This window comes from Pseudoxanthomonas sp. J35 (genome assembly GCF_000513995.1).
Taxonomy (GTDB): domain Bacteria; phylum Pseudomonadota; class Gammaproteobacteria; order Xanthomonadales; family Xanthomonadaceae; genus Pseudoxanthomonas.
The window spans coordinates 110,594-222,802 of sequence record NZ_AZVB01000003.1; the positions used below are offsets into that span (position 1 = coordinate 110,594).

97 protein-coding genes and 3 pseudogenes (1 of these 100 running past the window's edge) are annotated in these 112,209 nt (G+C 71.4%); 51 read left to right on the top strand and 49 right to left on the bottom strand.

What is annotated here, in order from left to right; all coding sequences use genetic code 11:
• Positions 1-440, top strand: the 3' portion of a protein-coding gene (gene fabG, locus PSEJ35_RS0103565) for a 3-oxoacyl-ACP reductase FabG (protein ID WP_028916601.1). The gene continues 301 nt to the left of window position 1, outside the view; 440 of the gene's 741 nt are visible here — the last part of the coding sequence; its start codon lies beyond the left edge, outside the window; the stop codon is at positions 438-440.
• A 15-nt stretch (positions 441-455) separates the two neighbouring features.
• Here fabG and PSEJ35_RS15260 read toward each other — a convergent pair whose 3' ends face one another.
• From PSEJ35_RS15260 to PSEJ35_RS0103580, 3 genes are read right to left on the bottom strand one after another with little or no spacing between them, the layout of a single operon-like run.
• Positions 456-1,226 carry a glycosyltransferase family 2 protein gene (locus tag PSEJ35_RS15260; RefSeq protein WP_037082271.1) on the bottom strand — a complete coding sequence of 257 codons (771 nt, stop codon included), beginning with the start codon at positions 1,224-1,226 and terminating at the stop codon, positions 456-458.
• Positions 1,219-1,992, bottom strand: coding sequence for a beta-ketoacyl synthase chain length factor (locus PSEJ35_RS0103575; protein ID WP_028916602.1), 774 nt, complete (start codon positions 1,990-1,992; stop codon positions 1,219-1,221). The genes PSEJ35_RS15260 and PSEJ35_RS0103575 overlap by 8 nt, the downstream gene beginning before the upstream one ends.
• A complete protein-coding gene (locus tag PSEJ35_RS0103580; protein ID WP_028916603.1) occupies positions 1,989-3,176 on the bottom strand; it encodes a beta-ketoacyl-[acyl-carrier-protein] synthase family protein in 1,188 nt (395 codons plus the stop codon). Before PSEJ35_RS0103580 ends, PSEJ35_RS0103575 begins: the two co-directional genes overlap by 4 nt.
• A gap of 201 nt (positions 3,177-3,377) precedes the next feature.
• Between PSEJ35_RS0103580 and PSEJ35_RS15265 the strand changes: the two genes are divergently transcribed.
• Both PSEJ35_RS15265 and PSEJ35_RS0103590 read left to right on the top strand, forming a co-directional pair.
• A complete protein-coding gene (locus PSEJ35_RS15265; protein ID WP_024868501.1) occupies positions 3,378-3,656 on the top strand; it encodes a YcgL domain-containing protein in 279 nt (92 codons plus the stop codon).
• Positions 3,649-6,936 (top strand): ankyrin repeat domain-containing protein, encoded by a 3,288-nt coding sequence (locus PSEJ35_RS0103590; protein WP_028916604.1) that lies wholly within the window; start codon positions 3,649-3,651, stop codon positions 6,934-6,936. Before PSEJ35_RS15265 ends, PSEJ35_RS0103590 begins: the two co-directional genes overlap by 8 nt.
• A 494-nt stretch (positions 6,937-7,430) precedes the next feature.
• Here PSEJ35_RS0103590 and rho read toward each other — a convergent pair whose 3' ends face one another.
• Together rho and trxA are read right to left on the bottom strand one after the other, a co-directional pair.
• Positions 7,431-9,143 (bottom strand): transcription termination factor Rho, encoded by a 1,713-nt coding sequence (gene rho, locus PSEJ35_RS0103595; RefSeq protein ID WP_028916605.1) that lies wholly within the window; start codon positions 9,141-9,143, stop codon positions 7,431-7,433.
• 220 nt (positions 9,144-9,363) lie between these two features.
• Positions 9,364-9,702: a thioredoxin TrxA gene (trxA, locus tag PSEJ35_RS0103600; protein WP_024868518.1), complete on the bottom strand. Its 339-nt coding sequence runs from the start codon at positions 9,700-9,702 to the stop codon at positions 9,364-9,366.
• A 208-nt stretch (positions 9,703-9,910) separates the two neighbouring features.
• On the opposite strand from trxA, the gene rhlB reads away from it, so the two are divergent.
• The 9 genes from rhlB to PSEJ35_RS0103645 all read left to right on the top strand — a co-directional run bounded on the left by rhlB (position 9,911) and on the right by PSEJ35_RS0103645 (position 18,761).
• Positions 9,911-11,641: an ATP-dependent RNA helicase RhlB gene (rhlB, locus tag PSEJ35_RS0103605; protein ID WP_028916606.1), complete on the top strand. Its 1,731-nt coding sequence runs from the start codon at positions 9,911-9,913 to the stop codon at positions 11,639-11,641.
• A 648-nt stretch (positions 11,642-12,289) separates the two neighbouring features.
• Positions 12,290-12,976: a cell division ATP-binding protein FtsE gene (ftsE, locus tag PSEJ35_RS0103610; RefSeq protein ID WP_028916607.1), complete on the top strand. Its 687-nt coding sequence runs from the start codon at positions 12,290-12,292 to the stop codon at positions 12,974-12,976.
• The gene (gene ftsX, locus PSEJ35_RS0103615; RefSeq protein WP_028916608.1) at positions 12,973-13,947 is read left to right on the top strand and encodes a permease-like cell division protein FtsX; all 975 of its coding nucleotides are present in this window, start codon (positions 12,973-12,975) and stop codon (positions 13,945-13,947) included. Before ftsE ends, ftsX begins: the two co-directional genes overlap by 4 nt.
• Positions 13,947-14,777, top strand: a complete 831-nt coding sequence (locus PSEJ35_RS0103620; protein ID WP_028916609.1) for a response regulator — start codon at positions 13,947-13,949, stop codon at positions 14,775-14,777. The genes ftsX and PSEJ35_RS0103620 overlap by 1 nt, the downstream gene beginning before the upstream one ends.
• 32 nt (positions 14,778-14,809) lie before the next feature.
• Positions 14,810-15,562: a uracil-DNA glycosylase gene (gene ung, locus PSEJ35_RS0103625; protein WP_051412464.1), complete on the top strand. Its 753-nt coding sequence runs from the start codon at positions 14,810-14,812 to the stop codon at positions 15,560-15,562.
• A gap of 181 nt (positions 15,563-15,743) precedes the next feature.
• Entirely contained in the window at positions 15,744-16,157 is a 414-nt protein-coding gene (locus PSEJ35_RS0103630) for a DoxX family protein (protein WP_028916611.1), read from the top strand.
• Complete coding sequence (locus tag PSEJ35_RS0103635; protein ID WP_028916612.1) at positions 16,154-16,864, top strand: pirin family protein; 711 nt, start codon at positions 16,154-16,156, stop codon at positions 16,862-16,864. The genes PSEJ35_RS0103630 and PSEJ35_RS0103635 overlap by 4 nt, the downstream gene beginning before the upstream one ends.
• Before the next feature lie 234 nt (positions 16,865-17,098).
• Positions 17,099-17,977, top strand: coding sequence for an RNA polymerase sigma factor RpoH (gene rpoH / locus PSEJ35_RS0103640; RefSeq protein WP_028916613.1), 879 nt, complete (start codon positions 17,099-17,101; stop codon positions 17,975-17,977).
• Between the two features lie 160 nt (positions 17,978-18,137).
• The gene (locus PSEJ35_RS0103645; RefSeq protein WP_028916614.1) at positions 18,138-18,761 is read left to right on the top strand and encodes a trimeric intracellular cation channel family protein; all 624 of its coding nucleotides are present in this window, start codon (positions 18,138-18,140) and stop codon (positions 18,759-18,761) included.
• 7 nt (positions 18,762-18,768) lie between these two features.
• Here the strand turns inward: PSEJ35_RS0103645 and PSEJ35_RS0103650 are convergent, their stop codons facing one another.
• On the bottom strand, positions 18,769-20,049 hold the full coding sequence (locus tag PSEJ35_RS0103650; protein ID WP_037082275.1) for an NAD(P)/FAD-dependent oxidoreductase: 1,281 nt from the start codon (positions 20,047-20,049) through the stop codon (positions 18,769-18,771).
• 16 nt (positions 20,050-20,065) lie between these two features.
• On the bottom strand, positions 20,066-21,376 hold the full coding sequence (locus PSEJ35_RS0103655; RefSeq protein ID WP_028916616.1) for an MFS transporter: 1,311 nt from the start codon (positions 21,374-21,376) through the stop codon (positions 20,066-20,068).
• Positions 21,377-21,483: 107 nt separating this feature from the next.
• Between PSEJ35_RS0103655 and PSEJ35_RS0103660 the strand changes: the two are divergent.
• Positions 21,484-22,197 (top strand): annotated as a pseudogene (locus PSEJ35_RS0103660) (NYN domain-containing protein); the annotation flags it as partial.
• Between the two features lie 111 nt (positions 22,198-22,308).
• On the opposite strand, the gene PSEJ35_RS0103665 reads toward PSEJ35_RS0103660, so the two are convergent.
• Positions 22,309-24,516 carry a primosomal protein N' gene (locus PSEJ35_RS0103665; RefSeq protein ID WP_028916618.1) on the bottom strand — a complete coding sequence of 736 codons (2,208 nt, stop codon included), beginning with the start codon at positions 24,514-24,516 and terminating at the stop codon, positions 22,309-22,311.
• A gap of 436 nt (positions 24,517-24,952) precedes the next feature.
• Here PSEJ35_RS0103665 and PSEJ35_RS17560 point away from each other — a divergent pair, with 436 nt between their 5' ends.
• Positions 24,953-26,329, top strand: a complete 1,377-nt coding sequence (locus tag PSEJ35_RS17560; RefSeq protein ID WP_051412465.1) for a hypothetical protein — start codon at positions 24,953-24,955, stop codon at positions 26,327-26,329.
• 22 nt (positions 26,330-26,351) lie between these two features.
• Here the strand turns inward: PSEJ35_RS17560 and PSEJ35_RS0103675 are convergent, their stop codons facing one another.
• Positions 26,352-27,467 (bottom strand): DUF3667 domain-containing protein, encoded by a 1,116-nt coding sequence (locus PSEJ35_RS0103675; RefSeq protein ID WP_028916619.1) that lies wholly within the window; start codon positions 27,465-27,467, stop codon positions 26,352-26,354.
• Positions 27,468-27,570: 103 nt separating this feature from the next.
• Between PSEJ35_RS0103675 and PSEJ35_RS15275 the strand changes: the two genes are divergently transcribed.
• Positions 27,571-28,959: an MATE family efflux transporter gene (locus PSEJ35_RS15275; RefSeq protein WP_037082278.1), complete on the top strand. Its 1,389-nt coding sequence runs from the start codon at positions 27,571-27,573 to the stop codon at positions 28,957-28,959.
• 77 nt (positions 28,960-29,036) lie between these two features.
• Positions 29,037-30,941 (top strand): signal peptide peptidase SppA, encoded by a 1,905-nt coding sequence (sppA, locus tag PSEJ35_RS0103685; protein WP_028916620.1) that lies wholly within the window; start codon positions 29,037-29,039, stop codon positions 30,939-30,941.
• A gap of 153 nt (positions 30,942-31,094) precedes the next feature.
• On the opposite strand, the gene PSEJ35_RS0103690 is transcribed toward sppA, so the two are convergent.
• Positions 31,095-31,316: a hypothetical protein gene (locus PSEJ35_RS0103690; protein ID WP_028916621.1), complete on the bottom strand. Its 222-nt coding sequence runs from the start codon at positions 31,314-31,316 to the stop codon at positions 31,095-31,097.
• A gap of 75 nt (positions 31,317-31,391) precedes the next feature.
• Here PSEJ35_RS0103690 and PSEJ35_RS0103695 point away from each other — a divergent pair, with 75 nt between their 5' ends.
• A complete protein-coding gene (locus PSEJ35_RS0103695) occupies positions 31,392-32,168 on the top strand; it encodes an SDR family oxidoreductase (protein WP_028916622.1) in 777 nt (258 codons plus the stop codon).
• Positions 32,169-32,211: 43 nt separating this feature from the next.
• Here PSEJ35_RS0103695 and PSEJ35_RS0103700 read toward each other — a convergent pair whose 3' ends face one another.
• The 4 genes from PSEJ35_RS0103700 to PSEJ35_RS0103715 form a co-directional block, all read right to left on the bottom strand.
• On the bottom strand, positions 32,212-33,009 hold the full coding sequence (locus PSEJ35_RS0103700) for an endonuclease/exonuclease/phosphatase family protein (RefSeq protein WP_051412466.1): 798 nt from the start codon (positions 33,007-33,009) through the stop codon (positions 32,212-32,214).
• A 56-nt stretch (positions 33,010-33,065) separates the two neighbouring features.
• Positions 33,066-33,893 (bottom strand): thiol:disulfide interchange protein DsbA/DsbL, encoded by an 828-nt coding sequence (locus tag PSEJ35_RS0103705; RefSeq protein WP_028916624.1) that lies wholly within the window; start codon positions 33,891-33,893, stop codon positions 33,066-33,068.
• 71 nt (positions 33,894-33,964) lie between these two features.
• On the bottom strand, positions 33,965-34,609 hold the full coding sequence (locus tag PSEJ35_RS0103710) for a thiol:disulfide interchange protein DsbA/DsbL (RefSeq protein WP_028916625.1): 645 nt from the start codon (positions 34,607-34,609) through the stop codon (positions 33,965-33,967).
• A gap of 126 nt (positions 34,610-34,735) precedes the next feature.
• Positions 34,736-35,521 (bottom strand): c-type cytochrome, encoded by a 786-nt coding sequence (locus PSEJ35_RS0103715; protein ID WP_028916626.1) that lies wholly within the window; start codon positions 35,519-35,521, stop codon positions 34,736-34,738.
• A 150-nt stretch (positions 35,522-35,671) separates the two neighbouring features.
• Between PSEJ35_RS0103715 and yihA the strand changes: the two genes are divergently transcribed.
• The gene (gene yihA / locus PSEJ35_RS0103720) at positions 35,672-36,274 is read left to right on the top strand and encodes a ribosome biogenesis GTP-binding protein YihA/YsxC (RefSeq protein ID WP_028916627.1); all 603 of its coding nucleotides are present in this window, start codon (positions 35,672-35,674) and stop codon (positions 36,272-36,274) included.
• A gap of 25 nt (positions 36,275-36,299) precedes the next feature.
• Here yihA and PSEJ35_RS0103725 read toward each other — a convergent pair whose 3' ends face one another.
• The gene (locus PSEJ35_RS0103725; RefSeq protein WP_156924727.1) at positions 36,300-37,001 is read right to left on the bottom strand and encodes a VIT family protein; all 702 of its coding nucleotides are present in this window, start codon (positions 36,999-37,001) and stop codon (positions 36,300-36,302) included.
• A gap of 157 nt (positions 37,002-37,158) precedes the next feature.
• On the opposite strand from PSEJ35_RS0103725, the gene PSEJ35_RS0103730 reads away from it, so the two are divergent.
• Complete coding sequence (locus PSEJ35_RS0103730) at positions 37,159-38,538, top strand: glutamate--cysteine ligase (protein WP_028916629.1); 1,380 nt, start codon at positions 37,159-37,161, stop codon at positions 38,536-38,538.
• Positions 38,539-38,591: 53 nt separating this feature from the next.
• On the opposite strand, the gene PSEJ35_RS15280 is transcribed toward PSEJ35_RS0103730, so the two are convergent.
• From PSEJ35_RS15280 to PSEJ35_RS15290, 3 genes and pseudogenes are all read right to left on the bottom strand, one after another.
• Positions 38,592-39,812 carry a hypothetical protein gene (locus PSEJ35_RS15280; protein WP_051412467.1) on the bottom strand — a complete coding sequence of 407 codons (1,221 nt, stop codon included), beginning with the start codon at positions 39,810-39,812 and terminating at the stop codon, positions 38,592-38,594.
• A 102-nt stretch (positions 39,813-39,914) separates the two neighbouring features.
• Positions 39,915-40,493 carry a DUF488 domain-containing protein gene (locus PSEJ35_RS15285; RefSeq protein WP_051412468.1) on the bottom strand — a complete coding sequence of 193 codons (579 nt, stop codon included), beginning with the start codon at positions 40,491-40,493 and terminating at the stop codon, positions 39,915-39,917.
• Positions 40,494-40,544: 51 nt separating this feature from the next.
• Positions 40,545-41,447: pseudogene (locus PSEJ35_RS15290) on the bottom strand (manganese catalase family protein).
• Between the two features lie 358 nt (positions 41,448-41,805).
• Between PSEJ35_RS15290 and PSEJ35_RS0103750 the strand changes: the two are divergent.
• The 4 genes from PSEJ35_RS0103750 to fghA all read left to right on the top strand — a co-directional run bounded on the left by PSEJ35_RS0103750 (position 41,806) and on the right by fghA (position 44,664).
• On the top strand, positions 41,806-42,009 hold the full coding sequence (locus tag PSEJ35_RS0103750) for a hypothetical protein (RefSeq protein ID WP_028916630.1): 204 nt from the start codon (positions 41,806-41,808) through the stop codon (positions 42,007-42,009).
• Positions 42,010-42,195: 186 nt separating this feature from the next.
• Positions 42,196-42,471 carry a formaldehyde-responsive transcriptional repressor FrmR gene (frmR, locus tag PSEJ35_RS0103755; RefSeq protein WP_028916631.1) on the top strand — a complete coding sequence of 92 codons (276 nt, stop codon included), beginning with the start codon at positions 42,196-42,198 and terminating at the stop codon, positions 42,469-42,471.
• Between the two features lie 64 nt (positions 42,472-42,535).
• Positions 42,536-43,654, top strand: a complete 1,119-nt coding sequence (locus PSEJ35_RS0103760; RefSeq protein ID WP_028916632.1) for an S-(hydroxymethyl)glutathione dehydrogenase/class III alcohol dehydrogenase — start codon at positions 42,536-42,538, stop codon at positions 43,652-43,654.
• 125 nt (positions 43,655-43,779) lie between these two features.
• Entirely contained in the window at positions 43,780-44,664 is an 885-nt protein-coding gene (fghA, locus tag PSEJ35_RS0103765) for an S-formylglutathione hydrolase (RefSeq protein ID WP_028916633.1), read from the top strand.
• 13 nt (positions 44,665-44,677) lie between these two features.
• Here fghA and PSEJ35_RS0103770 read toward each other — a convergent pair whose 3' ends face one another.
• The 7 genes from PSEJ35_RS0103770 to PSEJ35_RS0103800 all read right to left on the bottom strand — a co-directional run bounded on the left by PSEJ35_RS0103770 (position 44,678) and on the right by PSEJ35_RS0103800 (position 50,633).
• Positions 44,678-45,364 carry an ATP-binding domain-containing protein gene (locus PSEJ35_RS0103770; protein ID WP_028916634.1) on the bottom strand — a complete coding sequence of 229 codons (687 nt, stop codon included), beginning with the start codon at positions 45,362-45,364 and terminating at the stop codon, positions 44,678-44,680.
• Position 45,365: 1 nt separating this feature from the next.
• A complete protein-coding gene (locus tag PSEJ35_RS0103775) occupies positions 45,366-45,710 on the bottom strand; it encodes a hypothetical protein (protein ID WP_028916635.1) in 345 nt (114 codons plus the stop codon).
• 64 nt (positions 45,711-45,774) lie between these two features.
• Positions 45,775-46,716 carry a DegV family protein gene (locus PSEJ35_RS0103780; RefSeq protein WP_028916636.1) on the bottom strand — a complete coding sequence of 314 codons (942 nt, stop codon included), beginning with the start codon at positions 46,714-46,716 and terminating at the stop codon, positions 45,775-45,777.
• Between the two features lie 77 nt (positions 46,717-46,793).
• A complete protein-coding gene (locus PSEJ35_RS0103785) occupies positions 46,794-47,426 on the bottom strand; it encodes a DsbA family protein (protein WP_028916637.1) in 633 nt (210 codons plus the stop codon).
• An 82-nt stretch (positions 47,427-47,508) separates the two neighbouring features.
• Complete coding sequence (locus tag PSEJ35_RS15295; protein WP_084635415.1) at positions 47,509-47,832, bottom strand: DUF1761 domain-containing protein; 324 nt, start codon at positions 47,830-47,832, stop codon at positions 47,509-47,511.
• Positions 47,833-47,892: 60 nt separating this feature from the next.
• A complete protein-coding gene (locus PSEJ35_RS0103795) occupies positions 47,893-49,155 on the bottom strand; it encodes an amidohydrolase family protein (RefSeq protein WP_232207575.1) in 1,263 nt (420 codons plus the stop codon).
• Between the two features lie 32 nt (positions 49,156-49,187).
• Positions 49,188-50,633, bottom strand: a complete 1,446-nt coding sequence (locus tag PSEJ35_RS0103800) for an amidohydrolase (RefSeq protein WP_028916639.1) — start codon at positions 50,631-50,633, stop codon at positions 49,188-49,190.
• A 189-nt stretch (positions 50,634-50,822) separates the two neighbouring features.
• Between PSEJ35_RS0103800 and PSEJ35_RS0103805 the strand changes: the two genes are divergently transcribed.
• A complete protein-coding gene (locus PSEJ35_RS0103805) occupies positions 50,823-51,362 on the top strand; it encodes a DUF924 family protein (protein ID WP_028916640.1) in 540 nt (179 codons plus the stop codon).
• 337 nt (positions 51,363-51,699) lie between these two features.
• Here PSEJ35_RS0103805 and grxD read toward each other — a convergent pair whose 3' ends face one another.
• Positions 51,700-52,626, bottom strand: coding sequence for a Grx4 family monothiol glutaredoxin (gene grxD / locus PSEJ35_RS0103810; RefSeq protein WP_028916641.1), 927 nt, complete (start codon positions 52,624-52,626; stop codon positions 51,700-51,702).
• 74 nt (positions 52,627-52,700) lie between these two features.
• On the opposite strand from grxD, the gene PSEJ35_RS0103815 reads away from it, so the two are divergent.
• Both PSEJ35_RS0103815 and PSEJ35_RS0103820 read left to right on the top strand, forming a co-directional pair.
• On the top strand, positions 52,701-53,480 hold the full coding sequence (locus PSEJ35_RS0103815) for a polysaccharide deacetylase family protein (RefSeq protein ID WP_028916642.1): 780 nt from the start codon (positions 52,701-52,703) through the stop codon (positions 53,478-53,480).
• Positions 53,477-54,166 (top strand): NAD-dependent epimerase/dehydratase family protein, encoded by a 690-nt coding sequence (locus PSEJ35_RS0103820; protein ID WP_232207568.1) that lies wholly within the window; start codon positions 53,477-53,479, stop codon positions 54,164-54,166. The genes PSEJ35_RS0103815 and PSEJ35_RS0103820 overlap by 4 nt, the downstream gene beginning before the upstream one ends.
• Positions 54,167-54,281: 115 nt before the next feature.
• Here the strand turns inward: PSEJ35_RS0103820 and PSEJ35_RS0103825 are convergent, their stop codons facing one another.
• The 4 genes from PSEJ35_RS0103825 to PSEJ35_RS0103840 form a co-directional block, all read right to left on the bottom strand.
• Positions 54,282-54,488: a hypothetical protein gene (locus tag PSEJ35_RS0103825; RefSeq protein WP_028916644.1), complete on the bottom strand. Its 207-nt coding sequence runs from the start codon at positions 54,486-54,488 to the stop codon at positions 54,282-54,284.
• Positions 54,489-54,587: 99 nt separating this feature from the next.
• Entirely contained in the window at positions 54,588-55,295 is a 708-nt protein-coding gene (locus tag PSEJ35_RS0103830) for a methyltransferase domain-containing protein (protein WP_051412469.1), read from the bottom strand.
• Positions 55,295-55,948, bottom strand: a complete 654-nt coding sequence (locus tag PSEJ35_RS0103835; RefSeq protein WP_028916646.1) for a GDSL-type esterase/lipase family protein — start codon at positions 55,946-55,948, stop codon at positions 55,295-55,297. Before PSEJ35_RS0103835 ends, PSEJ35_RS0103830 begins: the two co-directional genes overlap by 1 nt.
• The gene (locus tag PSEJ35_RS0103840) at positions 55,949-57,226 is read right to left on the bottom strand and encodes an aminotransferase class I/II-fold pyridoxal phosphate-dependent enzyme (RefSeq protein WP_028916647.1); all 1,278 of its coding nucleotides are present in this window, start codon (positions 57,224-57,226) and stop codon (positions 55,949-55,951) included.
• A 292-nt stretch (positions 57,227-57,518) separates the two neighbouring features.
• Here PSEJ35_RS0103840 and rsgA point away from each other — a divergent pair, with 292 nt between their 5' ends.
• The 3 genes from rsgA to PSEJ35_RS0103855 all read left to right on the top strand — a co-directional run bounded on the left by rsgA (position 57,519) and on the right by PSEJ35_RS0103855 (position 60,740).
• A complete protein-coding gene (gene rsgA / locus PSEJ35_RS0103845) occupies positions 57,519-58,637 on the top strand; it encodes a ribosome small subunit-dependent GTPase A (RefSeq protein WP_028916648.1) in 1,119 nt (372 codons plus the stop codon).
• Between the two features lie 76 nt (positions 58,638-58,713).
• Complete coding sequence (locus PSEJ35_RS15300) at positions 58,714-60,006, top strand: flavohemoglobin expression-modulating QEGLA motif protein (protein ID WP_051412470.1); 1,293 nt, start codon at positions 58,714-58,716, stop codon at positions 60,004-60,006.
• Between the two features lie 98 nt (positions 60,007-60,104).
• Positions 60,105-60,740 carry a response regulator transcription factor gene (locus PSEJ35_RS0103855; RefSeq protein ID WP_028916649.1) on the top strand — a complete coding sequence of 212 codons (636 nt, stop codon included), beginning with the start codon at positions 60,105-60,107 and terminating at the stop codon, positions 60,738-60,740.
• Between the two features lie 6 nt (positions 60,741-60,746).
• Here the strand turns inward: PSEJ35_RS0103855 and PSEJ35_RS0103860 are convergent, their stop codons facing one another.
• Positions 60,747-63,401, bottom strand: coding sequence for a hybrid sensor histidine kinase/response regulator (locus PSEJ35_RS0103860; protein ID WP_028916650.1), 2,655 nt, complete (start codon positions 63,399-63,401; stop codon positions 60,747-60,749).
• Between the two features lie 133 nt (positions 63,402-63,534).
• On the opposite strand from PSEJ35_RS0103860, the gene PSEJ35_RS15305 reads away from it, so the two are divergent.
• From PSEJ35_RS15305 to PSEJ35_RS15310, 3 genes are read left to right on the top strand one after another with little or no spacing between them, the layout of a single operon-like run.
• Positions 63,535-64,905, top strand: coding sequence for a dicarboxylate/amino acid:cation symporter (locus PSEJ35_RS15305; protein ID WP_051412471.1), 1,371 nt, complete (start codon positions 63,535-63,537; stop codon positions 64,903-64,905).
• A gap of 37 nt (positions 64,906-64,942) precedes the next feature.
• The gene (locus PSEJ35_RS0103870; RefSeq protein WP_028916651.1) at positions 64,943-68,035 is read left to right on the top strand and encodes a TonB-dependent receptor; all 3,093 of its coding nucleotides are present in this window, start codon (positions 64,943-64,945) and stop codon (positions 68,033-68,035) included.
• A gap of 2 nt (positions 68,036-68,037) precedes the next feature.
• Positions 68,038-69,384 (top strand): hypothetical protein, encoded by a 1,347-nt coding sequence (locus PSEJ35_RS15310; RefSeq protein ID WP_051412472.1) that lies wholly within the window; start codon positions 68,038-68,040, stop codon positions 69,382-69,384.
• A 47-nt stretch (positions 69,385-69,431) separates the two neighbouring features.
• Here the strand turns inward: PSEJ35_RS15310 and PSEJ35_RS0103880 are convergent, their stop codons facing one another.
• The gene (locus PSEJ35_RS0103880) at positions 69,432-70,670 is read right to left on the bottom strand and encodes an FAD-dependent oxidoreductase (RefSeq protein ID WP_051412473.1); all 1,239 of its coding nucleotides are present in this window, start codon (positions 70,668-70,670) and stop codon (positions 69,432-69,434) included.
• Positions 70,671-70,715: 45 nt separating this feature from the next.
• The gene (gene gltS / locus PSEJ35_RS0103885) at positions 70,716-71,927 is read right to left on the bottom strand and encodes a sodium/glutamate symporter (protein WP_028916653.1); all 1,212 of its coding nucleotides are present in this window, start codon (positions 71,925-71,927) and stop codon (positions 70,716-70,718) included.
• Positions 71,928-72,233: 306 nt separating this feature from the next.
• Between gltS and PSEJ35_RS0103890 the strand changes: the two genes are divergently transcribed.
• The 3 genes from PSEJ35_RS0103890 (at position 72,234) to PSEJ35_RS16570 (ending at position 75,551) form a co-directional block, all read left to right on the top strand.
• Positions 72,234-74,528 carry an NADP-dependent malic enzyme gene (locus PSEJ35_RS0103890; RefSeq protein WP_028916654.1) on the top strand — a complete coding sequence of 765 codons (2,295 nt, stop codon included), beginning with the start codon at positions 72,234-72,236 and terminating at the stop codon, positions 74,526-74,528.
• Between the two features lie 143 nt (positions 74,529-74,671).
• On the top strand, positions 74,672-74,869 hold the full coding sequence (locus tag PSEJ35_RS17395; RefSeq protein ID WP_198014140.1) for a hypothetical protein: 198 nt from the start codon (positions 74,672-74,674) through the stop codon (positions 74,867-74,869).
• 79 nt (positions 74,870-74,948) lie between these two features.
• Positions 74,949-75,551, top strand: a complete 603-nt coding sequence (locus tag PSEJ35_RS16570) for a CPBP family glutamic-type intramembrane protease (RefSeq protein WP_051412474.1) — start codon at positions 74,949-74,951, stop codon at positions 75,549-75,551.
• A gap of 87 nt (positions 75,552-75,638) precedes the next feature.
• On the opposite strand, the gene PSEJ35_RS0103905 is transcribed toward PSEJ35_RS16570, so the two are convergent.
• From PSEJ35_RS0103905 to PSEJ35_RS0103930, 6 genes are all read right to left on the bottom strand, one after another.
• Positions 75,639-76,028, bottom strand: a complete 390-nt coding sequence (locus tag PSEJ35_RS0103905) for an STAS domain-containing protein (protein ID WP_028916656.1) — start codon at positions 76,026-76,028, stop codon at positions 75,639-75,641.
• Positions 76,025-76,414, bottom strand: a complete 390-nt coding sequence (locus tag PSEJ35_RS17400) for an ATP-binding protein (protein ID WP_051412475.1) — start codon at positions 76,412-76,414, stop codon at positions 76,025-76,027. Before PSEJ35_RS17400 ends, PSEJ35_RS0103905 begins: the two co-directional genes overlap by 4 nt.
• Positions 76,415-76,424: 10 nt before the next feature.
• On the bottom strand, positions 76,425-78,443 hold the full coding sequence (locus tag PSEJ35_RS15325; protein WP_051412476.1) for a SpoIIE family protein phosphatase: 2,019 nt from the start codon (positions 78,441-78,443) through the stop codon (positions 76,425-76,427).
• A 108-nt stretch (positions 78,444-78,551) separates the two neighbouring features.
• Entirely contained in the window at positions 78,552-80,477 is a 1,926-nt protein-coding gene (locus PSEJ35_RS0103920; RefSeq protein ID WP_028916657.1) for a SpoIIE family protein phosphatase, read from the bottom strand.
• 117 nt (positions 80,478-80,594) lie between these two features.
• On the bottom strand, positions 80,595-81,569 hold the full coding sequence (locus PSEJ35_RS15330) for an NADP-dependent oxidoreductase (RefSeq protein WP_255326718.1): 975 nt from the start codon (positions 81,567-81,569) through the stop codon (positions 80,595-80,597).
• Positions 81,570-81,593: 24 nt separating this feature from the next.
• Positions 81,594-82,289 (bottom strand): carboxypeptidase-like regulatory domain-containing protein, encoded by a 696-nt coding sequence (locus PSEJ35_RS0103930; protein ID WP_028916658.1) that lies wholly within the window; start codon positions 82,287-82,289, stop codon positions 81,594-81,596.
• A 365-nt stretch (positions 82,290-82,654) separates the two neighbouring features.
• Between PSEJ35_RS0103930 and aceE the strand changes: the two genes are divergently transcribed.
• The 6 genes from aceE (at position 82,655) to PSEJ35_RS0103960 (ending at position 89,293) form a co-directional block, all read left to right on the top strand.
• Positions 82,655-85,348 carry a pyruvate dehydrogenase (acetyl-transferring), homodimeric type gene (gene aceE / locus PSEJ35_RS0103935; RefSeq protein ID WP_028916659.1) on the top strand — a complete coding sequence of 898 codons (2,694 nt, stop codon included), beginning with the start codon at positions 82,655-82,657 and terminating at the stop codon, positions 85,346-85,348.
• 102 nt (positions 85,349-85,450) lie between these two features.
• Entirely contained in the window at positions 85,451-85,831 is a 381-nt protein-coding gene (locus PSEJ35_RS0103940; protein ID WP_028916660.1) for a hypothetical protein, read from the top strand.
• An 855-nt stretch (positions 85,832-86,686) separates the two neighbouring features.
• Positions 86,687-87,700, top strand: coding sequence for an NAD(P)-dependent alcohol dehydrogenase (locus PSEJ35_RS0103945; protein WP_028916661.1), 1,014 nt, complete (start codon positions 86,687-86,689; stop codon positions 87,698-87,700).
• A gap of 306 nt (positions 87,701-88,006) precedes the next feature.
• Positions 88,007-88,579 carry a hypothetical protein gene (locus tag PSEJ35_RS0103950; protein WP_028916662.1) on the top strand — a complete coding sequence of 191 codons (573 nt, stop codon included), beginning with the start codon at positions 88,007-88,009 and terminating at the stop codon, positions 88,577-88,579.
• Between the two features lie 36 nt (positions 88,580-88,615).
• Positions 88,616-88,996 (top strand): DUF3592 domain-containing protein, encoded by a 381-nt coding sequence (locus tag PSEJ35_RS15335; RefSeq protein ID WP_343122509.1) that lies wholly within the window; start codon positions 88,616-88,618, stop codon positions 88,994-88,996.
• Between the two features lie 75 nt (positions 88,997-89,071).
• Positions 89,072-89,293, top strand: coding sequence for a DUF4287 domain-containing protein (locus PSEJ35_RS0103960; protein ID WP_028916663.1), 222 nt, complete (start codon positions 89,072-89,074; stop codon positions 89,291-89,293).
• Positions 89,294-89,490: 197 nt separating this feature from the next.
• On the opposite strand, the gene PSEJ35_RS0103965 is transcribed toward PSEJ35_RS0103960, so the two are convergent.
• Positions 89,491-90,291 (bottom strand): alpha/beta hydrolase, encoded by an 801-nt coding sequence (locus PSEJ35_RS0103965; protein ID WP_028916664.1) that lies wholly within the window; start codon positions 90,289-90,291, stop codon positions 89,491-89,493.
• A gap of 154 nt (positions 90,292-90,445) precedes the next feature.
• On the bottom strand, positions 90,446-91,117 hold the full coding sequence (locus tag PSEJ35_RS0103970; protein ID WP_028916665.1) for a Fe2+-dependent dioxygenase: 672 nt from the start codon (positions 91,115-91,117) through the stop codon (positions 90,446-90,448).
• A 158-nt stretch (positions 91,118-91,275) separates the two neighbouring features.
• On the opposite strand from PSEJ35_RS0103970, the gene map reads away from it, so the two are divergent.
• From map to PSEJ35_RS0103985, 3 genes are all read left to right on the top strand, one after another.
• Complete coding sequence (map, locus tag PSEJ35_RS0103975; RefSeq protein WP_028916666.1) at positions 91,276-92,022, top strand: type I methionyl aminopeptidase; 747 nt, start codon at positions 91,276-91,278, stop codon at positions 92,020-92,022.
• A 433-nt stretch (positions 92,023-92,455) separates the two neighbouring features.
• Positions 92,456-92,812 (top strand): excalibur calcium-binding domain-containing protein, encoded by a 357-nt coding sequence (locus tag PSEJ35_RS0103980; protein ID WP_051412479.1) that lies wholly within the window; start codon positions 92,456-92,458, stop codon positions 92,810-92,812.
• Positions 92,813-93,475: 663 nt separating this feature from the next.
• Complete coding sequence (locus PSEJ35_RS0103985; protein ID WP_028916668.1) at positions 93,476-94,123, top strand: glutathione S-transferase family protein; 648 nt, start codon at positions 93,476-93,478, stop codon at positions 94,121-94,123.
• A 170-nt stretch (positions 94,124-94,293) separates the two neighbouring features.
• Here PSEJ35_RS0103985 and PSEJ35_RS0103995 read toward each other — a convergent pair whose 3' ends face one another.
• Positions 94,294-94,593: a hypothetical protein gene (locus PSEJ35_RS0103995; RefSeq protein WP_028916669.1), complete on the bottom strand. Its 300-nt coding sequence runs from the start codon at positions 94,591-94,593 to the stop codon at positions 94,294-94,296.
• A 169-nt stretch (positions 94,594-94,762) separates the two neighbouring features.
• On the opposite strand from PSEJ35_RS0103995, the gene PSEJ35_RS0104000 reads away from it, so the two are divergent.
• Entirely contained in the window at positions 94,763-95,212 is a 450-nt protein-coding gene (locus PSEJ35_RS0104000; RefSeq protein ID WP_028916670.1) for a universal stress protein, read from the top strand.
• Between the two features lie 98 nt (positions 95,213-95,310).
• Positions 95,311-95,841, top strand: a complete 531-nt coding sequence (locus PSEJ35_RS0104005) for a nucleoside 2-deoxyribosyltransferase (RefSeq protein WP_028916671.1) — start codon at positions 95,311-95,313, stop codon at positions 95,839-95,841.
• A 60-nt stretch (positions 95,842-95,901) separates the two neighbouring features.
• Here PSEJ35_RS0104005 and PSEJ35_RS0104010 read toward each other — a convergent pair whose 3' ends face one another.
• Complete coding sequence (locus tag PSEJ35_RS0104010; protein ID WP_156924721.1) at positions 95,902-96,555, bottom strand: YkvA family protein; 654 nt, start codon at positions 96,553-96,555, stop codon at positions 95,902-95,904.
• A 141-nt stretch (positions 96,556-96,696) separates the two neighbouring features.
• On the opposite strand from PSEJ35_RS0104010, the gene PSEJ35_RS0104015 reads away from it, so the two are divergent.
• Positions 96,697-98,982 carry a winged helix-turn-helix domain-containing protein gene (locus tag PSEJ35_RS0104015; RefSeq protein WP_028916673.1) on the top strand — a complete coding sequence of 762 codons (2,286 nt, stop codon included), beginning with the start codon at positions 96,697-96,699 and terminating at the stop codon, positions 98,980-98,982.
• Positions 98,979-99,197, top strand: coding sequence for a hypothetical protein (locus PSEJ35_RS0104020; RefSeq protein ID WP_028916674.1), 219 nt, complete (start codon positions 98,979-98,981; stop codon positions 99,195-99,197). The genes PSEJ35_RS0104015 and PSEJ35_RS0104020 overlap by 4 nt, the downstream gene beginning before the upstream one ends.
• A gap of 292 nt (positions 99,198-99,489) precedes the next feature.
• Here PSEJ35_RS0104020 and PSEJ35_RS0104025 read toward each other — a convergent pair whose 3' ends face one another.
• Both PSEJ35_RS0104025 and PSEJ35_RS0104030 read right to left on the bottom strand, forming a co-directional pair.
• On the bottom strand, positions 99,490-100,377 hold the full coding sequence (locus PSEJ35_RS0104025; protein WP_232207569.1) for an MnmC family methyltransferase: 888 nt from the start codon (positions 100,375-100,377) through the stop codon (positions 99,490-99,492).
• A 29-nt stretch (positions 100,378-100,406) separates the two neighbouring features.
• Positions 100,407-101,945: a hypothetical protein gene (locus tag PSEJ35_RS0104030; RefSeq protein WP_037082288.1), complete on the bottom strand. Its 1,539-nt coding sequence runs from the start codon at positions 101,943-101,945 to the stop codon at positions 100,407-100,409.
• A 337-nt stretch (positions 101,946-102,282) separates the two neighbouring features.
• On the opposite strand from PSEJ35_RS0104030, the gene PSEJ35_RS0104035 reads away from it, so the two are divergent.
• Positions 102,283-104,940, top strand: a complete 2,658-nt coding sequence (locus PSEJ35_RS0104035) for an EAL domain-containing protein (protein WP_028916677.1) — start codon at positions 102,283-102,285, stop codon at positions 104,938-104,940.
• Positions 104,941-105,018: 78 nt separating this feature from the next.
• Here PSEJ35_RS0104035 and PSEJ35_RS0104040 read toward each other — a convergent pair whose 3' ends face one another.
• The 3 genes and pseudogenes from PSEJ35_RS0104040 to treA form a co-directional block, all read right to left on the bottom strand.
• Positions 105,019-107,502 carry a glycoside hydrolase family 9 protein gene (locus PSEJ35_RS0104040; protein WP_084635419.1) on the bottom strand — a complete coding sequence of 828 codons (2,484 nt, stop codon included), beginning with the start codon at positions 107,500-107,502 and terminating at the stop codon, positions 105,019-105,021.
• A gap of 117 nt (positions 107,503-107,619) precedes the next feature.
• Positions 107,620-108,276, bottom strand: a complete 657-nt coding sequence (locus PSEJ35_RS0104045) for a glutathione S-transferase family protein (RefSeq protein WP_028916679.1) — start codon at positions 108,274-108,276, stop codon at positions 107,620-107,622.
• A gap of 5 nt (positions 108,277-108,281) precedes the next feature.
• Positions 108,282-109,963 (bottom strand): annotated as a pseudogene (treA, locus tag PSEJ35_RS15340) (alpha,alpha-trehalase TreA).
• Positions 109,964-110,241: 278 nt separating this feature from the next.
• Here treA and PSEJ35_RS0104055 point away from each other — a divergent pair.
• Positions 110,242-110,673 (top strand): hypothetical protein, encoded by a 432-nt coding sequence (locus PSEJ35_RS0104055; RefSeq protein WP_037082370.1) that lies wholly within the window; start codon positions 110,242-110,244, stop codon positions 110,671-110,673.
• 62 nt (positions 110,674-110,735) lie between these two features.
• On the opposite strand, the gene PSEJ35_RS0104060 is transcribed toward PSEJ35_RS0104055, so the two are convergent.
• Positions 110,736-111,335: an ACP phosphodiesterase gene (locus PSEJ35_RS0104060; protein WP_028916681.1), complete on the bottom strand. Its 600-nt coding sequence runs from the start codon at positions 111,333-111,335 to the stop codon at positions 110,736-110,738.
• A gap of 130 nt (positions 111,336-111,465) precedes the next feature.
• Between PSEJ35_RS0104060 and PSEJ35_RS0104065 the strand changes: the two genes are divergently transcribed.
• The gene (locus PSEJ35_RS0104065) at positions 111,466-112,185 is read left to right on the top strand and encodes a DNA-formamidopyrimidine glycosylase family protein (protein WP_028916682.1); all 720 of its coding nucleotides are present in this window, start codon (positions 111,466-111,468) and stop codon (positions 112,183-112,185) included.
• Positions 112,186-112,209 lie beyond the last annotated feature (24 nt).

Sequence of the window (112,209 nt, forward strand, 5' to 3'; positions counted from 1 at the left end):
TGGCCGGCATGGACGACGCGCGCTGGCACCGCGTCATCGACGTGTCGCTGCACGGCTTCTTCCACGTCACCCGCCCGCTGCTGCTGTCGATGGCGCGCAGGCGCTGGGGCCGCATCGTCAGCGTGTCCTCGGTGGCGGCGGTGCTCGGCAACCGCGGCCAGACCAACTACGCCGCGGCCAAGGCCGCGCTGCACGGCGCGTCGAAGTCGCTGGCACGGGAAATGGCCAGCCGCGGCATCACCGTCAATGTGATCGCCCCCGGCGTGATCGAGGGCGCGATGGCCGGCGGGCAGTTCCCGCCGGAGGTGCTCAAGCAGATGGTGCCGGCCGCGCGCGCCGGCAGGCCGGAGGAAGTGGCGGCGCTGGTCGCGTTCCTGTGCTCCGAGTCCGCCGGCTACATCAACGGCCAGGTCATCGGGATCAACGGCGGCATGGCCTGATGCCGCCGAGGCGCCTCAGTCGCGGTCGATCAGCGGTGCCTGCGCGCGCACCCGCGCGTACTCGCGCCACACATCGCCGTGCTTGAGCACCTGCCGCACCACGTGCGAGGTGATCCGGTACAGGTCGCGCAGCGGGCGGAAGTGGCTGCGCCGCAGCGGGCCGCCGTCGTCGCCGCGGTAGCGCGTTTCCACCGGCACCGACACGCAGCGCACGCCGAGCTGGCGCGCGGCCGAGATCAGCATCTGCGCCTCGAATACGAAGTCCTCGCCGGGCACGTCGCGCAGCGCGACCACCTCGGCCGGGTAGTAGCGCTGCCCGCTCTGGGTGTCGGCGATGCGGTGGCCGGCGGCCCAGGCCACGCCCCAGTCGCCGAAGGCGTTGGCCGCGCGCCGGTGCGGCGGCGCGGCCGCGCGGTGGCGCAGGCGCGCGCCGATGATGATGTGGTCCGGATGGCGCGCGGCCGCGGCCAGCAGCCGCGGCAGGTCGGAAGGGTCGTGCTGGCCGTCGCCGTCGAGGGTGAGCACGCCGCGCGCGCCACGCGCCAGCGCCTCGGCGAAACCGCTGCGCAGCGCCGCGCCCTTGCCGCGCCGCTGCGGATGGCGCAGCACCGTCACCGGCAGGTCGCGCAGGCAGTCGCCGGTGCCGTCGTCCGAACCGTCGTCGACCACGATCACCCACGGCACGTGGCGCAGGCATTCCTCGACCACCTGGCGGATCCGCAGCGCCTCGTTGAGTGCCGGGATCACCACCGCCACCTCGCCGTCGCGGCGGGCCGGCTCAGCCATGGCCCAGGCCCACGCGCAGGCGCCGGCCTTCGCCGGCCGGCAGGAACGCGCTGCCGTCTCCACGGGCCAGCGCCTCGAACAGGGCCAGCGCCGGGGCCATGGCGTTGCCGGGGGCGACGCGTTCCGGCGCAGCAGGCGCTTCGCCGTCTTCCAGTTGCAGGGTGAGCGTGCGTGCGCCGGCTGCGGCCGGCGCCAGCACCAGGGCCACGCCGAGCAGGCCTTCGCTGTGGGCCAATTCGCGCAGCAGGCCAGGCGAGGCGCCGTCGTAGCCGGCCAGCAGCACCGCCGGCGCGCCGCCATGCAGCTGCGCCACGGCCTCGAGCAGGCCCATGGCGAAACCGGCACGGCCGGCGCTGAGCGCGGTGGCCGGTTCCATCGCGCCGCTGGCGATGGTCCAGTAGCCGGCGGCGGCGTTGTGCACCGAATTGTGGAAGCGGGTCGGCGACAGCTCGCGCGGGGCGCGGGCCAGGGTCTGGCACAGGTGTTCGGTGATCGCCAGGTCGCCGTAGGTGGACACGAACACCGACGGCAGGCCGGACGGTTCGCGGCCGGCATCCAGGCACGCCGCCTGCGCCGCTTCCAGCGCCACCAGCACCGTGTCCGGCGCGCGGCGACGCTCGTTCGGCGGCAGCAACGCCGGTGCCGGGCGGGTGGCGCTGGCGGCCGCTTCGCCGGCGACGAGCGCGCGGTAACTGGCCCACGACGGCGCCTGCGGCGCCCACAGGCCGATGCCTTCGATGGTGGCGGTCAGCGTGGTCGCGTTCATTCGCGGGCGAATACCAGGGAGCAGTTGTTGCCGCCGAAGCCGAAGGCGTTGTTCATCGCCAGCGTGACCGGCCGCCATTCGGTAGTGAAGCGGATCTGCGGACCGCAGGCCGGATCCGCCTCGCTGCTGTTGAGCGTGCCCGGCAGCAGGCCCTCTTCCAGCGCCAGCAGCGCGAACACCGATTCGACGATGCCGGCGGCGCCGAGGGTGTGCCCGGTCCAGCCCTTGGTCGAACTCGCGTGCAGGCTGGCAGGGAACAGTCCGGCCACGGCCGCGGCTTCGACGCTGTCGTTGGCCGGCGTGGCGGTGCCGTGCAGGTTGAGGTAGCCGATCGCCGAAGGCTCCAGGCCGGCGCGGGCCAGCGCCTCGCGCATCGCGCGCAGCGCGCCCAGGCCCTGCGGATGCGGCGCGGACATGTGGTGGGCGTCGCTGGACTCGCCGTAGCCGCGCAGCCAGCCGCGCACCGGCGTGGCCGGTTCGCGCTCGAGCAGGGCGAAGCCGCCGGCCTCGCCCAGCGACAGGCCGTCGCGACGCCCGTCGAACGGGCGGCAGGGATCGGCCGAGACCAGCTGCAGCGCGTTGAACCCGTACAGCACGCTGCCGCACAGGGTGTCGACGCCACCGACGATGGCCGCGTCGGCGATGCCGGCGTGCAGCATCCGCGCCGCCAGCGCGAACACCTTGGCGCTGGACGAGCAGGCGGTGGCCACGGTCAGGCACGGCCCGCGCGCGCCGCTGGCCAGGGCGACGAAATCGCCCAGCGCATGCGGGGTGTGCACCTGCAGCCGGGCCAGCGCTTCCGGCAGCCGCCCGTCCTGCTGGCGGGCGTAGGCGGTCTCGGTCTCGCCGATGCTGGAGGTCGAGGTGCCGACGATCACCGCCACCCGGGTCGCGCCGTGCCGCGCCACCGCGGCCGCGGCCGCCGCGGCGAAGCCGTCCTGCTGCAGCGCCCGCCAGGCCAGACGGTGGTTGCGTGATTCCCAGTCCGCGAAGCGCGTCGGCAGCGGCGCATCCTCGAGGCCGTCCACGCGTCCGATCCAGCAGGCGAGCGAGGCCTCGCCGTAGTCGCCGAAGTCGTTGCGGCGCAGGCCGCTGCGCCCGGAGGCCAGGGCCTCGCGCTGCGCCTCCAGTCCGGCGCCGAGCGCGGTGGTAGCGGTGTAGGCGGTGATCGCGAGCGGGGCGATCCGGGGCGGGGACGTGGCGGGCTGCAAGCAGGGCTGGCGTCGGGCGGTTGGCTGGCGAGTATAGCCAGCGGCCGGGCGGGGCCGCGTCTGCGCAAAGATGAATCGATTCGGCGCTGATTTGCCGGCGTTCCCGCGCTTTCGCCCCTGCGCCATTTCCTCCACAATCCCCGCATTCCCCCGTGCAGGGCGCGGCACGCGCGCATGCAAGCCTACGTATACAAGAGCCTCCGCAGAGCCGACACCTACGTGTTCCTCGCTGCCCGCGACGATTTCGCGCGGCTGCCCGAACCGGTGCGCGCGCGGTTGGGCGAGCTGTCCTTCGTCCTGGAAGTGGCGCTGACCCCCGACCGGCGCCTGGCCCAGTCCGACCCCGCCGTGGTCCGCGCCAACCTGGCCGCGCACGGTTTCCACCTGCAGCTGCCGCCGGTCGAGGCCGCCCGCGCGGCCGCCGCGCAGGACCCGGAGCCATCCGATGGATAGGCCCGCCGCCCGCGTGCCCCGCGCCGCGACGCTGGCGCTGGCCGCCGGCGTGGTGCTGGTCCTGCTGGGCGGCCTGGGCGGTGCGGTCGCCGCGGTCGCCGCGATCCTGGCCCAGCCGGCGCTGGCCCTCGGCGTGTCGTGGTGGCGCGGGACCCGCGGCGCCGCGCACCCGGCCGTGCTGGTCGGCGACGTACTGCCGCTGCTGGGCCTGTGGGCCGGCACCGCGGTACTGGCCGGCCTGCTGGTGGCCTGGCCGCTGGCGGCGCTGCGCGAAAGCGGCAGCCTGGGCGCGGCGCTCGGCCTGAGTGTGATGGCCAGCGCGGTGCTGCTGGGCCTGTGGCGCACCTGGCCGGTCTGGCATGCGCTGGAGCGCAGCGGCGGCCGCCTGCCCGGGCTGTGGCGGCGCCTGCCGCTGCAGGACGCCGGCAGCTGGGGCGGCCTGGGCGTGGCGGCGATGCTGGCGCTGGTGCTGGCCGCGATCCTGCTGCTGGCCTGGCCGGAACTGCTGCCCGAGGCCTGGCGCTGGCCGCTGGCCGGCGCGTGCGCGCTGCTGTTCCCCGCCCTGCACGTGCTGGTGCAGCGGGCGCCGGCACCGGTCGAGGTGGCCACGCCGCTGGATTTCCTTGCCACCGCCGCGGCCCCGGCCGCACCCGAACCGCTGCCAGTCACCGGCGACCTGGTGGCCGAGCTCTATGCCGCCGCCCGCGGCGGCCGCGTCGAGCGCGCCCTGCAGCTGCTGGACGCCGGCGCCGATCCGCATGCCCCGCCGCCGCCGGGCGAACGCGACCGCCGCAGCCTGGCGGCGCTGGCCGCGGTGCTGCCGGACCTGACCCTGCTGCGCGCGCTGATCGCCCGCGGCGTCGACCTCAACGCCTGCGAAGGCGGCATGACCCCGCTGCTGGCCGCGACCCGCGACAGCTGGCACGGCCGGCCCGAGGCGGTGATGACCCTGCTGGCCAATGGCGCCGACCCGCGCGCCACCGACGCCGACGGCAACACCCCGCTGCACCACGCCGCGCGCAGCACCGACCCGGGCGTGGCCGCGCTGCTGCGCGATGCCGGCGCCGAGATCGATGCGCTCAACCACGAAGGCCATTCGCCGCTGGGCGTGGCCTGCGCCGCCGGCAACTGGCGCCTGGCCAAGTTCCTGCTCGAGCGCGGCGCCCTGGCCGAGCCGCCAGGCGGGCAGCCGGCGCTGCTGGCCGCCGCCGCAGCTGACGAGGACGACCCGGCCGGCGTGCAGCTGCTGCTGCGCTTCAAGGCCAGGGTCGGCACGCCCGGCCGTGACGGCCGCACCGCCCTGCACGAGGCGGCCCTGGCCGGCCATGCCGACATCGTCGCCACCCTGCTGGCCGCCGGCGCCGACGCGCAGGCGCGCGACCATGTCGGCCGCACGCCGTGGCTGGAGGCGGCGCGCGCGCTGCGCGGCCCGGTGCTGGAACAGCTGCTGGCGCACAAGGTCGACGTGAATGTGGTCGACACCGAGGGCCGCAACGCCCTGGTCCTGGCCGCCGGCGCGGAACAGGCTTCGCTGCCCCTGGTCCGGCGCCTGCTGGAGCTGGGCGTGGATCCGGACCGCGCCGACTACGCCGGGCGCCGCGCGGTCGACGTCGCCGCCGAATGCGGCCGCTGGGCGATCGTCTCGGCGCTGGATCCGTCCTATCCGCTGCCGGCCGCGGTGGCCGACGCCGCCGGCGACAGCCCGGTCGCCGACGAGCGCCCGCCGCTGGCCCTGCTGCACGAAGGCCTGCAGGCCGGGCGCATGGACGGGCTCGATGCGCTGGCGCGGCTGTGCGATCCGGCCGAGCTGGCCCGCCTGCTCCACGATCCGCTGCTGCGCCTGCAGCCGTCCGCGGTGGAATGGCTGCTGGCCCATGGCGCCGATCCGGAAACGATGGTCGCCGGCGAGACCGCGCTGAGCGCGCTGCTCGATCAGGGTGGCGACGCCGCCGCCTCGCTGCAGGTGCTGCTCGCCCATGGCGCCTCGCCCGCCGGGGCCGGCGGCCTGGCCCGCTTCCTCGCCGCCTGCGTGCAGCGCGACCAGGCCGGGCGCGGCAACGAGCAGCTGGCGCTGGAACTGTTCCTGCACGGCGCCGATCCGTTCGCGGCGTCGCCGGCGGGCGATCCGCCGCTGTCGCTGGCGGTGCGGCTGGGCTGGCTGTGCCTGCTCGATGCGCTGCTGGACGCCGGCGTGGACCGCGAGGCCCGCGACGGCCACGGCATGACCGCGCTGCACCTGGCCGCGGCGCTGGGCCGCGAATCGGCGCTCAAGCGCCTGGTCGCGCAGGGCGCTTCGCCCGACGCGCGCGCCGCCGACGGCCAGACCCCGCTGGGCGTGGCCCTGGCCAGCGGCCGCCGCGACCTGGCCGACTGGCTCGACTGGCGCGGCTGGCCGCTGCCGAAGCGCCCGCTGCGCGCCGCAGACGTGGTCGCCGCGGCGATGGCCGGCGACGCCGACGCGGTGCGCCGCCTGCTCGAACTCGGCTTCCCGGTCGACGCGGTCGATTCGCAGGGCTGCACCGGCCTGTTGCGCGCCGCCGGCGGCGGCCACGCGGCGGCGGTGGACCTGCTGCTGGCCCGCGGCGCCAATCCGCAGCACGCGGCCAACAGCGGCGCGACCCCGCTGTCGGCGGCGGTGAGCATGCGCCAGACCGCGATCGTCAACGCGCTGCTGGACGCCGGCGCCGACCTCGAACACCGCCTGCCCGGCGGCGTCACCGTGCTGATGCTGGCCTCGGCGCTGGGCCTGCCGGACATCGCCGCGCGCCTGCTCACCGCCGGCGCGGACATCGACGCCGGCGACGGCCAGGGCCTGGCGCCGCTGCATTGCGCCGCGCTGTACGGCTTCACCGGCCGCGACCGCGCGCGCCTGCTGGCGCTGTTCGACACCCTGCTGCTGGCCGGCGCCGAGCCGGACATGCCGGCCGCCGGCGGCGTCACCCCGCTGCTGCTGCTGCTGGGTGCGCGCGCCGAGCCGGGCAGCGCCTGCGACGAGGGCGTGGTCCTGGCCGGCCTGGAACGGCTGCTGGAAGAGGGCGTGTCGCTGGAGTCGCAGGATCCGCGCGGCTTCGGTCCGTTGCACCTGGCTGCGCTGCACGGCCTGCGCGGCGTGGTCCAGCGCCTGCTGCGCGCCGGCGCCGACCCGGACCTGCGCGACACGCTCAACCGCAGCCCGCGCGAGATCGCGGTGATGCGCGGCTTCGTCGACGTGGCCGGCGAGTTCGCCCCGGCGCAGACCGGGGTATCGATGGCGCGCTTCCTGCGCGAACCGCGCGGCTGACCGCCCGACCGCGGCCGGCGCGGCACCGCCGCGCTCAGCGTTCCGGGTTCGGCGGCGGCCCGGCTGCGTCGTCCGCGGCGGCGGAATCCCGGTCCTTGCCGGCCGCGTCGGCGGCGAAGGGAGAGGAGGGTGGGTGTTCCGCTCTCAAGCGAATCGAGATAGGCGCGGACTTGGGCGAGGGCCAGCCACTTCCGGCGGTTCGCTTCGTCAAGGTCGCGGGTATGCAGGGCGCGTCGGATGTGCGTGTTCCCGACCCTGCCGCGTAGCGCGGCAGGTACCTTGATACGGATGTACCAAGACTGGCCCAGCTGCTGTAGGTAATGTCTCTTGCCCAATCCCCTGTCCTCGCGGTCAAGGGGTCCTTGAGCTGTCTGGTGGTCAAGGTTGGTGGTCAAACCCGGTGGTCAGACCGCCAATCCCGGCTCATCACTATCCCGATACGAACAGGGCCTCCGGTTGTCCGAAGGCCCTGCTTTCAAGCTATTTCCGATGGATTACCGCTTCATCGAGCTGAAGAACTCGTCGTTGGACTTGGTGTTCTTCATCTTGTCCAGCAGGAACTCCATCGCGCCGATCTCGTCCATCGGGTGCAGGAGCTTGCGCAGGATCCAGATCTTCTGCAGCAGTTCCGGCTCGATCAGCAGGTCCTCGCGGCGGGTGCCGGAGCGGTTGATGTCGATGGCCGGGAACACGCGCTTCTCGGCGATGCGGCGGCTCAGGTGCACCTCGGAGTTGCCGGTGCCCTTGAACTCCTCGTAGATCACCTCGTCCATCTTGCTGCCGGTGTCGATCAGCGCAGTCGCAATGATGGTGAGCGAGCCGCCTTCCTCGACGTTGCGCGCCGCGCCGAAGAAACGCTTCGGGCGGTGCAGGGCGTTGGCGTCGACGCCGCCGGTCAGGACCTTGCCCGAGGACGGCACCACGTTGTTGTAGGCGCGCGCCAGGCGGGTGATCGAGTCGAGCAGGATCACCACGTCCTTCTTGTGCTCGACCAGGCGCTTGGCCCGCTCGATCACCATCTCGGCGACCTGCACGTGGCGCGCGGCCGGCTCGTCGAAGGTCGAGGAGATGACCTCGCCGCGCACGGTGCGCTGCATCTCGGTCACTTCCTCCGGACGCTCGTCGATCAGCAGCACGATCAGGTGCACGTCCGGGTGGTTGGTCGTGATCGCGGTGGCGATCTGCTGCATCATCATCGTCTTGCCGGCCTTCGGCTGGGAGACGATCAGCGAGCGCTGGCCCTTGCCCTGCGGGGCCATCAGGTCGAGGATGCGGCCGGTGATGTCCTCGGTCGAACCGTCGCCGCGCTCCAGGCGGAAGCGCTTGCGCGGGAACAGCGGGGTCAGGTTCTCGAACAGGACCTTGTTCTTCGACGCTTCCAGCGGCTCGCCGTTGATGGTGTCGACCACGGCCAGGGCGAAGTAGCGCTCGCCGTCCTTCGGCCAGCGGATGCGGCCGGACAGGTGGTCGCCGGTGCGCAGGTTGAAGCGGCGGATCTGGCTGGGCGAGATGTAGGTGTCGTCCGGGCCGGCCAGGTAGCTGGCCTCGGCCGCGCGCAGGAAGCCGAAGCCGTCCGGCAGGATCTCCAGCACGCCGTCGGCCTGCACGCCCTCGCCGTGGCGGGTCAGCACCTTCAGCAGGGCGAAGATCACGTCCTGCTTGCGGGCGCGGGCCACGCCTTCGTGGATGTTCAGCTGCTCGGCGATCTCCAGCAGCTTGTGCGCGGGCATGCGCTTGAGGTCGCCCAGCGAGTACTGCGGGAAGCCTTCCGGCACGCTCGGATGCGGCCGCGGCGGCTGCTGCATCTGGTTGTTGCCGTTGTCGTCCTGCATGCCGCCGTCGTCGCGGAAGCGTTCGCGCTGGCGGTCGCGGCGGTTGCGGAAGCGGTCGCGGCGGTTGCGGCCGCCGCCCTCGCGCGGGTCGCGGTCGCCACCTTCGCCACCGCCCTGCGGCTGGCCGCCGGCACTGGCGCCAGGCTGCTGCGGGGCGGCGCCTTCGGCGGCCGGGGCGTTGTTGCTGGAAGCGTTGTCGCCGCCGGACTGGACCGGGGCGGGGGCCTGTGCGGGAGGCGCGGGCGGAGCAGCGGGCGCGGCCGGGGCGGCCGCTTCGCCGCCGGTGTCGGCGGTCTTGCTCACGCGCTTGCGCGCACGCTTCTCGGCGGGTGCGTCTTCGCTCCCGGGCGCTTCAGGCAGGGTGTTCTCGGACAAGATTGCGATTCCTCGCTGGTAGGTGCGAGCGCCCGGTGCGGGCGTTTGGGATCCTGGTGGGATGGGCCCGGCGGAGTGGTCCGCGGACAGGACGCGGCCACGGATCTGCGGCCGGCTGCACTGACACTAACACCGCCTCCGGCTGGCCGGCAAGCGGGCCACGCAAGCGGTTCAGGCGCTGTCGGGACGGCCTCCCCGGCCGTCCCGCAGGGCTTATTCCTCAGGCGGCGGCGCCGAGGGTACGGTCGATCATCTGGGTCAGCTGGCCCTTGCCGACGGCACCGACCTGGGTGGCCTGGATCTGGCCGTCCTTGAACAGCAGCAGCATCGGGATCGAGCGCACATGGTAGCGGATCGCGGTCGCGCGGTTCTGGTCGATATTGACCTTGGCCACCTTCACCCGGCCTTCATAGGCCTCGGCCAGCTCGTCCACGATGGGCGAGATCATCTTGCAGGGGCCGCACCATTCGGCCCAGAAATCGACGAGAACCGGTTCCTGGGACTGCAGCACGGCGCTGTCGAAATCGGCATCGCCGACGTGCATCACCTTGTCGTTCACTTTGTATCTCCGTGATTGCCGGCGCCGGCGGAAACGGGGCCGGCGGCGCCTTTGGGGTAAACTGGGGCGTTTCGCGGAGAAGTCAAGGGGGCTACCGTCCCCCCGACGGCCGCGCGATCCGACGACGGCCCGCAGTGTGCGGCGCGCCGGAAACCGATGCAAGCCGCCCACCGCCACACGCTGCGACGGGCCTCATGAAGACTGGATGATGAGCGACAAACCGCTGACCGATGTAGCTTTTTCCTCGTTCGACCTGCACCCGGCGCTGCTCGCCGGCCTGGAGGCGGCGGGCTTCACCCGCTGCACCCCGATCCAGGCCATGACCCTGCCGGTGGCGCTTGCCGGGCGCGATGTCGCCGGCCAGGCCCAGACCGGCACCGGCAAGACCCTGGCCTTCCTGGTGGCGGTGATCAACCGCCTGCTGACCCGCCCGGCCCTGGCCGACCGCAAGGTCGAGGACCCGCGCGCGCTGATCCTGGCCCCGACCCGCGAACTGGCCATCCAGATCCACAAGGACGCGATGAAGTTCGCCTCCGACCTGGGCCTGAAGTTCGCCCTGGTCTACGGCGGCGTGGACTACGACAAGCAGCGCGAGCTGCTGCAGAAGGGGGCCGACGTGATCATCGCCACCCCCGGTCGCCTGATCGACTACGTCAAGCAGCACAAGGTCGTGTCCCTGCACGCCTGCGAGGTCTGCGTGCTGGACGAGGCCGACCGCATGTTCGACCTGGGCTTCATCAAGGACATCCGCTTCCTGCTGCGGCGCATGCCGGAGCGCACCACCCGCCAGACCCTGCTGTTCTCGGCCACCCTCAGCCACCGCGTGCTGGAGCTGGCCTACGAGCACATGAACGAGCCGGAGAAGCTGGTGGTGGAGGCCGAGACGGTCACCGCCGCGCGCGTGCGCCAGAAGCTGTACTACCCGGCCGACGAGGAGAAGCTGCCGCTGCTGCTGGGCCTGCTGTCGCGCAGCGAAGGCGCGCGCACGATGATCTTCGTCAACACCAAGGCCTTCGTGGAGCGGGTGGCGCGGGCGCTGGAGAAGGCCGGCTACCGCGTCGGCGTGCTGTCCGGCGACGTGCCGCAGAAGAAGCGCGAGTCGCTGCTGAAGAAGTTCCAGGCCGGCCAGCTGGAGATCCTGGTGGCCACCGACGTGGCCGCCCGCGGCCTGCACATCGACGGCGTGAAGTACGTCTACAACTACGACCTGCCGTTCGACGCGGAGGACTACGTCCACCGCATCGGCCGTACCGCCCGCCTCGGCGAGGAGGGCGACGCGATCAGCTTCGCCTGCGAGCGCTATGCGATGTCGCTGCCGGACATCGAGGCCTACATCGAGCAGAAGATCCCGTCCGAGCCGGTCACCGCGGAGCTGCTGACCGCGCTGCCGCGCCCGGAGCGTCCGAAGCCGGAAGTGGCCGGGGGCGAGGAAGACGACGGCGAGAGCATCGGCCAGATCTTCCGCGAGGCGCGCGAGCAGCGTGCCGCCGAGGAGGAGCGTCGTGGTGGCGGCCGTTCGCGCGGCGGCCGCAGGGGTGGCCGCAGTGGCAGCGGCGAACGTCGCGAGGGCGAGCGCCGTCCGCGCCGCAAGCCGCAGGGCGAGGGCGCGACCGTCGCCGGTGGCGAGGCCCAGGCGGCCGCGCCGGAACGCGCGCCGCGTCCGCAGCCGCCGGCTGCCGAGGCCGGTGCTGTTCCGGCGGTGGGCGAGGGCGAGCGCGCGCCGCGCAAGCGCCGGCGTCGTCGTCGCGGCAAGCCGGTGGACGGCACAGTGCCGGCCGGCGACCAGTCCAATCCGTCCGCGGTGCCGGCGATCCGCCAGTCGGCGCCGTCGGTGCGCGGCCAGGCGTCGGCCCAGGCGCCCGCCCCGGCCAAGGACACAAAGCGCGAGTCGCTGCTGGGCCGCATCGGCCGCAAGCTGCGTTCGCTGGTCGGCGGCTGACGCTGCGGGGTTTGCCGGACCTTTGCGTCCGGCTTGTGGCTGTCTTGCCGCCCTTGCCGTTCCGCCATCTTGATGACGACAAAGGCAAAGGCAAAGGCAACCGCAAAGGCAACCGCATCAGCGTGGGCGAGCTTCGGAGGGAGCCGCGGCAGCGCGGGGGTATGGCGCATCGCGCGGTTCCGCCATCCTTGGCTCCAACGCGCGAACGCAGGCCATCCATGGCCTGCTTGCGCCATACCCCCACGCTGCCGCGTCTTCGGGCGCGTTCCGGTCGTGGCTTCGTTCGTTTCTCCCCTCTTCCTCCGGGGTGGGGCGGCATGTTTGCGCGCCGGGACGCGGAGCTGGGCAGGGGAAAGGGTGGGGATCCCGACGGCGCTGGCACACCTACCTCTCCCCAACCACTCTCCCGGCGGGAGAGGAGCCATGTAGAGCGGGACTTGCCCCGCTGCTTTTCGCGCACGCCGGGACATCCAGCGGGGAGTCGGGCGGGCCCGACTCTACGGCGCGGCGGGCGTGGCGCCTTCGGGGCGTCGGGAGCGGGGCGGGGACTCTCCCGACGGATGCGGGTCGGGGAGCAGGGGTGGTCGCTGGCCGGAAGGTCGGGTGCTGCCCTGTCGACGGGGACCCGCCGACCTGCATAATCGCCGCATGAGCGTGCTGCGATTCGAGAGCGTCAGCAAACAGTACCCCGGCGGCCACCAGGCGCTGGTGGACGTGAGTTTCGAGGTCGACGAGGGCGAGATGCTGTTCGTCACCGGGCACTCGGGCGCGGGCAAGAGCACGCTGCTCAAGCTCATCCACCTGGCCGAGCGGCCCAGCCGCGGCACCGTGCTGTTCGGCGAGCGCAACCTGCAGCGCGTGCGCGGCGGCAAGGTGGCGATGCACCGCCGCGAGGTCGGGGTGGTCTACCAGGACCACCGCCTGCTGACCGACCGCACGATCGGCGAGAACGTGGCCCTGCCGCTGATCCTGCGCGGCACGCGTCGCGCCGAGATCGGCAAGCGGGTGCGTTCGGTGCTCGAGCGCATGGGCCTGGGCCACCGCGAGAAGGCGCTGCCCTCGCAGCTGTCGGCCGGCGAACAGCAGCGCGTGGGCATTGCCCGCGCGATCATCGCCGAGCCGCGCCTGCTGGTGGCCGACGAACCCACCGGCAACCTCGACCCGACCCTGTCGGCCGAGATCATGGAACTGTTCGCCGGCCTGCCCGAGCGCGGCACCAGCGTGCTGGTGGTCAGCCACGACCTGCCGCTGCTCAAGCGCATGCGCAAGCGCGTGCTGGTGCTGGACCACGGTCGCCTGGTCGACGACATCTCCCCGCAGGACCTGGCCGAATGAACGCCGCGACCAGGCCCGCCCGCGGCAACGGCGCCGCTCCCGCATCCCCGTCGCGGCTGCGCGTGTGGTTCGACCAGCACGTGCACAGCCTGGCCTTCAGCCTCGGCCGCGCGCTGCGCAAGCCGTGGGCGACGCTGCTGACAGTGGCGGTGATGGGGCTGGCCCTGGCGCTGCCGCTGGGCCTGTCGATCGTGATGGACAACCTGCGCCACTTCGCCGGCAGCGTGCAGGAGTCGCGCGAGATCAACCTGTTCCTGAAGGTGGACGTGGACGCGAAGGGCGCGGCGAAGCTGGCCGACACGCTGCGCGCGCGCGGCGATGTGGCCGCGGTGGAGCTGCGAACCCCGGAGCAGGCGCTGGAGGAATTCCGCCGCAGCAGCGGGCTGGGCGATGCGCTGGACGTGCTCGGCGGCAATCCGCTGCCGAGCCTGCTGGTGGTGACCCCGGCCGCCGGCGACAGCGCCGCCGATGCGCGCCTGGCCCAGGCGCTGGAGGCGCTGCCGGAAGCCGACCTGGTCCAGCACGACGCGGTCTGGCGCCGGCGCCTGGATGCCTGGCTGGCGTTCGGCCAGCGCGTGGTCCTGGTGCTGTCGCTGCTGCTGGGGCTGGGCGCGCTGCTGGTGGTCGGCAACACCGTGCGCCTGGACATCCAGGCGCGGCGCGAGGAAATCGGCGTGCTGCAGCTGCTGGGCGCCAGCGACGGCTTCATCCGCCGGCCGTTCCTGTACCTCGGGGTCTGGTACGGCCTGGGCGCGGGGCTGCTGGCCCTGGCCCTGCTGGCGGGGGCGGGCGCCGCCCTGGACCAGCCGCTGGCCACCCTCACTGCCAGCTACGGGAGCCAGTTCTCGCTCAAGGGGCTGGATGTCCTGCACGGGTCGATGGTATTGGTTGGGACCGTCCTGCTGGGGTGGCTGGGGGCTTGGGCGGTCACTGGGCATTTCCTCCGGCAGACCCGGCCCACGGAGACCTGATGGCAGTCCGAGAGCTCAAGCACCTGATCAGCGATGCGCCGCGGGTGATGGTGGCCGACGGCTCGAAGCTGGTCCGCAAGCTGATCGGCGACGTGCTGCAGCGCGCGCTCCCGGGCGTGGAGGTGGTCGGCTGTGCCAGCGTCGCCGAGGCGCGCGCGGCGCTGGAGGCCGGTGCGGTCGACCTGGTCACCACCGCGCTGGCGTTGCCCGACGGCGACGGCCTGGAGCTGGCCCGCAGCGTGCGCGAGGCCGCGGGGCAGGCCTACGTGCCGGTGATCGTCGTGTCCGGCGACGCGCAGCAGCACCTGATCGAGCGCCGCTTCACCGAGTTCGTCACCGACTACTTCGACAAGTCGCTGGGCCACGACGCGCTGGCCGAGTTCATCCGCGGCTACGTGCAGCCGCAGCCGATCGAAGGCGCCACCGTGCTGTACATCGAGGACAGCCGGGTGGTGGCCGAGGCGACCAAGCGCATGCTCGAGCGCCAGCAGCTCAAGGTCATCCACGTGCTCACCGCCGAGGAGGCCTTCGCGCTGCTGACCGCCGAGTCGCTGGGCCGCATCCCCGAACGCATCGACCTGGTGCTCACCGACGTCACCCTCAAGGGCGAACTGAGCGGGCGCGACGTGGTCGAGCGCATCCGCGTCGACTTCGCCTACGGCAAGCGCCGCCTGCCGGTGCTGGTGATGACCGGCGACGGCAACCGCCACAACCAGTCCGGGCTGCTCAAGTCCGGCGCCAACGACCTGGTGCAGAAGCCGATCGAGGAACGCCTGCTGGTCACCAAGGTGCTGTTCCAGCTGCGCGTGGCCCGGCTGGAGCGCCGCTGACCCATGCCCATGCAGTACCCGCGGTCCGCTCGATGAGCGACGTCCCCGTTTCCGTGGACGACGCGGCCGCGCGCGCGGCGATCCGGCTGGAGCCGTCGTGGAAGGACCGCATCGGCGACTGGCTGCTGCGCCCGGACATGCGCGCGCTGTCGGAGTTCCTGCGCCAGCGCAAGGCGGCCGGGGCGCGGGTCTATCCGCCCGGACCGCAGCTGTTCGCCGCGTTCGACGCCACGCCGTTCGACCAGGTCAAGGTCGTCATCCTCGGCCAGGATCCGTACCACGGCCCGGGCCAGGCGCACGGGCTGTGCTTCTCGGTGCTGCCGGGCGTGGCGGTGCCGCCGTCGCTGGACAACATCTTCAAGGAGATCCGCCAGGAACTGGGGATCGAACGGCCCGACCACGGCTGCCTGCTGCCATGGGCGCGGCGCGGGGTGCTGCTGCTCAACGCCGTGCTGAGCGTGGAGGAGGGCCGTGCCGGCGCGCACCAGGGCAAGGGCTGGGAGGGCTTCACCGACCATGCCATCGAGACCCTGGCGCGGGAGCGCGAGGGCCTGGTGTTCCTGCTGTGGGGCAGCTACGCCCAGGCCAAGGGCAAGGTCATCGATCCGCGCCGCCACAAGGTGCTGAAGGCGCCGCATCCGTCGCCGCTGTCGGCGCACCGCGGGTTCTTCGGCTGCGGGCACTTCGCGGCGACCAACGAGTACCTGGTCCGGCGGGGCCAGGCGCCCATCGACTGGTCGCTGCCGCCGCGGGCGGAGGTCGAGGTATTGCTCCGCGCGGACTGAGGGCCGCGAGCCGCGACGCAGAACGGCCGGGGTGCCGGCCGGGGTTTTGTTGATATCAATGAAACGATCAGTAGATCCTACTGGTCTTTATTTCATTCGTGAATGCAATCATCCTGTCGGCCAATCGCAGGGCGCCCCCGATCCGCACGCCGCCGGATCCGCCCCGCGCATCGAGGCCGACATGAACCATCTCTACGCATTGCTGGGCCGCATCGGCCTGTCGCTGATCTTCATCGTTTCCGGCTGGGGCAAGCTGGCCGCCTATGCCGGTACCCAGCAGTACATGGAAAACATGGGCGTGCCGGGCGCGCTGCTGCCGCTGGTGATCGCCCTGGAAATCGGCGGGGGGCTGGCGGTGCTCGCCGGCATCTTCACCCGCAGCGCCTCGCTGGCCCTGGGCGCGTTCTCGCTGGCCACCGGACTGCTGTTCCATACCCACTTCGCCGACCCGAACCAGTTCATCCACCTGATGAAGAACGTGGCCCTGGCCGGCGGCTTCCTGATGCTGGCCGCCAACGGCGCCGGCGCCTTCAGCATCGACGCCTGGCGCCACGACCGCCGCATTTCCACCCTGACCCCCCGAGGTGCCCTGTGATCACCCTGCGACCGGCCGCCGAGCGCGGCCACGCCAACCACGGCTGGCTGGATTCCTGGCACAGCTTCTCCTTCGCCGGCTATTTCGATCCCGAGCACGTGCATTGGGGACCGCTGCGGGTGATCAACGAGGACCGCGTCGCCGCCGGGCAGGGCTTCGGCACCCACGGCCACCGCGACATGGAAATCATCAGCTACGTCCTGCAGGGCGCGCTGGCCCACAAGGACTCGATGGGCAACGTGGAGCGGATCCTGCCGGGCGAGGTGCAGCGGATGAGCGCCGGCACCGGCATCACCCACTCGGAGTTCAACCACGACCACGAGGGCACGACCCACTTCCTGCAGATCTGGATCCTGCCGGAGCGCAGCGGGATCGCCCCCGGCTACGAGCAGAAGCGCTTCGACGACGCGGAAAAGCGCGGCCGGCTGCGCCTGCTGGTCAGCCCGGACGCGGCCGACGGCTCGCTGCGCATCCACCAGGACGCGCGGATGTACGCCGGGCTGTTCGACGGGACCGAGGAGGGCCGGCTGGCCCTGGCCCCGGGCCGGCTCGGCTACGTCCACCTGGTCCGCGGCCGCGCCACGGTCAACGGCCGGCCGCTGGCCGCCGGCGACGCCCTGCTATACCGGGACGAGCCGGAGGTCCGGATCGAGGCCGGCAAGGAGGCCGAGGTCCTGGTCTTCGACCTGCCGGACCGGCCGGACTGAGGCCACCCCGGACTTATGGCAGGGGCCCTTGAAACCCCTGCCGGACGACCTCACATGGGATTGACGGACGGCGGCGCACCATGGCTCTGGCTGCGCCCGTCGCCGTTCAGAATTCGCAAGGTAACCTATTGATCTTGAATGGTCTCCCTGCGGCCTGGGACGTTGCATGGATGCAATGCAGGGAACCATTCCCGGTGTTAGCAGTCCAACCACCCGATTGCTAAGATGGATGCCATGACCCAGACCCGTTCCAATACCAGCCTGGTGGCCAACAACCTGCCGATTCCCAGCCCGCTGGGGTCGCTGGAGGCCTACATCAACGCCGTCCACCAGATCCCGGTGCTCAGCGTCGAGGCCGAGCAGGACCTGGCCCGCCGCTACCGGGACCATGAGGACCTGGACGCGGCCCGCGAACTGGTGCACTCGCACCTGCGCTTCGTCGTGCACGTGGCCCGGGGCTACAGCGGCTACGGCCTGCAGCTGGGCGACCTGATCCAGGAAGGCAACATCGGCCTGATGAAGGCGGTCAAGCGCTTCGACCCGGACCTGGGCGTGCGCCTGGTCAGCTTCGCCGTGCACTGGATCCGCGCGGAGATACACGAGTTCATCCTGAAGAACTGGCGCATCGTCAAGGTCGCCACGACCAAGGCCCAGCGCAAGCTGTTCTTCAACCTGCGCAAGGCCAAGACCCGCCTCGGCTGGATGAACGCCGCGGAAGTCAGCGCGGTGGCCAGGGACCTCAACGTTTCCGAGCGCGAAGTGCTGGAGATGGAAGCGCGCCTGTCCGGCCGCGACATCGGCTTCGATGCGCCGGCCGACGAGGACGACGACCACGCGCCACCGGCGCCGTCGGCCTACCTGGTCTCGCATGACGAGGACCCGTCGCTGGCCTACGAGCGTGCCGACAGCGAGGACCACCAGCTGGAGCTGCTCCGCGAAGGCCTCGCCAGCCTGGATGCGCGTTCGCGCGACATCGTCGCCCGCCGCTGGCTGGATGCCGACAGCAAGGTGACCCTGCAGGAGCTGGCCGACGAGTACGGCGTGTCCGCCGAACGCATCCGCCAGATCGAGGCGAATGCCATGAAGAAGATGCGCGCGCTGCTGGCGGCCTGATCGCCGCTGCAGTGCGACACCGACGGCCCGGGACCTCCCGGGCCGTTTTGTTTGTGCGAACCGGACGCGTCGCGCTCGCCCACCAGGCGCGCCGCGGCGCGCCATGACAGCCGGGCGCATCGCTGCGAGGCTTGCCCCCGACCCTGGAGTCCGACCTGCCGTGAGCCTGCTCCTGCTGCTGTTCGACCTGATCGGCACCTTCGTCTTCGCGCTCAGCGGCGGGACGCTGGCGGTGCGCTACCGGCTCGACTTCTTCGGCGTGCTGGTGCTGTCGTGCGCGGCGGCCGTATCCGGGGGGCTGGCGCGCGACGTGCTGATCGGCGCGCAGCCGCCGGCGGCGCTGGCCGACTGGCGCTACCTGGCCACGGCGATGCTCGCCGGCGTAGTGACCTTCTACCGCCACGAGGCGATCGAGCGCATGCGCAACCCGGTGCAGATCTTCGACGGCGCCGGCCTGGCGCTGTTCGCGGTGCTGGGCACGGGCAAGGCGCTGGACTTCGGCCTGTCGCCGTTCGCCGCGACCCTGCTGGGCATGCTCAGCGGCATCGGCGGCGGCGTCGCCCGCGACGTGCTGGTGGCGCGCACGCCGGTGGTGCTGCAGGCCGAGCTGTACGCGGTGGCGGCGCTGGCCGGTGGCGGCGTGGTCGCGCTGGCCGACGTGTTCGCGCTGCCACGCACGCCGGCGATGGCGCTCGGGGCGCTGGTCTGCTTCGGCCTGCGTTACATGGCGATCCGCCATGGCTGGCACCTGCCGGCGGCGCGGCTGCCGGAAGACCGCGCCTGAGCGGCGCTCAACGCGGCGGCGCGTCGTCCCGGTCGCGGCCGAGGATGATCCGCGCGCCGCGCTGGTAGCTCCAGTACGCCCACGCCCAGTTGAGCAGCACCGACAGGCGGTTGCGGAAGCCGATCAGGAAGAACACGTGCGCGGCCAGCCAGAACCACCAGGCCAGCACGCCCGACAGCTTGAAGCCGTGCAGGTCCACGACCGCGGCCATGCGGCCGATGGTGGCCAGGTTGCCGAAGTCGCGGTAACGGAACGCCGGCGCAGGCACGCCGCGCAGCCGCGCGCGCATCGCGGTGGCGACGTGCCGGCCCATCTGCTTGGCGGCCGGCGCCACGCCCGGCACCGGCGTGCCGTCCGGCCGCGACACCGCGGCGAGGTCGCCGGCGACGAACACGTGCGGGTACCCGGGCACCGACAGGTCCGGTTCCACCGGCACGCGCCCGGCGCGGTCCAGCGGCACGCCCAGCGAGCGTGCCAGCGGCGAAGCGGCCACGCCTGCGGCCCAGACGATGGTGCGCGAGCGCACGTACTCGTCGCCAAGGCGGTAGCCACCCGCATCGATCGCGGTGACCGGCACGCCGGTGCGCACCTCCACGCCCAGCTTCTCCAGTTGCCGCCGCGCCTTCTCCGAAAGATCCTCCGGGAACGAGGCCAGTACCCGCGGGCCGGCCTCGAGCAGGCGCACGCGCGCGCTGGCCGGATCGATGTGGCGGAACTGGTCGCGCAGGGTGTGGCGGGCGATCTCGGCGAGGGTGCCGGCCAGTTCGACGCCGGTCGGGCCGCCGCCGACGATGGCGAAGTCCAGCCACGCCGCGCGCTCGACCGGATCCTCGCAGGCCTCGGCGCGTTCGAACGCCAGCAGCAGCTTGCGGCGCAGCTCCAGCGCATCGTCCAGCGACTTCAGCCCCGGCGCATGCACGGCCCATTCGTCGTGGCCGAAGTAGGCGTGGGTCGCGCCGGTGGCCAGCAGCAGGTAGTCGAACGCAAGCTCTGCACCATCGTCCAGCTTCACCGTGCGTGCGGCCGGATCGACCGCGGCCACTTCCGCCAGCCGCACTTCGGCGTTGGCCTGCCGGCGCAGGATGTAGCGCAGCGGCGCGGCGATGTCCGGCGCCGACAGCCCCGCGGTGGCGACCTGGTACAGCAGCGGCTGGAACAGGTGGTGGTTGCTGCGGTCGACCACGGTGATGCGCACCGGTGCATTTGCCAGCGCGCGGATCGCCCACAACCCGGCAAAGCCGCCGCCGACCACCACCACGTGCGGGACTTCGGGGCGTGCGGCCGGCATGGGCGTCCTCGTCGGGTCAGTGGGGGTCGTGGTCGATCCGCGAATGCGTGCGCGTGTCCGGCATCAGCAGGTAGACCACCAGCGAGCCTGCGATACAGGCGGTGACGTACCAGTAGAAGCCGCTCTCGATGCCGTGGTGCTTGAACCACAGCGCCACGTACTCGGCGCTGCCGCCGAAGATGGCCACGGTCAGCGCGTAGGGCAGGCCTACGCCCAGCGCACGTACTTCCACCGGGAACAGTTCGGCCTTCACCACCGCGTTGATCGAGGTATAGCCGGTGACGATCACCAGCGCCGCCAGCACCAGCCAGAACGCCTCGCCGGCGCCTTGCACGGTCTGCAACCGCATCATGATCGGCACGGTGAACAGCGTGCCCAGCACGCCGAAGGCGACCAGCACCGGGCGCCGGCCGATGCGGTCCGACAGCGCGCCGACCACCGGCTGCAGCAGCATGTAGATGAACAGCGTCGACGCGTTCACCCGGGCCGCGGCCTCGGTCGACAGCCCGGCACTGTTGACCAGGAACTTGTGCACGTACGTCGTGTAGGTATAGAACGCCAGGGTGCCGCCCATGGTCAGGCCGACCACGGTGAGCACCGCGCGTGGATGCCGCAGCAGCGCGCGCAGCGTGCCCTGCCTGCGCTGGTGCGCCGGCGAGTCGTCGGCCTCGCTGCGCACGAAGGACTCGGTCTCCAGCATGGTCCGCCGCAGCCACAGCGCCACCAGCGCGGCCAGCGCGCCGATCGCGAACGGGATCCGCCAGCCCCAGGCGCGCAGCTGCTCCGGCTCGAGCAGCGCCTGCAGCGACAGCAGTACGCCCAGCGCCAGCAGGTGGCCCAGCACCAGGGTCACGTACTGGAAGCTGGACCAGAAGCCCCGATGCCCGCGGCTGGCCATCTCGCTGAGGTAGGTGGCCGAGGTGCCGTATTCACCGCCCACCGAGAGGCCCTGCAGCAGGCGCGCCAGCACCAGCAGCACCGGCGCGGCGATGCCGATGCTGGCGTAGCCGGGCGTCAGCGCGATCAGCAGCGAACCGCTGCACATCATCCACACCGACAGCAGCAGCGCCGCCTTGCGCCCATGGCGGTCGGCATGGCGGCCCAGCAGCCAGCCGCCGAGCGGGCGCATCAGGAAACCGACCGCGAAGATCGCCGCGGTCTTCAGCAGCTGGCTGGTGCGGTCGCCGCCGGGGAAGAACACCTCGGCGAAGTACAGCGAAAACGCGGCGTAGACGTACCAGTCGTACCACTCCACCAGGTTGCCGACCGAGCCGCTGAGGATGCTGCGCAGGCGCCGGGCGGGCGTGAGTTCGAGGGTCGCTACCATGGCTGGATGATGGCATGACGGCGGCGGGGGATGGCGCGGGCCGCGTCTTGCCGCCGCCGCTACGCCGCTGTGCCAGACTGCCGCCATCCCATTGCATACGGTGTCCCATGGCCGAACCGGAAAAGCGCATCGCCCTGCTGATCGACGCGGACAACGCGCCGGCGGCGAAGATCGACGTGGTGCTTGCGGAAGTGGCGCGCTACGGCGTGGCCAACGTGCGCCGCGCCTATGGCAACTGGAAGAGCCCGCACCTGAAGAGCTGGGAGGCGGTGCTGCACGAGTACGCCATCCGCCCGATCCAGCAGTTCGCCTACTCCACCGGCAAGAACGCCTCGGACATGGCGATGGTGATCGACGCGATGGACCTGCTGTACGCGCGCAACCTCGACGGCTTCGCCATCGTCTCCAGCGACGCCGACTTTACCCCGCTGGTGATGCGCCTGCTCACCGACGGGGTGAAGGTGTACGGCTTCGGCGAGAAGAAGACGCCTTCGCCGTTCGTCAACGCCTGCTCGAAATTCACCTACCTGGAGGCGCTGGGCGTGCCGGAGGCCGATGGCAAGGCCGAGGCGGCCGCGCCGAAGGACGCGCGCGACCTGCGCAGCGATACGCGCCTGGTGCAGATGCTGCGCAGCGCGGTGGAGGCCGGCAGCGGCGACGACGGCTGGACCCGGCTGGACGTGGTCGGCAGCCAGATCAGCAACCAGGCCTCGTTCGACCCCCGCAACTACGGTTACCGCAAGCTCAGCGACCTGGTGAAGGACAGCGGCCTGTTCGAGGTGAAGCAGGACGACAAGACCATCTGGGTGCGCGACCGGCCGCGCAAGCGGGCGGCGAGGAAGAAGGCAGGTTGAGGTCCGGCTTGCCGCGAGGGCTGACGGCTGCGTCCCGGCGGGTTTCCCGGATGCGCTTCGCTTATCCGGGCTACGGGGCTAGTAGAGGTCGACGGGGTCGATGTCGAGCGACCAGCGCGTGCGCCGCGCTTCGGGCAGGGCGTGGATCGCCGGCAGCGCCGCGTCCAGGGAGGCATGCAGCGCGCGGCGCGCCGATGCCGACAGCAGCAGCTGCATCCGGTACAGGCCGGCGCGCCGCGCCATCGGTGCGGTGATCGGGCCGTGCAGTTCCAGCGTGGCATCGGCGCCGGACGCATTGCGCAGCAGCGATTTCGCCGCGAGCAGGAACGCGCCGGCGGCGTCGGCCTGCTGCGCTTCGGCGCGCAGCAACGCCAGGTGCGCGAACGGCGGGAAGCCGGCCGCCTCGCGCAAGGCCAGCTCCTCGTCGGCGAAGCTGTCGTAGCCGCCGCGGATCAGCCCGTGCAGCAGCGGATGCTCCGGATGGTGGGTCTGCCACCACACCTCGCCCGGACGCCGCGCGCGGCCGGCGCGGCCTGCCACCTGGATCAGCAGCTGGGCCAGCTTCTCGCCAGCGCGGAAGTCGGAGGAGAACAGGCCTTCATCGACGCCGACCACGACCACGCGGGTGAGGTTGGGCAGGTCGTGGCCCTTGGCGAGGATCTGCGTGCCGACGAGGATGCCGGGCCTCTCGCCCAGCTCGGCCAGCAGCTTCTGCAGGCCGTCGCGGCGCGCAGTGGTGCCGCGGTCGATGCGCAGCACCGGCCAGTCGGCGAACCGTTCGGCCAGCAGTTCCTCCAGCCGCTCGGTGCCGATGCCCTGCGGCTGCAGCGCCAGGCTGGCGCAGTCCGGGCATGCGGGCGGGCGCGCCTGGCGGTGGCCGCAGTGGTGGCACACCAGCCTGCCGCCGCCGGCGTGCACCGTCATCGGCGTGCCCTGCAGCGCGCTGCTGCAGCGCGGGCAGTGCGCGCTCCAGCCGCAGTCGTGGCACAGCAGCACCGGCGCGTAGCCGCGGCGGTTTTTGAACACCAGTACCTGGCCGCCGTCGCGCAGCGCGGCGCCGATCATGTCCAGCACTTCCGGCGCCAGCCCGGCCTGCAGCGGGCGCTTGCGCACGTCGAGGATGCGCACCGCCGGCGGCCGCGCGTCGCCGGCGCGCTGGCGCAGGCGCAGGTGCGCGTAGCGGCCGGCGCGGGCGTTGTGCAGGGTCTCCAGCGAAGGCGTGGCGCTGCCCAGCAGCACCGGCACGCCCAGCGCCTTGCCGCGCACCAGGGCGAAGTCGCGGGCGTGGTAGCGGATCCCGTCCTGCTGCTTGTAGCTGCCGTCGTGTTCCTCGTCGACCACGATCAGCCCGGCTTCCGGCAGCGGGGTGAACACCGCCGAACGCGTGCCCACGATGACCCGCGCTTCGCCGCGCCAGGCCGCGACCCAGACGCGGGCGCGCTCGTTGTCGTTCAGCCCCGAATGCAGGGCGTGCACCGGGACGCCCAGGCGCGCGCGGAAGCGGGCGAGGGTCTGCGGGGTAAGCCCGATCTCCGGCACCAGCACCAGCGCCTGGCGGCCGCGCGCCAGGCAGTCGGCGATCGCGTGCAGGTAGACCTCGGTCTTGCCGCTGCCGGTGACGCCTTCCAGCACCACCGGGGTGAAGCCCTCGGCGGCACGCAGCACGTCGATCGCGGCCTGCTGCTCATCGTTCGGCGTGGGTCCGGGCTGCGGCGCCGGCGCGGTGGCATGCGCCGGCACCGCGACCCGCTCGGCGTAACCGCGCCTGGCCAGGGCCCGGGCCGCCTCGCGCCAGCCCTCCAGGGTGGAGTCGAGCCGGTCCTCCAGGCAGGGGCCTTCGGCCAGCAGTGCGGCCAGCCGTTGCGGGCGGCTGTTGCGGCGCAGGCCCTCGCGCCCGGTCGCGCCGGCTTCGGTCAGCACCCAGGCCCAGGCATGGGTGTCGGGCAGCGGGTCGGCCCCGCGCAACGCGGCGGGCAGGGCGGTGGCGAAGACCTCGCCGGCCGGGGCGTGGCTGTAGCGGGCCAGCCAGCGCAGCGAATCGAGCAGCTCGCCGGTGAACAGGGGCTCGGGGTCGGGCAGGTCGATGGCCTGGCGCAGGCCGGTGCCCGTCTCCGCCGGGCCCGCGCCCAGCACCACCCCGGCCAGTTCCCGGTTGCCGAACGGCACCCGGACCCGATGCCCGACCAGGGCGGATGTGGCCTCCAGCCCCTCCGGCGGCAGGTAGTCGAACAGCCGGGGCAGCGGGACCGGCAGGGCGACTTGCAGGCAGACAGGGGCGGCGGGCATCGCGGCAGTCTAAGCCAAGGCGCTCCCTGCCCAGACCGGTCGCCGTTTGCCGGCCATTGGTCTGGCCGGCCTGATGAAGGGGGTGTAAACCGCCGTCACAGTTGGAGATTTCGGCTTATCCACACAAGCTGTGGATAAGCTTGTGCATGACAGTCGTGCTTCACGGCGCAACGACCGCATTTCAAGCGGGTCAGTCAGGTTGGTCAAAAAAACGCCACATCCAAAGGGCCTTTGATATCAACCACTTGGCCGTGAAACACCGCGGCGGTACCGGCGCACGGGCGGAAGCCGCCCTGTTGCTGGAGGAAAATTTGCGCTGTGCACAACCACGCAGCCGCCAAGCCTTGTAACAGCGGGCTGGAACAGCTTCCGTGGCCCTGTCAAGGACTCCATCCAGGCACCGGCGGCCGTATCCTGCAGACCCGACGGAGTTCCAATGCACGACCCCTCCTCCCCCCGGACGACGGAACTGCCCGCCGCCCTGAACGCCTTCCTGCGCGGCGTCGAACGTCGCGCCTTCGTATTCCTCTGGCTGCAGGACGGCGACGAGCGTGGCGCCGGCCATGCCCTGGCCGCCGCCATCCGCGCCTTCCCCGGCCCGGCCGCGGCCATGCCGATGGGCGACTGGCCGGGCCGGTTCTGGAAGCTGCTGCTGGCCCTGCCTCCGGGACCCGGGCGCGGCAGCTGGCCGGAAGAGCTGGGCTTCCTCGGCCGGATGCCGCTGCCCGCGCGTCGCGCCCTGCTGCTGCGCCAGGTCGCCGGCCTGGACGAGGCCGCTGCGGCCGAGGCCATGGACCTGGACCTGGCTGGCTACCAGCAGGCGCTGGCCGAGGCCTGCCCGCGCGACGAAGACGGGGCCCCCGACGCCGCCGGCTGGCGCCGCCAGGCCGAGGCGATCCAGCAGGTCGGTCGCCAGCTCACCCCGGAGCGGCTGGCCTGGCTGGGCGAACTGCACGAAGCGGCCCTGGCCGGGCAGTTTGCGCCCCCCGCGTCAGGGGAGCCCGCGCCGGCGGCAGCGGCGTCGCCCGCACCCGCGCCCGGGCCGCGCCCGCCGCGCCGTCCACTGCGCTGGCTGGGCGTGGTCGTCCTGCTGCTCGCCCTGGCCGGTGCGGCCTGGTACTTCTGGCCGAAGCTGGCCTCACCGCTGGCGACCAGCGAAGAGGTGGCCCCGCCGCCGGACGATGGCCGCGTGCACGACGCCGACCCGATCGTGGTGGAGCCCTTGCCGCCCCCGGAAGCCCCGGCCACGCCGCCGGACGGGGAGCCGTCGCTGCCGCTGGCCCTGCAGGAGGACCCGCTGGTGGCCGACCTGGCCCTGCTGTCCTGGTACGCGGCCGGCATGCCCGGCTCGCGGCTGGATCGCGAGCGCGCCGGCCCGGGCGAGGAGTCGCCCGCGTCGCCCCCCGATCCGGATCCGGCCTCGGGCCTGGAAACCTGGTCGCAGCTCGATGCCCAGGCGCAGGCGCAGCTGCGCGCCGCCGCCGCCGAGTTCCAGGCGCTGGACCCGGCGGCACAGGCCGGGCTGCGCGCGCGTTTCGCCGCGCTGGATGCGATGGAGCGCCGCGGCTGGCTGCTCGGCCCCGGGCTGGGCGCCGACTATGCCGCCCTGCAGCCGCTGGTCGGGTTCGTGCCCGAGGACGAGCGCCTGCCGCTGCTGGCCGCGCTGCGCGCGCTGGATGCCAACCAGCGCGCTCGATTGGGCGCGCTGGCGTGGCGCACGCCGCCGGCCGAACGCGCGGCGCTGCGCCGCGACCTGCTGGCCACCGCGCCTTCGCAGCGCGACGCCTGGCTGGAGCAGCGCGAACGCGAGTAGGGCTGGCCCGGCGCGGCCGGCTTCAGAGCCTGGCCAGCGCCCACAGCGCCACGGCTCCGGAGGCGATGGCGAGGACGAAGGCGTAGACCGAGCCGGCGACCAGGAAGCGCAGCGTGGTCGCCAGCCAGCCTTCGCCGTACACGCGCTTCTGCGACAGCAGCAGGTAGACCAGCATCCACAGCACCAGCAGCCAGGCCACCACCCCGGCCGTGGTGCCGGCCGGCGTCTGCTTGAAGTGGTTGGCGACGGCGATCAGGCCGAACTGCGCCATCAGCGCCAGGCACAGGAAGGCGTGGCTGTACAGCGCCACCACCAGGTGCTCGAGGTAGCTGCGGCCGGAGCCGAGGTAGAGCAGTTTCAGCAGCAGCGCGAACAGCGGCACCAGCACGAACAGCGCGCTCGGCACGCTGCCCATCAGCGCCGCGCGGTAGAGGCCGGGGTCTTCGCTTGCACGCTGGAGGTTGCGCTTCAGGCGCAGCCCCTGGCGCGCGGCCCAGTCGTGCTGCGCGGCTTCTTCCCCGTCCACCGCAGGGGCCGGTGCGGTCTCCGTCGCGGCAGCCGTCGTAGCGGGCGCCGCCGCGGACGGCGTGCCGCCCAGTTCGACGATGCGCCGGTCGGCTTCGCGGCGCAGGTCGGCGATGCCCTTGTCGTAGCCGACGTGGGCCGCGGCCAGCACGGCCGGGGTCTGCGCGCGGGCCTGTTCCAGCGCGGCGATCCCAGCGTCGCGGATCCGTTCCACGTCCTCGATCGTGGCGGCCCGCCGCAGCTCGGGCCACAGCTCGACCGGCTGGCCCTGGGCGTCGGCCTGGTTGACGTTGAGTTCGATGTCCAGGCCCAGGTCGACGACGCGGCCGACGAAGAACGCCATCACGCACAGCACCACGAACATGCGCATCGGCGCCACGTAGGGCGCGCGGTGGCCGGCCAGGTAGTCGCGCGCCAGCGCGCCGGGCGAGAGCAGCCTGCGCAGGCTGCGGAAGATGCGTCCGTCCAGATGCCAGAACGACTCGAATACTTCCTCCACCGCGTGCGCGAAGCTGCGCACCGGGTTGTGCGCGGATTGGCCGCAGACGTGGCAGAACGCGCCCTGCAGCGGCGTCGCGCAGTTCTGGCAGGCCGCCGGATGGCTGTCGTTCATCGGTCCGTTAACGGGTGGGGATCGGGCGCGGCTAAGATAGCGGGCTGCCGGAGCCCGGTACCAGTGCTTCCTGCACGGCCGCAGCCCGCTTCCGACGCCTCCCATGTCCCACGCTTCCCCGCCGCGCTTCGGTCGCGAACTGCGGGCCACCGCCACGCTCGCCCTGCCGCTCGTGCTCGGCCATGTGTCCACCGGCCTGATCAGCTTCGTCGACAACGTCATTGCCGGACACCACGGCACGCGCACGCTCGCCTCGGTGACGGTGGGCACGGCGCTGATGTGGCTGCCGATGATGGTGCCGCTGGGCACGCTGATCGCGCTGACCGCGTCGGTGTCGCAGCTGGACGGTGCCGGTCGCCGCCACGAGATCGGGCCGCTGTTCCGCCAGGCGTTGTGGCTGGCGCTGGGTCTGGGCCTGCTGATGTCCGGCTTCCTCAGCGTGGTGCCGCTGGCGCTGGGCGCGTTCGGCATTGCCCCCGACATCATTCCCGGCGCGACCGCGTTCTGCCACGCGGTGCGCTGGGGCGCGCCGGCGATGGTGATGTTCTTCTGCATGCGCTACCTCAGCGAAGGCACGCACTGGACGCTGCCGACGATGCTGCTCGGCTTCGGCGGCCTGGCGGTGCTGGCACCGCTGGGCTACGCGCTGACCTTCGGCGTCGGCCCGCTGCCGGAGATGGGGGCGGCCGGGCTTGGCGCCGCCTCGGCCACGGTGATGTGGCTGCAGGCGCTCACCTTCGCGTTCTACCTGGCAAGGTCGCGGCGGTTCGCGCCGCTGGCGCTGTTCTCGCACCTGGAGCCACCGCGCTGGAGTGTGATCCGCGGCCTGCTCGCCACCGGCCTGCCGATCGGCGTGACCGTGCTCATGGAAGGCGGGCTGTTCATCGCCACCGCGCTGCTGATCGCGCGGCTGGGCGAGGTGCCGGCGGCGGCGCACCAGATCGCGATCAACGTCTCCGCGTTGTGCTTCATGCTGCCGATGGGCCTGGCCGAGGCGACCACGGTGCGCGTGGGCCACGCGCTCGGCGCGCAGGATCCGGCCGGCGTGCGCCGCGCCGCCTACGCCGGCTATGCCATCGTGCTGGGCACCCAGCTGTGTTCGGCCACCGTGCTGCTGCTGGGCCACGATGCGATCGTCTCGGTCTACACCGCCGATGTGGCGGTGGCGGCGCTGGCCTCGACCCTGCTGCTGTTCGCCGCCGCGTTCCAGTTCCCCGACGGCATCCAGGTGATGTCGGCCGGCTCCCTGCGCGGACTGCGCGACACCCGCGTGCCGATGCTGCTGGCCACGGTCGCCTACTGGGGCCTGGGCATGCCGCTGGGCGCCGGGCTCGGCCTGGGCCTGGGGCTGGGTCCGCAGGGGATGTGGGCCGGGCTGATCACCGGCCTGACCGCCGCCGCGATCCTGATGGGCGCGCGCCTGAACTGGCGCCTGCGCAACCTGCCGCCGCCGGTCGCCAGCGAACCGCCGCCTGGTGGCACCCTGACTTAAGGCGTATGAAAGCCTGCGGCGCTGGGGCTATCCTGCCTGCGTAGAACCCGCATGCCCTCCGCCGGAGCCGCTCCCCGATGATCCCGCCCCCCCTGCCGCCGCGCCGCAATCCCGTCGCCACGTTCTTCGTGGGCCTGTGGGACGTGATGAACTTCACCCGGCGACTGATCCTCAACCTGCTGTTCTTCGGCCTGCTGTTCCTGGTGCTGCTGGTGTTCGTGGCGGCGCTGGGCAAGGGCAGCGGCGTGAAGCCGCTGCAGGAGCGCACCACCCTGGTGATCGCGCCGGAAGGGCGGCTGGTCGAGCAGTTCTCCACCGACCCGGTGAGCCGGGCGTTCGCGCGGGCGGTGGGCGATTCCTCGGCCGAGGAGATCCAGCTGCGCGACCTGCTGCGCGCGATCGAGGCGGCCAAGCAGGACAAGCACATCGAACGCGTGCTGCTGCAGCTGGACAAGCTGCAGCCGTCGGGCATGGCCTCGATGCGCGAGGTGGCCAAGGCGCTGGCCGAGCTGCGCGCCAGCGGCAAGCAGCTCGTCGCCTACGGCGAAGGCATGAGCCAGGGCCAGTACCTGCTGGCCGCGCAGGCCGACGAGATCTACCTGGACCCGATGGGGTCGCTGCTGCTGGAAGGCCTGGCCCGTTACCGCCAGTACTTCCGCACCGGCCTGCAGGACAAGCTGGGCGTGGACGTGCACCTGTTCCGCGTCGGCGAGTTCAAGTCGGCGGCCGAGCCGTACATCCTCGACGCCGCCTCGCCGGAGTCGAAGGAAGCGGACCTGTACTGGATGAACGACGTCTGGCAGCGCTACCTGGCCGACGTCGCCAGCGCGCGCGGGCTGGATCCGGCGCAGCTGGGCGCGCAGATCAACGCGCTGCCGGAAAGCATCGAGGCCGCCGGCGGCGACCTGGCCCGGCACGCGCTGCAGATGAAGCTGGTCGACGGCCTGAAGACCCGCGAGGAAGTGGAGCAGCTGCTGGCCGAGCGCGGCGTGGCCGACGAGGACGACGAGCGCGGCTTCCGCAACATCTCGCTGCAGGCCTACCTGGCCCAGGTCGACAGCAGGCGCCTGCCGGTCGACAAGCGCCCGCAGGTGGCGGTGGTGGTGGCCGAAGGCGAGATCACCGGTGGCGACCAGCCGGCCGGCCGCATCGGCGGCGAATCGACCGCCGCGCTGCTGCGCCAGGCGCGCGAGGACGAGGACGTGAAGGCGGTGGTGCTGCGCGTCGATTCGCCCGGCGGCGAAGTGTTCGCCTCCGAGCAGATCCGTCGCGAGGTCGAGCTGCTGAAGGCCGAAGGCAAGCCGGTGGTGGTGTCGATGGGCGACCTGGCCGCGTCCGGCGGCTACTGGATCAGCATGGATGCCGACCGCATCTACGCCGACCCGTCGACCATCACCGGTTCGATCGGCATCTTCGGCCTGGTCCCGAACTTCACCCGCACCCTGGACAAGATCGGCGTGCACACCGACGGCGTGAGCACCACCCGCTTCGCCGGCGCCTTCGACGTGACCCGTCCGCTGGATCCGGAAGTGGGCCGCGTGATCCAGGCGGTGATCAACAAGGGCTACGCCGACTTCACCGGCAAGGTCGCCGCCGCGCGCGGCAAGCCGGTCGAGGAAGTGGACGCGGTCGCCCGCGGCCGCGTGTGGAGCGGCGCGCAGGCGAAGGAGCGCGGCCTGGTCGACGAGCTGGGCGGCTTCGGCGATGCGGTCGCCGACGCGGCCTCGCGCGCAAGCCTGGAGGACGGCAAGTACCGCGTGCGCTACATCGAGAAGGCGGCGTCCCCGTTCGCGCAGTTCGTGTCCGGTTTCGCCGGCACCCGCATCGGCGGCGTGCTGCTGCACGACTCGGGCCTGGCCCGCGCCGCGCTGGCCCGCACCATGCCGGAAACCGAGGCGCAGCTGCGCTTCGTCGAGAACGCCCTGCGCGACCGCAACGGCGCGCCGGTGAAGTCGCTGGCCTACTGCTTCTGCGGCCTGTGACCCGGCGAGGCGGCGGGCCCATGCCCGCCGCACCCGCCCCGTAGAGCGGGGCTTGCCCCGCTGCTTCTTCACCCGGCCCGGCACATCCGGCGTGGGAGTCGGGCAAGCCCGACTCTACGGGGATCGCGCGCGGCCTTCCGGTGGCGCCTTGGCTCAGCCGCCTTCGGCGGCGTCGACCGCGGCCTTCTGCCGGTCGGCAGCGTCCTGCAGGGTCTGCCCGGTCGCGCGGGCCTTGTCCTGCGGTGCGCGGATCGCATCGCGCAGCTCGGTATGGGCCTGTGCCTGCGGCTCCGGCGGTTGTTCGGTCGGCGGCGGTTCGGGCCGGCAGGCGGCCAGTGCCGCGCTCGCGGCAAGGGCCAGCGCGCAGGCGCGCATGGCGGCCGGATGCGTCGGGCGGCGGATCGTTGTCATCGCTGCACTCCCGTGGAAGGCCGGGGTTATCCTACGCCCATGACGACGAACCGGTGGCGGCTGGACGGGCAACTGGCGCTGGTGACCGGCGCCTCCGCGGGCATTGGCCTGGCGATCGCACGCGAGCTGGCCGCGCTGGGCGCGGACCTGCTGCTGGTGGCGCGCGCCGAGGACGCACTGCAGGACGTGCGCGACGAACTGGCCGAACGCCATCCCTCGCAGGACATCCTCGCCATGTCCGCCGACGTGGCCGACGACGAGGACCGCCAGGCGATCCTCGACTGGGTCGAGGACCAGGGCGAAGGCCTGCACATCCTCGTGAACAACGCCGGCGGCAACGTCACCAAGGCCGCGGTGGACTACACCGAGGACGAGTGGCGGCGGATCTTCGAGACCAACCTGTTCTCGGCCTTCGAGCTGTCGCGCTACGCGCATCCGCTGCTGGCGCGGCATGGCGCCTCGTCGATCGTCAACGTCGGCAGCGTCTCGGGCATGACCCACGTGCGCAGCGGCGTGGTCTACGGCATGAGCAAGGCCGCGCTGCACCAGATGACCCGCAACCTCGCCGGGGAATGGGCCGAGGACGGGATCCGGGTCAACGCGGTGGCGCCGTGGTACATCCGCACGCGGCGCACTTCCGGGCCACTGTCGGACCCGGACTACTACGAGGAAGTGATCGACCGCACACCGATGCGGCGGATCGGCGAACCGGAGGAGGTCGCCGCGACGGTCGCGTTCCTGTGCCTGCCGGCGGCCAGCTATGTCACCGGCGAATGCATCGCTGTCGACGGCGGCTTCCTGCGCTACGGGTTCTGAGCGCGGCGGCGCACGGCGTCGCCGACACCGCAGAGGCCGCGCCTCAGGTGCGCAGGGCGCTCTCCGGCACTTCGATTTCCATCGCCAGGGCCAGGTGGTCCGAATACGCCGCCGGCACCGCCTTCGAGCCCATGCAGCGCAGCTCGCCGCTGACCAGGATGTGGTCGATCGCGCGCTGCGGCTTCCAGCTGGGGAAGGTGGGCACCGGGCATTCCGGCGGGCGCAGGGTGGTGCGGCGGTAAAGGACTTCCATCTCCGGCTGGTCGGGCAGGCAGTTGAAGTCGCCCATCAGCACGGCGTTGGGATGGTCCTGCAGCACCTCGGCGATGAACGACAGCTGCGCCAGGCGGGAGCGCGCGCCCAGCGACAGGTGTGCCACCGCCACGGTCAGGCCTTCGCGGTCGTCGCCGAAGTGCGCCAGCAGCACGCCGCGGCCCTTGATCCGGCCGGGCAGGGAATGGTCGCTGGTCCGCACCGGTTCCAGCTTGCTGAGCAGGCCGTTGGCGCTGGAGGCCACGCCGCCGACGCTGCGGTTGGGCTGGTGGGTCCAGTAGTGGAAGCCGGCGCGCTGGGCCAAGTAGTGGGTCTGGTTGGTGAAACCCGAGCGCAGGCTGCCCGGGTCGCTTTCCTGCAGGCCGACGATGTCGTGGCCGCTGGCCAGCTTGGCGATCGCGTCCAGGCTGGAGCGCTTGCGCCCGGCCGGCAGCGCGTGCGACCAGCTGCGGGTCACGTAGTCGCTGTAGCGACGGGTGCTGGACCCGGCCTGGATGTTGGCGCTGAGCACGCGCAACCGGCGGGCGCCGGCTGCGCCTTCGCCGGCATCGTCGGCCGGCGGCTGCATGCGGGGTTCGTCGTGGGCGGGCGTGGGGGTGCCCATGCGGTCGGTGCGGCGGCGCCTCAGCGCGCGCCGCGCTCCTGCGCCACCAGCCAGTCCACCGTCTGCAGCATCTTCTCCGGACCGGCGGCCGGGATCGGCACGGTGTACTTGCCGTTGACCACGATGGTCGGGGTCGCGTCGATCTTCGAGCGGACCGCGAACTGCTTGGCGCGGTTGATCTTGGCGTCGATGCCGAAGCTGTCGAAGGTGTCGGCGAAGCGCTTGGGGTCCACGCCGTACTGGGCGTAGAACGGGGCCAGCTCCTTCGCGCCGACGTTGGCGGACACCGGCAGGCTGCGCTGCACGTGGATGGCGTTGAACACCGCGTCGTGGGTCTGCGGCAGCACGCCCAGCGCCTCGGCGGTGAAGTAGGCGCGCGCGTACGGGGTCCAGTAGCCGCCGAACGCCGCCGGCACGTGGATCGCGTTGACGTCGGCCGGCTGGCGCTGCTTCCAGGCCTGGTACACCGGCTCGAAGTGGGCGCAGTGCGGGCAGGTGTAGCCGAACACCTCGGCCACCTCGATGCGGCCGGTGGCCGGCTGGAACGGCTGGCCACCGCTGATCTCGATGTAGTCGACACCGGCGACCGGGGCCGGACCCTGCGGCGCGGCCGGCGCGGCCGGCGCGACCGGGGCAGCCGGCGCGTCCGGGGCAGCCGGCGCGTCCTGCGCCGGAGCGCTGGCGGCTTCGCCCTGCGGCGCGGCCTCCGGAGCGGCGGTGGGCGCGGTTTCGGCCGGCGCGGCGGCCGGGGCCTCGGCGGGGGCGGCCGGAGCCGGGGCCTCGGGGCCCGAACAGGCGGCCAAGGCCAGCAGGAACGGCAGGGTGAGGCTGAGGTGGCGCTTGCTCATGGATGGTCTCCTGGAAGCAGAGGTTGGGTCGGCGGCCGTCAACGCAAGGTCGGGATGGCCGCCGCCGGGGGTCATTGGCCGGTCTTCATGCGCTGGCGTTCATGCGCCACCAGCCAGTCGGCGATGCGCAGCGAGTCCTCGAGGCTGCTGCCGCGCACGCGGTAGCGGCCGGCGACGATCAGGGTCGGGGTGGCGTCCACGCCGCTGGCGATGGCGAACTCTCGCGCCTGGCGCATGCGCGCCTCGACCGAAGGATCGGCCAGCGCCGCGCGGACGCGCTCGGCGTCGACGCCGTAGCGCGAATAGAAGGCCGCCAGCTCCTGCGCGGTCGGGTTGCGCGGCAGCTCGCCGTCGCGGTGGATCGCGGCGAACACGGCGTCGTGGCTGCGCGCCAGCAGGCCCAGGTCGGAGGCGGCGAAGTAGGCGCGCGCCCAGGCGTCCCAGTAGCCGCCGAACACCGCCGGCACCGGCACCAGGTCGACGTCGCGGCCCTGGCGGGCCTTCCACGCCTTGAGCATCGGCTCGAAATGGGCGCAGTGCGGGCAGGAGTAGCCGAACAGTTCGGCCACCTCGATCCGGCCGGGCCTGGCCGCCCATGGCTTGCCGCCCGGGATCTCCACGTAGTCGCGCCCGGCCACCGGCGCATCGGCGGCCGCGGCGGGCCCCGGCAGCCAGGCCAGGGCGGCGAGCAGGAGTCCGGACAGCAAAGCCTTCATCGATGAGTCTCCCGGCAGGGGCCGGCGGGAATGTCCGCCGGCGGAAAAAACGACGCCGGCCCTGGGGCCGGCGCGAGTCTGGAGAGAGGGACCGCGGCCATCAGACCGCGCCGGCGCCGCGAAGTTTCAGGACTGCGGTTCGCCGGCAGCGGCGACGTCGTCGGCACGCGGGTGCAGGCCCTGCATGTAGCTGGACAGCGCCCCGATCTCTTCCTCGGTCAGCGAACGGGCCACCTTGGCCATGATCTGGAAGCGGGCCGGGTCGCGCTCGCTGGTCACGCCGGCCTTGTATTCCTGCAGGCGGCGGGCGGTGTAGTCGGCATGCTGGCCGCCCACGTGCGGATAGCCCGGGCCCGGGTTGCCGGCGCCGGCGGGGCCGTGGCAGGCCATGCACGCCGGGATGCCGCGCTCGGCGTCGCCGCCTCGGAACAGCTTCTCGCCGATCTGGTAGTACTTCAGGCCGGCGTAGGGGCCCTGGGTGACCTCGCTGTCGTCGGCCACGCCGGCGCCGGACTTCTGCCTGGCGAAGAAGGCGCCGACGTCGCGCATGTCCTGCGGGCTCAGCGACTGGGCGAACGGCACCATCACCGCGGCCAGGCCGCTGTGGCGCTCGCCGCTGGCGAACAGGGCCAGCTGGCGGGCGATGTAGAGCTCGCCCTGGCCGGCCAGGCGCGGGTACATCGGATCGACCGGGTTGCCGTCGGCGCCATGGCAGGCGGCGCAGGTGGCGGCCTTGGCGGCGCCGGCCTCGGCATCGCCCCAGTGGGTCTTGCTCAGGTCCACCTCGAGCGGGGCCGTCTCCACGGGCGCGTTGTCCGGCACCGGCACCACCGTGGTCTGGGCGGCGTAAGCAGCGACGGTGGCGACCGCGAGGGCCAGTCCGGCAAGGGCGAAAACGCGAGCGTGGCGCATGCTAGAGCTCCGGGAACCCGATCAGGAGGCGGCGGTGAACGGCCGCGAAACGTCGGGATTATCCCTGTGGCGGGGCGCGACGGTCAACGAAATCCCCGCCGTGGCCGGCCAGCGCAGCCCGGCCGTGCCGACTCGTGCGATCCTGTGCGCATGTCCAATCCCCTCGAGAAGGCCCGCTACCTGGGCTCCGCGCACACGCCCGCGCAGCTGCCGCCCGATGGCGGCTTCGAAGTGGCCTTCGCCGGCCGCTCCAACGCCGGCAAGTCCAGCGCGCTCAACGCCCTGACCCGGCAGAACGCCCTGGCCCGCGTCTCCAAGACCCCCGGCCGCACCCAGCAGCTGGTCTATTTCGAGGTGGCGCCGCAGCGCTACCTGGTCGACCTGCCCGGCTACGGCTACGCCAAGGTGCCGATGGAGATGAAGGCGCACTGGGAGCGCTTCCTCGACGGCTGGTTCCAGACCCGCCAGGCCCTGCGCGGGCTGGTGGTGGTGATGGACATCCGCCATCCGCTCAAGGACTACGACCGGCAGATGATCGACTACGCGATCGGCCGCGGCCTGCCGGCGCATGCGCTGCTGACCAAGGCCGACAAGCTCGGCCGCGGCCAGCAGGCGCAGGCGGTGCTGGCGGTGCGGCGCGAGCTGGCCGCCGCCGGCGCCGGCCACGTCGGGGTGCAGGCGTTTTCCAGCGAGAGCAAGCAGGGCGTGGACGAGGTCCGCGCGGTGGTGTCCGGCTGGCTGGAACTGGCCTGAGCGGAGCGGCCGTGTCGGCGGCCGCTCAGACCGCCACGTCGAACAGGCCGCCGATGAGGTGGGCGGCGGCCATCGCCGCCGCGCCCCAGAACCCGACCCGCAGCGCGCCGCGCAGCATCGGCGCGCCGCCGGTCCAGGCGGCCAGTGCGCCGGACAGCAGCAACCCGACCAGGGTGGCCGAGGTGACCACCAGGCCGGTGGTGGCAGGCGGCGAAAGCAGGGTGGCTGTGATCGGCAGCACCGCGCCGGCGCAGAACGCGGCGGCCGAGGCTGCGGCCGCCTGCACCGGGCGCGCGCGCAGGCTCTCGCTGATGCCCAGTTCGTCGCGGGCGTGCGCGCCGAGCGCGTCGTGCGCGGTGAGCTGCTCGGCGACCTGGCGCGCCAGTGCCGGGTCCAGGCCGCGCTGCCGGTAGATCTGCGCCAGTTCCTCCAGCTCCGCTTCGGGGTCCTCGCGCAGCTCGCGCTTCTCGATGGCCATGTCGGCCTCTTCGGTGTCGGCCTGCGACTGCACCGAGACGTACTCGCCGGCAGCCATCGACATCGCGCCGGCGACGGTGGCGGCGATGCCGGCGGTGAGGATCGCGCCCGCCTCGGCGCCGCTGGCGGCCACGCCGACCACCACGCCGGCGACCGAGACGATGCCGTCGTTGGCGCCCAGCACCGCTGCGCGCAGCCAGCCCACCCGTTCGGTGCGGTGCAGTTCGGGATGGCGGCTGCGGTGCTGCAGGCGGGTCTGTGGCATGCGCCCAAGCCTACCCCATGCCGTCGTGCCGGCCGGCGGAATGCTGCACGCCCGCCGGCGAAACGTCGGCGCGGGCGCCGGCCACGTTATAGTTCGCACCCATCCACGCGGCCGCGCGGCCGCCGCCCCACGCGAGCCGCCCTTGTCGAGTCCCAGCCACGTCGCCGATACGCCGATCACCCAGCGTGCCCAGCTGGTCGAGTACCTCGCTTCCGGCGAGAAGCCGCGGGGCGACTGGCGCATCGGCACCGAACACGAGAAGTTCGGCTTCCGCCTGGACGACCTGCGGCCGCCGGCGTTCGACGGCGAGCGCGGGATCGAGGCGCTGCTGCTCGGCCTGACCCGCTTCGGCTGGACCCCGGTCCAGGAAAGCGTCGATGGCAATCCGCCGCGCACGATCGCGCTGCTGCGCGAGGGCGCCTCGGTGACCCTGGAGCCGGCCGGCCAGCTGGAGCTGTCCGGCGCGCCGCTGCCCGACATCCACCAGACCTGCGTCGAACTGGGCACCCACCTCAACGAGGTGCACCAGGTTTCCGACGAACTGCAGCTGGGCTTCCTCGGCATGGGTTTCCAGCCGAAGTGGTCGCGCGCGGACATGCCGTGGATGCCCAAGGGCCGCTACCGGATCATGCGCGAGTACATGCCGAAGGTCGGCGGCCTCGGCCTGGACATGATGACCCGCACCTGCACGGTGCAGGTCAACCTCGACTTCGCCTCCGAGGCGGACATGGTGAAGAAGTTCCGGGTGTCGCTGGCGCTGCAGCCGGTGGCCACGGCGCTGTTCGCCGATTCACCGTTCACCGAGGGCAGGCCGAACGGCTACCTCAGCTACCGCTCGCACATCTGGACCGACACCGATCCGGACCGCACCGGCATGCTCGACTTCGTGTTCGAGGACGGCTTCGGCTACGAGCGCTACGTCGACTACCTGCTCGACGTGCCGATGTATTTCTCCTACCGCGACGGCGTGTACGTGGATGCCAGCGGGCAGAGCTTCCGCGACTTCCTCGACGGCCGGTTGCCGGCGCTGCCGGGCAAGCTGCCGACGCTGCGCGACTGGTCGGACCACATGACCACCGCCTTCCCCGAGGTGCGGCTGAAGAAGTACCTGGAGATGCGCGGCGCCGACAGCGGCCCGTGGTCGCGGCTGTGCGCGCTGCCGGCGTTCTGGGTCGGCCTGCTGTACGACGACGCGGCGCTGGACGCGGCCTGGGACCTGGTCAAGGACTTCTCCCTTGAAGAGCGGCATGCGCTGCGCGATGGCGTGCCGATGCACGCGCTGAAGCTGCCGTTCCGCGGCGCCACCGTGCGCGAGCTGGCATTGCAGGCGCTGGAGATTTCCGCCGCCGGCCTGCGCCGGCGCGCCGCCTGCAACATCGACGGCATCGACGAGTCGCGCTTCCTCGAGCCGCTGCTGGAGATCGCGCACAGCGGCGTGACCGCCGCCGAGCGCAAGCTGGAGCTGTTCCACGGCCAGTGGAACGGCGACATCGACCAGGTGTTCCGCCAGTTCGCCTACTGAGGCGCGCGGCGCGGCTGCCGCGCCTCGCGCAAGCCGGCCCCGCGGCCGTCCGGCTAGCGGTTGCGCAGCAGGCCCTTCAGCAGCTTCTTCGCCGCGCCTTCCTCCGGCTGCTCCCGGTCCGTGCGCCGGCCATCGTCGTCCTGCGGCATCGCTCCGGACAGGTCCATGCCGAGGATCGCGCTGGTGGTGGACTTGCTGCGCACGCGCACGTTCCATTCCGGGTTCCAGGGCTGCTTCGGATCCGCCGGCCGCGGCGGGTACGCGATGTTGGTCTCCGGACCGTAGGCCATCATCGAGAGCATGCCGGCGTCCTGGAAGATGCCTTTCGGGATCGCGCAGGCGGTGGTGGCAGGCGGCAGCAGCACCTTCTCCCCGATCCAGCGGTCGATGGTGGCGCCGGTGAGGTACTGCATCACGCCCTGGCCGGCGTCGGGCACCTCGGCGCTGCTCCACATCACCACGTCGCGGCCGCGGTTGCCGACGGCGTGGAGGAAGTACGCCCTGGCGTTGTCGACCGGCTGCCAGCGCAGGTCCAGGCCGGTGGCCGGGGAACCGCTGCTGGACAGGGCGATCGCCGGCATGAAGTCGGCGCTGCGGCCCAGTTCGAACTGCAGCGATCCGGGCACGCCGGCGCCGGTGATGCGGTGCGTGCCGGCCAGCGAGGCGTTGGCGGGCGCGCGCTTGCGCGCCTGGCGATTCGGCCACAGCACGTAGGACGGATCCGGGTCGATGTCGCGGTCGGGCGCGTAGCGACCCTGCTGCGGGTCGCCGCTGACGTCGACCTTGCCGTCCTTCACGCGGACGACGAACTCGCGTGGCTGGCCGGGACGGACCTCGCTGCCGCAGCCCCAGTAGAACAGCATGCGCATCTCGCCATCGCGCGGCATGCCGATGTCCTGGCCCGGCCCGCGCTCGTGTGGCGCCTGCGGCTTGGCCGGCGGCGGCAGCAACGGCAGCGCGGACCCGAGGCCGAGCCCGGCCGGCACCTGCTGCTCGGCCGGTGCGCCGGGGTTGAGCCGGTTGTGCAGGGCCACGTCGAGGAAGCGGCCGCTGCCGGCCGGATGGCGCGTGTCCGGCCACTGCAGCTGGCCACCGCCGCCGCCCATCATCTTCGCCAGTCCGCCCAGCGCGCCCATGTCCGGCATGCCCGCCATGTGGTGGGTGGCCACGTCGATCCAGACCCGGGTCGGGGGCGTGGAAGAGGGAGCGCTGCTTGCGGGCAGCGCCAGCAGCAGGGCAATGGCGAGGAGGCCGGTCGGCGGGCGCGGCTTCATGGGATTCCTTCCGGTGGAGTGGATATCCCTAGAGCGCGGAATCGGGCCGGAAGCGGCCACGCCGGGCAAAGGACACACGGGGGGCCAGCCTCCTCGCGAGCCTCAGGACGAGGCCTCGTCCGCGAACAGGCCACCCTGCGCGGGCGGGTAGACCAGGTGGCCGGCTTCCATGCGTGCCAGCGGATGCTGCACGTGCGGCTGCGGAGGCTTGGCATCCATGATGTGCAGGATCTCCATGCGCCGGGACAGCAGGTCGGCGATCAGCCGCCGGTGGCATTGCCACCACAACAACTCGGCGCACATCAGCGCGGTCCGTTTCGTACGCGCCAGCTCCAAAGCGCGGGCGAGGGCGTCGGCGAATTCCCCGCCGGCCATGTGGTCGGCGTAGCCCTGGAAGGAGGCGTTGCGCCAGCCGCCATTGGGCGAGCCCGGCTGGACCTTGCGCCGGCCGCCCAGCTCCGGCAGCCACAGGTAGGTGATGCCGGCATCGGCCAGCCCGCCGTCCATCGCCTCGCTGCCGAACCAGCGATAGCGACGCGAGCCCGGATGGTGACGCACGTCGGCGATGGCCTCGATGCCGTGCAGCTGCAGAAGCCCGACGAAGTCCTGCCACGGGCGTGTCGAATGGCCCACGGTCCAGATGCGGGAGGGTGCCGGGATGTCCTGCGTGTTCTCGCTCATGGCCGCGCGTCCGCGGCGGTGGCAGGTGCCATCCGCCGCGTCGGCAGAGACTCAGCGCTCCCCGGGCGCGCCGGTGGTCGAGCCCGCGCCCGGACCGGCGCCCAGGTCCGCGCCGGTCACCCGGTCCAGCTCCGGATTGGAGCGGGTACGCAGGCGCATCGCCTCGTCGGCCTCGGCTTCCACGCCGTCCAGGCCCACGGTCGCGGTGCCGCCCTCGCCGTCCACCGCCGCCTGGCGTTCACGGTCGGAGACCTTTTCCCACAGTTCGCTGGAATTCCACGGACCGTCCTGGTCGCCGGGACCCTGCGACATGTCGAAAAAGACGTCGGTGAAGCGCGGGTCACCCGGCAGCTTGCCCGGCGGGAAGTTCGGTTCGATCGCGTACAGCGCCTTCTCGAACGACTTCTGGTGGGCGATCTCGCGGGTCATCAGGAAAGTGAGCGCGTCCTTGATGCCGGGATCGTCGGTGACGTTGATCAGGCGTTCGTAGACGATCTTCGCGCGCGCCTCGGCGGCGATGTTCGAACGCAGGTCCGAGGTCGGCTCGCCGATCGAGTCGACGTAGGCCGCGGTCCACGGCACGCCGCTGGAGTTCACCAGCGCCGGACCGCCACCTTAGAGGATCTGCTGGGTGTGGCTGGTGCTGTTCCGGGTGAGGTTGCGCATCTCCATCGCCTCCTCCATGCCTTCGGAAAGCACCGCCTTCGGCCCACGGTTCAGCATGGCGATGATCGAGCCGATGATCTCCAGGTGGCTGAGCTCCTCGGTGGCGATGTCGTAGAGAAGGTCCTTGCGCCCCGGGTCGGCGTCGCCGATGGCCTGGGTGAAGTAGCGCATCGCCGCGGCAAGCTCGCCCTGCGGGCCACCGAACTGCTCCAGCATCAGCGAGGCCAGGTCCGGATCGGGCTGGGCGACCCGCACGGTGTACATCAGGCTCTTGTTGTGGATGAACATGTCGTCTCCTGCGGCCGTGAGGCCGTATTCGTGGGCGGCCTCGCGGCCAGGCTTGGACGGATCACCGCAGGCGGGCGTCCCCTGGCGGGGATGCGGTGGATCGTTCCGGCGTCCGCTTGCGCGGGTTCCTGCCCGCTGGCGTGGCGCGATGCGTCCATGCGCAACCGATACTGGGCGCGCGCGGATCAAGGAAACGTCTTGTTTGCGGCCCTCGCTGCAATCGATCGCGATCGCGCGACGGACGGTTCCGGGATGTAAAACAGGCGTTCACTGCCAACCTGCAGCCCGGCTAACGGTGCCGGGCCCACAGTGATACCCAGCCAGTGCAATCCCGCCCTGGCCGATCGAGGAAGTCGAAATGGGCAACCAGCAGAATCGCGACGACCAGAAGCAGGACCAGAACCGCCAGCAGAACCAGCATAACGACCAGGGTCGGCAGAACCAGCAGGGCGGGCAGCAACAGCAGCAGCGCGACCAGGAGCAGCAGGACCAGCAGGGCCGCCAGCAGCAGGAACAGAACCAGCGCGACCGCCAGGGCCAGCAGGGCGGCCAGCAGCGCTGAGCCCCCCGCTTCCCGGTACGAGGGCCTCCATCACGGAGGCCCTTTTCGTTTGTGCGTTGCGAAACGTGGCGGGCCGGAGCCGGGTGCAGGAGATCGGCCGGCTGGTGATCCACCGCCCGAGGGGTTGGGCGCGCGAGGGTGTGATACCATACCCCAGTATCGGATCGAGCCACGATGGAGCCCCGCGTGCCGCACAGCGCCCATGAGAAGAAGCGTGTCCTGACCCGCGTCCGCCGCATCCGCGGCCAGCTCGAGGCCCTGGAGCGCGCGCTGGAAGCCGGCGCCGACTGTGGCGCGGTGCTGCAGCAGATCGCCGCCGTCCGCGGCGCGGTCAACGGCCTGATGTCGGGGGTGATGGAGGCGCACATCCGCGAGGAGTTCGGCCAGCCGGCCAGCTCCAGCGCGCAGCGCCAGGCCCGCGTCGCCGAGATGACCGCGCTGGTCCGTTCGTACCTGAAATGAGCGGCCGGCGCGTGCGCCGCCCGCCTTCCGCAATCCGCAATCCGCACCCCCAGGAGTCCATGCCATGAAATCCCGCGCCGCCGTCGCCTTCGGTCCCGGCCAGCCCCTGCAGATCGTCGAGATCGACGTCGCCCCGCCCCGGGCCGGCGAGGTGCTGGTGAAGATCACCCACACCGGCGTCTGCCACACCGACGCCTTCACCCTCAGCGGCGACGACCCGGAAGGCCTGTTCCCGGTGGTGCTGGGCCACGAGGGCGCCGGCATCGTGGTCGAGGTGGGCGAGGGCGTGACCAGCGTGAAGCCGGGCGACCACGTGATCCCGCTGTACACCGCCGAATGCGGCCAGTGCCTGTTCTGCAAGAGCGGCAAGACCAACCTGTGCGTGGCCGTGCGCGCCACCCAGGGCAAGGGCGTGATGCCTGACGGCACCAGCCGCTTTTCCTACAACGGCCAGCCGATCTACCACTACATGGGCTGCTCCACCTTCTCCGAGTACACCGTGGTGGCCGAGGTCTCGCTGGCCAAGGTCAACCCGCAGGCCAACCACGAGCACGTGTGCCTGCTCGGCTGTGGCGTGACCACCGGCATCGGCGCGGTCCACAACACCGCCAAGGTGCAGGAAGGCGACAGCGTGGCCGTCTTCGGCCTGGGCGGCATCGGCCTGGCTGTGATCCAGGGCGCGCGCCAGGCCAAGGCCGGGCGCATCATCGCCATCGACACCAACCCGGCCAAGTTCGAGCTGGCGCGCCGGTTCGGCGCCACCGACTGCATCAACCCCAAGGACTACGACAAGCCGATCCAGCAGGTGGTCATCGAGATGACCGGCTGGGGCGTAGACCATTCCTTCGAGTGCATCGGCAACGTCAACGTCATGCGCGCGGCGCTGGAATGCGCGCACCGCGGCTGGGGCCAGAGCGTGATCATCGGCGTGGCCGGCGCCGGCCAGGAGATCAGCACCCGTCCGTTCCAGCTGGTCACCGGCCGCAAGTGGATGGGCACCGCCTTCGGCGGGGTGAAAGGCCGTTCGCAGCTGCCGGGCATGGTCGAGGACGCGATGGCCGGCAAGATCGAGCTGGCGCCGTTCGTTACCCACACCATGCCGCTGGAGCAGATCAACACCGCCTTCGAGCTGATGCACGAGGGCAAGTCGATCCGCTCGGTCATCCGGTACGGCACAGCCTGAGTAGCAGGCTGTGCCTCCCCGCTTTCCTTGCAACCGAATCCCCTGCGGCCGCCGCCGCGCCCCCTTTTACCAAAGGGGGCTATCCGGTCGGAGAGCTGGCAGGGGAATCCATGAGACGAATTCCGATGGAACGTATTGAACACCGCGCCTGCTTCGGCGGCTGGCAGGACGTGTACCGGCACCGCTCGCAGGTGCTGGGCTGCGACATGACCGTGGGCGTGTACTACCCGCCGCAGGCCGAGCACGGCCCGTGCCCGGTGCTGTACTGGCTGTCGGGCCTGACCTGCACCGAGCAGAACTTCATCACCAAAGCCGGCGCGCAGCGTTACGCGGCCGAGCACGGCATCATCCTGGTCGCCCCGGATACCAGCCCGCGCGGCGACGACGTGCCGGACGCGGACGGCTACGACCTGGGCAAGGGCGCCAGCTTCTACCTCAACGCCACCCGCGAGCCGTGGGCGAGGCACTACCGGATGTACGACTACATCGTCGAGGAGCTGCCGGCCTGGGTCGAGGCCGACCCGGCCGCCAGCGACGTGCGCGCGATCGCCGGCCATTCGATGGGCGGGCACGGCGCGCTGGTGGTGGCGCTGCGCAATCCCGGGCGCTACCGCAGCGTGTCGGCGTTCTCGCCGATCGTGGCGCCGTCGAAGGTGCCGTGGGGCGAGAAGGCGTTCAGCGCCTATCTCGGCGACGACCGCGAGGCGTGGAAGGCCTGGGACGCCTGCGAACTGCTGAAGACCGCGCAGGAGAAGCTGCCGCTGCTGGTCGACCAGGGCGGCGACGACGAGTTCCTCGACACCCAGCTGCGCCCGCAGCTGCTGCAGGCCGCGGCGGTGACCGCCGGCCATCCGCTGCAGCTGCGCATGCGTCCCGGCTACGACCACAGCTACTACTTCATCGCCAGCTTCATCGGCGAGCACATCGCCCACCACGCCGCGGCGCTGCACGGCGAGGCGCGCGAACACGCCGGCGTCGCCCACCAGCACGACGGCTGCTGCGGCCATTGAACCACGGCGGTGCCTAGGCGGCCTGGCCGGCCAGGCGATAGTCGGTGAAGGCGTAGCGGCCGTTGCGCAGGACCATGTCGCCGCGCTCCAGCACCAGGGGCGCGGCGAACATCGGTCCGGCCCAGGCGCAGGTGTGGAACTCGCCGTTCTCGCCGCAAGGATCCACGCCCGGCGGCAGCGCATCGAGGAACCCCGCGTCGAAATCGCGTCCGGCGAAGCCGGCGTCCAGCTGCGCGGTATCCACGCAGCTCAGGCAGGCGCGCAGGCCGCCGGCCTGCATCTCCCGCGCCAGCGCCGCGGTGTCGCTGCCGAACAGCGGCACCAGCAGTTCCCAGCCGGCCTCCGCCAGCCGCTGTTCGCGCCAGGCGCGGATGTCCTCGAGGAACAGGTCGCCGAAGGCGGCGTGGCGGATCCCCGGCCAGCGGGCCTGCGCCTGCTCCAGCACCGCGTGCATCGCCGAAGCGTAGGTGGCGTTGTCGCACCGGGCCGGGATCGACACTTCCAGCAGCGGCAGGCCGGCAGCGCGCGCCTGCGCCTGCAGCACCTCCCGGCGCACGCCCTGCAGCGAGGCACGGCCGTCCTCGCGGGTGACGGTGGACAGCAGGCCCACCACCTCGAAGTCGGCGCGCTGGTGCAGCACGTGCAGCGCCCACGCCGCGTCCTTGCCGCCGCTCCAGGCCAGCAGTACCTGCGCGGCCATGTCAGCCCTTGCTGACGTTGCGCATTTCCCAGCGGTTGCCCGCCAGCAGGCGCAGGCGGTGCTGGAGGATGTCGCCGGGGATTGAGGTCCGCGCGACCAGGTTGATCGACAGGTCGCGCTGTTCGCCGGTGACGGTGGCGGTGGGGTCGGTGACGCCCAGCGCCGGGTCGACCTTGTCCGGTTCCGGCTGCAGCGCCCGCCAGCGCTCGAACAGCGCCGGCGTGCGCAGCGCCTCCTGCAGCTGCTCGGCGAAGGCCTCGGCGCCGTTGGCGGTGAAGGCCAGGGCAGGCTCGCTGCCCCGGGCCTGTGCGGGATCGGGCAGGCGGATCTGGTAGCGGACGGTCATGGCGTGTTCCGTGGGGACCTGGCTCCATCCTGCCAGATGCGCCGCGAAACCGGCGTGGGCATGCTCAGGCGAACTTGTGCGGCGGGGCGGCGAAGCCCACCACCACCGCGCCCTTGCCGACGTTGACCATGCCGGTCAGGCTCATCACGCTCTCGAACACCTCGACCTTGCTGGCCTCGCAGGTATCGAGCAGGCGCGCGTAGCCGGGCAGGGCGCGCAGCTCGGACAGTTCGCCGCCATAGCTGATGCACAGCGTCGGCGTCAGCAGGCCGGCCTGGATGCGTTGGACGGTGAAGTCGAACAGCTTCTGCACCGCCGGCTCGAAGCCCTTGACCTTGCCCGCCGGCGCGGTCTCGCCGCGGTTGCAGTGCAGGACCGGCTTGATGTCCAGGGCGGTGCCCAGCGCGGCGCTGAACAGGCTCACGCTGCGGTCGCCCTTGTTGCGGGCGCGGTTGCGCAGGTAGTACAGGTCCCGCGGCACCATGTAGCCGTGGGTGTGCAGGGCCAGTTCCTCCAGCCGCTCGCGGATCTTCTGCACGTTCTCGCCGGCCTCGCGCATGCGCACCGCCTCGACCACGGCCACGCCCTGCGCGGCGAACAGGTTCTGGCTGTCGATCACCCGCAGCGCGAACGGCGTGTTGTGCCCGGCCGACTGCCGGATCGGCTTGTAGTCGTTGAGGATGGCGAAGCTGGCCTGCACCGCGTGCTCGTGGATCGGGCTGCGGGTCTTGGTGAGGGTCAGGCAGAACACGTGGTCGTAGTCGACCACCAGCTTGCCCAGGAACAGGTCGCGGATCTGCTCGACCGAATACGGGATGGTCTCGGCCTCGTGGCCGCGTTCGGCCACGTGCGCGTGCAGGAAGCTCAGCGTGGCTTCCTCGTCGCGGTGGTCGGCAAGGACCGCATCGCCGATGCGCACCGTGATCGGCAGCAGGACGATGTTGTTGCGCTCGATATACCCGGCCGGCAGGTCGCAGGCCGAGTCGACCACGATTCCAATGCGCATGAGCCCCTCCCAAGGCATGCTCTGGAACGTGAACCCTATCGCAAATCAGGCGACCCGTGGCAAGCGCCCGGGGCCGGTCAGCGGCGGCGCTCGATGCCTACCGGTATCAGGCCGACGCCGGCCAGCGGACCGCGTTCGAGCAGGCCCGGATCGTCGAGCACGGCCAGCATCAGGTCGTGGCTCTCGTTGCCCCGGAACAGGTCGCCGTCCACCGCCAGCGTGGGTACGCCGAACACGCCGGCCGCCAGCGCCTGGTCGGTATTGGCGCGCAGCCGGTCCTTCACCGCCGGGTCGGCGATGGCCGCCGCGGCGTCGTCGATGCCCAGCGACGCGGCGATGCCGGCCAGGGCTTCGGCCGCGTCCAGCATCCGGCCGTCGCACCAGACCGCGTCGAACAGCGCGTCGATCGCCGCCATCGTGGTGCCGGCGGCCACGCACAGGCGCAGCGCCGGCAGCGGATTGAACGGGTGTTGCGGCGGGAACCGCATTGGCACGCCTTCGCGCCGCGCCTGCCACAGCGCCTGGCGGTAGATGAAGTCGCGCTTCTTCGGGATCTCGGCTGGACTGCGCTGCCCGAGCGCGGCCAGCACCGCACCGAACACGATCGGCACCGGCCGCACGCGGCCGGCGTTCACCAGCGGCCGCATCTTCCGCCAGTGCAGGTAGGAGAACGGCGAGACGAAATCGAAGTACCAGTCGGCCTGGGCCATCACCCTCCTCCGCTCAGTGCCACAGGCCCAGCAGCAGTCCGTACAGGGCGAACTGCAGGCTGTGGTAGCCGCCGTCGATCAGCTACATCTTCAGCGAGCGGCCGGCGAACAGGTAGTTGATGGCGAAGCTGCTCGCCACCCAGCCGGCGCCCACCACCAGGCCGGTACCCGCAGCCCGCGCCAGCTCCGGCGCCGGACCGAGGAACCAGGCGAACACGGCTGCGGCCACCAGGCTGGCCACGAACGCGCCGCCGAACACCCTGGCCGGATGGCCGCCGGGCTTGTCCGGGTCGATCCCGGCCTCGCGGCACCAGGCCAGGCGGAACAGCGGGCCGTACCAGACGCCGCCCAGCACGAAGGCCGAGACCGCCGCTGCCAGCACCGCCCACAGGTTGATCCCGTCCATCGCGTTCCTCCACTGGGGTCCCGGCGCAAGCCTGCGGCCTGCGCCCGGAGGCGGCAAGGCTCAGCGCGTGTAAGCCGGCGGCAGGCCGGACTCGCCACTGCCGCGCAGGTAGCGGTCGCGCAGCTCGGTCTGGCGCGAACGCATTGGCATCGCCCGTCCGCCCAGCCACACCTGCTCGGCGGTGTTGATCACGTCCAGCGGATCGCCGCTCCACAGCACCAGGTCGGCGCTCTTGCCCACGGCGATCGTGCCGAAGCGATCGTCGACGCCGAACGCCTGCGCCGGCACCCGGGTCAGGCCGGCCAGGCCGGCTTCCCAGGGCAGGCCGTTGGCCACGGCGTTGCCGGCCAGCTGGCGCACCTTGCGCGCGTTGTGCGAGGCGTCGCCGGCCTGGGTGAAGCCGACCTCCACGCCGGCGGCCTGCAGCATCGCCGCATTGCGCATCGTCGCGCCGATCTGGTCGAAGTTGCCCGGCAGGTTGGCCAGCACGTCGACGAACACCGGTACCCGCGCCGCCGCCAGTTGCGGCGCCAGCTGCCAGGCCTCTGCGCCGCCGGCGATGGCAATCTTCACCTTCTCGCGCGCGGCCCAGCGCAGCAGCTGGCGGATGTCGGCAGCGCGGTCGACCTTGGCCACGATCCGGCCCTCGCCGGCGAGGAAGCGCGCCAGCACCGCGCGCCCGGCCGGGGTGAGCAGGGCGTGCGGCGAATCGGCCGGCACCCGGCCGCGCGCCTCGGCGACCAGCTGGTCCAGCAGCATCCACTGCGCCGCGCGCGACTTGCCGCTGAGCTCGGCGGCGCCGGCGCCCAGGCGGATGAACAGCGCCTTCGGCCCGACCGGATCGGCGCTGCCGTCCAGGCGGATCACCCCGCCCTGGCCGGCGACGAAGCTGTGCCCGTTGTCGGCGGCCAGCAGGGTGAAGCCGATGCCCTCCACGCGCGCCACCGGCACCAGCACCGAGGCCGGGTTGTAGGCCAGGGTGACGTCGAACTCCGGACGCACCGGCTGTTCGGAAAGCTTGAGCTCGCCGTCGACGGTCGGCGCCTCGCCCGATACCTCCTCCAGGCCGATGTCGGTGATGCCGCCGAACAGCGCCGGGGTTAGCGGACGGCCGTTGGCTTCGACCACAAGCACCCCGGCCGGCGCGGCCAGGCCGGTGCCGACGGCGCGGATCACCCCGCCCTGCACCAGCACGTCTGCGCCGGCCAGCGTGCCCTGCGCGCCGGCGGTGTGCACGGTGGCGTTGCGCACCAGCAGGTCCTGGGCGAAGCCGGGCACGGCCAGCGCGGCGAGCAGGCCGGTGGCCAGGCAGGCGCGCGCCAGGCGCGCCAGCGGACGGAAACGGATGCGGCGGCTCACAGCACACCTCCCGGGGCGGCGGCCGGCTGGCCGAGCAGGAAATCCGAACGCGGCTGCCGCGATGGATCGTTGCGGTCGAACACACGCGCGCCGTCGATGTAGACCTGTTCGGCCTGCGCGTAGGAACTGAACGGGCTGCGGTTCCACACCACCACGTCGGCGAGCTTGCCCGGCTCCAGGCTGCCGGTGCGGTCGGCCACGCCGAGGGCGCGGGCGGCGTTGGAGGTCAGCCAGCGGATCGCGCGCTCCGGCGGGATCTCAATGCCGGCGCGGCGCGCGTTGGCGATCACCTTGGCCGCTTCCTGGTTGAGGCGCTGGATGCCTTCCTCCGAGTCGGAGTGCACGATCGCGCAGCTGTTGGCCGGGCGGTCGACCAGGGCGATGTTCTCCTGGATGCCGTCGAAGGCTTCCATCTTGAAGCCCCACCAGTCAGCCCACAGCGCGCCGCAGATGCCTTCCTGGGCGAGCCGGTCGGCGACCTTGTACGCCTCCACGCCGTGGTGGAACGCGGAGATCGTGAAGCCGAACTCCTTGGCCAGGTCGATCATCGTGGTGATCTCGTCGGCGCGGTAGCAGTGGATGTGCACCAGGATGTCGCCGTTGATCGCGCCGGCGAGGGTGTCGAGCTTGAGGTCGCGCTTGCCGCCGGCATCGCCGGAGCTGTCCTCGTCGCCGGAGCCGGACTGCCACCAGCGCCGTTTCGGCGCGTCCTTGGGCTTGCCGGCGCCGTTCTTGCGCAGGTACTCGCTGGCGTCGATGAAGGCGGCGCGGTAGCCGGCGACGTTGCCCATGCGCGTGGACGGGGCGGTGCCCTTGCCGCCGTAGACGCGCTTGGGGTTCTCGCCGCAGGCCATCTTCAGGCCCCACGGCGCGCCGGGGAACTTCATTGCCTGGTAGGTGGTGGCCGGCACGTTGCGCAGGGTCACGCCGCGGCCGCCGACCAGGTTGGCCGAGCCGGGCAGGATCTGCAGGGTGGTGATGCCGCCGGCCAGCGCCGCGGCGAAACCCGGGTCCTGCGGCCACACCGAATGTTCGGCCCAGACGTTGGCGGTGACCGGCGCGGTCATCTCGTTGCCGTCGCTGTGCGCCTTCATGCCCGGGCTGGGGTACACGCCCAGGTGCGAGTGCACGTCGATGATGCCCGGGGTGATCCACTTGCCGGTGGCGTCGACCACGCGCGCGTCGGCCGGCGCCTGCAGGCCGGTGCCGACCGCGGCGACGCGGCCGTCGCGCATCAGCACGTCGGCGCCGTCCAGGCGCTCGCCGGTGCCGGTGAGCACGGTGGCGTTGCGCAGCAGCACCGGTTCGGACGGCAGCGGCCGGTAGGTGCTCGGATACGGGTCTTCGGTGAAGCGCGAGGCCGCGGAGGCAGCCGTCGCGGCACCGCAGGTGGCCAGGCCGATGAAGGCCAGGCACGCAGCGGCGAGCGGCAGGTGTCGCATGGTGTTTCCCCTGGACGGACGCAAGGCCACCGAAGCTAGCGGGCAGGCGTGGATCGCGCAATGTGCCGATGGTGGGATCTTGCGCACAAAGCGTGCGCCGGACGCGGGCGCGCGCACCGGCCCCGGCGGCCGTTACCCGGCGAAGCGGCTGGGTGTGGCAGGCTGTCGCGGAGTCGGGAGGAGAGGGCGATGCAGACGACGGCAGCGGAGGTGGTGCGGTTCTGGCGCGAGGCGGGCGTGGCGGCGTGGTTCCGCGGCGGCGAGACGTTCGACCGGCAGTGCGAGGTCCGCTTCCTGCAGGCGCACCTGGCCGCCGCGCGCCGCGAGCTGGAAGACTGGCTGGAGCATGCCGAGGGCGCGCTGGCGCTGCTGCTCCTGCTCGACCAGATCCCGCGCAACGTGTTCCGCGGCAGCGGCCATGCCTTCGCCACCGACGGCCTGGCGCGGCTGTACGCCGACCGCGCGCTGGCCGCCGGCCACGACCAGGCCTTCGAGCCGGCGCTGCGCGCGTTCTTCTGCCTGCCGTTCGAGCACTCGGAGGATCCGGCCGACCAGCAGCGCTCGGTCGACCTGTTCGAGGCGCTGGGCGATCCGCAATACGCCGACTACGCGCGCCAGCACCAGGAGGTGATCGCCCGTTTCGGCCGCTTCCCGCACCGCAACCGCGCGCTGGGCCGGACCAGCACGGCGGAGGAGCAGGCGTGGCTGGATGCAGGTGGCGGGTTCTGAGGGGCCACGCTCGGGCGCGGCATCGCACGAGCCGCGCCGACAGCGGTGCCGCGATCGCCCCACAGGCGTCCGCGAGACACACCCGATGCATCACGATCCGCCGGTTGTCGCGCGCCATTCCCCGGATGCGCTTCGCTTATCCGGGCTACACCCGAGGCCCGCTCCCGCAGGCAGACGCGAGCACTCGTAGAGTCGGGCTTGCCCGACTCCCCCGCCGGATGTCCCAACGCCGGCGAAAGGCAGCGGGGCAAGCCCCGCTTTACACAAACACGGGCGCCGGATAAACGAAGAGCGGGACAAGCCCGCTCTCCGGTGTCGCTGCGTCTGGTGGCGCGGCTCAGTAGCGCGGCACGCTGCCGTCGACTTCCTGCGCCCAGCGGTCGATGCCGCCTTCGACGTTCAGCACGTTGCTGAAGCCCTTGCGGCGGAACTCTTCCGCCGCCTGGCCGCTGCGGCCGCCGCGGTGGCAGAGGAAGGCGATGCGCGTGTCCTTCGGCAGCGACTCCAGGTCCAGGCGGCCGCTGCCGTCGAAGGTGCGGTGGGGCACCGCGACGGAGGCGATGGCGCGCTCCTCCGGCGGCCGCACGTCGACCAGCACCAGCTCGCCGCTGCGCACCTGGCGGTCGGCCTCGGCCGGGGTGATGGCCTGCACCGGCTTGGGCGCATTCGGGTTGTCGATCGCCAGGCCCTGGCCGCGGAAATCGTCGACCCAGTCGATGGTGATGCCGTTGGCGCGGCGCGCGCTGGCCGGATCGAACTGGATGCGCAGGCCCTGGGTCTCCACGGCGATGGCGTTGTCGTTGCGCGGGGCGATCTGGAAGCGCGGCTGGAAGCGCGCGTCGATCGACAGCGCCAGCGCGGCGTTGCCGGTGTCGGCCAGGGCGCCGCGCAGCTTCTCGGCGGCCGCGGCGGTGACGGTGACCTGCGGCGGGGTGCGGTCCGGCTCGGGCACGCCCAGCAGCTGCGACAGCTCGCCGCTGGCGGCCATCTGCTCGATGATGTCGCTGCCGCCGATCAGCTCGCCGTCGACGTACAGCTGGGGGATGGTCGGCCAGTTGCCGAACACCTTGATGCCCTCGCGGATCTCCGGGTCGGCCAGCACGTTGACGTGGGCGTACTCCACGCCCAGGTCCTCCAGCACGCCGCTGGCCTTGGCCGAGAAGCCGCACTGCGGCATGCCCGGCTGGCCCTTCATGAACAGCACGACGCGGTTGGCCTGGAGCAGCGATTCGATGCGCGAACGCAGGGCGGGATCGAGGGACATGGGGGAACTCGCAAACGGAAAGGGAACCGGGCGGGCCCGGGCCGGCCATTCTACCCCCGTGGCATGATGCGCCGATGAGCGCCTCGGCAACGCTGCATCGCATTCCGCGCCGCCCGGGTGCCTGGTGGGCCTGGCTGCTGCTGTCGCAGCTGGCGGTGGCGCTGCTGTGGTGGCGGCTGGGCTGGGCCTGGGGCCTGCCGGCGCTGGCCCTGTCGCACCTGGCCTTCCTGCTGCCGGTGTTCCTGCCGCGTTCGGCGCTGTACCTGCCGGTGCTGTCGCGGCTGCCGGCCGCCGAGCGGTTGGTGTGGCTGACCATCGACGACGGCCCCTCCGACGACACCGCGGCGATCCTGGATGCGCTGGACCGGCACGCCGCGCGTGCGACCTTCTTCCTGGTCGGCGAGCGCGCGCGGGCGCGGCCGGCGCTGGTGGCCGAGATCCTCCGCCGCGGCCATGCCATCGGCAACCACACCCACACCCATCCGTCGGCCCGATTCTGGGCGCTGGGGCCGCGGGCGATGGCCGCCGAGGTCGGCCAGGCGCAGCGGGCGCTGGCCGAGCTGGCGGGCGTGGCGCCGCGCTGGTTCCGGTCGGTGGCCGGACACAGCAACCCGTTCCTGGCCGCGCCCCTGCGCGAACACGGCCTGGCCCGGCTGGCCTGGACCGCGCGCGGCTACGACGCGGTCGATGGCGATCCGGTGCGGGTCCTGCAGCGGATCGGCCGCGACCTGCGGCCGGGCGCGATCGTGCTGCTGCACGAGGGCGCCGCCCACGGCCGCAGCGTGGAAATCGTCGAGGGCGCGCTGTGCCTGCTGGCCGAGCGCGGTTACGCCACGGTGGAACCGCCGCAATGAACACCGTGCCCGGGATCGATGGCCTGCGCGAGCCCCCGCCGATGGCGCCGCGACGGATCCTGCTCGCCGGCGCCACCGGCCTGGTCGGCCGCCACGTGCTCGACCTGCTGCTGGCCGACCCGCGCGTCGGCCAGGTGGTCGCGCCGGTGCGGCGGCCGCTGCCGGCGCATCCGGAACTGCTACAGCCGCAGGTGGACTACGACGCGCTCGACGCGGACGCGCCCTGGTGGGACGTCGATGCGGTGGTCTGCACGCTGGGCACGACCATGGCCCAGGCCAGATCGCGCGAGGCCTTTCAGCGCGTCGACCACGACTATCCGCTGCGCGTGGGTGAACTGGCGCGGCGCCATGGTGCGAAGGCTTACGCGCTGAACTCGGCGACCGGCGCCGATCCGGGCTCGATGTTGTTCTACAACCGGGTCAAGGGGGCGGTCGAGCGCGGCCTGGCGGCGCTGGGCTTCGAGTCGTTCACCTGCGTCCGCCCTGGCCTGATCGGCGGCAACCGCCAGGAGACGCGCCGCGGCGAACGCGCCGCGCTGGCGGTGCTGCGCGTGGCAGGTCCGCTGCTGCCGCGCGCCTGGCGGATCAGCCCGGCAGCGCGGATCGCCGCAGCGCTGGTGGAGGCGGCGGTCGAGCCCGTGCCCGGCCGGCACGTCGTCGCCGCGGCGGAGCTGGCCGCGCCCTGAGCCACTGCGGCATCGGAGCTGGCCTGCGCTGATCCGCCGCAACGTCGGTGCGCCTGATCCGCTGCGCAAGCGGAATGGTCGACCGGGTCCGCTCCCCAGCGACAGCGCCGCTGCCTTACGGCTGCCCGGGTGGTGCCTGCGACGCCGCCAGCAGGCGCTGGCGCTTCTGCTCGCGCCGCTGCCGCTGGCGATGGCGGTAGAGCACGGCGCCGCCGATGAACAGCCACAGGCCCAGCACGATGCGCAGCGGGTCGAGGCTGGCCATCACCAGCAGGCCGGACAGCTGGGCGATGACGGCGAGGTTGAGGACGAGGTCTCGCATCGGGGCGCTTCCCTGCAGCATGGATAGAGGACGCCAGTCTCCCGCGCGCCCCGCGCCTCCGCCATCAGGAAAGTCCGATATCGCCGTCGGAATGCACCGCTAGTCGCGCGTGGCCACGATCAGCCAGTTGTTGAACGGCGTGTTGCCGGACAGCGGCGCGAAGCTGCTGCGCAGGCCGGCCGCCTCGAAGCGCGCGCGCAGCGCGTCGGCGTCCGGATAGTGGCGCGGGGCGGCGTTCATCCAGCCCAGCAGGCGCGCCAGGTGGTCGGTGGTGCGGGTGATGCGTGCGCGCCGGCTGCCGTCGTCCAGGCCGGTGCGGATCACCAGCTTCGCGCCCGGCTCCAGCATGCCGGCCATCGCGTCCACCACGGCCAGCTGCCGCTCGGGATCGAAGAACTGCAGCACGTCGAGCATGGCAACGCTGCCGCGGTGCGGCGGCAGCTGGCGCGACAGGTCCAGGGTCTCGAAGCCGGCATCGGCCAGTCCGCTGCGCGCGGCGGCGCGGCGGGCGGCGGCGATCTTGCCCGCGTCGTTGTCGACGCCGAAATAGCGCAGGCGGTTGCCGTCGGCGTGCAGCGCATGGGCCAGCAGGCCCAGCCCGCAGCCCAGGTCGAGCAGCGGCGCGGTGGTGCCGCGCAGCGCGGCGCACACGCCCGGATACAGCGGGTCGCTGCCGAGCTTCGCCTTGGCGTAGTAGTAGTGGTAGCGGCTGCCGAGCAGGGTACCGGGCAGGAACGCCTCGGCGATGTACCGGGCGTGCCTGCGCGGCAACGGCCGCGGCGTGGCGTCGGCGGCGGGTGCAGCCATCAGCGCAGCACCTCGCGCGCGGCGGGCAGGGCCAGCGCCGCCCACAGCGCGTACATCGCCGCGGACGGATGCAGGCCGTCGTCGGCGAGCATCTCCACTTCGCCGCCGCGCTCGCGGCTCACCGGGGCGATGTCGATCCAGCGCGCACCGGCGCGCGCGGCCTCCTCCCGGCATAGCGCGTTGAAGCCGTCGATCTGCGCGGCGACCAGCGCCGCATCGCGCTGCTGCGCGAACGCGAACGGAGTGACGCCCCAGTCCGGGATCGCCAGCACCAGCACCCGCCGCGGGTCGCCGCCGGCGAAACCGGCCGCGCGCCGCAGCAGCGCGGCGAACTGGCTGCGGAATTCGTCCAGCGGGCGGCCGCGGTACTGGTTGTTCACCCCGGCCAGCAGGCTTACCAGCGCGTGATCGCCGGCGACCGGCGCCTGCGCGTGCGCGGCGTCGATGCCGGCGTCCAGCTCATCGGTGGTCCAGCCGGTCGTGGCGATGATCCGCGGCTCGCCGATGGCGAAGCCCTCGGCGCGCAGCGCCGCGGCCAGCTGCACCGGCCAGCGGCCTTCGGGCGCGACGCCCTCGCCGATCGTGTAGGAATCGCCCAGCGCCAGGAACGCGGGCAGGGGAGCGTCGGTCGGGACCTCGGCGGCTGCCGTCATTCAGGCCGCCGCGTTGCGCGAGCGTGCTTTCAGCGGCACCACCTTGGTCGCCGCCTCGGCGCGGCGGCCGAGCGCGCGGTCGATGCGCGCGAACACCTCGCGCATCAGCCCGGCCTCGGGCAGCAGGGTGACGCGGAAGTGGTCGCGGTAGGGCACGTTGAAGCTGGAGCCGGGCACGATCAGCACGTCCTCGGTTTCCAGCAGCTCCAGGGCGAAGGCGTGGTCGTCGAAGCCGCGCGCGGCCGGGCCGACCACGCCGGGGAACGCGTAGAGCGCGCCCTTCGGTTCGACCAGGCGCAGGTGTTCGCTGGCGGCGCACGCTTCCACCACTGCACGGCGGGTTTCGTACAGGCGCCCGCCCGGCGCGCACAGCCCGCTGATCGTGTCCGGACCGTTGACCGCCGCCTCGATCGCGTACTGGCCGGCGACGTTGGCGCACAGGCGCAGGCCCGACAGCAGGTCCAGCGCGTTGCGGTAATCGGCCGTGCGCGCCGCCGAGCCGGTGAGGATCGCCCAGCCCACGCGCCAGCCGCAGGCGCGGTGCACCTTGCTCAGGCCGGAGAAGGTGATGCACGGGTGGTCGCCGGCGATCGGCGCCAGCGGCACGAACTGCGCGCCGTCGTACAGCACCTGGTCGTAGATCTCGTCGACGAGCAGCAGCAGGTCGTGGCGCTGCGCGATCGCCACCAGGCGTTCGAGCAGTTCCTTCGGGTAGACCGCGCCGGTCGGGTTGTTCGGGTTGATCAGCACGATCGCGCGGGTGCGCGAGGACACCAGCGTCTCGACCTGCACCGGATCGGGCATGAAGCCGTTCTCCGGGGCGCAGTGGTAGTACACCGGGCGACCGTCGTTGAGGATGGTCGCGGCCGACCACAGCGGGTAGTCCGGCGAGGGCACCAGCACCTCGTCGCCCGGGTTGAGCAGGGCGCGCAGGGTCATGTCGATCAGCTCGGACACGCCGTTGCCGACGAACACCCGGTCGGTGTCCACGTGCGGCGCGCCGCGCCGGCGGTAGGCCGCGGCCAGCGCCTCGCGCGCGGCCGGCAGGCCGAGCTGGTGGGTGTAGGGATCGGTATGGTCGATGTCGTCGACGATCGCGCGCTGCAGGTGCGCCGGCGCGCGGAACCCGAATGCGCCCGGGTTGCCGATGTTGAGCTTGATCAGGGTGCGCCCTTCCGCCTCGAGCGCGTGGGCTCGCCGGTTCAGTTCTCCGCGGATCTCGTAGCGGACTTCTGACAGGCGCTCGCGGACGCGGAGCGTTTTCTCGGTGGCAGGCATGACGGCGGGGCGGCACGGACAGGGAATCGCGATGGTATCGGAAAAAGCGCGCGCAAGTGCCCGGATTCCCGATGTTTTGCGCGACGTTCGGCGCCGGTACGGTTTCGGCTGGAACCGTACCGGGGCGGGCTAGCCTGGACGGTCGGCGGGAAACGTTTCCGGCGCGCCGGCAGGGCCGGGACCCGTGACGGGGTCCGCGCTCGTGCCGTCTCCGTGGTGGCGGGCCGGTCCGTGGCGGTCCGGCGACAAGCGTCCCGGCAGGCGGGGCGGGCAGCGCTCTACAATGCCGCCCATGGATCATGCCGCCCCCGACTTCGCCTCCCTGCGCCAGATCGGCTGGCCCTGGGCCGGCGCCGCCGAGGATCCGGCCTGGCAGGCCCTGGCCGGGGCCCATCCCGGCGCGCGCCCGGCGCGGGTGATCGAACAGCACCGCACCGGCTACGTGCTCGCCGACGGTCCGCAGGGCGGCTTCCGCGCCGAATCGCCGCCGGAATGGCAGCGCCGCCCGGTGTTCACCGCCGACGGCGTGCCGCTGCACGAGCGCGCCGCGGTCGGCGACTGGGTGCTGCAGGATGGACGCCGCATCCTTGCCCTGCTGCCGCGGCTGACCGCGATCAAGCGTGCCGCCGCCGGCGAGCACTACCAGCAGCAGGTGATCGCGGCCAACGTCGATACCGCCTTCGTGGTCTGCGGCCTGGACGCGGATTTCAACCCGCGCCGCATCGAACGCTACCTGCTGCTCGTGGGCGGCGGCGGCGTGCAGCCGGTGGTGGTGCTGACCAAGGCCGACCGCGAGGGCGCGGACGTGGACGCCGCGCTGGCCGCGCTGGCCGACGTGCGCGCCCAGGGCGTGCCGGTGCTGGCGCTCAATGCGCGCGACCCGTTCACCGCCGAGGCGCTGTCGCCGTGGCTGGGCCCGGGCCGCACCGCGGTGCTGGTCGGTTCCTCCGGCGCCGGCAAGTCGACCGTCACCAACACCCTGCTCGGCGAGGAGCGGATGAAGACCGGCGCGGTGCGCGAGCACGACTCGCGCGGCCGCCACACCACCACGCATCGCGCGCTGATCGCGCTGCCTTCCGGCGCCTGCCTGATCGACACGCCGGGCATGCGCGAGCTCAAGCCCACCGGCGAGGAAGAACTGGCCGACGGCGGTTTCGCCGACATCGAGGCACTGGCCGCGCAGTGCCGCTTCAGCGACTGTGCGCACCGCGCCGAGCCCGGCTGCGCGATCCGCGCGGCGATCGCGGCCGGCACCCTCGATGCGGCGCGCGTGGCCAATTACCTGAAGCTGCGCGACGAGGTCGCCGGCGCCGCCGACCGTCTGGCCACGCGGCTGGCGCAGAAGGCCGACGCGCGCGTGCAGAACAAGGCCCTGCGCAAGCGCCTTGACCAGAAATACCCGCGCCGCTGAGTCGCGGCCGGCCGGCGTTGCCGCCTGGCGGCGGCACCCGGTCTAAACTCGCCGCATCGCCCCCGCCGGACGCCGCATGCCACGTCCCGACGTCATCGCCCGCCATGCCGAGCTGGACGCCCGCCTGGTCCGCGCGGTGCGCGGGATCCGCCTGCTCGGCCTGGCCAGCTGGCCGGCGGCGGTGCAGGCCGGCTTCCTCGACGCCTGGCGCCAGGGCAATGCACGGCTGCCGGATGTGGTCTATCCCCGGCTGGATTTCGCCGACGAGCGCGCCGAGCTGCAGGCGATCGCCGTGGCCGCCGATCCGGACGAACCGCTGGGCCAGTACCTGCGCGAATCGGCCGCCAGCTGGGAAAGCGCCGCGCGCCTGCTCGAATCGCTGGGCACGCCGCAGGCCTGCACCGAATCGATGGCGCTGTTCGGCCGCCCCGACCAGGCGCTGCCGGGCGAAGGCCCGACCACCCGCGAGGCCGCCGGCCACTTCATCCAGATCGCCGGCGAACTGGACCACGAACTGCTCGCGCCGGAGGAACAGGTGCCGGTCTCGGCCACGGCGCTGGCGCTGCAGCTGCAGGGCGACCTCGACGAGTTCTTCGGCAGCCGCGTGATCACCGTGGAGCTGGATCCGGAGCTCATCGCCAAGGCCGCCGCCGGCGCGACCCGCATCCGCCTGCGCGCCGGCGCCGCCTTCAGCGACTACGACCGCCGCCAGCTGTTCCACCACGAGGCGCTGGTGCATTCGCTGACCGCGCTCAACGGCCGCACCCAGGGCCGGCTGCCGAGCCTGGCGCTGGCTTCGCCACGGGTCACCGCCACCCAGGAAGGCCTGGCGACATTCGCCGAGCAGATCACCGGCAGCATCGACATCGAGCGGATGAAGCGGATCAGCCTGCGCATCGAGGCCATCGCACTCGCGCTTGAAGGTGCCGACTTCCTGCAGGTGTTCCGCTACTTCCTCGCCGCCGGACAGAACGAGGCGGAAAGCTTCGCCTCGGCGCAACGCGTGTTCCGCGGCGTGCCGCTCACCGGAGGCTGCGCCTTCACCAAGGACACCGTCTACCTGCGCGGCCTGATCGGCGTGCACACGTTCTTCCGCCGCGCGCTGCAGCGCGACCGCCTGCGCCTGTGCCGCTGGCTGTTCGCCGGCAAGATGACCCTGGCCGACGTGGTCCGCTTCGAACCGCTGTTCGCCGACGGCACGCTGTCGCCGCCGCGCTGGCTGCCGCCATGGTTGGAACGGGCCAGCGGCCTGGCCGGGATGCTCGCCTTCTCGCTGTTCGCCAACCGCATCCGCATGGACCGGATCGACGAGGGCCTGCTCGGGCGCCGGCCGCCACGCATGGACGACGCCGGCGCGAAGCAGAGTTAGGCCGGCGCTGGTCGCGCAGCGGCCCATCCGGGCACACCGCCTGATGCTTTCGTACTAGGTCGGCACGGGAGCAGGTGACCCGTGCCAAACTTCGGCCCATGGCCCCGACCATCCTGGTAGCCGACGACCATCCGCTGTTCCGCGCCGCCGTGTTGCACGCCCTGCACGAATCCCTGCCGGGCGCGTGCATGGTCGAGGCCGCATCCGCTTCCGGGCTCGCGCCGGCCATGGCCGCGCATCCGGAGATCGAACTGGTCCTGCTGGACCTGGCGATGCCAGGTGCGCGTGGCTTCTCCTCGCTGGTGTGGCTGCGTGGCGAATGCCCGGAGGTGCCGGTCGTGGTGATCTCCTCCAACGACCATCCGCGCACCGTGCGCCGTGCCCAGCAGTTCGGTGCGGCCGGCTTCATTCCCAAGTCCTCGCCGGCCGAAGCCATCGGTGCGGCGGTGGCGGCGGTGCTGGACGGGGGCACCTGGTTCCCGCCGATGACCGCCGAGCGCTCGGAGGCCGATGCCGCGCTCGCCGCACGCCTGGCGCAGCTGACTCCGCAGCAGATCCGCGTGCTGATGTGCCTGGCCGATGGCCTGCTCAACAAGCAGATCGCGCACGAGCTTGGCCTGGCGGAGAACACCGTCAAGGTGCACGTGACCGCGATCCTGAAGAAGCTCGACTGCCACAGCCGCACCCAGGCGGCGGTCATGGTCAAGGCGCTGGAGCACGAAGGCGAGGCCTGAACCGGCTCAGTGGCGGGCGGCCGAGCCGCGCAGCAGGAGCTGGGTCATCAATCCGCGCAATGCCGGCGGACGCACCGGCTTGGACAGGTAGCCCCAGCCGCGTTCTTCGGCCAGGGCGCGGACGGCCTCGTCGCGATCGGCAGTGACCAGCACCACCTGTGGGGGGCGCGGCCAATGGGCGGCGAGTTCGTCGAACAGCTGCGGCCCCCGCCACTCTCCGAGCTGCACGTCCAGCAGCATGAGCTGTGGCGCCTCGACGCCGGACGCGGCCAGGTCCAGCGCGCCCTGCGCGCCTGCGGCCAACGGCACCTGGCAACCCCAGCGTTCCAGCAGCGCACGCGAGGCTTCGCACACGCGGGCATCGTCGTCCACGCACCAGACCGTGCAGCCGTGCAGCAGCGAGTCGTCAGGGGCGGGCACCGGCAGTTCGGCCGACGCGCGGACGAGGGCCGGATCCCCGCGCGGGACCTCGATGCTGAACGCACTGCCGCGCCCGACCCGTGAGCGCAGGCCGATGGGGTGGTCGAGCAGGCGTGCGATCCGCTCGACGATCGCCAGGCCCAGGCCTGCGCCGGGCTCGGCGCTGCCGCCATCGTCCAGCCGCCGGAATTCCTCGAAGATTTCCTGCTGGCGATTCGGAGCGATGCCCGGCCCGGTGTCCAGCACTTCGATGCGGAGCCGGTCGCCGGCGCGGCGACAGCCGACCAGGATGCGGCCGCGGGCGGTGTAGCGCACCGCGTTCGACAGCAGGTTCTGCAGGATCCGGCGCAGCAGCGCTTCGTCGGTGCGCACCACCGCGCGGGTCGGTATCGACTCCAGTCGCAGGCCCCGCGAGGCGGCGAGGATGCCGAACTCCTGCGCCAGCGCCTGCAGCAGCGGCCCCAGTTCGAAGTCGCGAACGTCCACCTGGTAGGCGCCGGACTCCAGCCGGGAGATATCCAGCAGGCTGTTGAGGATCGCGTCCTGCGCCGCCAGTGCGTTGTCTGCGCGGTCGGCGGCCTGCAGGGCCTGCGGATCCTGCACGCGTCCGCGCAATGCGGACAGGAACATGCGCGCGGCGTTGAGCGGTTGCAGCAGGTCGTGCACCGCCGCGGCGACGAAGCGGGTCTTGTGCCGGTTCGCCCGCTCCGCTTCCTGGCGCGCCTGCTCCAGGTCGGCCGTGCGTTCGGCGATGCGTTTCTCCAGCGCATCGGCCAGCGAGCGCAGCTCGCGGGCGGTCGCCTTGTAGCTGGTGATGTCGGCGTAGCTGGTGACGAAGCCGCCGTCGGGCAGGGGATTGCCGCGGATCTCCAGCACCGTGCCGTCTTCCTTCTCGCTTTCGCGCAGGTGCGGCCTGCCGCTGCGCAGGTGGTCCAGGCGGCGCCGGATCGCCTCCTCGACCGGCCCGGGACCGAGCAGACCGCGGCGGGCGTTGAAGCGGAAGACGTCCTCGATAGGGCGGCCGACCTGGACCAGGTCGGGCGGGAAGCGGAACAGTTCGATGTAGCGGGAGTTCCAGGCGACGATACGCAGGTCCGCATCGATGATCACCACGCCTTGCGGAAGGTGCTGGAGGCTGCGCGCCAGGCCGGTCTCGGCCTGTTGCGCGGCCTGGACGATGCCGTCCTGGGCGGTGCGCAGCTCCCGGGCATGCTGCTGCAGCACCGCTTCGAGTTCGCGCCGGCTGCGCTCGCGCAGCGCCGCCAGTCGCCGCCTCTGCTGCACGAACAGCAGCAGGAACGACAAGGCCAGCCAGCCACCGCCGGCTGCCAGCGCGGCTCCGCGGGCGGCAGCCTCGATCGCCGCCGTGTCATGCAGCAGGTGCAGCTGCCATCCCTCGTCGGGCAGTTCGGTGGCCTGCCACAACACCGGGCCCGGCAGCTCCGGATCATCCAGGCGCAGGCGCACGGCGGCCCCGGACCTGGGTGGGTCGCCACGGAAATGCAACGGCTTCAGTTCCTGGTGGCCGTACTGTTTCGTGGCCGCAAGTTCGCGCAGGTCCGCCGCGCCCAGCGGGGCCAGGGTGCGGTAGCGCAGGCGCGGCTGGCTGGCCAGGAACACGACCCCGTGCTCGTCGCTGGCCAGGACCACGTCCTGGCCCTGCAGCCACTCCTGTTCCAGCGCGTCCAGCTCGATCTTGATGACGACCACGCCCGCGATGTCGCCGTCCGGGCCGGCGATGGCCTGGGACAGGAAGTAGCCGGGCTCGCCGGTCGTCAGGCCGATGCCATAGAACTGGCCCCGACCGTGGCGTAGGGCCTGCTGCACGTACGGCCGGAAGGCGTAGTTCTCGCCCACGTTGCTCGTCGGTTCGCGCCAGTTGCTGGCGGCGATGGCGATGCCGCGGCGGTCGATGAGGGTCAGGGTCGAGGCGCGGGTGACGCTGTTGGCTTCCTCCAGCCTGCGGTTGAGTTCCGCCTGCAGCCCGGGGGTGGGCGGCGCCACTACCGCGGCACGCAGCTGCGGGTCCAGGGCCAGCACTTCGGGCAGGGTGCGGAAGCGGTCGATCAGCTGCTGCAGGGCCTGGGTGTGCAGCTCGAGTTGGCGCTGGAGTTGCGCGGTTTCCTGGCGCATCGCACGCTGCCAGCCCCAGTGGTGGGCGGGCCACGCCATCGCCGCGACCCCGCCGAGGGTGAGCGCGAGTACGGACAGGACACGGCGGCGGCGATGGGTTCCCTGCATCGCCCCAAGTCTACGTGGGTACATCGCCCAGGACGTCCGCCTGCGGGGCTGCTAGTACCAATAGGTTATCGGCGCGCCGGGCGATGGCACGTACAACATGCGGGCCACGTCCCGTGCCGCCCGCAGTTCCCGCATGCCTCTGCACACGCCCACCGCACATGTCGAATCCCTGGCGCCTCCGCGCCGGCTGCCGCTGTACCGGCAGCTCTATTTCCAGGTCGTGGTCGCGATCGTGCTGGGCGCCGTACTGGGCCATTTCCAGCCGGAGTTCGCCGCTTCGCTCAAGCCCTTGGGCGACGCCTTCATCAAGCTGGTGAAGATGATCATCGCGCCGGTGATCTTCCTGACCATCGTCACCGGCATCGCCGGCATGACCCAGTTGCGCACGGTGGGCCGGGTCTTCGCCAAGGCGATGGCCTACTTCATGTTCTTCTCGACCCTGGCGCTGGTGATCGGCATGGTCGTGGCCCACACCGTGCAGCCCGGCGCCGGCATGAACATCAATCCGGCCGACCTGGACCAGGCCGCCGTGCAGGGCTACGTGCAGAAGTCGCACGAGCTGAGCCTGACCGGCTTCCTGCTCGACATCATTCCGCGGACGCTGGTCAGCCCGCTGGTGGGCGACAACATCCTGCAGGTGCTGTTCGTGGCGGTGCTGTTCGGTATCTCGCTGGCGCTGGTCGGTGACAAGGGCCGGCCGGTGCTGGACCTGCTCGAGGCCGTGACCACGCCGGTGTTCCGCCTGGTCCACATCCTCATGCGCGCCGCCCCGATCGGCGCGTTCGGCGCGATTGCCTTCACCATCGGCCGCTACGGCCTGGAGATGCTGGTCAACCTGGCCTGGCTGGTCGGCTCGTTCTACATCACCTCGCTGCTCTTCGTGCTGGTCGTGCTCGGCGCGGTCTCGTGGTGGTGCGGGTTCTCCATCCTGCGCCTGGTCCGGTACCTGAAGGCCGAGCTCCTGCTCGTGCTGGGGACGTCGTCGTCGGAATCGGCGCTGCCTTCGCTGATGGCGAAGATGGAGCGCGCGGGCGCCTCCAAGTCGGTGGTCGGCCTGGTAGTGCCTACCGGCTACTCGTTCAACCTCGACGGCACCAACATCTACATGACCCTGGCGGCGCTGTTCATCGCCCAGGCGACCAATACCGAACTGACCCTGGGCCACCAGTTGATGCTGCTGGCCGTGGCGATGCTCAGTTCCAAGGGCGCGGCCGGCGTCACAGGCGCCGGTTTCATCACGCTGGCGGCAACGCTGGCGGTGGTACCGGAAGTGCCGGTGGCCGGCATGGCGCTGATCCTCGGTATCGACCGCTTCATGAGCGAGTGCCGCTCGCTCACCAATTTCATCGGCAACGCGGTCGCCACGCTGGTGGTGGCGCGCTGGGAAGGCGCGCTGGACCGCACCGCACTGGCCGAAGCCCTGGGTGGCCCCGCGCCCCCGGTGGCGGCGCCGCCCGACCCGGCGGCCGGCCCTGGCGACAAGACCCGATTGACCGCCGACTGACGGCGGCGACACAGAGCTTCGGAGGAGGACCCCAACCATGCGTAGCATCGACCGCACCGCAGTGCGCGGTACATTGACCATCGCCCTGCTGGCCGGCGCCATCCAGGCTGCCCTTGCCCAGCAGCCGGTGGCCGCGCCCCAGGAGGCGCAGCAGCAGGAACAGGCACCGGAAGGGGGCGACACCCCGACCACGCTGGACCAGGTGGTGGTGGTCGGCTCGCACATCCGCGGCTCGGCGACCACCGAGGCGCTTCCGGTGGTGGTGTTGGGCGCCGAGGAAATCGACGCCGCCGGCGCGATCTCCGGCGACGAGCTGATGCGCAGCATCCCGCAGATGGGCGACGTGCTGTTCGATTCGTCCAACAACCCGCAGACCAGCAATGCCGCCCGCGGCGACGTCAACTCGGTCAACCTGCGCTCGCTGGGCGTGGGCAATACCCTGGTCCTGCTCAACGGGCGCCGCCTGGTGCAGCACCCCACCAGCCAGGGCACGTCCGATACCGGCACCGTGCCGGTGCAGAGCTTCAACTCCAACGCGATCCCGGTCTCCGGCCTGGACCGGATGGAAGTGCTGCTGGACGGTGCCGCCGCGATCTACGGCGCCGACGCCGTGGCCGGCGTGGTCAACACCGTTCTGCAGTCCGACTTCGACGGAGCCACCGTAAGCACGCGCTACGGCACCGCCGAAGGCACGAGCATGGACGAGTGGGAAGTCAGCATCTTCGCCGGCAAGAACTACGACCGCGGCAACGTGTCGGTGTTCTTCAACTACGTCGATCGTTCCGAGCTGTGGGCCGACGACCAGGAGTTCACCCGTTCGGACGACCTGCGCGACCTGTTCGCCGGCTATCCGGACTTCGCAGGCGTCACCGCGCTGGATGGCCGTTCGTCGCATACCCCGTGGGCACGCCTGAGCGTCGGCTCGCGGCCGGTGATCCGGTCCAACGGCGTGGCGGTCACCAACAGTTCCGGCGCATTCCACGTCAAGCCCGACACAGGCTACGGCGCCTGCGCGGTGGACTTCGGCGACGGCATGTGCCTGGGCACGGGCAACACCAACTTCAACACCACCCACCGCGACCTGCGCTACGACACCCGCCACGCCACCACGGTACGCCCGTCGGTCGAGCGCGTGAACACCTACCTGACCGGCCACTACGAGCTCACCGACCGCGTCGAGGCGTTCGGCGAGCTGGGCTTCTACCGGGCGGTCAGCGAGGCCGAGCAGCCGCCGGTGGTCAACCTCAACAGCATCTGGATTCCGGCCAGCAACTACTGGAACCCGTTCGGCGCGGCGACCCTGCCTGATGGCACGCCCAACCCGAACCGCCTGCCCGGCCTCACCAACGTGCCCGACGGGGGCCTCCCGGTCCTGCTCAGCAACTACCGCTTCGTCGACACCGGCTTCCAGCACGTGGAAGTGAAGAACTACCAGGCGCGCGTGCTCGCCGGCCTGCGCGGCGAGTGGAACGGCTTCGACTGGGAGACCGCGGTGACTTGGTCGGAGGCCGAGGCCGAGGACCATTCGCCGAACATCAACATGACCGCGCTGCAGAAGCAGCTGGCGCTGGCCACGCCCGATGCCTACAACCCCTTCAATGGCGGCTGCGTCGCGACCACCAGCTGGGGCGACTGCACGCCGAGCGCGCAGGCGGCGGTGGATGCCATCGTCTTCGACCTGGTGCGCAAGTCGCGCACGACCCTGGCGATGGCGGACTTCCGGATGAGCAAGGGCGACCTGTTCTCCTGGCGGGCCGGCGAGGTGGGCTTCGCGTTTGGCGCCGAGTTCCGCCGCGAGACCCAGGAGGACGACCGTGACGCGAACCTCGACGGCACCTACACCTTCACCGACATGGTCAGCGGCGAGACCAACCTGAGCAACGTCTCGGCGGTCAGTCCGAACCCGGATACCCGCGGTTCGCGCAACGTCGGTTCGGCGTACATGGAGTTCGCCGTGCCGCTGGTATCGCCGGACATGGGCATCCCGCTGGTGCGCAGCCTGGACATGCAGCTGGCCGGCCGCTACGAGCACTACTCCGACTTCGGCTCGGTGGCCAAGCCCAAGATCGCCCTGGCGTGGGACCTGGTCGACGGCCTGCGCCTGCGCGGTTCGTATTCGGAAGGCTTCCGCGCGCCGAACCTGGAGCAGACCCACGCCACCGAGTACGCGCGCCTGGCCAGCGGCACCGACTACGTGCGCTGCGAGGCCGACCTGCGTGCCGGGCGCCTGGACTCGATGACCGGCTGCGGCCAGAGCACCTCCGGCGCCTCGTTGCGCGTGGCCGGCAACCCGGACCTGGAGCCGGAGGAGAGCACCAACACCTCGTTCGGCGTTGTGTTCCAGCCGACCTTCCTGCCTGAAGGCATCGGCGAGGTCACCTTCACCGTCGACCGTTGGCGGATCAAGCAGGAGCAGATCGTCGGCCTGCTCGGCGCGCAGACCGCCTTGATCGTCGATTACCTGGCCCGGGTGAACGGTGGCAGCAACCCGCTGGTCATCCGCGCCGATCCGACCGAGGACGACATCGCCGCCTTCGCCGGCACCGGCCTGGCGCCGGTGGGCCAGGTGATCGCGATCAGCGACCGCTTCATCAACCTGCAGCCGCAGACGGCCGGCGGCCTCGACTTCGGCATGGACTGGTCGCTGCGCCGCACCCGCTTCGGCAACTTCCGGGTGACCCTCAACGCCAGCCGCCTGCTGGAGTTCACCCGCGATCCGGGCCCGATCGTCAACGAGCTCTACGCCGCGCGCGAGGCAGGCGTCATCGATCCGCTGACCCCGCTGCCTGATTCCAGCCAGCTGATCGGCCAGAACGGCCGTCCGGAATGGCGTGCCAGCAGTGCCTTCACCTGGAGCAAGGGTCCCTGGCGCGCCGGCCTGTCGGCGCAGTACATGAGCTCGTTCGAGCAGCCCGGCCTGCTCGGCGCCTCGGGCAACCCGTGGGTGGTGGAAGACCGCCTGGTCTTCAACTCCTACGGCCAGTACCGCTTCGCCGACAGCACCACCGTGCGCCTCGGCGTGCGCGACCTGACCGACGAAGGTCCGTCGCTGGCGGAGAACGGCTATCGCGGTTCGTTGCAGAATCCGTGGGGCCGCTACTGGTACGTCAACGTGAGCAGGTCGTTCTGAGCATGAAACCGCGTGGTCGCCCGCGCCTCGGCGCCAGGCTGCTGGTCGCCGGCGTGGCATCGCTCCTCGCCACGCCGGTCGCCTGGGCCGGCGCCGGCAAGGTTCCGGCCTTCGCCGCCACCCCGTGTCCCGGGTCGGTGGCGGAGGTGGCCGACTGCCTGTCGGCGCGTGATGCCAACGGGGCCTGGCTGCTGGTGGCGATGCCGAAGCAGTGGAACCGGCGGCTGGTCGTCCACGCGCATGGCGGGCCACGCCTGCACTCGCCGCGTGACGGCGACGGGGGCGAGGACCTGGACCGCTTCTCCTCGATGGTGCGGGCCGGCTACGCGTGGATCGGCACCACGTACCGCCGCGGGGGCTACGGCGTGCGCATGGCCGCCGCCGACACCGAACAGGCGCGCATGGCCTTCGTGGCGCGCTGGGGGCGGCCGGAGCGCGTGATCCTGCACGGGCAGTCGTGGGGCGGGAACGTCGCGGCCAAGGCCGCCGAGCTGTACGCGCTGGATGCAGACGGGCAGCCCGCGTACGACGGCGTCCTGCTCAGCAACGGCATCCTGACCGGTGGCACCCGCGCCTACGGGTTCCGCGCCGACCTGCGCGCGGTCTACCAGTACTACTGCCGCAACCATCCTGCGCCGGACGAGATGCAGTACCCGCTGTGGCAGGGCCTGCCGGCGGATGCGCGACTCACCCGCGAGGAGCTGCGCCGGCGGGTCGACGCCTGTACCGGGGTGGATACCGCGCCCGGCAAGCGCACCCCGCGGCAGGCGGCGCGCCTGCACGACATCCTGGCCGTCACCGGCGTGCAGGAACAGCAGCTGGTCGCGCACCTGGCCTGGGGCACTTTCCATTTCCGCGACCTGGTGCAGCGGCGCCTGGACGGGCGCAACCCGTTCGACAACACCGGCACGGTGTACCGGGGCTCGCGCGACGACGTTGCGCTCAACGCGGGGGTCGAGCGCTTTGCCGCCGACCCGGGCGCGGTGGCGAAACTGGCATACGACGCCGATCTTTCCGGCCTGATCGTGTTGCCTACGGTCAGCATCCATGCCGGACAAGACCCGGTGGTGTCGGCCAACGCCCAGTTCGCCTACGCACGCACCGTGCAGGCGGCCGGCCGCGGCCACCTGCTGCTGCTGGGACGCACCGACGAGGACCAGCACAGTCGCCTGCACGATGAAAGCTACCTGGCGGCGTTGCGCGTGCTCGAGGACTGGCTGGACAGCGGGCAGCGCCCGTCGCCCGGGGCGTTCCAGGCCGCGTGCCTGCAGCTGGCAGCCGACCCGGCGCGATGCCGGTACGAGCCGGTGGCCCAGGACCCGGTTGCCGGGCACGGCAACGACCGGTGAGCCGCGGGAGACGGGTGGCGCGGTGGGCCTCGGCCCGCCGCCCGGGCTCAGCCGCGGTTGCCGTGCAGCAGCGCGGCCACGCGTTCGCCGCTGCCCATCGCCAGGGTCCAGCCGAGCATGCCGTGGCCGATGTTGAGCAGCAGGCCCGGCGCGGCTTCGCGGATGATCGGCGCCGAGTGCGGCGTCACCGGGCGCAGGCCCGCCCACTGGCTCTCGATGGCGTCGTAAGCGGCCGCCTCGGGCAGCGAATCCTTCGCCAGTGCGACCAGGTCGGCCACGCGCCCGGCGACGGGCGTGGGATCCCATTCGTTGACCTCGGCCAGGCCGGCGACGCGGATGCGGTCGCCGAGGCGGGCGAACACCAGCTTGCGCGAGGTATCGGTGATGCTGGCCGACGGCGGATTCGCGCCCAGCGGCGCGGTGAACGAATAGCCCTTCACTGCCATCACCGGCACGCGGATGCCGACCTGGCGCAGCAGCGCAACGCTGTCGATGCCGGCGCAGACCACCACGCGTTCCGCATGCAGGCTGCTGCCGTCGGCGGCGTGCACGCGCCAGCCGGCGCCGTCGCGCTGCAGGCGCTGCAGGTCGAAGCCGAACGTGGCCTGCACCCCGTAGTCGCGGCGCAGCACCTCGAGCAGGCCCACGCCGAAGCGCCACGGGTCGCCGACTTCCTCCTCCGGCGAGTGCACCACCGCGACCATGCCGCGGGCGCCGGCCAAGGCCGGTTCCACGCGGACCGCCGCGTCCGGATCCAGCAGTTCCTGGCGCACGCCCTGGGCGCGCTTGATCGCGATCATGTCGCGCGCGGCCGGCAGCGAGGCGGTGCTGAAGTAGACGTGCAGCTTGCCGGCCACGCGCCGGTTGAACTCGATCGGGGTGCGTTCCAGCAGCGCCTGCATCGCCGCGCGCGATTCCATCGCCAGTTGCAGGATGTCCAGGGTGTTGCGCTGCAGGCGGCCGGTATTGGCGTTGCCCAGGAAGGCCAGGCCCCAGCGCAGGTAGTGCAGGTCCAGGCTGTTGCGCGCGCGGAAGCAGCGGTCGCGACCGCCGAGCAGGCCCGGCAGCTGCTTCCAGGTGCCCGGTCCGGCCATCGCGTCGGTGTAGGCGTAGCTGAGCTGGGCGCCGTTGGCGAAGGAGGTGCCCATCGCCGGGCCTTCGTGGCGGTCGAGCACGTGCACCGCTTCGCCGCGGCGGGCGAGGGCGTAGACGGTGGCCAGGCCGACCACGCCGGCGCCGATGACGAGGGTGCGGGGCCGGCCTGCCGGTGGGTTGGACTGGTTCATCCGTGTTGCGTTGCTGCGAAAGGGTCGAAGGAAGGCCAGGCCGTGCTACTGCGGCCAGAAGTTGACGAAGCCGGTGATGATCAGCGCGTTGCTGAAGTCGATGAAGAACGCGCCGACCAGCGGTGCCACCAGGAACGCGCGCGGGGCGATGCCGTAGCGCTGCACCAGCGTGCGCATCACCGCCATGGCGTTGGCGGTGGTGCCGAGCATGAAGCCGATGAAGCCGCCGCCCATCACCGCCGCGTCGTAGTCGCGACCCATTACCCAGAACACCGGCACCAGGAACAGCACCACCAGCCCCACCTGCAGGCCCAGGTTGACCAGCAGCGGCAGGCCCATGCCGGCCAGCTCCCAGAGCCGGAGATTCATCAGCGCCACGGCCAGGAACAGCGCCAGGCAGACGTTGCCGATCAGCTCGATGGTATGCACCGGCAGACGCAGCCAGCCGGTGGCGTCGTCGATGTTGCGCAGCGCCGCGCCGACCAGCATCGCGCCGATGTAGGCCGGCAGGGTCAGGCCCAGCGCCTGGAAGCCGCGGCCGAGCCAGCTGCCGGCCCAGATCGCCAGCAGCAGCAGGACGATGCACTTGAGCGCGTTGAACTCGCGCGCGGCATCGCTTTCCTCGTGCACGACCGTGCCGCTGACCTCGTCGGCCACCGGCGTGGGCACTTGCAGGCCGACGTTGGGATTGGAAACGTTGAAGCGGCGCAGCAGCACGGTCACCGCGGGGCCGCCGACCACGCCGCCGCAGACGATGCCGGCCATCGCCGCGGTGATGGCGATCGATTCGGCGCCCTTCAGTCCGGCGGCCTCGAACATCGGGGCGAAGGCCAGGCCGGTGGCGGGTCCGCCGGTGAGCGTGGCCGAGCCGGCCAGCACGCCGAACATCGGATGCAGGTCGAAGGCGCGGGCCACGGCGATGCCCAGCAGGTTCTGCACCACCGCGAAGCCGCTGGCCAGCAGCAGGAACACCGCCACCTGGCGGCCGCTGACGCGCAGCAGCGCCAGGCTGGCGTTGACCCCGATCGCGGTGAAGAAGGCGATCATCAGCGGCGACTGCAACGAGGTGTCGAGCTGGTACAGCGGCGTGCCGCGGGCGTGGCCCCACCAGGCCGCCAGGGCGAACAGCAGGCCGCCGAGCACCGGCTCGGGCAGGTTGTAGCGGCGCAGGACCGGGATCGCACGGGTGAGCGCATAGCCGGCGAACAGGGCCAGGCCGCCGAGGGCCACGGTCTGGACCGCATCCAGTTCGATCATCCAGGGACTTCCACGGGCAAAGAAGCCCGAGTATCGCCTACCCGGCGGTCCTCCGGCCCGCGGCCGCCGCCTGGGCCGCCCGGTTGCGGCCGCTGCATGATCCGCGAAGTGAGCGGTAACACCGCGCCGGCCGCTGTTTCGTGCCGCCAGCACCGCCGCCGCTGCGGTTGCCGGCACAAGCGCCGGATGACGCAGGCACGGCCCCCGCAGCCATTCGCGCTCCGCCCGTCGGGAGGGCCGGAGCACCGCGCCGACGGTTAGAATCGGTCCCATTCCCGCGCGGCAGCGCCACCCGAATCGAGCACGATGTCCGAACAAGAAGACTTCAAGCAGGCCGCCCTCGACTACCACCGCCATCCGCGCCCGGGCAAGATCAAGGTCTCGCCGACCAAGCCGATGCTGACCCAGCGCGACCTGGCGCTGGCCTACTCGCCGGGCGTGGCCTACGCCTGCGAGGCGATCGTGGAGGACCCGCAGCAGGCCAGCGAGCTGACCGCGCGCGGCAACCTGGTGGCGGTGGTGTCCAACGGCACCGCGGTGCTGGGCCTGGGCAACATCGGCCCGCTGGCCGGCAAGCCGGTGATGGAAGGCAAGGGCGTGCTGTTCAAGAAGTTCGCCGGCATCGACGTGTTCGACATCGAGATCGACGAGAACGACCCGGACAAGCTGGTCGACATCATCGCCTCGCTGGAGCCGACCTTCGGCGGCATCAACCTGGAGGACATCAAGGCGCCGGAGTGCTTCATCGTCGAGCGCAAGCTGCGCGAGCGGATGAACATCCCGGTGTTCCACGACGACCAGCACGGCACCGCGATCATCGTCGGCGCGGCGGTGGTCAACGCCCTGCACGTGGTCGGCAAGAAGATCGAAGAGGTGAAGCTGGCCACCACCGGCATGGGCGCCGCCGGCGTCTCCTGCGTGGACATGCTGGTCTCGCTGGGGCTGAAGCCGGAGAACATCACCGCCTTCGACCGCGGCGGGGTGATCCACAGCGGCCGCACCGACCTGGACCCGGACAAGCGCCGCTACGCCCGCGACACCGACGCCCGCACCCTGGAAGAGATCGTGGCCGGGGCGGACATCTTCCTGGGCCTGTCGGCCGGCGGCATCCTCAAGCCGGAGATGGTGGCCACCATGGCCCCCAACCCGATCATCCTGGCCCTGGCCAACCCGTACCCGGAGATCCTGCCGGAGGACGCGCGCCGGGTGCGCCCGGACGCGATCGTCGCCACCGGCCGTTCGGACTACCCGAACCAGGTCAACAACGCGCTGTGCTTCCCCTACCTGTTCCGCGGCGCGCTGGACGTGGGCGCCACCGGCATCAACGAGGCGATGAAGGTGGCCTGCGTGCACGCCATCGCCGCGCTGGCCCGCAAGGAGGCCTCGGACCTGGGCAGCGCCTACGGCGACGACGTGCCCAGCTTCGGCCCCGAGTACCTGATCCCGCGCCCGTTCGACCCGCGCCTGCTGGTGGAGCTGTCCAGCGCCGTGGCCCAGGCGGCGATGGACTCGGGGATCGCTACGCGGCCGATCGAGGACATGGCCGCCTACCGTGAGAAGCTGGGCCAGTTCGTGTACCGCACCAGCCTGCTGATGAAGCCGGTGTACGACCGCGCCCGCGCCGACCGGAAGCGGGTGGCCTACGCCGAGGGCGAGGAAGAGGTGGTGCTGCGGGCGGTGCAGACCGTGGTCGACGAGGGCCTGGCCTTCCCGATCCTGATCGGCCGGCCGGAGGTGATCGAGACCCGGATCCAGCGGCTGGGCCTGCGGATGAAGGCCGGAGTGGACTTCGAGATCACCAACCAGGACGACGACCCGCGCTTCAACGACTACTGGCAGCACTACCACGCCCTGACCGAACGTCGCGGCGTGACGGTGGCGGCGGCCAAGAACCTGATGCGCTCCCGTCCCACGCTGATCGGCGCGGTGATGGTGGCCCGTGGCGAGGCCGACGCGCTGCTGACCGGCATCGTCGGCCGCTTCCACAAGAAGCTGGGCTACGTGCGCAGCGTGATCCCGCTGGAGCCGCGGGTGCAGTCGACCTCGGCGATGACTGGCGTCATCAACAACCAGGGCGTGTTCTTCTTCGTGGACACCCACGTGCAGGAGGACCCGACGGCCGAGCAGATCGCCGAGGCGACCCTGCAGGCGGCATACCGGATGCGGCTGTTCGGGATCGAGCCGAACGTGGCGTTGCTGTCGCACTCGAACTTCGGCAGCCACGAGTCCAAGGACGCGCAGAAGATGCGCCAGGTGCGCGAGCTGCTGCGCAAGCGCAGCCCGCGCCTGAACGTGGACGGCGAGATGCAGGGCGACACGGCGTGGGACGAGATCCTGCGCGCCAAGATCATGCCCAACAGCACGCTCAAGGGCCGCGCCAACCTGTTCGTGATGCCGAACCTGGAGGCGGCCAACATCGCCTACAACCTGGTGCGGGTGTTCACCGACGGCGTGGCGATCGGCCCGATCCTGATGGGCGTGAGCAAGTCGGTGCACATCCTGACCACCTCGGCCACCCCGCGCCGCATCCTCAACATGACCGCCATCGCCGCCGTGGACGCGCAGATCCGCCAGGCGCTGGAAGAGGGTCGCAAGCCGTAAGCAGGATCAGATTTATCTGACAGGCGTTTCGGAGTTCCGGCCTGCCATGGGCGCGGGCGGATATGCGATACGTAGACGGCCGGCAGGAGCCGGCCGTGCGGGCCAGGGTGGCCCGCTACGCAAACAGCCAAGGAGTGGATGTCATGCGTACGATGTTCGCAGAAGAAGTCGCGATGGTTTCAGGTGGCGAGCTCACCTGCACTGTTGAGATCTCCAAGAAGGACCCGAAGGTGGAGTGCACCGGCACGCTGTCTGAATGGGCTGAAGCTGGCAAGGCAGTCTGGGATTTCCTGGCTGCCAGCCCGATTACGGTGCCGGGCATCATTGAGCGCCTCTCCTGACCGCTCCGGGGAAGAGCGGTCACGCTCTTCCCCGCCTCAGGCGCTGGCGATGGATGGGAGCCGGCGACGGGCGGCCTTTATGCTGTTGGCCGCGCTCGGTGCCACAGTGACGACTTGGGGCCTCATAAGGTTCGGCGAAATCGCGGGCATGCGCGGCGCGAAGCCCCTTGCAGAACTTGCCGTCGGGCTCGTTCTCCTGAAGGTCTTTCAGGAACGCAACACTGCGCCTTGGACAGCCAGGCAACTCATCCTGTTACCTGTCATAGGCCTCGCGTTGGGCCTCCTGTGGGTCGCACTTTTCGCTTGGGGCCGTACGGCCTTCCCGAGTCTGGACCAGGTGGACACCATCACCATCGTGATGAGTGTTGTCAGTCCCGTTATCACTGCCCCCATCTTTGAGGAAAAGATCGTCCGGCACCTTCTGCTCGAGAGTGCTTCGATGTGGGTGACTCGCTGGGTCGCCGTACTCGGCGTCTCCATCGTGTTCGCAGTGGTGCACAGGGAGGCGACCATCTGGTCGTTCCTGGTGTCGCTATTCCTCTGCTGGCTAGCTGTCGGGCCAAGGCTTGGCACGTTGCAACGCGCAGTCGTGCACGGCGTGCTCAACGCTGTAATCCTGGCCTGGTTCTTCACGACAGGATTCGGTTTCTTCCGGCCGGGGGATCTAGCGTTACAGCCCTGAACGACAGCCTCTAAACGCGAACGCCGCCCTGGTGGCGGCGTCCCCGTCACCCTTCGCAGGGGCGGTTCAAGAATCCGCCCGCAGCGATCAATCGTCGCTGTCGCCCTCGATCAGCTTGCGCTGCATGGCGTACAGGTAGGCGTCGGCTTCTTCGACCGAGGTGAAGATCTCGTTGAGCGGCACGGCCTTGACCATGTCGAAGACCTTCTGGATCTGCGGCTGCGGGTTGACCACCAGGACCTTGCCGGCGCGGGCGGCCAGCGCCTTGCGTGCCTTGAACACCGAGCGGATGCCGGCGCTGCTGATGTAGTCCAGGCCCGCCAGGTCCAGCACCAGCGAGAACACCGAGTTGTCCGCCAGGATCGGCGCCAGGACCTCGTCCAGCTGGCCGTACGTGTGCGTATCCAGGCGGCCGCCGAGGATCACTCGCTGGACGCCCTTGCTCGCCGGGGTGGTCTCCAGCCTCAGCAGGCTCATGCAGGTCTCTCCGTCTCAGTCGCGGCGTCGTTGTCGAGCCGCAGAGTAACGCGAAGCACGTTGCAGTCGTCGATGCGCTGGTACTGGACCTCTTCGGCCAGCTCGCGCACCAGGTAGACGCCCAGACCACCGATCTCGCGGGACTCGATGTCGGCGTCCAGCTGCGGCGGCGGGCAGGTGGTCGGGTCGAACGGCGCGCCATGGTCGCGGAACTCCAGCTGCAGGCGACCGTGGTCGACCGCCGCATGCAGTTCCAGCGGGGCGTCAGGCGTCACCGCGTGCCGCACCGCATTGCAGGCCACTTCCTCCACCACCAGCCGCGCGTCATGCACGACGGCCTCGCTGGCGCCATGGCGCGCCAGCAGGTCGTCGATGGCGTCTGTCATGGGCAACACGTCATGTGATGAGCGCGCCAGGCTGATGTGCACCGGTTTCTCCCCGTCCCGCGGGCGAAGAATGCCGGTCGGAGGCGCCCTTGTCGAGGCCGCGGCCGCGGCCCCAGCTGATCGCCAGGATCGTGGTGTCGTCCGAAGGCGGCGCGTCGCCGATGAACCGGCGCACGTCGTCGAGGATCGTCTGGCAGGCCTCGGCCGCGCCGGCATTGCGGTCCAGCGCTCCGAGCAGGCGGCCCAGGCGCTCGTCGCCATAGGCTTCGTTGCCGAGGTTGAACGCCTCGGTGACGCCGTCGGTGATCGCCACCAGGCAGTCGCCGGCGGCGAGGCGGCCGGCCCACAGCGGGAAGTCGTCGCTGACCTCGAAGCCCAGCGGCGGGCCGGCCAGCACTGGCACCGTGGTGACCTGGTGGCGGCCGACCAGCAGCGGCGATTCGTGGCCGGCGCTGGCCATCCACAGCTCGCCGGTGTGGACGTTGATGCGGCCGCACAGCACGGTGGCGAACATGCAGGTGTCGTTGCCGCGCGCCAGTCGCCGCGAGGCATCGGCCAGCGCGTGCGCCGGCGTGGCCGCGGTCTGGATGGCGATCTCCAGCATGGTCACGGTGCGGGCCATGAACATCGCCGCCGGGATGCCCTTGTCGGAGACGTCGCCGATCGCGAACCACAGCTCGTCGCCGTGCTCGATGAAGTTGTAGAAGTCGCCGCCCACGGCCTTGGCCGGCTCCAGCAGGGCATCCGCTTCCAGGTGGTGCAGGCCGATGTCGAAGCGGCGGCCGTCCGCCAGCAGCGCCTCCTGGATGTCGCGGGCGATGGACAGCTCGCTCTCCAGCTTCTGGCGCGCCGCACCCATGTTCTCGATCTGGCTCAGCTGCGAACGGATCGAATGCCGCGCCTGCTCCATGGTGCGCGCCAGCACGCCGACCTCGTCGAGGCGATGCTGCTGCGGCATCGGGTCGCCGTGGATCTCCGCGATCGAGCGGCCGTCCACGTTGTTCATCGCCTTCACCGCCGAACGGGTCAGGTCTTCCATCGGCCGGCTGATCTGCTCGCCGATCTTGCGCACCAGGAAGGCGCCCAGCAGCGCCATCACCATGCTGCCGGCCAGCAGCAGCGCCAGCGCGCTGTTGAAGCGGCCGACGATCGGGTCGTAGGTCTGCCCGACCATCAGCACCCAGCCGCTGTCGCCGATCGGCTCCAGCACGCTGAAACGCAGCTGCCCGGTCTGGGTGTCGCGGTGCGACTGGTAGGTCGCGCGGCGTTCGCGCGCGGCCTCGACCAGTTCGGCCAGGTCGGTGCGGCCCTCGCGGCGGATGTATTCCTCCAGCGTGCTGCGCAGGGCGATGCCCGGCAGCGAGCTGAAGGCGACCAGGCCCTCCGGCGCGAGCAGGGTGGCACGCACGCCGGGCAGGTGGGCCAGGCTTTCGATGGGCGCGATCAGGTCGCCCAGCTCCATGTCGAAGCTGATCATGCCCACCGCGCCGTCGGGCAGCGGCAGGTTGTAGGTGGTCATCCAGACCTGCCCGGCGGTCTGGTTGAGGTAGGGATCGGACCACCAGCCTCGCCCGGCCGCGCGCGTGCGGCCGAACCAGGCGCGGGCGCGGTAGTCGAAGCCGTCGGTGATGAAATCGCGGTGGCGGCCGTTGCGGCCGATGTAGCGGGCGTAGTGTGCCTCGCCGCGCTGGCGCGGCTCGACGATCAGCAACGTGCCGGCGGCGCCGGGCACCGCCTGCAGCGCGGCGATCTGCGCCTGCTCCAGCTCGTCCGGGGTCAGCGAAGTGTGCGCGACCAGCCGCGCCAGGTTGTCGCTGGCGATGGTGAGCGTGCGCAGGTTGTTTTCGAGGCGCCCCGCCGCGTCCGCCGCGGTGGCCCGGGTGTCACGCCTGGCGTTGTCGAGGATTTCCCGACGCAGGTACCAGGCGCTGGCCAGGGTCACGCCGACCAGGAACACCAGGATGAGCAGGCCGCACCACAGCGCGATGCGGGTACGCAGGCTGTGGTACCAGCGGACGCGCCCTTCCAATGGGCTTGTTACGGCGCCCTCCATGGACTCCGTCATCGTTTCGACACCTCCCCCCCGGGTGGAAGGCTGCATGATATGACGGCGTACGCATCGAAAAAGGGTAATACGTCACGGAATCTCGCGGCGCCGGCTGATCGCCAGGATGGTGATGTCGTCGGATTGCGGGGCGGACCCCGCGAATCGGCGGATGTCCTCCAGCAGGCGCCGGCAGGCCTCGCTGGCGCTGCCGCCGCCGGCCAGGGCGCGCCGCAGCCGCTCCGTGCCGTAAGCCCGCTCGTCCGCGTCGAAGGCTTCGGTGACCCCGTCGGTGTAGCCGACCAGGGCCGCGCCGGCGGCCAGCACGCCTTCGTGGCGCGGGAAATCGTCGCTGGGCTCGATGCCCAGCGGTCCGCCGCCGGCCAGGGACAGCAGCTCGGCACGGCCGTCCGGATGCAGCAGCAGCGGCGGGTCGTGGCCGGCGCTGGCCAGGGCGAAGCGCCCGCTTTCCACCTCCAGCCGCCCGCACAGCACGGTGGCGAACATGCAGGTCTCGTTGTTCTCAGCCAGGCGTACCGAGGCGGCGGCGAGGATCCGTTCCGGCGAGTCATGGCGCCGCGCCTGCTGTTCCAGCACGGTCAGCGTGCGCGCCATGAACAGCGCCGCCGGAATCCCCTTGTCGGACACGTCGCCGATCGCGAACCACAGCACGCCCGGCGCCAGCTCGGAGAACTGGTAGAAGTCGCCGCCCACCTCGCTGGCCGGCTCCAGGATCGCGTGCGCCTCCACGTGCATGTGCCCGGCGTCGAAGGCGCGCCCGGCCGGCAGCATCGACTGCTGGATGTCACGGGCGATCGACAGCTCGCTTTCCAGCTTCTGGCGGGCACTGGCCATCTGCCCGATCTCGCGCATGCGCGCCTTGATCGAATCGCGCGCCGCGTCGAAGGCGCGCGCCATCACGCCCACCTCGTCCCCGCGCTGCACGTAGGGGATCGGATGGTCGAACTCGCCCTCGGTGAAATGGTGCGCGCTGTCGGTGAGCTCCTCGATCGGCGCGGCGATGGCGCTGCTGTAGCGCCGCGCCAGGGTCAGCGCGACCAGCAGCGCCACCAGGCTGGCCAGGGCCACGCCGATCGCGATCCGGTCCAGCCGGTGCAGGAACCAGCGGTCGGACGCGGTCAGGGCGAAGGTCCAGCCGCTGTCGCCGACCGGCAGTACCACCGTGCCCAGCGCGTCGCCGCGCACGTCGTGGTGCTCGAAGCTGGCCGGCGAACGCGTGGCCACCGCCGCGGCCAGCGGCGCCAGCTCGGCGTTCGGCGCGCGCTCCGCCAGGCCGGCCACGTCCAGCCGCATCCGCACCTCCGGATCCGGATGCACCACCGCCAGGCCCCCGGGCGAGAACAGCATCGGCTGCAGCCCCGCGCCGCTGATGCCACTGGCCAGTTCGGCGAGGCGGCTGACCGGCACGTCGAGGCTGACCATCCCCACCTGCCGCCCGCCGCGCCGGGCGGCCGACACACGCAAGGGCAGGTTGAAGGTCGCGAAGTACTCGCCGCCGGTGGCCGCGTTGGCGTACGGCTCCGACCACCACGGATCCGGCGCGGACGCCGTGCGCAGGTACCAGGGCATGATCCGGTAGTCGTAGCCCAGGTCGGCGACCGACTGCTCCACCAGGTGCGCGCCGTCGCGGCGGATGTACCAGGTGAAGCCGTCCACGTCGCCGGGCAGCTGCCTGGGTTCCAGGATCACCATCGCCCCGGCGATGTCCGGATCGCCGGCGAGGCTGGCCAGCAGCAGCGAGCGCAGGTTCGAAGGCTGCACGCCCACGCTGGTGGCGCCGGCGGCGAGGGTGCGGCCGCTGACCTGCACCGAATCCAGCGTCGCCTGCAGGCTGCGCACGGTCTGCTGCGCCAGGCTCTCGGCCTCGGCGCGGGCGTTCTGCACGATCAGGGCGCGGGCGCCGGCGTAGAAGGCCAGCGCCATGACCAGCAGCAGCCCGGCGTTGAGCAGGCTGGACCACAGCACCATCCGCGTGCGCAGGCTGTCGCGCCAGTACACCCGCCGGGCTGGCCGTCCGGATCCTCTTTGGATACCGCTCGAAGCTGCTGCCATGGGCGCCCGCCGAGCAGGGAGACGCCCCGATCATAGGGGCGAACGGTGAAGCCGTCTTCGCACTCAGTCCAGGCGGACCAGCAGCTTGCCCAGGTTCTCGCCGCGGACCAGCCGTTCCAGTGCCAGCGGCAACGCGTCCAGGCCTTCCATCACCTCCTCGTGCCAGCGCAGCTGGCCGCTGCGCAACAGCGCGCCCAGTTCGCTGACGAACTGCGGATCGACCAGGTACTGCGGATGCGGGCGGGTGATGTCGCGCGAGGTGAACGGACGCACCTGCAACTGGCGTTCGAGCATCGCATTCAGGAAGGTTGGCAGGCGATCGCCGGTGGAGCGGTTCCACTCCTCGTCCAGCGCCCCGCACAGCGGCACGCGGGCGAAACGGTTCAGCAGCGGCAGCACCGGATTGATGCAGCGGCCGTCCACGTTCTCCACGAAGATGTCCACGCCGTCCGGACAGGCCTCGCGCAGCGCGTCCTCGAAGCCGGGCGCATCGCGGTCCAGCACGACCGCCGGAGCGAAGCTGCGGCGCACGTGCGCGCATTTCTCCGCGCCGCTGGTCACCGCGACCACCCGCGCCTGCCGTGCCTGCAGCAGCTGGCACACGGTCGCGCCGATCGGCCCGGCCGCCGCCACCACCACCGCGGTGTCGCCGGCCTTCGGCTGGCACACCTCGCGCACCGCCGACCAGGCGATGTACCCGTACAGGCCGTAGATGCCCAGCGCCGTGGCCACCGGCGCGACGTTCGGATACAGCTTGCGACGGATCTCCGAGGCATCGACCCCCTCGTGCGTCTGCCAGCCGCTGTGCGCTGGCACGTACTCGCCCTCGCGGAAGCCGCGGTGCCGCGACGCCACCACCTGCGAGACCGTGGCGCACGGCATCACCTGGCCGAGGTCGAGGCGATCGGCCGGGCCGGCATCCACCTGCATGCGCGTATGCGCGCAGATGTCGATCGACAGCAGGTGCGTGCGCTGCAGCAGCTGGCCGGGGCCTGGCGCGGGCAGCGCGAAGCATTCGCGGGCGAAGCACTCGTGCAGTGGACGCCCTCGAACGCCTCGACCTCACCGGTGTCCTGGCCCTGGAACAGGCCGAAGAAGAACAGCTTGTCCTTCACCAGCGGATTCGGCGATGGCCTCGAACGGCACCTGGTTGAAGGCCAGGCCGGTGACGATGTTGGTCACGTTGAAGCCGTTGATGTAGTAGAGGTTCTCCGCGGCCGAGCTGCCGCCGAAGGAGGCGACGTTGCCGAAGCGCGGATCGCCCTTGACCGTGCCCGGCGCCAGCAGCGCCACGTCGGTGATGTTGCGGGCAACCGGCAGCGCGTCCAGCTGCGCCTCGGTGAAGATCGTGGTCGATTCCACCGACGACAGGTCGATCGGGTTCACCGCCGCCATGCCGCGCACCTGCACGGCGTCCAGGGTGGATGGGCCGGCCTCGGCGAAGGACACGCTGCTGCCGGTGCCGGTGTTCACCACGACCTCGCGGGTGGTGGCGGTGCCGTCCGGCCCGGTGCGGGTGATGCGGTAGCGGCCGGCCGGCAGGGACGAGAAGCGGAACGTGCCGTCGGCGCCAGCGGTGATCGAGCGCTGGAAGCCGGTGTCGTCGCTGATGGCGGTGATGGTGTCGCCCGATCCGGCCTGGCCGGAGATCGTGCCGGTCGTGTTCGACTGGGCGTGGGCGCCGCTGCTGATGCAGGCCGCCAGGGCCAGGCTCAGTGCGGTCAGGCGGACTCTTCCGCCGGTGGGACCTTTGGTCATTGCGCAATTTCCATTCGGTTGGATGGACTGGCCGCTCCCCGGCGCGGCCAGCGGCGGAACCGTAGGTACCGGTTGCCAACGCCACGACTGCCTGTGGTCGGGATGAAAGAAGGCGGCCGCCGGAAGTCACGGTGACTTCCGGCAGGGGTGCGGGCCGCCTTTGGACCGGTCTGGATGCTGCACTGCGGCATCCGCGCGGGTGTCCCGGGACTGTCCCGGACAGTGCCCAATTGCTCACGAAACCATTGGAATCACAGGCACATACGCCACCGTAGCGACGCGGCGGAACCGGCTCATTGCGCTAAACTCGGTGGTCCACAAGAACACAAGCGCCGCGACCCCCCACGCGCGGCATAGGGAGTGATATGAACTGGCTGAACGAGGTGTTGCAGAACGATCCGGATCCGGCGGAGACCCGGGAATGGATCGAGTCGCTCAAGGCGGTCATCGACCGTGACGGCCCGGAGCGTGCGCACCTGCTGCTGGAGAACCTGGTCGAGCTGACCCGCCGTTCCGGCGCGTTCCTCCCCTTCTCGCCGACCACCGAGTACGTCAACACCATTCCGCCGCACATGGAGGCCAAGAGCCCCGGCGATGCCGACCTGGAATGGCGCATCCGCTCGATCATCCGCTGGAACGCCATGGCCACGGTGGTGCGTGCCAACCGCAAGCCGGGCGACCTGGGCGGCCACATCGCCTCCTTCGCCTCGGCGGCCACCCTGTACGACGTGGGCTTCAACCATTTCTGGCGCGCCCCGTCGGAGAACCACCCGGGCGACCTGCTCTACATCCAGGGCCACAGCGCCCCGGGCATCTACGCCCGCTCCTTCCTCGAGGGCCGGATCAGCGAGAGCCAACTGGACAACTTCCGCATGGAGGTGGACGGCCGCGGCATCTCGTCCTACCCGCACCCCTGGCTGATGCCCGACTACTGGCAGACCCCGACCGTCTCCATGGGCCTGGGCCCGCTGGCGGCGATCTACCAGGCCCAGTTCATGAAGTACCTGGAGCACCGCGGCCTGATCGCGCCGTCCGACCGCAAGGTCTGGTGCTTCCTGGGCGACGGCGAGACCGACGAGCCCGAGAGCCTGGGCGCCATCGCCCTGGCCGGGCGCGAGGGCCTGGACAACCTGGTGTTCGTGGTCAACTGCAACCTGCAGCGCCTGGACGGCCCGGTGCGCGGCAACGGCAAGATCATCCAGGAGCTGGAGGGCGTGTTCCGCGGCGCCGGCTGGAACGTCATCAAGCTGATCTGGGGCAGCTACTGGGATCCGCTCCTGGCGCGCGACACCAACGGCGTGCTGCGCAAGCTGATGATGGAGACCGTCGACGGCGAGTACCAGAACTGCAAGGCCTTCGGCGGCGCCTACACCCGCGAGCACTTCTTCGGCAAGTACCCCGAGACCCGCGCCATGGTCGCCAACCTGTCCGACGAGGACATCTGGCGCCTGAACCGCGGCGGCCACGACCCGCACAAGGTCTACGCCGCCTACCACGCGGCGGTGAACACCCAGGGCATGCCCACCGTGATCCTGGCCAAGACGGTCAAGGGCTACGGCATGGGCTCGGCCGGCGAGTCGCTCAACCCCACCCACCAGACCAAGAAGCTGGACGACGATGCGGTGCGCGCCTTCCGCGACCGCTTCAACATCCCCCTCAGCGACAAGCAGCTGGAGGAGGCCGAGCAGGTGCCGTTCTACCATCCGGGCGAGGATTCGCCGGAGGTGCAGTACCTGAAGGAGCGTCGCGCCGCGCTGGGCGGCTACCTGCCGCAGCGCCGCCGCAAGGCCAGCAAGTCCTTCGCCGTGCCCGGCCTGGACAAGTACGAGCGCCTGCTCAAGGACAGCGGCGAGCGCACCTACTCCACCACCATGGCCTTCGTGCAGACGCTGAACATCGCCCTGCGCGACAAGGAAGTGGGCCCGCGCCTGGTGCCCATCGTGGCCGACGAGGCCCGCACCTTCGGCATGGAGGGCCTGTTCCGCCAGATCGGCATCTACGCCCCGTTCGGCCAGAAGTACAAGCCGGTGGACGCCGACCAGCTGATGTACTACCGCGAGGACCAGTCCGGCCAGGTGCTGCAGCAGGGCATCAGCGAGCCGGGCGCGATCGCCTCGTGGATGGCCGCCGGCACCAGCTACTCGGTGTCCGACGTGCCCATGCTGCCGTTCTACATCTACTACTCGATGTTCGGCTTCCAGCGCGTGGGCGACATCGCCTGGCAGGCGGCGGACATGCGCACCCGCGGCTTCCTGCTCGGCGGCACCGCCGGCCGCACCACGCTCAACGGCGAGGGCCTGCAGCACGAGGACGGGCACAGCCACCTGCTGGCCGGCGCCATCCCCAACTGCCGCAGCTACGACCCGACCTTCGGCTACGAGGTCACCGTCATCATCCAGCACGGCATGAAGGCCATGCTGGAAGACCAGATCGACGAGTACTACTACGTCACCCTGATGAACGAGAACTACACCCATCCGGAAATGCCGGCGGGTGCGGAGACCGGCATCATCAAGGGCATGTACCTGCTCAAGGACGCCGGCAAGCCGAAGAAGGGCGAGCTGCGCGTGCAGCTGCTGGGCAGCGGCACCATCCTGCGCGAGGCGATCGCCGCGGCCGAACTGCTGGACAAGGACTTCGGCGTCACCGCCGACATCTGGTCCTGCCCGAGCTTCAACGAGCTGCGCCGCGACGGCTTCGACGCCGAGCGCTGGAACCGCATGAACCCGGAAGCCAAGACCCCGCGCAAGGCCTACGTGACCGAGCTGCTGGAAGGCCGCCAGGGCCCGGCGATCGCCGCCACCGACTACGTGCGCGCCTTCGCCGACCAGATCCGCGCCTTCGTGCCGATGCACTACACCGTGCTGGGCACCGACGGCTTCGGCCGCTCCGACACCCGCGCCAACCTGCGCCGCTTCTTCGAGGTGGACCGCTACTACATCGCCCACGCGGCGATCGCGGCCCTGGCGAAGGACGGCAAGATGACCGGCAAGGATGTGGCCAGGGCGATCAAGCAGTACAAGATCGATCCGGAGAAGGCGAACCCCATCGGGGTTTGATACCCGGCGAAGCAGTAGCAAAAAGGGCGGCCGAGAGGCCGCCCTTTTGTTTTGGACGTTCCGGAGGCTTGTGCGATTCCGCGGTGTTACAAGGCCTGCCTGGTGGACAGCGAACACCACGTGCTGCGGCGCTATCGCTACATCGAGCTGAATCCGGTGCGCGCCCGGATCATCGACGACCCGGTTGTCTATCGCTGGTCCAGCTGCGCCGCCAATACCGGGCAGAGGCCAGGCTCCGGGCTGATACCGCATGCCGCCTGGCGCGCGTTGGGCCACACCGATACCGAACGTGCGGCGGCCTACCGGACATTGCTGGACGAAGCCTTGGACGAAGGGACGCTCGCCGAGATCAGGGCATACCTCCAGCAGCAACGCGCCCTGGGCCGTGACGCCTTTCGCGTCGTGGTCGAGGCCAGAACCCGGCGCTTTGCCGGAATCCGCCCCGCCCACCGGCCGCCACGCACGCCTTCACCACAGAAGTGAACTTGAGCCCGTTTTCCCTTTTCTTAAGCTGGCGCCCGGGAATGGCCATCCGCCAGCCCTTCCTGCGTTGGCAAGCAGTGCATCGCAAGTCGAGTGTTCGCGCGCCTGACCTCCAGGTGCTCGGCTCGGAATCGAAGCTAAGAGCCCGCAAACTCACATCTTGCCCGAGGAGGAAGCCGTGAAATTCAAAGCTATCCGTAGCGTTGCCCCTGTGCTTGCTGCCCTGGTACTTGTCTGTTCGGCGTGCTCGAAGGCGCCGGCCCCCACCACAAAAGGGGACTGACGCCGAAAGGGCGGTGGCGGACGTCCGCGCAGCACAAGAACAGTTGGGAAAGCGTTGACGCAACTGGCCAAGGTTTCCAGGCCTGTAACCGATCCAGATGTCCTCGTAAGAGAACTCGGAATCCAGCCGGAGCGCGCGGCTGCCATGACCGCGGGGAATGGTCCTGCCTTCACCTTCGACACCACCGCTGCGGTGATTGTTTGCACGGGAAATACTTGCGAGTGCCATGGCAAGGATGAATGCAGCTATACATTCTCGGATATATGCAAGGATGCGACGCTTCCGGCAAGCTGCACCGATGCGCCTGATGAGGTTCGGGTTTGCACCTGCCAATGGAAGGTCGATCGCTAGTACCAAGAAATAATGTGCGAAGCGGCGACAGGTTCACTTCCGGACTGCGGAGAGGCGCTGGTGATCTCCCGCAGCGTCACCTGTGAACCTGTTCGGCAAGAAGTGTGCATGTGGCAGTTTGGCCGCTGTTACAGGCGCCCATGGCATCCCGCTTCTGATCCGTCAACTGCGCTGGGCAGGGAGTATCGTGTGCAGGACGCTGGCACCCCCGGAGAGAGCATATGACCACGTACCACGCATGGGCCGCGTCGCGGCCCGGGGCTGCCCTCGAGCCGTTCGAGTACGACCCGGGTCCCCTGGGGGCCGAAGAGGTGGAGATTACTGTCGAGCATTGCGGGATCTGCCACTCGGACCTGTCGATGCTGGACAACGCGTGGGGCTTCACCCGGTACCCGTTCGTGCCCGGGCATGAGGCCATCGGGCGGGTCACCGCGATGGGCGCGAAGGCCAAGGGCGTGTCGATCGGCCAGCGGGTGGGCCTGGGCTGGAATGCGTCCAGCTGCCTGCACTGCGATCCCTGCCTGGCAGGCAACCAGCACCTGTGCCGCGAGGTACAGCCGACCCTCGCCGGTCGCCACGGCGCTTTCGCCGACAAGGTACGCGCGCACTGGGTCTGGGTGGTGCCGCTGCCGGCAGGCCTGGATGCGGCCGAATCCGGGCCGCTGCTGTGCGGCGGCATCACCGTGTTCGCGCCGCTGCTGGAGCTGGGCATTCCGCCGACGGCGCGGGTGGGCGTGATCGGTATCGGTGGGCTGGGCCACATGGCGCTGAAGTTCTGCCGCGCCTGGGGCTGCGAGGTCACCGCCTTCACCAGCAGTGCCACCAAGGAAGAAGAGGCGCGGGCCTTCGGTGCCCATCGGGTGGTCACCACCGGCGATGCCGAGGCGCTGCAGGCGCTGGCCGGCAGTCTGGACCTGATCATTGACACGGTGAACGTCGCCCTGGACTGGAACGGCCTGCTCAACGCGCTGGCGCCGAAGGGGCGGCTGCATGTGGTGGGCACGGTGCTGGAGCCGATCGCGGTCTCGGTCTTCCCGCTGCTGTCGGGGCAGCGCAGCATCTCCGGCTCGCCGACCGGTTCGCGTGGCGCGATCGACACCATGCTCGATTTCGCCGCCCGTCACGACGTGGCGCCGCAGACCGAGCACTTCCCGATGAGTCGCGCGAACGAGGCGTTGGACCACCTGCGTGCGGGCAAGGCGCGCTACCGCATCGTCCTAGACGCCGACTTCTGAGGCGGGGTCAGGTTCACTTCCCGGTTCAGGTAGGCGGGACACGCACGGTCGCGCTCGCGATCGTAGTTATCGAGGAAGCACGGCAACCGTTTGTTGCCGCGTTGCACGATGTGTTGGGCGATGCCAGGCAGGTCGATGTGGGCAGGCGAGCGATACGGGCAGGATGCGACCGGGTTCGCAGTCTGTCTGTCCGCTCCTTCCGGCCCGCCCGCACTGCACCCCCCCGTCTTGTCCGACCCGCGCGCGGTGCGGGAAGATGCTTCGTCCCTGCGGGGACATCAGGAGATCCTGGTCCACGGAGGAACCATGCGTCTGCTACTGGTTGTTGCTGTCCTGCTGCTGTCCGCCTCCAGTGGTGGAAACCTGGCATCCTCTGCCGATGTCATCGCCAAGGCAGACGCGTCCCCGGCGGGAACACCTGCCGCCCGCCAGGCCGGTTGGGGCCACGCGCACTACTCGGTCGGCGACACCACGGTCACCTTCAGGCACGCGCTGCGGCTGCCCGACTTCGACGGCAAGATCCGCCTGCTGCTGACCCCGGACGTGCTGGAGCCGGAAGAGCGGGAACGCATCCGCAACCACCCGATGCCCGAGCTGCTGCTGCTCACCCGCACGGCCGCTGGCTTCGGCGAACGCTACCCGCACGTGATCATCGACATCCTGCCCGACGGCAGCCTCCGCTCCGGTGGGGTCAGCTACTTGTCGGTGACCGCTTCGTGCATCGTCGGTCCCACCCACACCGACAACATCAGCCGCACCGGTACTACCCACGGCGTGGAGCTGCTGGAAGTGCAGGACGACAAGGTACGCCTGCGCGCGCGCGGGCATGCCGTGATCGACGGCGTCCGCCGCGACTGGGTATTCGACGTCACGACCTGACAGACAGTCCCCTGTCTCACCTACGGTGGCGGCGCCGTGCACCTCATGCGCATCCGCCGCTGGCCCGAGGTGCCCGGTGAGCTGTACGAGGCCGGCCAGGCGCCGTTCGGAACGGCAATGGTCGCCAGCGAACAGACCTGGCGGTATGAAGTCGAATACGGCTACGTCGTCGACGGCAGGCGTTACCGCGGGCACCGGCTGTCGGCGTGGCCGATGATCGCCTCCGGCATCGCCCGCGGCGTGCTCGACCTGCAGGCCCGCGGCATCCGCCGCATCGGCGACAAGGTTCTGGTCATCCATCACCCCCGCAAACCCCGGCGCTCGTACCTGGTGCGGCCGGGGTGGGGTGGGATCGCCGTCCTGCTCGCCCTGGCGCTGCTGCCGCCGGCGCTCTACTTCCTCCACTTCGGCATCTGAGGCCGTACGGCGGCGGAGTGTCGATCCGCATGGCCCCCGCGCGTCGCCTCCACGAATCCACCCTGGAGAGCCGCCATGGCCAGCGTCGAGAAAGTGAAAGGTCCCGCCTCGTACTTCCCGTCGATCGAGAAGACCTGCGGCAAACGAGTCGCGCACTGGTTTGCCGTGCTCGACGGCGTGGCCGGCCGGAAGCATGGCGAGCAGGTCGCCTTCCTCAAGGCCGAACACGGGCTGGGCCACGGCCACGCGAACGCGCTGGTGGCCTACCACCGCAACCGCGGCGGCGCGCCTGCCTGAGGCGCGCCGCGGCCGGCCGTCTCCCTGGTTGGCGCAGCCGTAGCCCGGATAAGGCCGAAGGCCGCATCCGGGGAGGGCTCGCCGCATCCCCATCATGGGCGTGCCGGGGCGGGGTTTCCCCCGGATGCGCTTCGCTTATCCGGGCTACGGGGGCAGCGCGGGCTGCGTGTGGCCCGGTGGGAGCGGGGTGCGTGTGATCACTCCGCCGCTACCGCACGGTTGCGGTCGTTGACCGACTCCTCGATCAGGGTCGCCACGCCGCGCGGGTCTTCCTGCTGGGCGACATGGCCGCCGGGGAAGGTGCGGATGGTCCAGCCGCGCTTCTCGGCGTTCTGCCAGCTCCTGTCGGTCTTCGCGCGTTCCTCGGCGTTCTGGCCTTCCGGCACGAAGGCCACGTAGGTCACCGGCAGCGCCAGCGCGGCCGGGTTCCTGTACGACACCGGCTGCTCGAAGCACTTGATCGACTGCTTGACGCTGTACGGCGGCTTGTCGCCGGGCTTCACCCACGGCACCTGCATGAAGCCGTCCTTGAAGCGGTCGGCCGGCAGCGGGCCGCGGCTGCCGAACAGGTCCCACAGCGCTTGCCCGTCGGCGGGCACGGCCGCGTCGAGGAACACCACGTGGCGGATGCGCTCGGGGATCCGGTCCATCACCCCGGTGACCACCATGCCGCCGTAGCTGTGCCCGGTGAGCACGACATCGTGCAGGTCCTCGAACAGGATCAGGTTGACCACGTCGTTGATGTGGGTCTGCAGGTCGATGTCGGGGCTGTTGAGGTGTTCGCGTTCGCCCAGGCCGGTGAGCGTCGCGCGGTACACGGTATGCCCATCGTCGGCGAGGAACTGGCCGGTGCGCTTCCATTCCCAGGCGCCGGCGGTGGCGCCGTGGACGAGGACGAAGGTCTGCTTCGAGGTGGCCGGTGCGGCGTACGCGGCGGTCGACAGCAGGAACAGCAGGCCCAGGAGCAGGGCGATCGGACGGAACGGGCGGAAGCTCATCGTGGACATCCATCTGGCCGGGGATCGGAGCTGCAAGGGTGCCATTGCGGCGCGCGCGAACCCATGGACAAACATGGTGGCCGCGATAACCGTTCCGGTATCGGAGGCGGGCCGATACACGCCGGACCACGGCAGCGACCGCCTGTCCCCCCGGTTACGGCTCGGCGTTACGCCGCAGCAGGTTCGAGTACGACTTGGTGAGCAGGGCCACCGCGCGTTCGGTGCCTTCCATCCCGGAGATCAGCTCGCGCGCCTCGGAGATGTCGTGCAGCAGCTCGCGCACCGCCGGTTCGCGCACCAGGCTCTGCACCCAGCCGACCACCGCCAGCCGTTCGCCGCGTTCGACCGGGCGCACCCGGTGCAGCTGGCCGGTCGGATAGCAGATCGCCGAGCCGGCCGGCAGCTTGAATGCCTGTTCGCCGCTGCCGGTCTCGAAGGCCAGCTCGCCGCCCTCGTAGCTGTCCGGTTCGCTGAGGAACAGGGTGAAGGACACGTCGCTGCGCACGTGGTTGGGCTCGCCCATGATCGGCGCGTCCACGTGCAGGCCGTAGGTCATGCCCGGCTCGTACCGGCTGACCAGCACGGCTCCCAGGCGTCGCGGCTGGGCGATGCTCATGAACGGGTCGCAGCGGCCCAGCGCCTGCATCACGACCTGGGTGATGTCCTTCATCACCGGATGCCCGGGTGGGATCTGCTGATTGTTCTTGACCTTGTGCAGCATCTCGCCGGCGGTCACGCGGCCGTCGGTGAACGGCACGGTCGCGATCTTCTGGCGGATCAGCGCCAGTTCGTCGGGCGTGACCAGATTGGAAAGCGTCAGGATCATCAGGCATACCCCTATGCCGCGTACTGCAGTCCCCTCGGGCAAGTGTAGGGGTTGCGGCCGCGGGAACAAACCCGGCGCGCGGGCAACGGCATGGGATCGCCGGTCGACATGGAGGCCGACACTCGGCCGCGCGCCATCGACCCGCTAGACTCCGGTGCATGACCATCGAACATCCTTCCGACATCGAGGCCCTGCAGCGCGTCGGTGGCCTCGTCGCCCGCGTCCGCGAAACGATGCTGGCCGCCGCCAGGCCCGGCATGACCACCGCCGAGCTGGACGCGATCGGCGAACGCATGCTGGCCGAGGCCGGCGCGCGTTCGGCGCCGCGCCTGGTCTACAACTTTCCCGGCGCGACCTGCATCAGCATCAACGAGGAAGCCGCCCACGGCATCCCCGGCAGCCGCGTGCTGAAGCCGGGCGACGTGCTCAACGTCGACGTGTCCGCCGAGCTGGACGGCTACTACGCCGATACCGGTGGCACCCGCGTGCTGCCGAGGGCGGCGCCGCGCGACGTGCGCCTGTGCCACGCCGCGCGCACCGCGCTGGCCGAGGCGATGAAGGTGGCGCGCGCCGGGCAGCCGCTCAACGGCATCGGCGCGGCGATCGAGGCCACTGCCCGGCGCTTCGGTTTCCGCGTGATCGAGAACCTGGGCAGCCACGGCGTGGGCCGCGGCCTGCACGAGGAGCCGGGCCACATCGCCGGCTACTATGACCCCACCGACACCCGCGTGCTGCACGAGGGCATGGTCATCACCATCGAGCCCTTCATCTCGACCCGCAGCCGCATGGTCGAGGAGGGCGCCGACGGCTGGACCCTGCTCGCCGGCGAAGGCAACCGCTCGGCGCAGTTCGAGCACACTTTGGTCATCACCCGCGACGCACCGATCGTGGTGACCCTGCACTGAGTCTCGGCCGGGCAGCAGGACCGCCGGACCCGGTCACGTAGCCCGGATAAGGCCAAAGGCCGCATCCGGGGCAATCCGCCGCATGTCCATCAGGCGCATGCCGCGTCCAAGTCCCCGGATGCGCTTCGCTTATCCGGGCTACGCGGCCACGAGAATGGCGCAGTCGTAGCCCGGACAAGGCCGGAGGCCGCATCCGGGAGGACTCGCCGTATCCCCATCGGCGTGTGCCGGGGCCGGGGTCCCCCGGATGCGCTTCGCTTATCCGGGCTACGAGACCTCTCCCGATTGGGGGCGCGTGACCTGGGCCGATGGCGGGGACGCCTTCAGTGCCTGCGCGCTGCCGCGCGGTTGACTTCGCGGTCCCCGGGCGCTGGGATGGGCTCCGGGGAAGGCGTGCGCCACGCACGAGCCTTGGACGGTACGGGGGAACGCCATGCCGAAGCTGCGGAGCTGGGGAGTGTTGCTGCTTGCCGCGGGCATGCTCGATGTGCAGGCACATCCAGGCGGGTTGAACAGCGATGGTTGCCACAACGACCGGCGCAATGGCGGCTATCACTGCCATCGCGCGCCGGCAGGGGCTGCGCCGCAAGCGCCCGCGCAGACCGGTGCGCGCGAGGGCCCATCGCCGGCGGGCCTGGCGCCCCCGCAGGCCGCCCCGGCGGGGCGCCCCTTCCGCAACTGCGACGAGGCCCGCGCCGCTGGTGCCGCCCCGGTCCGCCGCGGCGATCCCGGCTACGGCCCGCACCTGGACCGCGACAACGACGGCATCGGCTGCGAGCCACGGCGCTGACCGCGCCCGGCGACACAGGTCCCCGGATGCGGCCTTCGGCCTTCTCCGGGCTACGCCCGTAGCCCCGATAAGCGCAGCGCATCCGGGAGGTCGTGGCCGCCGGCCTCCGGGATGCCAGGTCGCCGGCGTCGCAGCCCGGGTACGTGGGAAGCGCGCGCTTCTGCCTGGGTGCGATGCGGACGTACGTCGCGTGCCCCGTCCCCGGATGCGGCCTTCGGCCTTGTCCGGGCGACGCGCCCGTAGCCCGGATAAGCTCAGCGCATCCGGGATGCCATGCCGGGTGGCGCCCGCCGTAGCAGTGTGCGCCGCCCTCACGGCGCGCCGATCCGCCCTTTCGTATGGTCGACGCGCCGCCGTCCTGGCGCGGCACGTTGTCGACGCGACGAGGAACGCATGGAAGACCTGATCGGCTGGGCGGCGGTGAGGCGGACGTGACCCGCCGGTCAATGCGACGTTCAAGACGTGCCGTGGAGCGCAGCACGTCCATCGGCGCCAGGCGGTTGCGACGGCCACCCGTCGGCCGCTGTTCCGCGACGCCAGCGCCCGAACACGCGGACCGCGCCCCCGGACGCGATCGGCACGCCGGCCAAGGCGGCCGGCCCGCGTGTCGAAACCCGCGCCGCACGGCCGTCGCCGAGTCGAGTCGATGCCCTGGAGTCCGCCATGAAGCTGCTCTTCAGCCGCAACCCCAACCCGCGTCTGGCGGTGGCCACCGCGCGCTACGTCGGCGCCGTGGTGGAGTTCGAGTTCGCCGCGCCGTTCGCGCCGGGCCAGGCCGAACGTTACCGCCCGCTCAACCCGAGCCTGCGCCTGCCGATCCTGGTCTATCCCGGCGGCAGCCTGTGGGAGGCCGACGCCATCGCCTGCCGGCTCTCGCGCCAGACCGACGCCGGCTTCTGGCGCAGCGGCGCGGCCGAGCCGCGGATGATCCAGTGGATCAGCTGGGGCAAGCAGAACTTCGTGCACGCCTGCGACATGGTCTGCTTCGAGCGGGTCACCAAACAGCGCTACGGGCTGGGCCCGGTCGATGAGCGCAACGTGCAGGAGGGCCTGGAGCGCTTTGCGGAATCGGCGGCCTTGCTGGACGAACACCTGGCCACGCGCGAGTGGCTGCTCGGCGATGGCATTTCCTACGCCGATTTCCGCATGGCCACCTTCCTGCCACACATCGAACTCTCGCGCCTGCCGCTGCACGAATGGCCGGCGCTCAGCCGCTGGTATGCGCAGCTGGAAGAACTGGAAGACTGGCGCGACCCCTTCCGCGGCCTCGACGCCCCGGAGCTCCCGCCGGTGCCGGGAATCGGGACGTAGCCCGGGTGCGCTTCGCTTACCCGTGCTACACGGCAGAAGCGATAAGCGGCGGCGGCGTCAGTGCGTCGCCCCGGTCATCCGGAACACCCACACCAGCGCCCCGCCCAGCAGGAAGATGCCGAGGATGATCGCGCCCATGATCCGCAGCGGGCGACGCGCGTTGCGCTCGGTCACGTGCGTTCTCCGGCCGGCGGATCCGGATCCTCCGGCCCGGTGGTGGCGCCGCTGCGTGGGCAGGGCTCGCCCTCGGTCTCGCCGGGAATGAGTCCCGCCGAGGCGAGCATGCAGTTGAGGCGGCCGTTGGCGTAGGCCTCGTGTTCGGCCGGGAGGTTGCGGGTGAGGCTCTCGGCCTCGGCCTCGGCCGAGAACGCGCGCAACACGTCTTCCCCGTCGGCGTGCTGGGCGATCAGTTCGGGCAGGCGTTTTTCCAGGCGCGCCAGTTCGGCATCGATGTCGGCTCGGCTGTTCATGCGCCGATGGTCCGCCGGGGGCCGTCATGGCGACGTGTGCGTACGACGGCGTATTCATACGCCGGCGCATTGCGACTTTCGTCGCGCAGTGCGGCGATTTGATCCCGATCAATGCCCGCCGCCGGCAACCCCGGAACAATCGCCTCCATCCCGCAGGCGGAGCACTGACATGTACAAGCATCTGCTGGTTCCCACCGACGGTTCGAAGCTTTCCGACCACGCCATCGACCAGGCGCTCAGGTTCGCCAAGGCCACCGGCGCGCGCGTGACCCTGTTCACCGTGATCGAGCCCTTCCATGTCATCGCCTACGCCCCCGAACAGGTGGCCGAAACCCGCGACGCGTACGACAGGCACGCGCGCGAGGAAGCGGCACGCCGCCTCGCCGCCGCCGGCGCGAAGGCCGAAGCGGCCGGCGTGGCCTACGACACCGCGTCCACCGTGGCCGAGGATCCGCACGAGGCGATCATCATTGCCGCCAAGCAGGCCGGCTGCGACCTGATCGCGATGGCCTCGCACGGCCGCCGCGGCGTCAAGGCGCTGGTGCTCGGCAGCGTGACCGCCAAGGTGCTGACCCACTCCGACATCCCCGTGCTGGTCTACCGGCACTTCGAGGACTGACTCTCCAGGGGCACGGCGGCGCGTCGTCCGGCACCTCCCCTTCGGTGGGGACGACGCGTCGCCATGCACTTGCAACGGCTGTATCGTCGCCGGCAGGCATGATCCGTTCCCTCTACCTGGCCGGTCCGGACGTGTTCCGCCCCGATGCGCGTGCGCGTGGCGCGGAACTGAAGGCGCTGTGCGCGCGCCACGGCTTCGAAGGCCTGTTCCCGCTGGACCAGGACGTGCCGGCGCACGTCACCGATCCGGTCGCGCAGGCGAAGTGGATCTACCACGCCAACATCGGCCTGATCGAACGCGCCGACGCGGTGCTGGCCAACCTCGATTTCTTCCGTGGGCCAGAGCCTGACAGCGGCACCTGCTTCGAGGTCGGCTACGCGGTGGCGCGTGGCAAGCCGGTGTTCGGCTACATCCCCGACGGCGGCACCTTCGCCGCGCGGATCCGTCGCCGCCATCCGCACGCGATCGGCCCCGACGGCCTGCTCGATGTGCACGGCTGGAGCATCGAGGAGTTCGGCCTGCCGCTGAACCTGATGCTGGCCGTCCCCGCGCCGCTGGTGGTCGGCGACGCCGGCATGGCGCTGGCGCAGCTGGAGCGCTACCGCGAGCGCATCGTTTCCCAGGGCTGAAAAAAACCGCCCCCGGAGGGGCGGTATCGAAGGGTGCCCGGACGTGGGGCCCGGCGCGCTTCAGTGGATCCGGAACATGGGCGCCGGCGCCGGCACGTAGCTGGACTCGCGCACGCGGCGGCGGTGCGCATTCAGGGCCGCCTCGACGTCGCGGGCCGCTTCCCACGCGGCGCGGTCGAACGGCAGCTCGGCCGGGTCGCAGCCGCGCAGGTGCGCTTCCAGCGTGCGCAGGCGCAGGAAGTCGCGGTAGCAGGCCACTTCCTGGCGCAGGGTCGGCCAGGCGGTGTCGACCACGATGGCGTCGTCCAGGCGGCCGACCTGCGGGATCCAGTCCGGGATCAGGTCGTGCTCGTCGCGGGCATAGCCGGCCACCAGCCCGGCGCAGTCGGCGACGGCGGCGGCGACCGCCCAGGCCGGGTCGGCGACCAGGCCGGCGACCGTTTCCATCCAGGAAATCCGTTCAGCGATGCATCCGGGAGCGGGCGCGTCCGTGCCGGAGGACAGCTGGCGGGCGGCTGTGGCCAGCTGGTCGAAGACCAGCGGGCGGCTCCGGCCCAGGCGGGCCAGCAGCTGGTTGAAGCGTTCCAGGTCGGCGCTGGCCGGGCGGAAGTGGCCGATGGCCTTGCGGCGGTGGGGCAGGGCAAAGGCCAGGGGGGCGTCCAGGACGGAAGGCAGCGGCTGGACCAGGTGGCGGGTAGTCATCACAGCGTTCATCGATCGTCTCCAGAGGGGGTGTGGCGCGGCAGTTGCCGGCGCAGGACCAGCTTCCCCGGGCCGCGGAGGCGGGTCATGAGGCCGCCGCGAGCCTTCCATGCGTATTCGCCGAAGCCGTGAGGCAACCATGAGGAAGTGGTGATGAAGCCCGAAGACCGGCCCGCGGACGCCGGTTCGGCGGCCACGCGCTACCGCTTCGACGGCATCGTGGTCGACGTCGCCGCGCACACGGTGGTGCGCGACGGCCAGGCCGTGGCGCTGGAGCCGAAGGCTTTCGCCGTGCTGGTGGCGCTGCTGCGGCGGCCGGGCGAGCTGCTGGGCCGGGACGAGCTGCTGGACCAGGTCTGGGGCCACCGCCATGTCACTCCCGGTGTGCTCACCCGCGCCATCGCCCAGCTGCGCGCCGCCCTCGGCGACGATCCGCAGCAGTCGCGCTACATCCTGACCCGGCACGCGCTGGGGTACTGCTTCATCGGGGTGCTGGAGCCGGAAGCGGCACCCGCGTCGACTGAATACGTGGAGGCGGGTCCGGCGACCGAACCGGCACGTCCCGCCGCCCCGACCATGGTCACCGACGCGCGTGCGCAGGACGGGACGCCGGCGCCATCAGCCGTGCCTTCCTCGCCCGGGCCGATACAGGCTCCGGTCGTCATCGACCGCGGCACCGCCGCCCCGGCGGATCCGCCCCGGCTCCCGGACCGCTCCCGCCCCGGCTGGGTCTGGGGCCTGCTCGTCGCCCTGCTGTTCGGCGCGATCGCCTGGTTCTGGCGCAGCCAGGACCGGCCGCCGGTGGTCCAGCAAGCCTCGATCGCGGTGCTGCCGTTCACCACGCTCAGCGACGACCGCGACGACCGCTATTTCGCCGAAGGCCTGTCGGTGGAGCTGCTCAACGCACTGTCCGGCGTGCACGGGCTGACCGTGGCGGCGTGGCGGCCGCCGGAGGCGATCGACCGCAGCCAGGACGTGCGCGGGCTGGGCCAGCTGCTGGGCGTGGCCACCGTGCTGGACGCCAGCGTGCGCCGCGACGGCCCGCGCCTGCGGATCAGCGCCCGCCTGTCGGATACGCGCAGCGGCTACACCTTGTGGTCGCGCAACTACGACGGCGACGCCGACACGATCTTCGACACCCAGACCGACATCGCCAACGCGGTGGTCGACGCGCTGCTGGACGTGCTGCCGGGGGAGCGCGAGAGCCTGCAGCGGAGGCTGGCGCCGACCCGCGACGCGGCCGCCTTCGGCGCCTACCTGGTCGGTCTCAAGCAGCTGGTGAACCCGCGCGGCGAGGACGCCCGCGGCCAGGCCGCGGCGCAGTTCCGCAAGGCGCTGGAAGCCGATGCCGGCTTCGCCCGCGCGCAGGCCGCGCTGTGCCGGATGGAGACCTGGAACTTCGAGTCCAACCACAACCCCGATGCCTTCGAATCGGCGCGCCTGGCCTGCCTGCGGGCGATGAACATGGACGGCTCGCTGGGCGAGGTGAAGCTGGCGCTGGGCGACCTGGCGCGCGCGCGGGGCGAGGCGGAGAAGGCGCTGGAGTACTACGACGCGCTGCTCGACGACCCGGCACTGCGCTGGCAGGCGCTGGCCGGCCGTGCCCAGGTGCACGTGGACCAGGGCCGCGAGGACGAGGCCATGCACGACTTCCGCCAGGCGCTGCTGGCCAGCCCCGGCAACGCCCAGGTGCACGCCGACCTGGGCTACCAGCAGTACCGGCTCGGCCACTATCCGCAGGCCATCGCCTCGTACCGCACCGCGGTATCGCTGCGCCCGGACGATGCCTGGTACTGGAGCATCTACGGCGGCCTGCTGCTGAGCGCCGGCGACGACCACGCCGCCGAAGCGGCGCTGCGCCGTTCGCTGGCGCTGGAACCGAACGAACCGGCGCTGAGCAACCTCGGCACGCTGCGCTTCCAGAGGGGCGACTACGCCGGCGCCGCCGACCTGTACCGGCGCGCCAGCGAGCTCAATCCCGGCGACTTCTTCTATGTCGGGTTCATCGGCGATGCGCTGGACGCCGATCCGGCGACCGCAGCGCAGGCCCGTGCGCTGTATGTGCAGGCGGCCGCGCTGGCGCAGCGCTATGTCGACGCCAGACCAGACGACGCCAAGGCGCTGGCGGTACTGGGCTGGTTCCGCGCGCAGCTGGGCGAGCGCGAGGCCGCGCTGCGGCTGGGCAAGCAGGCCCGCGCGCTGGGCCACGAGCCGGGCGAGGTCGCGGTCTACAACGCGCTGGCGCTGGCCGTGCTGGGCCTGCATGAAGACGCCGCACGCGCACTGCAGGACGCGCGCAAGGCCGGCATTCCCGAATCGCGCATCGCCACCCAGCCCGTGTTCCGGCGGACGGGACTGGTGGCGCCGCGTGACCCCGCCGCGCAGCCGCCGGCGGCCCCACCCGCAGCCGCGGGACCACCACGAGGAGAACCACCATGATCGCGACCACCGGAGAACGCCGCATCTCCATCGACCTGGGCGACGGGGTCTACGTCGACGTCGACGTCAACGATTTCGCGCTCAGCGGACCGGTCGTACCCAAGCCCAAGCCGAAGACGATCGCCGAACTCGTCGTCGACGTCAGCGACCCGAGCACCGACGGCGTCACGCCGGTGAAGATCGGCTTCAAGGTCGCGGTCGTCCACCGCAGGTAGCCAGCACGCGCGCCTGCCGCGGTGGCGCGGCGGGCGTGGAGATGGCCAGGCGACGATGCGGCTTGCCCGCATCGCCGCTCCCCGGCACGGTGCTTGCAGCGCCGCGGCAGCGTGCGCGCCACGCGCGCTGCGGTCGTGTCGACGCCATGGCCAGCCTGGTCCGGTGGTGGGCATCGCCGTAGAGCGGGGCTTGCCCCGCTGCTCTGGCTCCAGAACCAAGAGGCCGACCGCACGAGCAGCGGGCAAGCCCCGCTCTACAGGACGCGGAAGGGTGGCGGGATGGAGCGGGGTATCAGCGGCGCGTGGCCAGTACCCCATCCAGCGCCAGCTCCGCGCGGAAGCCGGCCTTTTCCAGGCGACGGGCGACCTCGCGCGGCACGTCGCGGCCGCTGGTCAGGCGGTTCGGCGCGCCGGTGTAGTGGAACAGGCGGCCGCCACGGCGCAGCACGTGCGCCAGCTGGTCGTAGAACGCCTGCGAATACAGTTCGCCGGCGATGCCGAAGCGCGGCGGGTCGTGCAGCAGCGCGTCGTACGACGCATCGGCCAGGGTGGCGATCGCCTGCGACACATCGCCATGGCGCAGCTGCAGGCGGCCGCCGCTGGCCTCCGGGTCCGGCGACCACGGGTTGATGTCGCGCAGCCACAGCACGTTCTCGTTCTTCTCGAACGAATCGATGCGCGCCACCCCCGCCTCCAGGCAGCACGCGGCGAAGTAGCCCAGGCCGCCGCAGGTGTCGAGCACCACCTTGCCGCGCGGCTGCACCAGCGCGACCTTGCGCCGCGCATCGTCCAGCGGCGATTCCTTGGAGGTCGGCAGCATCTTGATGCCGTCGATCTCGAAGGTCGGCACGTTCCATTCGCTCGGGACCAGCTTGATCAGCGAGCCGGCGTAACGCGAGACCGGCGCCCAGCCATCGCCGTCGAACCAGTAGACGGTGCGGTCCTTGAGCGTTTCCGGATACGGCCAGTCGGCGCCGTTCCACTGCCAGCGCTCCGCGCCGAGCCGTGCCTCGCCTTCGCTGCGGCCCAGGTCCAGCGAACCGCGCCACGCGGCATCGCCGCGCTGGCGGGCCTGCAACAGGGCGGCGGCGGTGTCGCGGGTGAGCAGGGGGCCGGTGTAGCGGGGCACGAGGTCGATGATGCGCGGCGAAGGGCGGGCATCGTACCCGAGCCGCGGCATCGGCGTGGCCCGGTGCGTCGCGTGGCCCTTCAGGTACCGGTGGTCCGGTAGAGCCCGTGGCGCTCGACGCGGCCCACGCGGCTGGCCGCTTCCAGCACTTCGGGCAGCGTGAGCAGTGTCTGCCAGCGTGCCTCGACCTCGACCGCGCCTGACAGGGGCGCGACCGCGCGATACTGCTGGAGCAGTTCCAGCGCCTTGTCGCGGTGGTCGTCGGAAGCCAGCATCTCCAGCAGGCCGCTGCGCGCCTGGTCCATGCGGTCCTCGCGCACCAGCGCCCGCAGCCACGGCTCCGGCCCGTCGCCGCGGTGTTCCCGGAGGTAGTCCAGGGCCGTGCGGGCGGCGTCGCGGTCGCCCTGCAGCCAGGCGGCGCAATGCTGGATCTCCGCCAGGACCACGCGCCCGTAGCCGCTCATGCGGTCGGCCGCGGCGATGGCCTCGATGGCTGCGGCGGGGTTGCCCAGTTCGCACTGGAAGCTGCCCAGGTTCAGCGCGTGGCTGACGTCGGGCGGGTCCACGCCCTGGTGCCCGGCCGCGCGGATGAACTGCACCAGCGCCTCGTCGATCCGCCCCAGCCGGCGCAGGGCGATGCCGCGCAGGTTGATGATCCACGGCAGCTCGTCCATGTCGTCGAACGGCTCCGTGCCGGGCATGGCCGGCGGCGCGAGCACCGCATCGGCCAGGCGCAGCATTTCCGCGTTCCCGCCGCCGGCCAGCAGCGCGTAGCCCAGTGCCACCCGCAGCCCGAGGTCGCGTGGCCGCGCATCGGCCAACCCGCGCAGCGTCGCGATCCGCGCAGCATTGGCGCGGGCGACGTCGAAGCGCGGATCGTCGCGGTCGACCAGTGCATCGAAGCGCGCGTCGCTGCGCAGCGCGACCAGCACGTCCGGCGAACGCATCCGCTGCAGCGTCGCGCGTGTGGCCGCTTCGTCGCCGCGGCGCAGGTGCAGCAGCGCAAGCTCGCGCCACAGTTCATCGGCGCCGCGGCCGTTCCAGTCCCCGCCGGAATCGAACAGGGCCTGCAGCAGCTCGAGCCGGACGGGCGCGTCCTTGTCCAGTCCATGGACCAGCTGCCCGAAGAGCAGCGCATCGAATGCCGCGAAATCCGCCTCAGTGCCGTCCAGCAGCGCCGGCCAGCGCCGGGCGAAGGCGGCCAGGTGGCCGGCGGCTTCTTCCAGCATGCCCATGTCGGCTTCCAGCAGGAGCAGCCAGTACCAGTCCTCCGCATGCCCGGGGGCCGCGTCCACCGCCTGCAGGTAGTACTCGCGCGCGGCCGGCAGGTCTTCCAGGGTGATCGCCAGTGCACCGGCCAGGACAAGCGCCTGGCGGCGTTCGGCCGGAGCGGCGGCGGCGAACTGCGGCTGGGCCATTGCCCGCGCGAGCAGGCGCGCGGCCTCGGCGTACTCGGCCTGTTCGACCAGGATCGAGGCGCTGCGCATCTGCAGCGCGAACTGCGAAGGCCCGTGCTGTTGGTTCTCCTGCGTGGCCGGCGCACCGTCACCGGCGGACGCCGGCCCCGGCGCGAGACCCGCCAGGGCCAGCCCCAGGACCCATCCCGCTCCTGCCCGCATGCCGCATCCTCCCCAGGTGCAGGGGCCATTAGAGCCGCGCGCCAATGCCGTTGCAATGCGACCGTTTTCCTTGCGTGGCTGCGTTCGCATTTCGCGGAGCCGACGCGGCCGCCGCCCACGACTTTCGTCGCACGGCCCCCGGTCTGGGGCCTCCTTCGGGCAGCGCATGGCACCGATGACAGCCAAAACAGGCCCGGGGCGGGTAGGATTACCGGGCCGCCGCCGCTGCAGCGAGGCTGCAGCGCGACGACAAGGGGGGGCGCCGCCGCTGCCAGGCCGCGCCATCGGGCAGGCGGGATCGAGGAAGTCCATGCCAGTGCCACACAACAAGCGGTCGATGTCCGGCGCGCGTGCCAGCGATGGCCCGCGGTCGCTGTTGGCCTCGCGCTCGTGGGCGCTGGTGCTGCTGGTGATCGGCCTGCTGGTCACCGCCGAGCTGGCCCGGCGCGAGTGGCGCCAGGCGCGCACGGCCGCCGATTCGCTGCACCGCTCGCTGGCTGACGCCGCGCCGGCCCAGGCGATCGAGCCGCTGCAGTCGACCGCGCACATCCTGCGCGCGATGCAGACCGTGTTCCTGTCCAACGACCGCCTGGACCAGGACCTTTTCCTGCAGTACCAGGAGAACCTGCGCGCGGACGAGCAGGTCCCCGGCTTCGTCACCATCGCCTACGCCGACCGCCATGCGGACGCGGCCGCGCGGGGCCGCGCGGTGTACCGCTACGCCTACGTGGCGCCGCTGGCCGGCAACGAGATGCTGCGCGGCGTCGACATCGGCACCCAGCCGCTGAACCTGGCCGCGCTGTATCGGGCGCGCGACACCGATGCGCCGGCGATGTCGGCGCCGTTCCCGCTCATGCAGTTCAAGGGCGGGACGGAGGCCGAGGCCATGGGCGTGACCCTGCGCCTGCCGGTGTACTCGCGCGGGCCGCGCCCGGAGAGCGTGGACGAGCGCCGTGCCCGCGAGCTCGGCGCGCTGGCGGTGAGCGTGCGCCTGGAACCGCTGCTGCAGCACGCGCTGCGCGGCCGCATCCTCGACTACATGCACCTGCACATCCGCGACATCGACGCCGTCCCGGGGCAGTCCACCGTGTTCGCCACCGGCGAACCGCCGCAGGACGCGCCGGTCGAGCTGCGCGAGGTCTCCTTCGGCGGCCGCACCTGGGAAATGCGCCTGTGGCCGCGCAGTTCGGCCATGTCCAGCGGGCGGACCGTGCTCGTGGCCGTGGCCGGGACCGTGATCAGCGTGTTGCTGGCGCTGCTGGCCCTGTCGGTGTCGAACACGCAGCGGCGCGCGCTGGAGCTGGGCCGGCGCATGTCGGCGCGCTTCGGCGAGAGCGAGGCGCGCTTCCGCGTGCTCAACGAGCTGCTGCCGGCGCTGGTCTTGCTGGCCGACGGCGAGGGCCGCATCGTCTACGCCAACCAGGCCGCGCGCGAGCACCTCGGCGCGGTCGTCGACGCGCCGCTGGTGTCGCTGTTCGCCGACCCGTTGCTGGGCGTGCAGGCGATGGCCGAGGCCGGTGGCGGCGGCAGCTGGGCCAGCCAGGAGGCGCTGGTGGTGCGCGCCGACGGCGGCATGTTCTGGGCCAGCGCCTCGCTGGCGCGGGTCGAGGTCGACGGCAAGCCGCACCTGCTGATGGTCGCCACCGACACCAGCGAGCAGCGCCGGCTGACCGAGCGCCTGCGCTACCAGGCCGCGCACGACGGCCTCACCGACCTGTGCAACCGCCGCGAGTTCGAGCGGCGCCTGCAGCTGGCGCTGGACTCGCGCGTCGGGTACATGGCGACGATGCCGTTCGCGCTGCTGTACATCGACCTGGACCAGTTCAAGCTGATCAACGACGTCTCCGGGCACATGGCCGGCGACCAGCTGCTGGTGCAGATGGCCCACGCGATGCGCCGGCAGCTGCGCCCGGGCGACCTGCTGGCGCGGCTGGGCGGCGACGAGTTCGGCCTGCTCGCCTTCGATGTGGACGCCACCGAGGCGCAGGCCCTGGCCGAGGAACTGCGCCGCTGCGTGGAAGGACTGATGTTCGTCTGGCAGGGCCGCACCTACACGATCAGCGCCAGCATCGGCATGGTCATGGTCGACCGCGAGGGCTGCACGCTGAAGGACCTGCTGGCCTGGGCCGACGCGGCCTGCTACCTGGCCAAGGAGGCCGGGCGCAACCGGGTCTGCTCGTACCGCGAGGACGAGGACACCAGCCGCCGCCACAGCGAGATGGAGTGGGTCAACCGCCTGCGCTGGGCGCTGGAGCAGGACCGCCTGCTGCTGGACTACCAGGAGGTGCTGCCGCTGGCGCCGGACGGCACCGCGCCGGTCCACCTGGAACTGCTGCTGCGCCTGCGCGAGGAGGACGGCGGCGTGGTCATGCCCGGCGCCTTCCTGCCCGCGGCCGAGCGCTACGGGCTGATGCCGGCGGTGGACCGCTGGGTGATCCGCACCGCGCTGGCCAACTTCAACCGCCTGCATCCGGTCGGCGGCACCCTGCGTACCTGCGCGATCAACCTGTCGGGGGCCAGCATCGAGGACGACGGCCTGGCCGACTTCATCCTCGACACCATCGCCGAGCACGGCGTGCCCGCCGAGTGCCTGTGTTTCGAGATCACCGAGACGGTGGCGGTGCGCAACCTGCAGAAGGTGGTGCCGGTGATCGAGCGGCTGCGCGCGGTCGGCTGCCGCATCGCCCTGGACGACTTCGGTGCGGGCATGTCCTCGTTCGGCTACCTGAAGAACCTGCCGTTGGACGTGATCAAGATCGACGGCAGCTTCGTCCGCGACCTGGGCAGCGACCCGATGAGCCGCGCGATCGTCAACGCGGTGGCGCAGATCGGCCACCAGCGCGGCCTGGTGGTGGTGGCCGAATGGGTCGATGGCGAGCACACCCTGTCGGTGCTGCGCGACCTGGGCGTGGACTACGGCCAGGGTTTCTTCCTGCACCGCCCGCAGCGGGTGGTGTTCCAGCGCCCCGAGGACGCCGACCGCCGCGTGGCGTGAGCGTGCGCGGCGCCGCATGGCGCTGCCTGCTGGCGGGTGCGCAAGGAGGCGGTGCCGGCAGGCACCGCCTCGACCCGCTCAGTCCTTCGCCGTGCCCTGCGCCTGCAGCAGGTCCTGCGCCGCGTGCACCAGGAACAGGTAGCGCGCGGCCAGGTCGATCACGTACTCGTTCTCGCCCCACAGGAACGGCCAGTCTTCCTTGTTCTCCGGGAAGTCGGGCTTGAGCACCAGCACGCCCGGCACCACGCCGCCGGCGATGAAGCTGAAGTCGGCGCGGTTGTTGCCGTAGGCGACCTGCTTGGACTGCGCGCCCACCGCCGAGACGAACGACAGGTTCGTGTCCGGGTGGGTGCCGTACAGGTAGTTCAGACCCTGCAGCGTCTGCTCGACGTCGAACAGGTCGGGATAGGCCTTGTGCAGCCAGTAGTTGCTGGTGGCCATGCCGACCACGGCGCTGTTGCCGGCCCAGCCGCCGCGGGTGATTGGCACGCCGTACGGGGTCTCGGCCAGCATCGGCGCCACCTCCTGCTTCAGGCGCACCGCGCGCTCGCGGAACTTGGCCCGGAACGCCTCGTCCATCTGCGGCAGCACGCGCACCACGCTGGCGGCGTTGAAGCCGAAGCGCGCGTCGATCGCCGGCCACAGCGCGGCGATGGCCTCGGCGTACTTGGCATCGCCGGTGGCCAGCAGCAACTGTACCGCCGCGCGCAGCTGCTCGTCCTGCGGATCGCCACCGGTGGTGTTGCCCACCCGGAACAGGTTGGGCTCGCGGCCGTGCTCGAACTCCCACACCTTCTTCGCGGTGGCCAGGCTTTCCCCGGCCAGCGCGTCGTTGTAGCCGCGCAGGGCGCGGCTGGCCGCGGCCAGGCCGGCGGCCGAGCCGTAGTTGAGCGCGGTGGTGGCGGTGGTGAAGGCCAGACGGTCGTCGTTCGCCGAATCCGGATTGTCCGGATCGTCGATCTTGCCGTCGGTCTTGGTGACCGCGTCGCCCAGGTGGGTGTACTGGCCCAGGTCCGGTTCGACGATGCCGGGGATGGCGTGGCCGAACACGCGGTGCTGGGCGATCAGCATCAGCGTGCCGTGTTCGATCTGCTGCAGCAGGTCCGGCACGCCATCGGGCTGGTGGATTTCCACGTGGCCGCGCTTCTGGTCGACCGTGGTCTCGTCGCGCAGCGGCCTGGCCAGTTCCCAGGTGTCGACCAGGGCCATCACCGTCGAGTAGTGGGTCTGGGTGCGCAGGTCGAAGTCGCCGGCGTCGAACCAGCCGCCGATCGCCAGGCCGGGGATGTGTTCGCCGGGCTGGAACGGCGAATCCAGCTCCGGGCCCTGGCCGTACAGGTCGAAGTGCTCCCTGCCCGGCGCGACCTGGCGCGCGTCGTCCATGTGCGAGCGGCCGTGCCAGACGCGGTAGGCCTCGTTCACCGAGACGTGGTCCATCTGCACCGGGAAGAACACGTCCAGGGTCGGGTGCCAGGCGCTGGCGTAGGCGTCTTCGGCGATGCGGAAGGCGGTGGTGCGCTGGCCATCGGCCTCGATCCGGTACAGGCCCTGTTCGCGCACGCCGGAGAAGTCGAAGGTCCAGTAGTCGTAGCGCAGGTACCGGCCCCAGCGCTCCGGCGCGGCGGCGGCGACCTCGCGGCTGGCGCCGTCGGCATCCACGCGCAGCAGACGCGCGCGGGCCGGGGCCGGCGCGTTGCGGTCGCGTTCGAGCACGGCGACCTTGCGCTGCGCGGGGTGGTAGCCGACCTGCGAGTGGCCGATCACCGTGGGCCGGGTCCAGCCCGGCACGGTGCTGGCCGACAGCGTCCACTCCAGCACCGGACCGGACTTGCCGGCCGGCAGCAGCGAGCGCACGACGTACCAGCCGTTCTGCGCCTGGTTGCGGCCGTCGTACAGGCCGAGCTCGGCGCCGGGGGAGTCGATGCGCACGCGGCGCTGCGGATCTTCCGGGGCCAGGGTGAGCGCGTGGCCGGTGGCCAGCGGCAGGCGCACGGTCGAACCGTCGGCGGCGCGGCCGCTGGGCCCGGCCGGGTACAGCGGCAGCTGGCCGCTGGCGCCATCCAGCAGCCAGGCCTTGCCGAAGTAGGCCGAGGGCAGGAACTCGAGGTTGAAGCCGGCCTTGCCTTCGAGCGCCGCCGGCAGCGGGCGGTCGAGCAGCACCTGCACGCGCAGGCCTTCGCCGTGCGGGGCCAGGCGCACCGTGTACTCGAAGTCGTGCATGTCGTAGCGCATGCGCGCGCTGACCGTGCCGCTGGCCGCGTCGACGCTGCGCTCCACCAGGGTCGCCACCGGATCCCACTGCTCGGGCGTGGGCGACAGGCGCACGTCGCCGTTGGTGGCGGTGCGCACGCCGTGGTGGATGAGTTCCACGCCGGCGATCTTCGAATCGCTGAAGTTGCCGTCGTAGGTGTTGTTGAACGCCAGTACGTCCAGGCCGCGGGTACTGAAGTAGCCGGCTTCGTTGAGGCGCGGGCCGGTGGCGGTGGCCATGCCGGCCAGCGGCAGCAGCACGAACAGGAGGGCGGAAGCGGCGCGGCGGGAAGGACGGAGCAGGCGGTTCATCGAGGGTCCCCTGGGGTGGAGTGTTAACGCTAACATCGCGCGCCGCCGGGTCCCCGTTGCGGCGCAGCAGTACGGCCCCGCAGGGATGCCGTCCTGCGGCGCCGCTGCCGCTTCTCCTCAGTCGCGATCCGGCGCGCCCAGCGGGAAATACCGCCGGAACGGCCGCGCCTCGTCGACCGCCCGCGCGAACGACGGCCGCGCCAGCAGCCTGGCGCGGTACGCATGCACGCGTCCGTGTTGCGGCGGGATCGGACGGGTCCAGTCGGCATAGAACAGGAACGGCGCCGCGCCGCAGTCGGCCAGGCTGAAGTCCCCGCCGGCGGCCCAGGGGCGGCCGGCGGCCAGGTGGCGCTCCAGCCACGCGTAGCGGGTCTCCAGCATGCGCCGCGCCTCGGCGACGCCGTACGCGTCGTGGTCGCCTTCGCCGCGCAGTGCGTCGAACACCACCTTCTGCTGCGGCGTGGACACGTAGTTGTCGAAGAAGCGGTCGAGCATGCGCACCTCCACCGCCCGCAGCGGATCGGCCGGCAGCAACGGCACCGGGCCGGGATGGCGCAGCTGCAGGTACTCGATGATGGTGCTGGCCTCCAGCACGGTGCGATCGCCATCGACCAGCACCGGGAAGCGCTTCATCGGCCACAGCGCTTCCAGCTGGCGGCCGTGCTCGCCGTCCTCGAGGTTGCGGAACTCGAATGGCGTGCCGTTCTCGTACAGGGCGACCAGCACTTTCTGGCAGTAGGAGGAGAACGGGTGGGCGTAGAGGGCCAGGGCTATCGGGGTCACTCGGAAGGGGACTCTGCCGGGCGACGTCCCGCGGGCGCCGGATTCGACATCGGCGCAGCCTGCTCCAGTTCCGGGTAGAGCGCCAGCAGCTGCAGCACCACGTCGTTGGTCCAGCCGAAGCCGTCCTGCAGCGGGTACTCGCCGCCGCCACCGCCCTGCAACGCGCCGTCGGCGTCGTACTTCTCCACCAGCCTGTGGTCGCGCGCGAACAGCGCCTGCACGTTGCCGAGGAAGGCGGCGGCGATGTCGCGCGCCAGCGCGTCCTCGCCATAGCGACGCAGGCCGTCCACCGCGATCCACTGCAGCGGCGCCCAGACGTTGGGCGCGTCCCACTGCTGGCCGCTGTCGACCGTGGTCGTGACCAGGCCGCCGGGCTGCAGCAGCTGCGCGCGCACCGAAGCGGCGGTGCGGCGCGCCCGCTCCGGCGTGGCGATGCCGGCGTGCAGCGGGAACAGCGCGGCGGCGGTCAACTGCGCGCGCGGCGTGTCGCTGCGCAGATCGAGGTCGGCGTAGTAGCCGTCCGCGTGCCAGAGATGGCGTTCGATCGCCTGCGCACGGGCCTTCGCGCGTGCCTCGAACTCGCGCGAACACCCGGCATCGCCGGCCTGCGTGCAGGCGGCGGCGATCGTCTTCTCGAGGTGGTGCAGCAGGCTGTTGAGGTCCACCGGCACCGTGTCGGTGACGCGCAGCGTGTCCAGCCGCATCGGATCGTCCAGCCAGCGGCTGGAATAGTCCCAGCCGCTTTCCGCACCGGCGCGCAGCTCACGGTAGTCGCCTGCGCCGGCCGCGAGGCCTTGGCCGCGGTGGCGCGGTCCTGGGCGAAGGATCCCGGCCGCGGGCCGGGATGGTCGTCCCAGTAGCGGTTGAGCAGACTGCCGTCGGCCAGGCGGACCCCGCGGCGGTGGGCGTCGCCCGGCGCCAGGCGGTCCTCGCCGTCCATCCACAACGCATGCTCGCGACGCAGCTGGGGCAGGTAGCGCACCGGCACGGCCGGATCGGCGCGCGCCTCCAGCTCGACCATGTGCGAGAAGAACGGCGGCTGCGAGCGACCCAGGTAGTAGCTGCGGTTGCCGTTCGGGATATGGCCCCAGGTGTCGAGCAGGTGGGCGAAGTTGTCCAGCATCTGCCGCGACAGCCGGTCCTCGCCGCTGCGTGCCAGGCCGAGCATGGTGAAGTACGAATCCCAGTAGTAGACCTCGCGGAAGCGCCCGCCCGGTACCACGTAGGCGTGCGGCAGCGGCAGCAGGCTGGCGTGCGGCGCCGGCTCCGGGCTGCGCCGGGTCAGCAGCGGCCACAGCGCCTCGATGTGCGCGCGCAGCGGCAGGTCCTGTCGTACCGGCGTGGGCGCCAGCTCCGACGGCAGCAAGAAGTTGCCTTCGGCGAAGCGGCGCAGGTTGAAGCCCGGTTGCGCGCGTGCGGCGAGGAAGGCCGCCTCCAGTTGCGCCGGATCCCGTCGCGGCACCGCATCGGCGAAGAACTTCTGGTCCTCGAACAGCCAGGCCTCCTGCACGGCGGCGAACAGCCGTGGCCACTCCTGGCCGGGCTCTGGCGGCTCGGCCGGCTGCCGCGCGGTGGCGATCGGCACCGCGCTCACCGGCGGCGCGGCGAAGGCGGGTGGAACCAGGCAGGCGAGGGCGAGCAGCACGCCGGTCAGCCAGCGGTGCGGGCGCGGATGCATGGAGGCCTCCGGGACGGTGGATCGCACCGATCCTCGCAAGGGCCGTGCGATGGTCGCGGCAAGGCGCGCGTGTGCAGCGTGCATGAACCGTTCCCGACATGCGCGCGCCACCGGCGGCGCATGCGATTGACCCGGCGGATGCACGGGACTATCGTGCCGGCGGGCTCGGATGGGCGCCCACCTCGCAAAAGCGCAAGCACCACGTCATCCGCAAGCATCCGCTTGCATACCCTCCCTGGCCAAGAGCGAGCCGGCCGGATCATGGAGCTGGTATGCACATGCAATCCCCATCCGGAAACTCCCACGCCTCCGCACAGGACGCGCTGCGCCTGGTGCTGCGCCATGCGAAGCAGCTGCAGCGCGAGGCCCGCTCGGACTCGCTCGCCGAATCGCTGCCGGTGCTCCGCCGCCTGCTGGCATCCGGGGTCCTTCGCCACGCCTCGCTGGCCCGCCTGCACGCGCAGCGGGAGCGGGTACAGCGCAAGCACATCCTGCGCCTGCTCGCGCTGGAAGCCGGCCATGCGGGCTGGGAGGACTACCGCAAGGCATTGGCCACGCTCGATCCCGGGCAGCTCGAGCATTTCGACCTCCTGCGTCGCCATGTCGGCTACCCGAACCTGTGGTTCGCCTCGCTGGAAGAGGCGCAGCGCCACGCCGACGAGCATGGCGGGCGCGCGATGGGCTGCGGCAGGCAGGCGGTCGTGATCTGACCCGCATGCACCGGGTCGCCTGAAGCAACGTCGCCGCCTGCCCGCGACCGGGCGGGCGGCTCTCAGACATCCTGCAGCTGTGACCGCGCCCGCACCGTGTAGTCCTGCAGTTGCGGGAAGAACGCGTCGAAGCCCTCTGCGATCGCCGCTTCGTGCGTGCGCAGGTCCTCGAGGCAGGCCACCAGGCGGTCGCCATTGCGCGACAGCCGGGTGGCGATGCGGGTCACCGCCAGGTCCACGCTGGCACGGTCGCGGTACGAACCCAGCCAGTCGTGCGAGGCGATGCGCGGGGCGATCGCCTGCAGCCGCGGCGGCAGGTCGTCGAGCCGCGCCAGCAGGTAGCGGTAGAAGCGCGAGGTGAACGCGTCCAGCGGCTCGTCGCTGTAGCGCGCCCAGTCGCGCGCCAGGCAGTGGTCGTAGAACACGTCCAGGGCGATGCCGGCGTAGCGGCGCAGGCCTTCGCCGAACAGGCCGCGCGCGGCGACCACGCGCGGATGCGCGTCGGTATAGCGGTCGACCTGGCGGTGGACGAGGATCTCGCGCCGCTCCACCACGCTGTACTCCGCCAGCGCCGCGCGGCCGAACACGAAGTCGCCCATCAGGGCGCCGAGCATGGCTTCGGGATCGGGGCCGGCGAGGAGGAGGTGGGCGAGGTAGTTCATCGGGGCGTCAACTGCCGGCGCGCTGCCGGCGGAGGGGAAGTGTGGCACGCCGCCACCGGCGCGCGCGTTGCCGCAGCTGGGCCGCAGTGTTTGACGGTGCCGTCACCGTGGCGCTGCCGATACTGCCGCCGTGCCCGAAGGTCCCTCCATCGTCATCCCCAAGGAAGAAGCCGGCGGCTTCGTGGGACGCAAGGTCACGGGCGTGCGCGGCAACAGCCGCGAGCCGATCCAGCGCATCGAAGGCCAGCGCCTGCGCGCGCTGCGCAGCTGGGGCAAGCACTTCCTGATGGAGTTCGACGACTTCAGCGTGCGCATCCACTTCATGCTGTTCGGCCGCTACCGCATCGACGAGCGCAAGCCTACGCCGGAACGGCTGGGCCTGGATTTCGCCGGCGGCGGCGAGCTGAACTTCTACGCCTGCTCGGTGCGCTTCATCGAGGCGCCGCTGGACGAGGTCTACGACGTCATGAACGACGCCTGGGACCCGGCCGCGGCGCGCCGCAAGCTGCGCGCACGTCCCGATACCCTGGCCGCCGACGCGCTGCTGGACCAGGACGTGTTCGCCGGCGTCGGCAACATCATCAAGAACGAGGTGCTGCACCGGATCCGCCTGCACCCGGAGAGCCGGATCGGCGCGCTGTCGCCGCGCAAGCTCGGCGAACTGGTGACCCAGGCGCGCGAGTACAGCTTCGATTTCCTGCGCTGGAAGAAGGCCTACGTGCTGCGCAAGCACTACCAGGTGCATACCCGCACCATCTGCCCGCGCGACGGCCACCGGCTCAGCTACCGCAAGCACCTGGGTCAGGCGAAGCGGCGCGCTTTCTATTGCGAGCACTGCCAGCGGCTCTAAGAGTAGCCACCCGCTGCGCTTCGG

Excerpts from the sequence above, each read along its gene's own strand:
- PSEJ35_RS15260 (WP_037082271.1), bottom strand. The coding sequence starts at position 1,226 with ATGGCTGAGCCGGCCCGCCGCGACGGCGAGGTGGCGGTGGTGATCCCG.
- PSEJ35_RS0103575 (WP_028916602.1), bottom strand. The coding sequence starts at position 1,992 with ATGAACGCGACCACGCTGACCGCCACCATCGAAGGCATCGGCCTGTGG.
- PSEJ35_RS15265 (WP_024868501.1), top strand. The coding sequence starts at position 3,378 with ATGCAAGCCTACGTATACAAGAGCCTCCGCAGAGCCGACACCTACGTG.
- PSEJ35_RS0103590 (WP_028916604.1), top strand. The coding sequence starts at position 3,649 with ATGGATAGGCCCGCCGCCCGCGTGCCCCGCGCCGCGACGCTGGCGCTG.
- rhlB (WP_028916606.1), top strand. The coding sequence starts at position 9,911 with ATGAGCGACAAACCGCTGACCGATGTAGCTTTTTCCTCGTTCGACCTG.
- ftsE (WP_028916607.1), top strand. The coding sequence starts at position 12,290 with ATGAGCGTGCTGCGATTCGAGAGCGTCAGCAAACAGTACCCCGGCGGC.
- ftsX (WP_028916608.1), top strand. The coding sequence starts at position 12,973 with ATGAACGCCGCGACCAGGCCCGCCCGCGGCAACGGCGCCGCTCCCGCA.
- PSEJ35_RS0103620 (WP_028916609.1), top strand. The coding sequence starts at position 13,947 with ATGGCAGTCCGAGAGCTCAAGCACCTGATCAGCGATGCGCCGCGGGTG.
- ung (WP_051412464.1), top strand. The coding sequence starts at position 14,810 with ATGAGCGACGTCCCCGTTTCCGTGGACGACGCGGCCGCGCGCGCGGCG.
- PSEJ35_RS0103630 (WP_028916611.1), top strand. The coding sequence starts at position 15,744 with ATGAACCATCTCTACGCATTGCTGGGCCGCATCGGCCTGTCGCTGATC.
- rpoH (WP_028916613.1), top strand. The coding sequence starts at position 17,099 with ATGACCCAGACCCGTTCCAATACCAGCCTGGTGGCCAACAACCTGCCG.
- PSEJ35_RS0103650 (WP_037082275.1), bottom strand. The coding sequence starts at position 20,049 with ATGCCGGCCGCACGCCCCGAAGTCCCGCACGTGGTGGTGGTCGGCGGC.
- PSEJ35_RS0103655 (WP_028916616.1), bottom strand. The coding sequence starts at position 21,376 with ATGGTAGCGACCCTCGAACTCACGCCCGCCCGGCGCCTGCGCAGCATC.
- PSEJ35_RS0103665 (WP_028916618.1), bottom strand. The coding sequence starts at position 24,516 with ATGCCCGCCGCCCCTGTCTGCCTGCAAGTCGCCCTGCCGGTCCCGCTG.
- PSEJ35_RS17560 (WP_051412465.1), top strand. The coding sequence starts at position 24,953 with ATGCACGACCCCTCCTCCCCCCGGACGACGGAACTGCCCGCCGCCCTG.
- PSEJ35_RS0103675 (WP_028916619.1), bottom strand. The coding sequence starts at position 27,467 with ATGAACGACAGCCATCCGGCGGCCTGCCAGAACTGCGCGACGCCGCTG.
- PSEJ35_RS15275 (WP_037082278.1), top strand. The coding sequence starts at position 27,571 with ATGTCCCACGCTTCCCCGCCGCGCTTCGGTCGCGAACTGCGGGCCACC.
- sppA (WP_028916620.1), top strand. The coding sequence starts at position 29,037 with ATGATCCCGCCCCCCCTGCCGCCGCGCCGCAATCCCGTCGCCACGTTC.
- PSEJ35_RS0103690 (WP_028916621.1), bottom strand. The coding sequence starts at position 31,316 with ATGCGCGCCTGCGCGCTGGCCCTTGCCGCGAGCGCGGCACTGGCCGCC.
- PSEJ35_RS0103695 (WP_028916622.1), top strand. The coding sequence starts at position 31,392 with ATGACGACGAACCGGTGGCGGCTGGACGGGCAACTGGCGCTGGTGACC.
- PSEJ35_RS0103700 (WP_051412466.1), bottom strand. The coding sequence starts at position 33,009 with ATGCAGCCGCCGGCCGACGATGCCGGCGAAGGCGCAGCCGGCGCCCGC.
- PSEJ35_RS0103705 (WP_028916624.1), bottom strand. The coding sequence starts at position 33,893 with ATGAGCAAGCGCCACCTCAGCCTCACCCTGCCGTTCCTGCTGGCCTTG.
- PSEJ35_RS0103710 (WP_028916625.1), bottom strand. The coding sequence starts at position 34,609 with ATGAAGGCTTTGCTGTCCGGACTCCTGCTCGCCGCCCTGGCCTGGCTG.
- PSEJ35_RS0103715 (WP_028916626.1), bottom strand. The coding sequence starts at position 35,521 with ATGCGCCACGCTCGCGTTTTCGCCCTTGCCGGACTGGCCCTCGCGGTC.
- yihA (WP_028916627.1), top strand. The coding sequence starts at position 35,672 with ATGTCCAATCCCCTCGAGAAGGCCCGCTACCTGGGCTCCGCGCACACG.
- PSEJ35_RS15280 (WP_051412467.1), bottom strand. The coding sequence starts at position 39,812 with ATGAAGCCGCGCCCGCCGACCGGCCTCCTCGCCATTGCCCTGCTGCTG.
- PSEJ35_RS15285 (WP_051412468.1), bottom strand. The coding sequence starts at position 40,493 with ATGAGCGAGAACACGCAGGACATCCCGGCACCCTCCCGCATCTGGACC.
- PSEJ35_RS0103750 (WP_028916630.1), top strand. The coding sequence starts at position 41,806 with ATGGGCAACCAGCAGAATCGCGACGACCAGAAGCAGGACCAGAACCGC.
- PSEJ35_RS0103760 (WP_028916632.1), top strand. The coding sequence starts at position 42,536 with ATGAAATCCCGCGCCGCCGTCGCCTTCGGTCCCGGCCAGCCCCTGCAG.
- fghA (WP_028916633.1), top strand. The coding sequence starts at position 43,780 with ATGGAACGTATTGAACACCGCGCCTGCTTCGGCGGCTGGCAGGACGTG.
- PSEJ35_RS0103770 (WP_028916634.1), bottom strand. The coding sequence starts at position 45,364 with ATGGCCGCGCAGGTACTGCTGGCCTGGAGCGGCGGCAAGGACGCGGCG.
- PSEJ35_RS0103775 (WP_028916635.1), bottom strand. The coding sequence starts at position 45,710 with ATGACCGTCCGCTACCAGATCCGCCTGCCCGATCCCGCACAGGCCCGG.
- PSEJ35_RS0103780 (WP_028916636.1), bottom strand. The coding sequence starts at position 46,716 with ATGCGCATTGGAATCGTGGTCGACTCGGCCTGCGACCTGCCGGCCGGG.
- PSEJ35_RS0103785 (WP_028916637.1), bottom strand. The coding sequence starts at position 47,426 with ATGGCCCAGGCCGACTGGTACTTCGATTTCGTCTCGCCGTTCTCCTAC.
- PSEJ35_RS15295 (WP_084635415.1), bottom strand. The coding sequence starts at position 47,832 with ATGGACGGGATCAACCTGTGGGCGGTGCTGGCAGCGGCGGTCTCGGCC.
- PSEJ35_RS0103800 (WP_028916639.1), bottom strand. The coding sequence starts at position 50,633 with ATGCGACACCTGCCGCTCGCCGCTGCGTGCCTGGCCTTCATCGGCCTG.
- PSEJ35_RS0103805 (WP_028916640.1), top strand. The coding sequence starts at position 50,823 with ATGCAGACGACGGCAGCGGAGGTGGTGCGGTTCTGGCGCGAGGCGGGC.
- grxD (WP_028916641.1), bottom strand. The coding sequence starts at position 52,626 with ATGTCCCTCGATCCCGCCCTGCGTTCGCGCATCGAATCGCTGCTCCAG.
- PSEJ35_RS0103815 (WP_028916642.1), top strand. The coding sequence starts at position 52,701 with ATGAGCGCCTCGGCAACGCTGCATCGCATTCCGCGCCGCCCGGGTGCC.
- PSEJ35_RS0103820 (WP_232207568.1), top strand. The coding sequence starts at position 53,477 with ATGAACACCGTGCCCGGGATCGATGGCCTGCGCGAGCCCCCGCCGATG.
- PSEJ35_RS0103825 (WP_028916644.1), bottom strand. The coding sequence starts at position 54,488 with ATGCGAGACCTCGTCCTCAACCTCGCCGTCATCGCCCAGCTGTCCGGC.
- PSEJ35_RS0103830 (WP_051412469.1), bottom strand. The coding sequence starts at position 55,295 with ATGGCTGCACCCGCCGCCGACGCCACGCCGCGGCCGTTGCCGCGCAGG.
- PSEJ35_RS0103835 (WP_028916646.1), bottom strand. The coding sequence starts at position 55,948 with ATGACGGCAGCCGCCGAGGTCCCGACCGACGCTCCCCTGCCCGCGTTC.
- PSEJ35_RS0103840 (WP_028916647.1), bottom strand. The coding sequence starts at position 57,226 with ATGCCTGCCACCGAGAAAACGCTCCGCGTCCGCGAGCGCCTGTCAGAA.
- rsgA (WP_028916648.1), top strand. The coding sequence starts at position 57,519 with ATGGATCATGCCGCCCCCGACTTCGCCTCCCTGCGCCAGATCGGCTGG.
- PSEJ35_RS15300 (WP_051412470.1), top strand. The coding sequence starts at position 58,714 with ATGCCACGTCCCGACGTCATCGCCCGCCATGCCGAGCTGGACGCCCGC.
- PSEJ35_RS0103855 (WP_028916649.1), top strand. The coding sequence starts at position 60,105 with ATGGCCCCGACCATCCTGGTAGCCGACGACCATCCGCTGTTCCGCGCC.
- PSEJ35_RS0103860 (WP_028916650.1), bottom strand. The coding sequence starts at position 63,401 with ATGCAGGGAACCCATCGCCGCCGCCGTGTCCTGTCCGTACTCGCGCTC.
- PSEJ35_RS15305 (WP_051412471.1), top strand. The coding sequence starts at position 63,535 with ATGCCTCTGCACACGCCCACCGCACATGTCGAATCCCTGGCGCCTCCG.
- PSEJ35_RS0103870 (WP_028916651.1), top strand. The coding sequence starts at position 64,943 with ATGCGTAGCATCGACCGCACCGCAGTGCGCGGTACATTGACCATCGCC.
- PSEJ35_RS15310 (WP_051412472.1), top strand. The coding sequence starts at position 68,038 with ATGAAACCGCGTGGTCGCCCGCGCCTCGGCGCCAGGCTGCTGGTCGCC.
- PSEJ35_RS0103880 (WP_051412473.1), bottom strand. The coding sequence starts at position 70,670 with ATGAACCAGTCCAACCCACCGGCAGGCCGGCCCCGCACCCTCGTCATC.
- gltS (WP_028916653.1), bottom strand. The coding sequence starts at position 71,927 with ATGATCGAACTGGATGCGGTCCAGACCGTGGCCCTCGGCGGCCTGGCC.
- PSEJ35_RS0103890 (WP_028916654.1), top strand. The coding sequence starts at position 72,234 with ATGTCCGAACAAGAAGACTTCAAGCAGGCCGCCCTCGACTACCACCGC.
- PSEJ35_RS17395 (WP_198014140.1), top strand. The coding sequence starts at position 74,672 with ATGCGTACGATGTTCGCAGAAGAAGTCGCGATGGTTTCAGGTGGCGAG.
- PSEJ35_RS16570 (WP_051412474.1), top strand. The coding sequence starts at position 74,949 with ATGCTGTTGGCCGCGCTCGGTGCCACAGTGACGACTTGGGGCCTCATA.
- PSEJ35_RS0103905 (WP_028916656.1), bottom strand. The coding sequence starts at position 76,028 with ATGAGCCTGCTGAGGCTGGAGACCACCCCGGCGAGCAAGGGCGTCCAG.
- PSEJ35_RS17400 (WP_051412475.1), bottom strand. The coding sequence starts at position 76,414 with ATGACAGACGCCATCGACGACCTGCTGGCGCGCCATGGCGCCAGCGAG.
- PSEJ35_RS0103930 (WP_028916658.1), bottom strand. The coding sequence starts at position 82,289 with ATGACCAAAGGTCCCACCGGCGGAAGAGTCCGCCTGACCGCACTGAGC.
- aceE (WP_028916659.1), top strand. The coding sequence starts at position 82,655 with ATGAACTGGCTGAACGAGGTGTTGCAGAACGATCCGGATCCGGCGGAG.
- PSEJ35_RS0103945 (WP_028916661.1), top strand. The coding sequence starts at position 86,687 with ATGACCACGTACCACGCATGGGCCGCGTCGCGGCCCGGGGCTGCCCTC.
- PSEJ35_RS0103950 (WP_028916662.1), top strand. The coding sequence starts at position 88,007 with ATGCGTCTGCTACTGGTTGTTGCTGTCCTGCTGCTGTCCGCCTCCAGT.
- PSEJ35_RS0103960 (WP_028916663.1), top strand. The coding sequence starts at position 89,072 with ATGGCCAGCGTCGAGAAAGTGAAAGGTCCCGCCTCGTACTTCCCGTCG.
- PSEJ35_RS0103965 (WP_028916664.1), bottom strand. The coding sequence starts at position 90,291 with ATGAGCTTCCGCCCGTTCCGTCCGATCGCCCTGCTCCTGGGCCTGCTG.
- PSEJ35_RS0103970 (WP_028916665.1), bottom strand. The coding sequence starts at position 91,117 with ATGATCCTGACGCTTTCCAATCTGGTCACGCCCGACGAACTGGCGCTG.
- map (WP_028916666.1), top strand. The coding sequence starts at position 91,276 with ATGACCATCGAACATCCTTCCGACATCGAGGCCCTGCAGCGCGTCGGT.
- PSEJ35_RS0103980 (WP_051412479.1), top strand. The coding sequence starts at position 92,456 with ATGCCGAAGCTGCGGAGCTGGGGAGTGTTGCTGCTTGCCGCGGGCATG.
- PSEJ35_RS0103985 (WP_028916668.1), top strand. The coding sequence starts at position 93,476 with ATGAAGCTGCTCTTCAGCCGCAACCCCAACCCGCGTCTGGCGGTGGCC.
- PSEJ35_RS0103995 (WP_028916669.1), bottom strand. The coding sequence starts at position 94,593 with ATGAACAGCCGAGCCGACATCGATGCCGAACTGGCGCGCCTGGAAAAA.
- PSEJ35_RS0104000 (WP_028916670.1), top strand. The coding sequence starts at position 94,763 with ATGTACAAGCATCTGCTGGTTCCCACCGACGGTTCGAAGCTTTCCGAC.
- PSEJ35_RS0104005 (WP_028916671.1), top strand. The coding sequence starts at position 95,311 with ATGATCCGTTCCCTCTACCTGGCCGGTCCGGACGTGTTCCGCCCCGAT.
- PSEJ35_RS0104010 (WP_156924721.1), bottom strand. The coding sequence starts at position 96,555 with ATGAACGCTGTGATGACTACCCGCCACCTGGTCCAGCCGCTGCCTTCC.
- PSEJ35_RS0104015 (WP_028916673.1), top strand. The coding sequence starts at position 96,697 with ATGAAGCCCGAAGACCGGCCCGCGGACGCCGGTTCGGCGGCCACGCGC.
- PSEJ35_RS0104020 (WP_028916674.1), top strand. The coding sequence starts at position 98,979 with ATGATCGCGACCACCGGAGAACGCCGCATCTCCATCGACCTGGGCGAC.
- PSEJ35_RS0104025 (WP_232207569.1), bottom strand. The coding sequence starts at position 100,377 with ATGCCGCGGCTCGGGTACGATGCCCGCCCTTCGCCGCGCATCATCGAC.
- PSEJ35_RS0104030 (WP_037082288.1), bottom strand. The coding sequence starts at position 101,945 with ATGCGGGCAGGAGCGGGATGGGTCCTGGGGCTGGCCCTGGCGGGTCTC.
- PSEJ35_RS0104035 (WP_028916677.1), top strand. The coding sequence starts at position 102,283 with ATGTCCGGCGCGCGTGCCAGCGATGGCCCGCGGTCGCTGTTGGCCTCG.
- PSEJ35_RS0104040 (WP_084635419.1), bottom strand. The coding sequence starts at position 107,502 with ATGAACCGCCTGCTCCGTCCTTCCCGCCGCGCCGCTTCCGCCCTCCTG.
- PSEJ35_RS0104055 (WP_037082370.1), top strand. The coding sequence starts at position 110,242 with ATGCAATCCCCATCCGGAAACTCCCACGCCTCCGCACAGGACGCGCTG.
- PSEJ35_RS0104060 (WP_028916681.1), bottom strand. The coding sequence starts at position 111,335 with ATGAACTACCTCGCCCACCTCCTCCTCGCCGGCCCCGATCCCGAAGCC.